Below are 113,618 nucleotides of genomic sequence, written 5' to 3'. Positions count from 1 at the left end.
CCAACCTAAGCAACAAATACGTGTGGGTGGTGCTCTTTGTTCTGGTGAGCTTTGGTGGTATCGGTTTTATTGACGATTACCGCAAAGTGATCCGCAAAGATCCGCAAGGGTTAATTGCCCGCTGGAAGTACTTCTGGCAATCGGTGTTTGCCATTATGACGGCCCTGTTCCTGTACCTGACTGCCGAACAGCCTGCCGAAACGGCGTTATTGGTACCATTTTTCAAAGATGTGATGCCGCAGCTAGGGCTGCTTTTTTTGTTGCTGAGTTACTTTGTGATTGTAGGTACCAGCAATGCGGTCAACCTGACCGATGGCCTGGATGGCTTGGCCATAGTGCCAGTGATTATGGTGGCCGCCGCTTTTGCCGTGATCGCTTATGCCAGCGGTAACGTGGTGTTTTCGGAGTACCTGAATATTCCCTATTTAGCCCATACCAGTGAGCTGGTGGTGCTCTGCTCGGCCTTGATTGGCGCAGGTTTAGGGTTTCTGTGGTTTAACACTTACCCGGCGCAGGTTTTTATGGGCGATGTCGGCTCGCTGGCACTGGGTGCTGTGTTGGGGGTGATTGCCATCCTGGTTCGGCAAGAATTGATTCTGTTTATTATGGGCGGTGTCTTTGTGATGGAAACCCTGTCGGTGATCCTGCAGGTGGGTTCCTACAAATTAAGGGGCCAGCGTATTTTCCGGATGGCGCCTATTCATCACCATTATGAGTTAAAGGGTTGGCCTGAACCCCGGGTCATCGTGCGCTTTTGGATTCTATCCGTCATGTTTGTGCTGGTAGGGCTAGCAACCCTGAAACTGAGGTAACACTGAATGCTGAGCAAGTGGCGACAACAACGTATCGCTGTAGTTGGTCTGGGCCTGTCGGGTCAGGCCACGGTGCGTTTTTTGCTGCAGCATGGTATACGGCCAGTGTTGATGGATACACGTCGTAAACCCAGTGGTTTGACGGATTTGCCGTTAGATAAAACCGATGGCTTGTATCTGGGCGAACTGGATGCGAACAGACTGGCACAAATGGATGTATTGATTGTCAGCCCCGGGCTGGACTTGCGGCATTCAGCGATTCGGTTTGCGGTGGCGCAAGGGGTGGAAGTGATTGGCGATGTGGAGTTGTTTGCCCGCTGCAATGACAAACCCGTGATCGCAATAACCGGCTCCAATGGCAAGTCGACGGTTACCCGGATGGTCGAAGCCATCCTGCAATACAGCGGTATCAAGGCCATTGCAGCTGGCAATATTGGTTTGCCTGTGCTGGATGCCATCCAGCAACCAGATAGTGAGATGTTTGTGTTGGAGCTGTCCAGCTTCCAGTTGGATACCACCACGAGCTTGCGTAGCATTGCCAGCACCATCCTGAATGTCTCGGCCGATCACCTGGATCGTTATGCATCTATGCAAGCTTACTGTGCATCGAAACAACGGGTGTATCAGGGATCGCAGCAAGCGTTTTACAACAGAGCCGATGCAAACACCAACCCGAAGAGCTCGGTCAATGAGCAGCACAGTCTCGGGCTGGATGCACCGGAGGCCGCTGACGGTTATGGCATTATGGCCCGGGCGGGGCGTTATTATTTGATGTTGGCAGGCAGTGAATTAATGCCGGTCAGTCAGTTGCCGCTGGTTGGACGCCATAATCAATACAATGCGCTTACTGCGGCTGCGCTCAGTTTGGCCGCCGGGGCGGATTTTGCCAGTATCCGGCATGAGCTTAGCCAATTCCGTGGTCTGGCACATCGGTGCCAACTGGTACAGAGCAAGGATGATATTCGTTGGATCAATGATTCCAAAGCCACCAATATTGGTGCCACTCTGGCTGCGCTGGAAGGCTTACGCCCAGACATTCAGGGCCAGTTGATCTTACTGGCTGGTGGCGATGGCAAAGGCCAACAGATGTCTGAGCTTACTGCCGGTTTGCAGCAGGTTGATCAGCTAATTACCTTTGGCCAGGATGGTCCGGCTATCGCAGCGTTAAAGACGGGCAGCTTCCAGGTCAAAGATATGGCCGAAGCAGTCAAACAAGCGGCCAGTCTGGCCAAGCCAGGCGATGTCGTTTTGTTATCTCCGGCCTGTGCCAGCCTGGATATGTTCGATAATTACCAACAGCGTGGAGAGCTTTTTGCTCAGTTGGCGAAGGAGGTGGCCCGATGAAAGCCCTGACTTTGCCACTGTGGCCAAAACTGCAAAGCATGTTGTTAGGGCAGGATGAGCCCCGTGATTACGACAGCTTCTATTTAATGCTGTTACTGGTGCTGCTGGCGATTGGAGTGGTTATGGTCACCAGTGCTTCAGTCCCTGTGGCTGAGCGGCTGTTTGGTAACCCCATGCACTTTACTTACCGCCACCTTATTTTCCTGGGTATTGGCACAGCCATGGCGGTTGCGGTGTTGAATGTACCGGTGCATTGGTGGCACCAGAGTAACTTGCTGTTGTTGGCATTGGCGGTTGCAGGCTTAGTTGCCGTGCTGCTGTTTGGCCGCACCGTCAATGGTGCCACGCGCTGGCTGGCATTGGGGCCTATCGGCATCCAGGCGGCGGAGCCTGCCAAATTGTTCTTTTTTGTGTACCTGGCCAGTTATCTGGTGCGGCGGCATGAAGAAGTGCGTGACAACCTGAAAGGCTTTGGTAAACCCATGCTGGTATTGCTGGTGCTGTCGGTGCTGTTGTTGTTGCAGCCTGATATGGGAACCGTGATTGTTATGTTTGCGACTGCATTGGTGTTGCTGTTTTTAGCCGGTGCCAAGCTGTGGCAATTTATTGTCCTGATGCTGACGGGTGGCTGCGCTGTACTGGTGCTGATTGTCTACAGTGAATACCGCTGGCGCCGGGTTACAGCTTTTCTGGATCCCTGGGCAGATCCTTTTGGCAGTGGTTACCAGCTAACCCAGTCACTGATGGCATTTGGCCGGGGTGGCTTCAGTGGCCAAGGGCTGGGGAACAGCATTCAAAAGCTGGAATACTTACCTGAAGCGCACAACGATTTTATTTTTGCCATTATCGCTGAAGAAATCGGCTTTCTCGGTGTCTTTGCCGTGCTGGGGCTGCTGTTCTTATTGGTAGCGAGAACACTGTGGATTGGGCGCCAAGCCATGCTCAAGCAGTTGCATTTCCACGGTTTCCTGGCTTTGGCATTGGCCATCTGGTTCGGTTTTCAAACCGCAGTCAATATCGGTGTGGCCAGTGGGGTGTTACCAACCAAAGGGCTGACGTTGCCTTTTGTCAGCTCTGGCGGCAGCAGCTTAATCATTATGCTGATGGCTGCCGCTTTGGTGCTGCGAATTGATTTTGAAGTTCGAATGGAAGGCAAGCAAGCGATAAACCGGGGAGGGCGCAGCGGATGACAGTCAGAGCGCCTACCGTATTGCTGATGGCTGGCGGCACCGGCGGCCATATCTTCCCGGCACAGGCATTGGCCGAAGAATTGGCCGGACGTGGTTGGCACATCCATTGGCTAGGCACTGCGGATCGAATGGAAGCCGACTTAGTGCCAAAGCTGGGCTGGCCATTTCACAGTATTCGGGTACGAGGAATACGGGGCAAAAGCATCCTGCAATTGCTTACTGCTCCCTGGATGCTGCTGCGGGCTATCTGGCAGGCCCGGCAATTGCTGCAACAGCTGCAGCCGGATCTGGTGGTTGGCTTTGGCGGTTACGCCAGTGGTCCCGGTGGCATTGCCGCCTGGTTAGCGCGCAAACCATTGTTTATCCATGAACAAAACGCGGTCGCTGGCACCACCAACCGTTGGCTGGCGCGCTTGGCGGCTCGGGTGTTGGTGGCATTTCCGCAGGCATTTGCAGGCCATCCCAAGCAGCAGTTGGTGGGTAATCCAGTGCGTAAAGCATTGATTTCAAATAAAGAAAGAAGTCAATCACATCCAGAGCTGCGGGTGCTGGTACTGGGTGGCAGTCTGGGAGCGCAAGTGTTAAATCAAAGGGTACCGGAGCAACTGGCGCAGTTGGCAGGGCCAACGACCATTCTGGTCCGGCATCAAACGGGCGCCGCGATGCAGCAGCAGGTGCAGCAGCAGTATCAACAACTGCACTCCGAGCAGTTTCAGGGGCAGTCGTACGCCTTTATTGACGATATGGCCGCAGCTTACCACTGGGCTGATTTGGTGATTTGCCGGTCTGGTGCCCTGACGGTTAGCGAAGTTGCCTGTGCCGGGGTTGCGGCGGTCTTTGTGCCTTTACCGCATGCCATTGATGATCATCAAACGGCCAATGCCAACTGGCTGGTTGCACAGCAAGCCGCCTGGTTATTGCCACAGCAGCAACTGGAACAAGGACAACTGACGGAGTTACTGCGGCCGGTGATTGCAGAGAAAACACAGTTACAACAGCTGGCGGTTCGTGCCCGGCAGTGTGCTTTAAACGATGCAGCACAGCAGTTGGCTGCAGCCTGTGAACAACAACTGGGAGCTCGGGTATGAACAAAGCAGTATTACCAAAGCACAGTCAGGCTATGCGCCGTATTGGTCGCATTCACTTTGTCGGCATTGGCGGTGCGGGCATGGGTGGAATTGCCGAAGTGTTACTGAACGAAGGCTACAGCATCAGTGGCTCCGACATTGCACCCAATACTGTGGTAGAGCGGTTAATTTCGTTGGGGGCTGATGTGCGCTTTGGCCACAGTGCAGACCATATTCAGGGCGTAAGTGTGGTGGTAGTCTCCAGTGCTATCGCCAAAGACAATCCGGAAGTGGCAGCGGCGCTGAGCCAGCGTATTCCGGTGATCCGCCGGGCTGAAATGCTGGCCGAGTTGATGCGGTTTCGTCATGGCATTGCCATTGCCGGAACCCATGGTAAAACCACCACCACCAGTTTGCTGGCCTCGATCTTCGCCGAAGCCGGCACGGATCCAACCTTTGTGATTGGCGGCTTACTGAACTCGGCCGGCAGTAATGCCAGGCTGGGTACCGGGCCTTATCTGATTGCTGAAGCAGATGAAAGCGATGCTTCTTTCCTGCATTTGCAACCGATGGCGGCAGTGATCACCAATATTGAACCGGATCATATGGATACCTATGGTGGCGATTTTGAAAAGTTAAAAGCTACCTACGTGGAATTCTGCCACAACCAGCCATTTTATGGCGTGGTGGTGGCTTGCCTGGATGATGCGGTTATTCGTGAGTTATTGCCTGCCATTGGCCGTCCGGTGCTGACCTATGGGTTTAGTGAGGATGCCGATTACCGAATCAGTCAATTCAGTCAAACCGGTGCCCGCAGTCAGTTTGTTATTACCGATCCGGCCGGGCAGAGCTGGTCGATAGAGCTGAATCTGCCTGGTCAGCACAATGCGCTGAACGCGACTGCTGCGTTTGCGCTGGCACAGGATGAAGGCATTGAAGAACAAGCCATTCTGGCGGCCTTACATAATTTTGCTGGTATTGGCCGGCGTTTTCAGCAGTATGGCGAGTTTGATACTGGTCAGGGCAAGGTGTTGATGGTGGATGACTATGGTCATCATCCAACCGAAGTCGCTGCCACCATAGCGGCAGCACGTAATGCCTGGCCTGATCGTCGGCTGGTGATGGCCTATCAGCCACATCGTTACAGCCGTACCCGTGATCTGTATGAGGACTTTACCCAGGTTTTATCCGCAGTGGATCAACTGCTGTTGCTGGATGTGTATGCAGCTGGTGAGGCGCCTATCCCCGGCGCAGACAGCAAAAGCCTGTGTCGCTCCATTCGCGCCCGTGGCCAGGTCGATCCGATCTATGTTGCACCACCACAAGAGCTGGGCACAGTGCTGGCGGATGTGTTGCAAGATGGCGATGTGCTGTTAACGCAAGGAGCCGGCAATATTGGCGCTTTGGCGCGTCAGCTGTCTGAGAAAAAGCTGAATTGCGCTGCATTAAAGCAGGCTGGGGGTACCGAATGAGCCAGTTCGGACGTGTAGCGGTGTTATTTGGTGGTGGCTCGGCCGAGCGGGAGGTTTCCCTCCGTTCCGGTACTGCTGTCCTTAAAGCCTTGCAGCAAAATGGTGTTGACGCCTATGCCTTTGATCCCAAGTCGCAGCCATTGGCTGAGCTTGCCGCCAGCAAACCTGACCGGGTTTTTATTGTGTTGCATGGCCGCGGAGGCGAAGACGGCAGTATGCAGGGAGCCTTGGAACAACTGGGCTTACCTTATACGGGCAGCAAGGTACTGGGGTCGGCGTTGGCAATGGACAAGATTCGTTGCAAGTGGTTGTTTCAGGCACAGGGCATTGCTACTGCCGATTTTCGGGTGCTGCGTTCAGTACCAGAGGCAACCACAGCTTTACTGGCGGAGCTCGGTGGTAAAGTGATGGTCAAACCGGCCAATGAAGGCTCCAGCATCGGCATGAGCATGGCCGACAAGGTGGCTGATTTGCAAACGGCGGTGGCTGAAGCATTGCGTTTTGATCAGGATGTGCTGGTAGAGCGTTGGATCCAGGGCCGTGAGCTGACAGTGGCGATATTGGGTGAACAGGTACTGCCCATCATTGAGATGCGGACGCCACATACTTTTTATGATTATCAAGCCAAGTACCAGGCCGATACCACCGAGTATCTGTGTCCGGCACCGATTGATGCAGCCTTAACTGCACGGGTACAACAACTGGCCTGGCAAGCCTTTACCGCGGTAGGCGCTTCGGGCTGGGGACGGGTTGACTTTATGTTGGATCAGCAGGGCCAGCCTTATGTATTGGAAGTAAATACGGTGCCGGGCATGACAGAGAAGTCGCTGGTACCTATGGCGGCGAAAGCCGCTGGTCTGAGTTTTAGTGAGCTGGTGCTGCAGGTGCTGGCGCAAACCAGGCAGGATCAAGTATGAGCAGCAGCGCTAACAACCAGCAAGACCGCCGGGCATTCTTTGCCGGCTTGGCTTTTTTTGTGCTGGCCTTGTTGGCGCTTGGTTGGGGTGGTTGGCAGTTGCAGCGCTACATAGAGCAGCAGCAAACTACGCCGATTGCTCAGGTCCGCTTATTTGGCGATTTTAGACATATTGAGCCCACCCGCTTGCAGCAACTGCTGCATGATCATTATGTCGGTAATATTTTTCGGGTGGATGTGGAGCAGGTGCAGCAGTTCCTGTTGCAGCAGCCCTGGGTGTATCAGGCAGCCGTGCGCAAACAATGGCCGGATACACTGGTGGTGGTGGTCACAGAACAACAACCGGTGGCAATCTGGAATGACCAACAACTAATCAACCAGCATGGTGAGCTTTTTCAGGCACCACTGGACCAATTGGTTGCCGTATTACCGGAGCTAACAGGCCCCACTGGCAGCGAGCAGGATGCCCTGACCATGTTCCGTTACATTGAGCAGTTGCTTAATTTGCACCAGCTCAGTGCCGGGCGACTGGAGTTATCAGAACGCTTTGCCTGGCAAATCGAGTTAAATAATGACATCCGGCTAAAGCTTGGGCGTCAGCATACAGTACCAAGAGTACAGCGTTTTCTGGAGCTGTACCCGGTGCTGCGTGAGCACAGCGATGCAGATATTGCCGAGGTGGACTTGCGGTACGACACAGGGGTAGCCGTACGCTACAGCACAACAGAACAGAAGAGAGAAGCATGACGAAGTCGGTGGATCGGGAAATGATAGTGGCACTGGACATTGGTACTGCGCAATGCAAAGCCGTGGTTGGTGAAGTCACGCCAGATAACAAGCTGAGCATTGTCGGAGTGGGTACCCATACCACCCGCGGCATGGATCGTGGCGGGGTGAATGACCTGAATCTGGTGATGCAATCTGTGCAGCGGGCCATCAATGAAGCTGAATTAATGGCTGACTGCCAGGTTTCTTCGGTCTATCTGGGGATCAGTGGCAAGCACATTCGTTGCCAGAACGAAAGTGGCATGGTGCCGATTGGCGATACCGAAGTGACAGCGGAAGATGTGGCCAGCGTGATCCATGCGGCCAAATCGGTGCCGATTTCGGCCGAGCGTCGCATGCTGCATGTGTTGCCCCAAGAGTTTTCTGTGGATATGCAGGAAGGGATTAAAAGCCCGGTTGGCATGTCCGGGGTACGAATGGAAGCGCGGGCACACATTATTACCTGTGCCAATGATATGGCGAAAAACATTGAAAAGTGTGCCGAGCGCTGCGGGTTGAAAGTCGATCAGCTGATTTTTTCTGCGCTGGCCTCCAGTTACTCGGTATTAACCGAGGATGAAAAAGAGCTGGGAGTCTGTGTGGTGGATATGGGTGGGGGCACCATCGATATTTCTGTTTACACCAACGGGGCAGTCCGGCATACCGCTGTAGTGCCCGTTGCAGGCAATCAGGTGACCAGCGATATCGCCAAGATTTTTCGCACCCCGATAAGCCATGCCGAGGAAATTAAAGTCCAATACGGTTGCGCACTGCGCAGCATGGTTGGAAAGGAAGAGAATATCGAAGTACCCAGTGTTGGTGGCAGGCCGGCTCGCAGTATGTCGCGTCAAACCCTGGCCGAAGTGATCGAGCCTCGTTATCAGGAACTGTTTGAGCTGGTGCTGGAAGAAATCCGCAGCAGTGGGCTGGAAGAGCAAATTGCAGCTGGGGTGGTACTGACTGGTGGTGCAGCCAAAATTGAAGGCGCGGTCGAGTTTGCCGAGGATGTGTTTCAGATGCCAGTTCGGCTGGGGCACCCCATGCAGGTGACAGGTTTGAAAGACTATGTGCAGGACCCGGCTTATGCCAGTGTGGTTGGTCTGTTGCTGTACGGGCTGGAAAGTCAGGAACAGGGCAAGGCAGCCAGCAGTCCGAAAGATACGGTCAGCGGGTTAGTCAAAAAACTAACCAGCTGGTTTAAGGGTGAATTTTAACGGCAGCTTCGGCTGTCAGGCGGCTTCAGCGATGAAGCCAACTATGGATCCGCCGGTTGCAGCTCCTGACTCAGAGCCGCAACTGAACGAAAAGCGAAAAACGGAGAGAGAGCAATGTTTGAATTAATGGATAGTCACAGCGAAGAAGCTGTAATTAAAGTCGTGGGTGTTGGTGGTGGCGGCGGTAATGCCGTGGAGTATATGGTTGCCAGCAACATTGAAGGGGTGGAGTTTATTGCTGCCAATACAGATGCGCAGGCATTGCGTAACTCATCGGCAAATGTCACTTTGCAACTGGGCGCTGCTGTTACCAAAGGCCTGGGTGCGGGTGCTAATCCGGATATTGGTCGCCGCTCTGCTGAAGAAGACCGGGAAACCATCAAAAAGTCCATCCAGGGGGCTGATATGGTCTTTATTGCCGCTGGCATGGGGGGAGGTACCGGCACCGGTGCAGCACCTGTAGTTGCTGAAGTGGCAAAAGAGCTGGGCATTTTGACCGTTGCGGTGGTTACCAAACCTTTTCCGTTTGAAGGGAAAAAGCGTACTGCGTTTGCCGAAGACGGTATCCTGGAACTCAGCCGGCATGTCGACTCCCTGATCACCATTCCTAACGACAAACTGCTCAAAGTGTTAGGCAAAGGTACCAGTTTGCTGGATGCGTTCAAAGCAGCGAATAACGTACTGCTTGGCGCTGTCCAGGGCATTGCTGAACTGATCACCCGTCCAGGTCTTATCAACGTCGACTTTGCTGATGTGCGAACTGTTATGTCTGAAATGGGCACCGCCATGATGGGCACCGGTACTGCTTCAGGCTCTGATCGGGCCGAAGAAGCCGCCGAGCAGGCAATTTCCAGCCCTTTGCTGGAAGATATCGACTTGTCTGGTGCAAAAGGCATTCTTGTCAACATTACTGCAGGTTTGGATATCAGCATTGAAGAGTTCGAAACTGTAGGTAATGCAGTGAAAGCCTTTGCTTCGGAAAACGCCACTGTGGTGGTTGGTGCAGTGATCGATCCGAATATGTCTGAGGAACTTCGGGTCACTGTTGTTGCCACAGGTATAGGTGCGGCGCGCCGGCCAGATATCAGCCTGGTGGCAAACCAGCGTCAGGAAGTGTCTGCACCGGTATATCGCACTGCAGGTGGCAATACGGCTCAGCAAATGCAAGCTGAAGTCGTTACCCAGCCTAAAGTGCAGGCCGAGCAGCGGGTAGAGCAAAAGCCTGCACAGGATATCTTCGATATTCCGGCATTTTTGCGTAAACAAGCCGACTAAACGGCGACTAAAGTGGATGGGTGCAACTGAATCAGTCGATTGAGTTCATCGCAGCTTCAGTTTCGCTTGGCATACTATGTTAACATATGCTATGCTGCGCGCCCGCTTTGGGTTGTTCATTTTTTGAACTGGGAACGACTATGATCAGACAACGTACTATTGCACAAACTGTCCAGTCGGTTGGGGTTGGCCTGCACAAGGGTGAAAAGGTCACGCTCACTCTCCGGCCTGCGCCTGATCACACCGGGATCATATTCCGGCGGGTTGACCTGGATCCGATTGTAGACTTTAAACTCAATCCTGAAATGGTTGGGGATACGGTGCTTTGTACTTGTCTGATCAATGACGATGGCGTGCGTTTGTCTACTACCGAGCACTTAATGGCTGCGGTAGCCGGGCTTGGTATCGATAACCTGATTGTCGAAGTCGATGCTGCCGAAGTGCCGATCATGGATGGCAGCGCCAATCCATTCATTTATTTGTTGCTGGAAGCTGGCATCAGTGAGCAGAAGCAGCCGAAAAAATTTATCCGTATTAAGCGGCCGGTTCGGATAGAAGATGGTGACAAGTGGGCTGAGTTTAAGCCGCACAACGGCTTTAAGCTGGATGTGGCTATCGACTTTGATCACCCGGTGATTGCCGGTACCCAGCAACGTTTGCAGATGGACTTTTCTGCCGCCAGCTTTATCAAAGACATCAGCCGTGCCCGGACTTTTGGCTTTATGCAGGACATTGAATACCTGCGTGCCAACAATCTGGCGTTAGGTGGCAGCTTTGATAATGCCGTGGTGCTGGATGAATTCCGGGTTTTGAATCAGGATGGCCTGCGTTACGATGATGAATTCATTAAGCACAAGGTACTGGATGCTATCGGTGACTTGTATATGGCCGGCTACAGCATTCTGGGTGAGTTCAGTGCTTACAAAACGGGCCATGCGCTGAATAACAAGTTGCTGTGCGCCATGCTGGCAGATGAAGCCAGCTGGGAATTCGTTACTTTCGAAGACGATGCCGAGATGCCTATCTCTTATTTGGCACCGCAGTTGGCTTAAATTACCGCTTCATCAAAAAAAACCAGCCTCGGCTGGTTTTTTAATGCCTGCAAGGCTGATTACTGCATAGCCGCAGCATGGGCGTATTATCGACCTTTTCGACGAATGAGCTGTTCAATTTTTTCTTTCAGCAAACCAGAGCTGGCATCGGCCAATTGTTGCAGACGCGAGCTGGCATCACTTACATCAGGTTGTCTGGCGACTGTTTTTTTCGGCAGCGGGGGGGTGATCCTGGCCTTGGGGGTGATTTCAATGTCCAGTCCGGCCAATTCAGGCAAGATTTTTTGGCGAAAATTGTCTAAAATGGCGTCGCGTTGCATTTTGACCCGGGTAGCCCAGGCGGCCGATTGGCACAATATAACCGCCCGTCCCTGATGGATGCGGGCAACCTGACAGCCATGCTCTGGGTGTTGCAGCAACTCAGTCAGCAGTTGATTGAACTGCTGCAGTTGATGAAAGCCTTGTTGATGCTGCAATAAAGGCAAGCTATCAAGCAGGTTGTTTAGGTGCGCGGGTTTTTGTGAGTAACGGGCCATAACGGTATCTGCCAGACGACTGGTTGTTAGTGTAGCATGCTTCACTTTTTACTGCCTACGCTTGAAACCAGCCCAGGCCAACTCCATATCAGCTGAATGTTCCAGTATCCGGCGCATTGCGGCAGTGAAAGTTGATTGGACATCCGGTGCAGAGATGGGTAATGTCACCCGCTGATAAAAAATTTAAATCGAATTAAATGGTAACCAAAACATGTTTGGAAAATTGTTCACCAAGTTGATCGGCAGTCGCAATGACCGTTTCTTAAAGAAACTGCAAAAAAAAATTGATGAGATCAATGCGCTGGAAGCCCAGTTTGAAGCGCTTTCCGATGCTGAGTTAAAAGACAAAACCGCAGAATTAAAACAACAGGTTGCAGCCGGCGCTACCTTGGACGATGTGTTGGCTCCCGCCTTTGCCACGGTACGTGAAGCCAGTAAGCGTGTGTTTAAAATGCGCCATTTCGATGTCCAGCTGATAGGTGGCATGGTGTTGCACCAGGGCCGTATCGCAGAAATGCGTACAGGGGAAGGCAAAACCTTAACGGCGACCCTGCCAGCTTACCTGAATGCACTAAGTGGTGAAGCGGTCCATGTTATTACCGTGAACGATTATCTGGCGCGGCGTGATGCGGCCACCAATGGCCCTTTGTTTGAGTTCCTTGGCCTGACTGTAGGCGTGAATGTCCCTGGCATGCACCCGCAAGAAAAGCAACAGGCCTATGCTGCAGACATCACCTATGGTACCAACAACGAGTTTGGCTTTGATTACCTGCGCGATAACATGGCCTTTTCTGCCAAAGAACGGGTACAGCGTAAACTGGCTTTTGCCATTATTGATGAAGTCGACTCCATTCTGATCGATGAAGCCCGTACCCCACTGATTATTTCCGGGCCTGCTGAAGACAGTTCCGAGCTGTATAAAAAAATCAATACCCTGGTGCCTCAGCTGCAAAAGCAGGAAAAAGAAGACGAAGAAGGGGTGGAAGGTGATGGCCACTTCACTATCGATGAAAAAGCGCGTCAGGTGTACCTGACTGAGTTGGGGCAAATCCGGGTGGAAGAGATGCTGAAAGAGCATGGTTTGATCCAGCCGGATGACCATTTGTTCTCAGCCGCCAACATCACCCTGCTGCACCATGTGTATGCCGCTTTACGCGCACACAATCTGTTTAAGAAAGATGTGGATTATGTGGTGAAAAACGGCGAAGTCATTATCGTCGATGAGCACACCGGCCGTACCATGGAAGGCCGGCGCTGGTCTGAGGGCCTGCATCAGGCGGTGGAAGCCAAAGAGGGTGTCAAGATTCATAATGAAAACCAGACACTGGCATCCATTACCTTCCAGAATTATTTCCGTTTGTACGATAAATTAGCGGGTATGACGGGTACTGCCGATACCGAAGCATTTGAATTCCAGCAAATCTATGGGTTGGAAACCATTGTGATCCCAACCAACCGACCTATGGTTCGGCAGGATATGCCGGATCTGGTGTATTTAACGGCGGTAGATAAATATCAGGCCATTATTGAAGACATTAAGCAAAGCCGCGATGCCGGTCGCCCGGTTTTGGTGGGTACTGCTTCCATTGAAAGCTCGGAATACTTATCGGGCTTGCTCAATAAAGCCAAGATAAAACATCAGGTGTTGAATGCCAAGTTCCATGCCAATGAAGCACAAATCATTGCTCAGGCCGGGCAACCTGGCACCGTCACCATTGCCACCAATATGGCAGGCCGTGGTACCGATATTGTGTTAGGCGGCAACTTGCAGGCAGAACTGGCGGCACTGGAAAATCCGACAGAACAGCAACTGGAGAAACTAACCGCTGACTGGCAACAGCGGCACGATGCGGTCATTGCCGCCGGTGGTTTGCATATCATTGCTACTGAGCGTCATGAGTCACGCCGTATTGATAATCAGCTGCGGGGACGTTCAGGTCGTCAGGGCGATCCGGGTTCTTCGCGTTTTTATCTTTCGCTGGAAGATCAGTTAATGCGTATCTTTGCCTCCGATCGCATGGCTGGCATGATGCGCAAGTTGGGGATGAAAGAGGGTGAGGCGATTGAACACCCGTGGGTGAGCCGGGCCATAGAAAATGCGCAGCGGAAAGTAGAAGCCCGTAACTTTGATATTCGTAAACAGTTGTTGGAATTTGACGATGTTGCCAATGACCAGCGTAAAGTGGTGTATGAGCAGCGTAATGAGCTGATGGATGCAGAGGATATTTCCGATACCATCCAGGCGATTCGTACCGATGTGGTGGACTCCGTGATCAGCCAGTACATCCCACCACAATCGCTGGATGAATTATGGGATGTACCAGCACTGGAGCAACGGTTAAAAGCAGACTTCTCCATCGAGTTGCCTATTACACAGTGGTTGGCAGATGACAACAAATTGTATGAAGAAAAACTGCGCGAACGCATTCAGCAGGAAGTAGAGCAAGCCTACAGCAACAAGGAGCAGATGGTAGGGCCGCAAGTGCTGCGTCAGTTTGAAAAGGCCATCATGCTGCAAAGCCTGGATACGCACTGGAAAGAGCACCTGGCAGCGATGGACCATTTGCGTCAGGCGATAAACTTACGGGGTTATGCCCAGAAAAATCCAAAGCAAGAGTACAAGCGTGAGTCGTTTGAGCTGTTCTCGCAAATGCTCGATAACCTGAAAGTGGATGTTGTCAGTGTGTTGAGCCGTGTTCAGGTGCGGGCTGCTGAAGATGTTGATGCGGTAGAAGAGCAGCGTCGTAAGGCGGATGCGGTACCGCATGAGTACCAGCATGCTGAAGCCGAACAGGTGGGAGGTGAGGCACCTGCCCAGGCGGCTGGACCTGTTGTGCGTGATGGTGTCAAAGTTGGCCGTAATGATCCTTGCCCCTGTGGTTCGGGCAAAAAATACAAACAGTGCCATGGTAAGCTGAACTGATGCCAGGCACTGCAACAAAGAAGGGGCCTGGAGCCCCTTTTCTTCATGTGGCGGTTGGGGTGATCACCCGGCAGGGGCGTGTGTTGCTTAGTCACCGTGCCAGCCATCAGCATCAAGGCGATAAGTGGGAGTTTCCTGGTGGAAAGCTGGAGCCCGGGGAGTCTACATTGGCTGCATTAAAACGAGAGCTGTTTGAAGAGCTGTCGATTGAGTTGCACCAGGCGAAACCCTTGATGGAGGTGCACCACCAGTACCCGGAGCGAGATGTACTGCTGGATATATGGCTGGTCGAGTCATTCAGCGGCGAGCCGAAAGGTATGGAAGGACAGCAGGTTGCCTGGTTCGCTGTCAGCGAGCTGGCTGCGCTGCGTTTCCCGGATGCCAACCTACCTATTGTTGAGCGGGTCAGGCAGTTATTGAGTGCTCCTTAATAGCACTCTTAGTTGCGAAAGAACTCGTTGTCTTGTCCCATCAACTCGGCTTCGAGTTCTGCCAGGTAGGCTTCACCTAACTCTGGAGCAACCGGGCTTTTGTCGGGGATCCGATGATTTTCTGCCGCCCAGTCGCCTAAATCTATCAGTTTGCAACGCTCACTGCAAAAGGGGCGGAAGCGGGACTCAGGTGCAAACACCACCTCGGTAGTGCAGGTTGGGCATTGGACCACGGGTTTGCTCATTGCTCAGGTTTCCGTCGGTTGGCTGATTCAACCTGCCATTTTAACAGCATGCCATGGCAAAGGGGATGGTTTTTTCTGCCGCAAAGCGTCCACTGGCATCACTGAGTTGCATAAAGCGAATGGCAAAACGGTATTTGTTACCGCTGATGGTTGGGTAAACTCCGAGCGTATTGTCGTACTTCACCCGCAATAACTCGTATTGATCGGTCACACTCTGTAAAAAGCCATTTTCTGCTTCGAAGTCCTGGAACTGACCCCGTTCCCGAACAAAGGTCAACACAAAATCAATGCTCTGGACGGTGAGTGCCAGTTGCTCCATCCATTTTGTCAGCGCCTGCTGTTGTTGCTCTGCAGGCAAATGACACCAGTAGTGCAGTTGTGGTACATCAAAGAAGCAGGCCCCTCCGGGTATGGAAAAGCGCTGTCTTAATGGGCTTAGAAAAGCATCCTCTTTAAACTGACTGCATAGCTTGCTGCTGCGATTCAGTTCGCTTTGCAGACGAACGGCTTTTTGCAGCATGTGCTGCAAGGCATCGTTGGATACGGACGGATGTTTGGACCAGCTGACCAGTGCTTGTTCGCACCGTTCGATATCTTTTACCAAATCGGTGCGTACATCGTTCCGCTCCATCAAGTCAAGCAAAGCAAAAAAACTGGTGAAAAAAGCGTGCTGCTGGGCAGGATCCTTAAGGCTGGTGTGGGATTGCACCTGATGGCAGAGGTGTTCAATGCGCAAATAGGTCCGTACTTTTTCATTTAATGGATGTTCATACAATACGTCAGTCATGGTGTTTGTCGTTACCTGTTGCGCTTTTGCTGTGCCAGTTGAAGATACCGCTGATGCAGCTTTTCTATTTGTGCGGTCAATTGTTCGGGCTTGCCGCTGTTATCAATCACATCATCGGCAGCTGACAGTCGCTGTGCGCGACTAACCTGCGCGGCCATAATGGACCCCACTTGTTGTTCAGACCCCCCGTCACGCGATAAAGTTCGCTGCAATTGCAGTTGCTCTGGTAGATCGACCACCAGTAGCCTGTCGATGTAGGACTCCAGCTGATTCTCCAGCAGCAAAGGCGCAATAAACAATACATAGGGCGACTGGGCTGCGGCCAGCTGTTGTTGCATGTGTTGACGGATCAGCGGGTGTAGCAACGCATCCAGCCAGGCTTTTGCCGGGGGCTGGCTAAACACAATGGCGCGTAGCGCTTGTCGGTCCAGCTGGCCATCCGATTGCAGGATGTCATGGCCAAAGTGGGCTGTAATTTGTTCTAAGGCTGGTGTGCCCGGCTGCACCAGTTGTCGGGCAACCAGATCTGCATCTACCTGAACAATGCCTTTGCTGGCAAAGCCAGCGGCCACTGTGCTTTTGCCCGAGCCAATGCCACCTGTCAGGCCTATTACCAGGGGGAGCTGAGCTTTGTTCAAAATACCAGTACCTGCAGATACCACTGGGTGAGCTGCTGACCATAGAGCATGGCTATAAAGCCTGCCACCGCAATGTAGGGACCAAAGGGGATAGGGGTACTTTTGTCCTTGCCTTGCACCAGCAGCAGGACAGAGCCAAACACAGCACCAACGGCTGATGACAGCAAAATAATGAGCGGTAATTGCTGCCAGCCCAGCAAAGCGCCAAAGACTGCCAGTAGTTTAAAGTCACCATACCCCATGCCTTCTTTGCCAGTGAGTAGTTTAAAGGCCCAGTACACCGACCAAAGGCTAAGATAACCAGCCGCAGCACCAATAATGGCATCGGCAGGGGTTGGCCCGTAACTACTCAGGCTAAACAGCAGTGCCAGCCAGAGCAAGGGCAGGGTGATTTGATCCGGTAACAGCATGGTATCCAGATCAATAAAGCTAAGTGCAATTAAAGACCATAGCACCAACAAATACACTAAGGTTTCAAGCGTTGGCCCAAATTGCCAGGCCAGGACCACAGAAAGCAGGCCCGTGAGTCCTTCTACCAATGGATAGCGCGCTGAAATCCTTGTGCCGCAATGACGACAGCGGCCTTTGAGCCAAAGCCAGCTTAGTATAGGAATATTATCCCAGGCTGCAATGGGAGCCTGGCAACTGGGGCAAGCAGAGCGGGGTACTGCCAGGTTATAGCGCTGTGCATTGGCGTGGGCTGCATCCGGTTGAAAATACGCCTGATAGTCTTGTTGCCAGCTCAGCTCCATCATTTTTGGCAGCCGGTAAATGACCACATTCAAAAAACTGCCTACCAGCAAAGCGAGCAGCAACACCAGGGTGTAGAAAAACCAGGGCGCTTGGTGCAATACTTCTATAAAGCCAGCCATTAGACAATGCTTCCCAGTTGGAAAATTGGCAAATACATGGCGATGATCAAGCCGCCAATCACCACGCCGAGCACGGCCATAATCATCGGTTCCAGCAGAGCAGTCAGGCCATCGACGGCATCGTCTACTTCCTGCTCATAAATATTGGCAACCTTGCTTAACATGCTATCCAGCGCGCCAGACTCTTCACCAATGGCCACCATTTGTACCACCATCTCTGGGAATTGCTTGGTGTTTTTCATGGCAAATTGCATCTGATTACCGGCAGTCACTTCAGCGCGCACTTCCAGAATAGCGTTGCGGTAAATTTCGTTGCCTGCTGCGCCGGCGGCAGATTCCAGGGCGTCAATCAGTGGCACACCAGCGGCAAACGTGGTCGACAGAGTACGGGCAAAGCGGGCGACTGCGGCTTTATTTAAAATAGCACCAAACACCGGAGCTTTTAACAGCAGAGCATCCATGGCGGTGCGTGCTTTCAGATTTTTGTTGTAAGCTTGTTTAATCAGGTAGCCGGTTACCACAATAGCCGCCAGCACCACCCACCAGTATGCCTGCATCAGATCGGAAATACCCAGAACAAACAAGGTAAAGGCAGGCAACTCGGCACCAAACCCGGCAAAGATTTCCGCAAATTGTGGCACGACAAAGATCAGCAGGATTGAGGTGACAATAGCGGCGATAACCAATACCGCAATGGGGTAAAACATCGCTTTTTTAATTTTAGATTTCAGGGCTTCGGCTTTTTCTTTGTACAGGGCGATACGATCAAAAATGGCATCCAAAGCACCGGATTGCTCACCCGACTTTACCAGATCACAATACAGCTCATCGAAATACTTGGGCTGCTCGCGCAATACGTCCGATAAAGGCAAGCCGGCTTGTACTTTCACCGAGATTTTCTGCATCAAAGTGCGTAAGCTGGCTTTATCGGCACCGCTGGCAATCAGATCGATGGTCTGAACCAGAGGCACACCAGCGCCCAACATGGTCGCAATTTGCCGGGTTACCACAGCGATATCGGCAGCGCTTACTTTCTTTTCGGTGTTGATAAGAGGCTTGGGTTTGCGCTTTACCTGGGAGGGGGTAATGCCTTGCTGGCGCAGTAAGGCTTTGACTTCCTGACTGGAGCCGCCTTTGATTTCGCCATCTGCTTTTTTTCCGCGCCTGTTTAAACCTTTCCAACGATACGTTTCAAGCTCTTTGATTTTGTATTTTTGGGCCTGAGCCATGGTCTGTATCCTATGTGAGTTGCACAGCACCGGTAGTGTGCATGCAACGTAATCTTATCTTTTTAACCGTGCCTTTCAGCATCCAGCATCCAGCATTCAACATTCAACATTCAACATTCAACATTCAACATTCAACTAGCCCTTGGTTACCCGGTTTACTTCGGCCAGGCTGGTCAAACCCGATGCTGCTTTAATAAGGCCGGACTGCCGTAAGTTATTGACCGCTTCCTTATCTGCCTGTGCTGCTATATCCAGCGAGGTACCACCTTCCATAATAATTTCTGCTATTTTGGGGCTCACTGGCATTACCTCGTAAATACCTACCCTGCCTTTGTAGCCATTGGTGCAGTGATCGCAGCCGACGGGTTTAAACAGCTTTAAGCCTGGCAGTTGTTCTGGTCGAAAGCCTTGTTGCAACAACTCGGCGTCGGGCAATTTTTCTTCGGCCTTGCAGTGGTTGCATAGCCGTCGGGCCAAGCGCTGAGCAATGATCAGGCTGACTGAGCTGGCGACGTTGTAGGCAGGTACGCCCATATTCAGTAAGCGGGTTAAGGTTTCCGGAGCCGAGTTGGTATGTAGTGTGGAGAGTACCAGGTGACCTGTTTGTGCTGCTTTAATTGCAATTTCTGCCGTTTCCAGGTCGCGGATTTCCCCCACCATAATCACATCGGGATCTTGACGTAAAAAGGCTTTTAGCGCGGAAGGGAAGGTTAAACCTGCACGTGGATTGACCTGCACCTGATTGATACCGGGCAGGTTTATCTCGACCGGATCTTCCGCGGTGGAAATATTGCAGCCTTCTGTGTTCAGAATATTCAGGCCAGTGTACAAAGAAACAGTTTTACCACTGCCGGTAGGCCCTGTGACCAATATCATGCCCTGAGGTTGGGCCAGCGCATCCATATAGAGCTTTTTTTGTGCTTCTTCGTAGCCCAGTATATCAATGCCCAGCATGGCGCTGTCGGAGTCCAGAATACGCATCACCACCTTTTCTCCCCAGATGGTGGGTAGGGTGCTGACCCGAAAGTCGATGGATTTTTTGCCGGAAATTTTCAGCTTAATACGGCCATCCTGAGGCACCCTTTTTTCCGCAATATCCAACCGGGACATAACTTTCAAACGAGCCGACAGCCGGTTGGCCAGTGCTATCGGTGGTGAGGCAACCTCATGCAAGATCCCATCGATGCGAAAACGGATGCGGTACATCTTTTCGTAGGGCTCAAAGTGCAGATCGGAGGCACCTTTACGGATAGCATCCAGCAGCATCTTGTTGATAAAGGCGACAATGGGCTGATCGTCTTTGTCAGGCTGTACCGCGGTATCCTCTTCGTCTTCATCTTCGCTTGGCAGGCTGCTGAGATCCCAATCGCCACCACCACTTTGCTCAAAGCCATTATCAAATAACTTATCAATCAGTTGCTGCAATTGATCGTATTGCACCACGACCAACTCGGCGTGCAAGCCGCTATTGAATTCAAAATCTTCAATAGGGGCAAGATTCGTCGGGTCGGCTACCGCAATGTGCAAGCTTCGTCCGGCGCGGGAAAGTGGTAAAATCTGGTATTTACGAATCAGCTTTTCATTCAGCAGCTCTTTGGGGATAGTGTCGGCATCAAAAAAGCTTAGATCCAGGCGTGAGTGCTGGGTAAGAGCGGCGGCGTGTTCGGCGAGATCGCGGGCAGACAGCAGCTTCTCGGCCAGTAAAAACTCTGGCAGTGTTTTGTACTGGCCGCCTTTACGCCCCAGCAACTCAGTAGCTGATGTGTTATTAATCAGACCTTGTTGCGCCAGGCGCTTAAAAAGCGATGAATTCGCTGAAACTGCCATAGTGTTAGGTACCGGCCATCATGCTTAGAAACTATCCCTGATTATGCCAATATTGTCTGGTTATTCAAGTTTTTACTGTATCGTTGCCATGGCCGTCGGGAACACAAACGGCCGGCACCCGCCTTAGTCGCCTTTTTAATTGCTAGCGCGCAACCTAAAGCGTCCAACCGTTTGATTCAGATCTGTTGCCAGCTCCATCAAACGCTGGGCTTGTGAAGCAACCTGTTTTCCTTGTTCAGAGCTCTGATTGGTGGTGTCCTGAAAGCCGATCAAGCGCTCCGAAATATCATCCGAGACTTTGGACTGTTGCTCTGTGGCTGCTGCTATGGTGGTGGTCATATCATGAATACCCTTCATCAGCTGTTGAATGCTCTGCAGGGTATCAGCCACATCGCTGGCTTTATCGACGGCAAGTTGCACCTCAGCATCACTTTGGCGGGTGCGCTGGCCAACGCTGGCAGTGACTTTTTGCAGTGCCTCAATACGTTCACGGATTTCAGTGGTAGAGCTCTGTGTGCGTTGTGCCAGGGTACGAACTTCATCGGCAACTACCGCAAATCCCCGGCCTTGCTCTCCAGCTCTGGCAGCTTCAATCGCCGCATTTAATGCCAGCAAATTGGTTTGCTCGGCAATGTTGTTGATGACATCCAGAATCGAAGCGACCTGCTGTACCGAGTTTTCCAGCTCAGCGAGATCACGATTGGATGCTTGCAGAATTTCAGACAGGCTGGTGACGGCTTCAATGCTTGCTTTGACAACTTGCTGGCCTTCAGCTGTTTGTTGATCGGCATTGGAAGCATCCTGAGCCGCCAGCGAGCAGTTGCTGGCAACTTCACGCACTGCTTCGGTATTTTGATACACCGATGAAGAGATGATTTGAATCGTGGCTTGTTGTTGTTCATTAATGGTAGCAGTTTGTTTTGCTACCTCGGTCAGTTCTGAAGCAGAGCTGTGGGCCTGGCTGGCTTGCAGCGAAATTTGATGCAGCAGTTGGTTCAATTGTTCACTCATCCGGCAAAATGCCTGGGTGAGCTTGCCTATCTCGTCATTTTTGCCGGATGCCAGTATGGGCTGGGATAAATCACCTTCACTGATTACTGTGACCTGTTTTAGCAAGCGATCGGTTGGCTGAATGACACGTCGTTCAATCAACCAATAGCAGACTGCCAGCATGATTGAGATGATAAGCACAGCGAGCAGACTGATAGCGACGATAACGGCTAAGCGCTGTTGCACCTGATGCACAGCTTCTGCGGTTCGTTGTTCCAGCCTGCGTTCAAACTCGGTTACCGGTTGCATGATGGCGGCCACTTCGGTCATATAGGCTTGGTCATTGAGCAACTGGTGCGCCTGTACCCAGCGTGCCATGTCGTTTGCTTGCAAAGTTGCAGGGTTTTGTCCTGTCAACTGCTTTACCAGCTCAAAAGCACGCTCTTCGGTTGCCACTAATGCCATTGAGAGCTGATTAGATCTTTGCAACAGTTGCAATTCTTCTGCGGTGAAGTTCATCTCGCGCAAGCGCTCGATATAACTCAGGCGGCGGCCATCGCCTCCGGCACTCTGCCCCTGAATTTGAGCAACCAGTTCATTGTATGCCTGCCGATAACGGGGATCCAGTGTGGCAATGTATTGCCTGGCATGCATGGTCAGGCGACTGGAGTTTTGTGAGGAGAGTTGACCCAACTGGTAGGCCTGGTAACGATAATCCTGCAGTTGCTGCGTTTGCAGCATGGTGCTGCGTAGTGCCAGCACAATCAGCAGCAATACTAAGGTGGAGACCAATGCTGCACCCAAACCAATTCGAAACATCCACTTAATGGTCATGCTAAAGCTCCGGTATGAGGTTTTACTCTAAGTAAGCTTAGCTGATAATGTTAATAGATCGAACGGCAAGCTGTGCGCGTACCGTCGATCTTTGGGGGATAAGCAGGGTGTTTAGTGCGAAGCTGCCTGCAGTGCCTGGCTTAAATCAGCAAGCAAGTCATCAATATGCTCAATACCTATGGATAAGCGCACCATATCGGCCGATACACCTGCCGCGGCCAGCTCGGCATCGTTCAGTTGGCGGTGGGTGGTGGCCGCCGGTATTGCTGAGCAGCTTTTGGCATCGCCGATATTGACCAACCGCAGGATCAGCTGCAGCGCATCGTAGAAACGGGCACCGGCTTCGCGGCCACCTTGGATGCCAAAGCTTAAAATCCCCGAAGCCTGGCCCTGCATGTACTTTTGTGCCAAAGCATGATCTTTGTGTTCTGGCAGCCCGGCGTACTTTACCCAGCTTACTTGGGGCTGTTGCAACAGCCAGTGCGCCACAGCCAGACTGTTTTGGTTGATGCGCTCTATCCGCAGCGCCAATGTCTCAAGCCCCTGCAACAGATTCCAGGCTGCCTGAGCACTTAAGGCGGCTCCCATATTCCGCAGCGGCACGACACGGGCTCTGGCTATAAAGGCTGCTTCGCCTACATCCCGGGTATAGCTCACCCCATGGTAAGACACATCCGGCTCATTGAGCAACGGGAAGCGCTTGGCATGCTGAGCCCAGGGAAACTTGCCCGAGTCGACAATCAGGCCACCAATGGTGGTGCCATGACCGCCAATGTACTTGGTAGCAGAATGCACTACGATATCGGCACCCTGCTCAATCGGACGCCATAAAAAAGGCGTTGCTACCGTATTGTCCACAATCAAAGGCAAACCATGGCGGTGAGCCAGTTCGGCCAGTTTTTCAATATCAACAATGCTGCCGGACGGGTTGCCAATGCTTTCGCAGTACACGGCCTTGGTCCGTTCATCAATCAGTTGCTCTATGGTCTGGTAATCGTCTTTATCGGCAAAACGTACCTCGATGCCCTGACGTGGCAGGGTATGAGCAAACAGGTTGTAAGTGCCACCATAGAGTTCGCTGATGGAAATAATATTATCACCGGTTTCGGCGATGGTTTGAATGGCATAGGTAATGGCTGCCATACCGGATGCCACGGCCAAAGCGCCGATGCCGCCTTCCAGCGCTGCAATGCGTTGTTCCAGCACCGCGCAAGTTGGGTTCATGATGCGTGAGTAGATATTACCGGTTTCTTTTAAATCGAATAAATCCGCCGCATGCTGGGCACTGTCAAAGCTAAAGGAACTGGTTTGGTGAATGGGTACCGCCACCGAGTTTTGATTATCTGGCTGGTAGCCATGATGCAGCGCTATGGTTTCTCGTTTCATCGCAGTCATCCTTATTTTCAATGCAATTATTAGCAGTATACAAGGGGTATTGGAGCTATCACTTATCAAAGCATGCTGCACGCATTGTGTCAATCTAAATGTCTGGATGTCTAAATGGGCTTGGTTGCAGGGGCTATTCAGCCCCTGCGGCCGGGTCCTTTATTCCTGAGTGCGCTTTTCCTTTTTCAGACGTCGCTTTTCTTTCAGGTTATGTTGTGGCTTTTTCTTCGTTTTTTCTTTACTCATGGGAAATTTCCTTCGCTGTAATGCATCGAGCATGCTGGTCGCAGCAGCCAGATTGTCGAATGCGCTTTTACCAGTTGTGTACTGTGCTGCGAACGAAAATACTGCATGGCCATAACCTCCTGGACTTGTTAGTAATTAGGGCGTTTGGGCTTTGGTAATCTGCAGCACCATAAAATGCAATTGGCTGCGGCCTAGCGTGACTGCAACCAGTTCACCCGCTTTTTTGTTCAGCAGGGCACGGCCAAGAGGTGAATCCAGCTCAACGCAAGTCCGGTGAGCGTCTTTGCCTGGCTTAGCCTGGCTGAGTGTGATCCATAGTTGGGATCCGCTGGAAATATCGAACAGCTCGGCATGGTCACCCGGCATCAGACAGCTATGCCGTCCATGCCTGGTCAAGTGAGTAGCTGGGGCTGACTTTGGCGGTAATAGCACGCGGCTGTATAGCTGGCGGGGTAGCCAGTGCGCCTTTAGCAATACATCCAGCGTTGGATCCGTTTGAGCAACATAGGTAATAGGGTGCAACACAATGCCTCCGTAAAGACAGACGTGAATACAACAAAGTAAAAAAAGGGTATTTCTGCCCGGGCGCAACCAGGCGCGCCCGGCTTAAAGCTGGCAGGCGGTGAGGGGACTAACGTTGGTTGTTGGCATGTTCGCTAACAAGGTGATACTCCGTTTAGCAAAACCAAAAAAGGAACAAGAGCACCATACCCCTTCCTGCGTGGGTTTACAAGCGTGAGAGCTCTTTCGCTCAGGAGCAGTGTGGTCAGTTTTATCAGGGCATTAGGGAGCTGCCGCTAGCGCATGGCGCAGTGCAGCCAGCTGATTTTCCTGTTGTTCCAGCAAGCGAAGCGCAGTACGCATCACCTCACTGGCCGAGCCATAGCGGCCGGTTGCAATAAGTTTTCCAACAAAATCGTCCAATTGGGAACCGATGCTCACGCTGGTTGTTCTGGCCATGCCGCCCCCTTACTTATGAATAGTTAGCACAATTTAGCATTCATGGAACCCCGTCAAAATGGTAAGTCTTTTCTTTGGATGCTGTAGTAAGGGAATTTGTTCAGCAGTTTGATACGCAAGAAATTTTGTACTGACCCCGATATTCCTGACCCCGATATTCATTGGACCTCGATAATTTTTTAACCTGATCCTGCAATTGGAAATAAAAAAACCCGACGGTTAAGTCGGGTTTCTATTAAATATTAAGAATGTGATTACACAGCTGTGCAACCAGTTGGTAAATAGCTTTCTTTCCAACCTGTAGGCGTATTAGTAATAGTACACGCCCACTGACCGTTAGCTTCACGACCATAACGGATTAGCGCGCCTGTCACATTTGGACTACCAGTTAAAGCACACGTTATAGCAGCTACTTGAACGCCTGCTACAGGTGCGTTTACAGCAATTGCACTACAACGGTTAGTCGATGTAGGAAGTCCCATATTATCTGGTGTGTAAAATGCGTCGGCACGATTATCAACAACCGCTAACTCGTAATTAGAGCGTGCAGCAGTTATTTCAGCTAAACCGCCACTGACTTGAGTGCGGGCGGTGTAATCTTGGTACTGTGGAATAGCAATAGCCGCCAAAATACCGATAATCGCAACAACGATCATCAGTTCGATTAAAGTAAAACCCTGTTGGGTTTGTTTGATTGCTTTCATGGGTAAACTCCTGAGTTGTTAACAGCCCGATAGGCTACTTGTTATTCTGAGGCAAATTTCAGATTTCGCAAGGTACGGAGAATTATTTCTGTCAATTTTTTTTACTTCATTGATATAGAACTAATTTTTATTGCTTTTGTTGCTAATTTAGGCAATTTTATTTAGTAGTAAAGTACTAGTCGTCGGAGGATCTGTTTTCGGGAAACTAGCCATAAAAGGGGGGCTTTATGCCATTTTACCGCCCTGGCATCGCGGTATGTGTTCTGTACCGGTATAAAGCTGGCGTCAGCTTCCCATCATCCAGGCAGATTCTAGTTCCTAAAGCCCTGCCAGCAGAGTTGTTTGCAAACGTTCTGCCCTGCATGCTTCCAACTGGGCATATTCTTTGGCAGAAAGCACCACGGTTACAGTCATGCTTGCTGCAGGTTTAGGTGAAACAATGAGGTTTAGCTTGCATCGCTGCTATCGGGTAATAAATTCCGCTGTGACAGAGCTCGAATTAATTGCTCTGCAAATTGATGAAGCATAGGGCTAAATTGACTGGCGGTATTGAGTGCATCGGCCAGAATGGTCAGATCTTCGATGTATTCATGCACCATTTTATTTCGCAATTGCCTCGCGAGCAGCCAGTTTTCAGCTGAATCGAGCCAACCAAAGCGTTCTGCTTTATTCAGGTTATCGAGGACAGGCCCCTTAGGCTCACCGAGTGCCAACAAGGTAGCAGGCAACAACTTATCACCCACATTATCTTGCAGCCTGGCAAAACGACTGGCAAAAGCATCCAGCTGTTCAGAAAAAGCTGGGTCGCGCTCTAGGTCTTGCAAACGTTTCGCAGTGACCGCTTCGCTAAACAAACGCTGTTGTGTTATTTCCAACTGGGTACGCTCTTTTTTTATCACCCGGATCAAAAAAGCCAGTCGTTGTTGTTCATCAAATGTTGGCATTATAAAGGGGTTCCGCTCGCTGCTATGGCGTGAATAGGAAAATGTTGCAGGTTTGGAGCGCTCAGCAATACATCAACCTTTTGCAAACCAATGCGCTGTATAATTTTGGCTTCTAGTCTGGCGGCGACCAGAGCTGGCTGCTCGATAACCATCGTAGAGCTCACCAGTAAATCAATATCGCCACCTCGCTTCTCATTCTGCTGCCGGGAGCCAAACAAAGTCACAGTGGCCTTTTCGCCTAACTCATCAGCCACAACGGATTTAATGTGCTTAATTTGTTCTGTAGTCAATCGCATAGCTACCTCAGATGGCTCAACCTAAGTATAGTGGGTTTTATGATACAGGTGATCAAGCTCCCATTTGGACATTAGCCGGCGCTCCAATTCGAGCCGGGCGAAGTCGTTGCGGCAAAACAACAGGGTGTTGTCCTGGATCACGGTATATGCCAGAGGCAGCGCCACCTGTTGGATATCAATCACCGACAGCTGATTACCCGGCATTTGTTGCTGCCAATCCAACGCTAGCAGCTCCGGGGTCAGGCGACGCTCCAGGGGATCCGGCTCATAGTAAGAAAAAAGCACAGCCAAGTCGTAATCGCTCTGTACAGAGGCTTGGCCCCTGGCGCGGGAACCATACAACCAGAGTGCATCCAGCTGATGATTTGCGCGGGCCAGAGCCACCAATTGTTGGTGCACGGGGTCATCGATACGCGGTGGCATGACAAGCTCAGATGAATGATTGAATAGATTGAGTATATACCCAAGTGACCTCAAGATGCGAGTTTCAGAGCCTTTGGGCGCTTTCCATCCTCAGGTTCGCGAAACGGTATATTCCTATACCCGCTTTCAATGCAAGGCACACTGAAGTTTAGGGGGCAGATTCACATTTTTTTCTGCTCATTTTATCCGTTGAGCCAGCGGATGATGACAAATTGAAGCTGCCACTCAAGTACCACAAAAATCATGGTATACTTATTAAAGTTACTGCTTTACGGGTACTTGTATCTGTCAGTATGTACACTGCAATAAATGATTGCTTTATGCACTGAATGAATACAGTGAGGTGATAATGAGACCATCCATAGCATTGGCTTCGCACAGAGCTGAGATTCGCGCCATTATTGCTGCCCATAACACTAAAAATGCACGGGTTTTTGGTTCTGTGGTGCGTGGTGATGATACCGACTTGAGCGATCTGGACATTCTGGTTGACCCGACACCAGACACCACTTTATTCGACATTGGGGCTATTCGGCATGAATTGCTGCAGTTGCTGCAAGTGCCAGTGGATGTGGTAACTCCTGCTGCTTTGCCTGAAACCTTTCGTGCTGAAGTGCTTTCGGAAGCAATCCCTGTATGAGTGGCAAATTGACCAGACTTTACGGTTATCTTGGTCATATCACTGAAGCCATTCAACGAATTGAAAGCTACACCGAGGATATGGATGAACTAAGCTTTCTTGACAGTGAGCTTGTTCAGGATGCGGTGATTCGTAATCTTGAAGTGATTGGGGAGGCCAGCCGCAATATTGAAAAGCATTTTCCTGAATTTACCCAGGCACATCCCGATCTTCCGCTGGCTTATGCCTACCAAATGAGAAATGCGCTGGCGCATGGTTATTTCAAAATTGACTTTGAAATAGTCTGGAAAACCATCGAGCAAGACTTACCTGCTTTGCATCAACAGATAACCCTGTTACAGCTTAAAAGCTGACGTTTTTATGAACCAAACAACGCCAGCCGGCCGATAAATTCCTGGCCATGTTGGCTTAGCAACCAGGCGATCAGCAGGGCATTACCCAGCACCACCAGCCAGAATTCGCGCTGAAAACGGAACTTACGGCGTTTATGTGCCAGTTTCTTTTGTGCCAACAAAGCGCCGGGCCAGCCACCGATCAAACTATAGAGTTGCAGGCTTTCTTCCGGCAGGCGCTGTACCTGGCCGCTAATCGCTGCAGCCTTATCTTGCTGGTACAACCAATAGGTAAAGAGGCTGGCTTCGAGGTACAAAATAGGCAACACAAAGGGCAGGCTGCCAAACAGCAAGGCAATGACCAGCAGCATTAAAAAGCCACTACGAAAATACAGTGACACATCTTCGGCATAGCCCAAATCAATGCTTTGACTGGTTTTGTTTGGTTGGGGTTGTTGTTTGTCGGCTTCGGTAAATTGCAGCTGAATGGCAATCGGGCGGCCGCGTTTGTCGGTACCCGGGCAAAATTGCACTTCGTCACCTAGCTTCGGGCGAGCAGATTTGGTGACAAAGTCACGGATATGAAAAAACAGCTTTTGTTGGCTTTGCTGGCAGAACAGAAATCCGAAGCCTTTCACATCCTGCCAGTACACCACCCGCCCGGTACGCGGTTGCTCTGATTGCTGCATGGCTTGTGTTCAGGGTTATGGTGAGTACCTGTTTGAGTGTAACAGAAGCCGACAGTTCCATGTCAGTTTTTTTGGTGGTAATGCCAGGCAAAGCAAAGCGGCACTGAAGCCGCTGCCATACGGCTTCAGAGTAGAAGCTAGCTGCTAATCTGCAACCGCATGGATAAATCAATGGCTTGCACATGCTTGGTTAAAGCGCCGGAGGAAATAAAATCTACCCCGGTGGCAGCCAGCTCGCGCAACCGCTCGCTGGTGATATTACCGGAGACTTCCAGTTTGGCTCGCTGCTGATTGATGGCAACGGCTTGCTGAATATCGGCCAGGCTAAAGTTATCCAGCATAATAATATCGGCACCGGCTGTTAAAGCCTGCTGCAGCTCTGCCAGGCTTTCCACTTCTACTTCCACCGGCTTACCTGGGAAATTGCTGCGGGCCTGAGCCACTGCTTTATCGATGCCACCGGCAGCGGCAATGTGGTTTTCTTTAATCAAAAACGCGTCGAACAGGCCGATACGGTGGTTTTGACCACCGCCACACAACACGGCATATTTTTGTGCCAGCCGCAGGCCAGGCAAGGTTTTACGGGTATCCAGTAACTGGGTGCGGCTGCCTGCCAGTTGTTGTACATAGAGATCGGTGGTGGTGGCGGTGCCACTTAAGCTTTGCAAAAAATTCAATGCAGTGCGCTCGCCGGTCAGCAGGCTGCGGGCATTGCCCTGCAGGCGACAGAGCAGTTGGTTGGGAGCGACGCTGTCGCCGTCCTTTACCTGCCAGTCCAGTTGTACGCCGGGGTCTAGCTGCTGGAACACTTCATTCACCCAGGCAACGCCACAAATAATGGCTGCTTCCCGGCTAATAATGGTGGCACTGGCATGCTGGCTGGCCGGGATCAGGCTGGCGGTAATATCACCTTGTTCAACCGGTAAGTTGCCTAAATCTTCAGCCAGGGCAGTGGCAACAGAAGCGCGTATATGGTGTTGCAGTTCAGCGGTAATGGTCATCAACATAGGATCAACGTTGTATCAGAGTCAGTTGGTTGGCTTGTTGATTGAATTCTAACTGGTTCAGGGCGCTCATGCCTAATAAAATCTCGGTACCGCCCAGATTGGGCACTATGCTGGCGTCTACCTGATGCAGCCGGATATCGCCCAATTGCAGTTCATCAATCTGGCTGCGCCAGGCATCGGCAATGCCATTGGCCGTCATCACCTGAATACGCTGTCCTTTGCGCAGGCCAAGCCGGCGCGCAGCTTGTTCGGAAACAGCCACTGTGGTGGCACCGGTATCGAGCATAAAATCGGCGGGCAGACCATTGATCAGAGCGGTACCAACATAATGACCGGAGCGGTTACGCACCAAGGTCGTGCGTGTTTCGCCCTGTACGCCCTGAATGCTGTGCAATTGCTGATTTGGGTTGTTCTGATGGTGCAAGTAACCCTGAAACCACCAGACCAGCAGGCCAAGCAGCAGAAGCCAGGCAATCACGGTAAAGCTTTTACCGATAAATTCTGTCGATTCAGTTGGTTGCTTATCTGTCATTTGCTTCTCTTTTTATAGAGCCTGCTGTTGTGTAGTGCTATGATACGGCCAAAGTAGCCAATGCCAACAGGAAAATTATGTTGCAAGCGCCAGTGGATCTTGTACGCCAGTCGCCGCACTGCGATCAACGGCCGGACGGTGATCGTATTTGTTTGCTGGTGATACATAACATTAGTTTACCTCCGGGCCAATTTGTTCCTGCCGGGGCGGCAAAGCGTTATATCGATGATTTTTTTCTCGGCCAGTTGGACGCATCGGCTCACCCTTTTTTTGCTGAAATTGCGCATTTGCGGGTCTCAGCCCACTGTGTAATTTGGCGTGATGGTCAAATCTGGCAATACGTGCCCTTTGACAAGCGTGCCTGGCATGCCGGCATTAGCCGCTTTGATGGCCGGGAACAATGCAACGATTTTTCGATAGGTATTGAGTTAGAAGGCACCGATGATTTGCCGTATACTGATGCACAGTACCAGAGCTTAACGGGCTTAACACTCTGGTTGATGCGGCAGTATCCGGGCATCACGTTAGAACGTATTGTTGGGCATCAGCACATAGCCCCGGCACGTAAAACGGATCCAGGACCGGCATTTGACTGGCGGCGTTACCAGGCGGCATTACAGGAGAGCACTTTATGACGTTAGTAAGTATGTTATTGGCCCTGATTATTGAACGGTTGGCTGCCCGCAGTGAACTCTGGCAGGGCAGTCGTTATGTTAAAAGCTGGTTTTCACTGACTGCCGGCAGCAAGCTGGCCGAGATCGCGAAGCATCCGATTGGGCAATATGCCTGGATCTTGCTACCAGGTTTTCTGGTTTGGTTATTGCTACGCCTGATCGATCTGTGGTTGCTGACTACCCTGGTTAATACGCTGTTGTTGTTGCTGGCCATCGGTTGCTGGCATTATCGTCAGCTGTACAAGCAGTTTTTAAATGCGCAAGACCGCAATGATGATGAAGCCGCTTTTCTTGCGATGCAGCAAATTCGTCAACACAGCGGTTTGCAATCAGACGATGCCAGCTACGGCCAAAGCCTGATTTGGCTGAATTTCCGTTATTATGCAGCTGTGTTGTTCTGGTTTTTACCATTTGGCGCTTTTGGTATTATTACCTACGTCATTTTACGCCAGTTGAACCAGCCCAGCTACAGCGAGGATCCACAAATGCTGCAGTTGGAGGCCTTGCTGCAACAAGAGCATGAAGGCACGCCAGCTTACCAGCGGCTGATGCATATTGCGGATTGGTTTCCAGCGCGTTTGTTTGGCATTGGTTTTGCCCTGGTGGGCTATTTTTCCCGTGCTTCCAGTGCTTTGCTGGGGTATTTCCTGGACTTCACCAGCCCAAACGAGCAGGTGGTGCTGGATGTTGCCACTGCAGCCGAGCCGATTGATGAAAGCATACTCAATACGGCGGAGGAAACGGCAACCATGGTGCAGTTGGCCAAACGTAATATTTTGTTCTTTCTGGCTTTGACTGCCATCCTGACACTGGCGGGCTGGTTAGGCTAAGCTTTTTCACTCTATTCATTGGCTCTACAAGCAAAGCCGCTCTGTTGTAGCGGCTTTGTTGTATCTGCCGTCACTTAATCTGGTCATACCAATTCTGTTTGTTCCCATTAATCACGGTTTGGTTAGAGCCTTAGCTCTAACTTTTTTGGCGGTTTGCATCTGCAACCTTCTTCTGCTTTATTTACTTGTTAGGCAGAAACTGATACCTTAACCACCCTATCGGCTAATTGGTCTTACCAATTTACACCGTTGGTGCAATTTAGACTGTGGATAGCGCTTTTGATTATTAAACCAGCCAAGTTATCGGATCGCATTGTCGAGCAGTTGGAACACATGCTGTTGGAGGGCAGTTTTACGCCCGGGCAAAAGCTGCCGCCAGAGCGTGAGCTGGCGTTGCAGTTTGAAGTATCGCGGCCGTCGCTGCGTGAGGCGATCCAAAAATTAGAAGCCAAGGGGCTGGTCAAGCGGCGTCAGGGTGGAGGGACTTATGTCTGCGATAATTTGGCGGTTGGGCTGACCGACCCTTTGTTTGAGCTGATTGCCCGCCATCCGGAGTCGCAGTTTGATTTGCTGGAGTTTCGCCACGCTTTAGAAGGCATATGCGCTTACTATGCAGCGCTGCGCGGTACAGCTGCAGATTTCGCGCAAATCGAGCAGCGCTACCAAAGCATTTGCCAGGCGCAAGCCAATGCCGATTTAGCGGCCGAGTCCTATGCAGTGAGCGCTTTCCACCAGGCGGTGGCGGAAGCCTCACACAATGTGGTGTTGCTGCACCTGGTGCGTGGTATGACGCCTTTGGTTGAGCAAAATATTCATGCCAACCTCGCTACTATTCAGCAAAAACCAGAAATCAAGGCGCAACTGAACGCCCATCGGGAACACCTGATGGAGGCCATTGTTCAGGGCGAACCGGAAAAAGCACGTCAGGCAAGCCACCGGCACCTGGCCTATATCGAAGAAGCTCTGCTTGAAGTGGGCAAAGAGCGCTCCCGGTTGGAGCGTTCATTGCGCCGTTCGCAACAGGGCGATGCACATTAACACAGGATGCAATCCTGAACTGTGAACAACCAAAGGAATCCCGATATGTCTGAAGTCAGTCAAGTGGACATCGACGCACTCGAAACCAAAGAGTGGCTGCAAGCACTGGAGTCAGTGGTCCGTGAAGAAGGTGTTGAGCGTGCCCAGTTTTTGCTGGAGCAGGTGCTGGAGCAAGCCCGGCTGGAAGGGGTGGACATGCCTACCGGCGTCACCACCAACTACATCAATACCATTCCGCCACAGGATGAGCCTGCTTACCCTGGCGATGTCAATCTGGAACGGCGCATTCGTTCGGTGATCCGTTGGAACGCCATCATGATCGTATTGCGGGCTTCGAAAAAAGATCTGGAGCTGGGCGGCCATATGGCGTCTTTCCAGTCCTCGGCAGCGTTTTACGAAACCTGTTTCAACCACTTTTTCCGTGCGCCAAACGACAAAGACGGCGGCGATTTGGTGTTTTATCAGGGCCATATCTCTCCTGGTATTTATGCCCGAGCCTTTGTCGAAGGCCGCTTAACGGCTGAGCAGTTGGATAACTTCCGGCAGGAAGTCGGTGGCAAGGGTTTATCGAGCTACCCGCACCCGAAACTGATGCCAGAGTTCTGGCAGTTCCCAACGGTATCGATGGGCCTGGGCCCGATTGCCGCCATTTATCAGGCGCGTTTCTTAAAGTACTTAAACGGTCGTGGTTTAAAAGATACCAGCCAGCAGCGCGTTTATGCCTTCCTTGGGGATGGTGAGATGGACGAGCCGGAATCCCGTGGTGCCATTTCTTTTGCTGCGCGTGAGGGCCTTGGTAACCTGTGCTTCCTCGTTAACTGCAACCTGCAGCGGCTGGATGGCCCGGTGATGGGCAATGGCAAAATCATTCAGGAGCTGGAAGGCCTGTTCCGTGGCGCTGGCTGGAACGTGATCAAAGTGGTCTGGGGCAGTGGCTGGGACAAGTTGCTGGCCAAAGACACCACCGGCAAATTGCTGGAGCTGATGAACGAAACCGTCGATGGCGATTACCAGACCTACAAATCCAAAGATGGCGCTTATGTGCGTAAGCATTTCTTTGGCCGTTATCCGGAAACGGCGGCCCTGGTTGCGGACATGACCGATGAAGAAATCTTCGCGTTAAAACGCGGTGGTCACGAGCCATCCAAGTTGTATGCAGCCTTTAAAGCGGCGCAGGAGTGCAGCGATAAACCAACCGTGATTTTGGCCAAAACCGTGAAAGGTTACGGTATGGGTGAAGCGGCTGAGGGCAAGAACATTGCTCACCAGGTGAAGAAAATGGACATGACGCATGTGAAGCAAATTCGCAAGCGTTTGAAGCTGGTAGACTTTATCAGCGAAGACGAAGTCGATGCACTGCCGTACATCACGCTGGAAGAAGGCACACCAGAGCACAGCTACCTGCACGAGCGCCGTAAAGCGCTGCATGGCTATACCCCGGTGCGTTTACCACGCTTTAGCGCTGAGCTGACCCTGCCTGAGCTCAGTGCGTTCGAGCCGCTGTTGGAAGAGCAAAAGCGCGATATCTCCACCACCATGGGTTTTGTGCGTGCACTGAACATTCTGTTAAAAGACAAGCACATCGGCAAGCAGATTGTGCCGATTATTGCCGATGAGGCCCGTACCTTTGGTATGGAAGGCTTGTTCCGTCAGATTGGGATTTACAACCCGCGCGGTCAGGGCTATACGCCAGAAGATCGCTCTGTAGTGTCCTACTACAAAGAAGATGTGTCGGGCCAGGTGTTGCAGGAAGGTATCAACGAGCTGGGCGCAATGTCGTCCTGGGTGGCGGCAGCAACCTCGTACAGTACCAACGATTTGCCGATGATCCCGTTTTACATCTACTACTCGATGTTTGGTTTCCAGCGGGTCGGCGATATGGCCTGGCTGGCGGGTGATCAGCAAGCGCGTGGCTTCCTGCTGGGTGCTACGGCCGGTCGTACTACGCTAAATGGCGAAGGCTTGCAGCACGAAGATGGCCACAGCCATATTCAGGCCGGTACCGTACCGAACTGCATTTCCTATGATCCCACCTACGCTTACGAGCTGGCGGTGATCATCCAGGATGGTATTCGCCGGATGTACGGGCCGGAGCAGGAGAATGTGTATTACTACATCACGGTAATGAACGAGAACTATCACCATGGTGCTATGCCAGAAGGGGCCGAAGACGGGATCCGCCGTGGTATTTATAAGCTGGAAAGCCTGACTGGCGATAAAGCGCAGGTGCAACTGCTGGGCTCAGGCACTATCCTGAACGAAGTACGCAAGGCCGCGCAAATCCTAAGCGAAGAATACAGCATTGGTTCCAATGTTTATTCCGTCACCTCGTTCAACGAGCTGGCGCGGGATGGTCAGGATTGCGAGCGCTTTAATATGCTGCACCCGGAAGCCGAGGAAAAAGTGCCGTACATCGCCAACGTGATGAACAGTGCCCCAGCCATTGCTGCCACCGATTACATGAAGAGCTACGCTGAGCAGGTGCGGGCCTTTGTGCCGGCCGATTCCTACAAGGTGCTGGGCACCGATGGTTTTGGTCGCTCCGACAGCCGCGAAAACCTGCGCCGTCACTTTGAAGTGAATGCTGGCTACATTGTGGTGGCAGCGCTGAATGAACTGGCGAAAAAAGGCACGCTGAAGAAGTCGGTGGTGGCTGAGGCCATCAAAAAATTCGACATCGACAGCGATAAAATCAACCCACTGTACGCCTAAGAGGATGACCAATGAGTATTGAAATTCATGTGCCGGACATTGGCGCCGATGAAGTTGAAGTGACTGAAATTCTGGTCAGCGTTGGCGATACGGTGGAGCCCGAGCAGTCCCTGTTGACGGTAGAAGGCGACAAAGCCTCGATGGAAGTACCTGCCAGCGAAGGCGGCGTGGTCAAAGCCATTAAGGTGAGTACCGGCGATAAAGTGAAAACCGGTAGCCTGATTATGGTATTTGAAGCGGCAGATGGCGAAAAGACCGACACTGCAGACAAAGACGAAGCGGCCACATCGGATACGGCTGCCAAGGATAGCGCTGATGATGCTTCAGACGATGAGGCGGCAGGTAGCGAAGAGAAAGAGGTAGAAGTACCGGATATCGGTGGCGATGAAGTTGAAGTCACGGAAATCATGGTCAGTGTTGGCGACAGCGTCGAAGCCGAGCAGTCTCTGCTGACGGTGGAAGGCGATAAAGCCTCGATGGAAGTACCGGCACCCTTTGCCGGTACGGTGAAAGCCATCAAGGTAACCACCGGTGATAAAGTCAAAACCGGTAGTTTAATCATGGTGTTTGAAGTGGCAGGTTCTGGCAGCAAGGCCAGCAAGCCAGCCCAAAGCGAGAAAAAAGCTGAGAGCAAGGCCGATGCAAAGACGGAGCAGCCGGCCAAGTCGGACAGTAAAGCAAGCTCAGACAGCAAGCCTGCTGCCGGCGACAGCAAAGCAGCCGGCAAGGATGAGTTTGTTGAAAATGCAGCTTATGCCCATGCGTCACCAGTGGTACGGCGCTTAGCGCGCGAGTTTGGTGTCAACCTGGCCAAAGTCAAAGGCACTGGCCGCAAGAACCGGGTGCTGCGTGAAGATGTGCAGAACTACGTCAAAGCGGTGGTGAAGCAGGTGGAGTCTGGCAGTGTCAGCTCTGGCTCTGGCATGGACGTGCTGGCCTGGCCGAAAGTGGATTTTGCCCGCTTTGGTGAGATTGAGGAAAAGCCGCTAAGCCGTATTCAGAAGATTTCCGGTGCCAACCTGCATCGCAACTGGGTGCGTATTCCGCATGTCACCCAGTTCGACGAAGCCGATATCACCGGGCTGGAAGAGTTCCGCAAAGAGCAGAATGCACTGGCCGAGAAGAAAAAGCTGGGCGTGAAGTACACCCCGCTGGTGTTTATTATGAAAGCGGTGGCCAAGGCGCTGGAAGAGTTCCCGACCTTTAATTCGTCGTTGTCGGAAGATGGTCAGAGCTTGATCCTGAAAAAATACGTCCATCTGGGTATCGCGGTTGATACGCCGAATGGCCTGGTGGTGCCGGTGGTGCGGGATGTTAACACCAAGGGTGTGATTGAACTGTCGAAAGAGTTGATGGAGATCTCTGCCAAAGCCCGTGATGGCAAGCTGACCTCGTCCGACATGCAGGGCGGCTGTTTTACCATCTCCAGCCTGGGTGGCATTGGTGGTACCGCCTTTACCCCGATTGTGAATGCGCCTGAAGTGGCAATCCTTGGCGTGTCCAAATCGGAAATCAAACCGAAATGGAATGGAAAAGAGTTTGAGCCGAAGTTGATGCTGCCATTGTCGGTCTCCTACGACCATAGGGTGATTGACGGTGCGCTGGCGGCACGATTTACTGCTACTTTGGCGAGCTATCTGGCGGATATTCGTCAGATTATTATGTAATCCCGGCTGAAGCCGTGTTGTTGTTCTTTTGGATGTTACAACAAGGCTGGCCAGGAGTTGACCGGGTACGCTAAGCAGACGCTTTTTGCCAGGGTGGCAACAAATTCGCCGGGAGCGAATTTGGACAGCTGAGCTGGCCCTTTAGGGGGAACTGCATGGATGCAGTTCACAAACCAGCCCCCAGGGATGGGTTTACGGCGTGTCTGCGTGCGCTACCCGGTTAACTCCTTAAATCAACACTATGGGTGGCGACATGGGCGGTGTCGGTCATCAAACTTTTGTTGCTGCGCTGAAAAGTTACAAGACATCATTCAGGCTGAATGCTAAAATTCAGCAACATTTTTCGTCGGCAGCCTGCGCGGTTGTAAGCAACCACTCAGTACGCGCGCTGCCACTATGGTTCACAAGGTGAAAGGTATAACGATGAGCAAAGAGATCAAAACGCAGGTCGTGGTATTGGGCGCAGGCCCTGGTGGCTATTCCGCAGCATTCCGTGCTGCCGACTTAGGCCTGGACGTAACCCTGGTAGAAGCCCGCAGCACCCTGGGCGGTGTTTGTCTGAACGTGGGTTGTATCCCTTCCAAAGCCTTGTTGCACGTTGCCAAAGTGATCGACGATGCCAAAGAAATGGCATCCCACGGCGTAACTTTTGGTGCGCCGGAGATTGATCTGGACAAAATCCGTGCCTGGAAAGACAAAGTGGTTGGTCAACTGACCAAAGGTCTGGATGGCATGGCCAAGATGCGTAAAGTCAACGTCGTCAACGGTTACGGCAAGTTCACCGGTGCCAACACCCTGCAGGTGGGCGATACCACCATTACCTTTGAGCATGCTGTGATTGCTGCCGGCTCTGAGCCAGTATCGCTGCCGTTTATTCCAAAAGACGACGACCGCATCATCGACTCGACCGGCGCGCTGGAATTAAAAGACATTCCTGGCGAAATGCTGGTGCTGGGTGGCGGTATCATTGGCCTGGAAATGGGTACTGTGTACCGGGCTCTGGGCTCCAAAGTATCAGTGGTTGAATTTGCCGACCAACTGGTGCCAGCAGCCGATGCCGATATCGTCAAAGCTTACACCAAGTTCAACAGCAAAAACTTCACCATCATGCTGTCGACCAAAGTGGTGGGCGTGGAAGCGAAGAAAGACGGCCTGTACGTGACCTTTGAAGGCAAAAACGCACCGGAGAAAGCGGTTCGTTACGACAAAATCCTGGTGGCGGTTGGCCGTAAGCCAAACGGCAACCTGCTGGATGCGGCCAAAGCTGGTGTTAACGTGGACGAGCGTGGCTTTATCAATGTCGATAAGCAGTTGCGTACCAATGTGAAACACATCCACGCCATTGGTGATGTGATTGGGCAGCCAATGCTGGCGCACAAAGCGGTGCACGAAGGTCATGTGGCGGCTGAAGTGATTTCTGGTATGAAGCATTACTTCGACCCACGCGGTATTCCTTCGGTGGCTTACACCGATCCGGAAATGGCCTGGGTAGGTGTGACCGAGAAAGAAGCCAAAGAGCAGGGCATCAAGTACGAAGCAGCAACCTTCCCATGGGCAGCTTCAGGCCGTGCTATTGCTTCTGCCCGCACCGAAGGCTTCACCAAGCTGATTTTCGATAAAGAAAGTCACCGCATTATTGGTGGCGCCATCGTTGGTATCAATGCCGGTGAAATGTTGGGTGAAATCGGCCTGGCCATTGAGATGGGCGCCGATGCTGAAGACATCGCCCTGACCGTGCATGCCCACCCAACGCTGAACGAGTCCATCGGCCTGGCCGCCGAGATCTACGAAGGCTCGATCACCGACTTGCCAAACCCAAAGGCAAAGAAGAAAAAGTAATTTTTCTTCAGTAAATCAATAAATAAAGGTCGCATTTGCGGCCTTTGTTGTTTGTGATTGACGTTTCAACACCTGTGTCGCATACTTGTATAAAAAGTACGCCAATGACGTATAAGAAAGGATGCGTTGTGATCTTTGTAGAAACAGCAGTTTTTACCCGGTTACTGAAGCAGCTGAGGTGGTGACATGAACGACAATTTGTTTAACCAACTGCTGGAAAGTGTGCAGCAAATGGATGAAATTGCGCGAGGTGAGCGCCAGCCATCGCGGGAATACTATGTGACTGCCCTGAAGGTAAAAGAAATCCGGCAAAAAACACAGTTAACGCAAGCAGCTTTCGCAAGTTTGATTAATGTGCAACTAGGTACCTTGCGCAATTGGGAGCAAGGCCGACGAGAGCCAACCGGCCCGGCTAAGGCTTTGCTGCGCGCTATTGAGCGGGATCCGAAGCATGTTCTTGCAGCTTTAAACTAGGGCTTGTTGAAGTCAACGTTAGCCGGATCAGCACCCAACCTAAATAGGCCTGATCACTTAGCCGACGCACCTGCCAGATGCCAAAACCAAGTGCTGGATCGAGGTACTTCGCGATGCGGGGTAGCATGGTCTGTTCAATATCGGCCATGCTGCTGCGCTTACCGCCATTTAAGTAGCGCATCACTTCTTCGTCCTGATCCACTTCGTACAACAGCTCGGCATCCTGCATGCCAAGCAGGGTAAAACGAAGACGGGCTGTGTCTGGAATACTTATCATCAGTTGTTCCTGTAACTGAAGGACGAATAGGGGAGTCGCTTGAGGCATTCACTGCTGCTTAAATCAGTCAAAAGATACTGTAGAACCTGCTATCCACTTTAGCTGCAACTCAGCTACACTCAGATCAGTCTCATCACTTTGGAAACTATCATGATTATCGACTGCGATCAGCATGATTGGATAGAAATTTTTTGTTTGCGTAAACAGCTGCTATTGCTGAATTTGCAGGATGGGACCTCGCGGACAGTAAGAGCCGCAGGCACCCACAATACGGCAGAGCAGGAATACCTTTTGTGTGAAACAGACAGCGGTGAGCAGATTATTCCATTGTTGGCGATTACCAGCATTCAACCGCTGAATGATTGTGGCAAGGCCGATGGTGCAGCGATAACGCTGAAGCTGCAGGAAGGGCCTCAATGATGGAGCTGACCGAACTGCTTGATCTCAGCCCACTGGCCTGGCAGGAAATAGCCACGGCATTGTTTTGTGGTTTTGTGATTGGCCTAGAGCGGCAATTGCGCGGCAAGCCGGCTGGTATTCGCACCTCAATTTTGATTGTGCTTGGCACTTATGTGTTTATTGCCGCCTCGGTGTCGACCAATACTGAAGTAACTGATCCATCCCGTATTATCGGCCAGGTGATTACCGGGGTAGGTTTCCTGGGCGCAGGTGTGATGCTGACCCGCGATGGCATGGTGCTGGGCGTGACATCAGCGGCCACCATCTGGATGTTAGCCGCTGTGGGTGTTTGCATTGGCATTGGTCAGGATGCAGCGGCCATTAAGTTGTCTTTATTGGTGGTGGCTGTGCTGGTTGGGATAGATGTATTGGAAAACTCCTCGGCAGCGATGCGCCGCGGGGTGCACCGAAAATACAGCGAATGGACGGAACGAAACGGTTCTCTTTTTAAACGACGTAAAACAGATCGCGGAAAAGCCCATTGGCACGATCCGGACGAGCCAAATCGCTGAATGCTACCAGATAGCCGACCACTTAACCGCCATTCCTTGGTAAACTGAGCCATCTTATTACGGCCATCAGCATCTGGAGAGCAGCCGGTGTTTTCTGTTGACTTTAAAGTACGTGACTACGAGTGCGATATGCAGGGCATTGTCAATAATGGGGTCTATTTCAACTACCTGGAGCATGCCCGCCATGAGTTTTTGCACAGCAAAGGCATTGATTTCGCCGAGCTGGCCCGCCAACAGGTGAACCTGGTGGTGGTACGCTCGGAACTGGATTACAAAGCACCGCTGCAAAGTGGCGATCACTTTGCTGTTACCGTCGCTTATGAACCCATTTCAAAACTGCGTTTTGGTTTTCGGCAGCAGGTGATCCGCAGTCGCGATCAGAAAGTGATGCTGGAGGCTTTGGTGATTGGCACCGCAGTGAATGCTCGAGGGCGACCCTTTGTGCCTGAAGCATTGAGCTTGTTAAGTTAACATCAGGGCGGTATGGCCGCCCTGATTGAACCATGAATTAACCAATCCGGTAATCCTCACCATCCGGTGCGGTGAATTGTTTTGGCTCGGCAGCCAACTGGCAGCCATGCACCAGGCTAAACCAGGCTTGCTGCTCGGGCAATTCAATCTGAATATCATTGATGCCGGCAGCATCACTGTGTTCGCAGTGGCCCAGGCTGATTTCGACGTGGCGGCCATCCTGCATCAATACAATGGCATCCGGTGCGCTTTTGCGGCCGCACAAGGCGACAAACTGACCAGGTTGTTGCAAGCCCGCTTTGCGGCCATCGGCGAAGAATGCCAGCAAATGCTGATAGTAGACTTCGTACTGGCAGACATCGCGGTGCGAGCCTTCTGTCAATGGAAATAATTTATCCAGCAGGCCTTTGGAATACGCCATGACTTGCTGCACATGGTGCTCGTTCAATTGATGGATCTGGCTGATCTCTTGTTGGATCAGCGGTTGAACATCGCGTTTGGCGGTAGCGGCTTGTGTCATCGTATTCATTGTCAATTCCTCACTCTCTATCCGTATGGTTTGCCCGTGGTTCATGCCACTGGTGCTGTCGGGTACCGGCAGGGAGTTATTGCCCTTGCTCGATTTTTAGTCTAGGCTAATTTTGAGAGTAATTTGACAATAAAAATTTTACAGTGTGAATTTTACAAAATGAAAGCCAATAAATCCTTGCTGCGAAAGTCCCATTTTTTGGGGACAAAAATACGAAACTTGCGTAAACGCAATCACTTAACCATGGAGGACTTGTCTACGCGCTGTATCCGGGTGAGCCCGGAGTACGCGCCTTCGGTTTCCTATTTATCGATGATTGAGCGGGGTAAGCGGGTGCCCAGTGTCGAGATGCTGGAAGTGATTGCCGAGGTATTTCAAAAGCCACTGGACTGGTTTTTGGATGGTGAGGAGCAGCAGGAAGATATTATTCCGAATAAAGGCAGCCGTGGCGGCATTCATGGCATGCCACTGGAGCCGGGTTTTTTATTCTCACCAGATATCCTGCAAATTGCTTTGCCGGAAATGTTATCGCAAACCGGGACCAGCTCACGCCAGTTTGCCCAGCTGTTGATCCGGGCACACCAGGAGCATCATCAAAATCATTTTCCCGAGCTGGAACGGGCCGCAGAGGAGATTGGTTTAAAGCGCATGCCACTGAGTGTCGAGGATTTGCTGCAGCTGGCGAAGGCCCAGGGGTTGCAGATCAGCTGGTTTGATGAAGTGCCGGCAGAGGTGGTGGATGAGCTGGGTGTGCGCAGCAACAATGTGCCTACCTCCTGGTTCGAACCCCCTAAAATATTAAAACTGAACCGGTTGTTGCAGCAGTACCCAACCCGGCTCAAATACGAGCTGGCGGTACATATTGGCCATGCTGTTTTGCACCACAAAGATGGCGTGAAAAGTGCGATGTCGGTTGGGGGCGCGCACAGCTCCGGTGCTATGGTCACCGACCGGGTGTCGCCGGAAGATATTCTGCATGCCTGGCGTGATTTTGAATCCAGTTTTTTTGCCGGTGCATTGTTGTGCCCGAAAGTACCGTTTCGCCAGTTGCTGGACCGCCATGGTTATGAAATCAGCAGTCATAAGTTGGCTGAGGTATCGGCTTCGGTCGCAATGCGGCGGATGACGGCGGTATCCAGCTATCCGCATTGGCATTACTTTGATGCTTATACGCCGGGGAAGTTAAAAGCGGTGTATCGGGGCAATGGCATTCCACTACCCTGGGGCAATATGCGGGCAGTGGAGGACCCATGCCAGCACTGGGCTGTTTTTCGTATGTTTGATGTGCCGGGTGAGGGCAGCTCGGCACAACTGTCGCTGCTGGATGTGCATGGCCGGCCGCGCATCTACTGCTGTGAATCGGTGCGGGTTACGGATCTGGCCGGTAATGCGCATGTGCTTTGCGCCGGGATTGATCTTAATCCGGCACTGGAAGCTCAAGGCCTGGATGCGGATAGTCTGGCGGCCGATATGAAGGCACTGTGTATCGCCGAGGGAGGTGGCGCCAGGATCCCCAACTCGGTACGAAGCCCGCTGATCAGCGTTGCCAACATTCTGAATATTAACTGGATAAGCCGCAGTTTGGAGAAGCCTGCACAACTTATTTGTTCACGCGGTACCAGTTGCCCCCGGAAGCCCTCTTGTTACCAATGCACAGCAGATAAATAAGTGCATTGAGTGGCCCGGCATCCAGCATAGCGCCTTGCATTGAGCTATAATCGACAGCAGGAGGTAAGCACTGTGGATTACGAGTTTTATTACAGCCGCGACACAGGTAATTTCAATTTGCAGTTGCCATCCGAGCAGGATGCGATTGCACGTTTTTTGCTGGATGAGTTTGTGCTGGACCAGGCTGGCTATCATTTGTTGCTGCGTGAGCTGCATACCCTGGATCAGCATTGCAGTTGGCAACACCAGGGCAAAAACTGGTCGCTGTTTGTCGAAGATGGTGATGTGTTGGTTTGCCATCACTCTTTACTGGAGCAGGAGCATGAACCCTTGCCGGATAAATTAGCTGGCAGTGAACTAACACTGGATGAAGATAATCTCCAGGCTGAATGTGGTTTGGTGGATTTGATTGCCCTGATAGAACAATGGCAGGTATTTGTGGCCGGCCAGCAAGCGAAACGCAACGGCGCCTACTAAAGCTGCACTTTTGCTGGGAATAAACGCACCTATCTGGTGCGTTTTTTTATGTCTACAACGTTTCAAATCAAATTATTCATTGATATTCAATCTCTTGAAAAATTGGCACACGATTTCCTTATAGAGATGGCAATCATAACGATAAACCCAGAAGGAAACATCTATGAAGCTTGTATGTGCCATCATCAAGCCCTTTAAGCTGGACGATGTTCGCGAAGCCATCGCGGAGATTGGTGTGGAAGGCTTAACGGTCACTGAAGTGAAAGGCTTCGGTCGGCAAAAAGGGCATACCGAACTTTACCGTGGGGCAGAATACCAGGTGGATTTTCTACCTAAGGTCAAACTGGAGATTGCCACGCTGGATGAACATGTCGATCGCCTGATCGCTGCTATTGAAAAAGCCGCCTGCACCGGACGCATCGGTGACGGTAAGATCTTTGTGTTTGAGCTGTCGCAGGTGGTACGGATCCGTACCGGTGAAACCGACGCCGACGCCATCTAGGGAGAAACAGCATGCAAGAACAAATTTATCACTTACAATTTGCCATGGACACCTTCTACTTTCTGATGTGTGGTGTGCTGGTGATGTGGATGGCTGCTGGTTTCTCCATGTTGGAAGCCGGCATGGTACGCTCAAAGAACACCACCGAAATTCTGACCAAAAACGTGGCGCTGTACTCCATTGCCTGCATTATGTATTTGATTTGCGGCTATCAGCTGATGTATCAGGGGGGTTTCTTTTTAAGTGGCATTACGGAGTTGGATGTGGATGCCACTCTGGCTGAGTTTGCCGGCCGCGAAGATGGCTTCAGTGGTGACTCTATTTACGCTGGTGCGTCCGACTTCTTCTTCCAGGTTGTGTTTGTTGCTACGGCGATGTCGATTGTCTCAGGTGCTGTGGCTGAGCGTATGAAACTCTGGGCTTTCCTGGTGTTTGCAGTGGTACTGACTGGAGTGATTTACCCGGTGCAAGGAAGCTGGACCTGGGGGGAGCAGGCGGTGTTTGGTTTGTACGAACTAGAAGCCTTGGGCTTTTCCGACTTTGCTGGCTCTGGTATTGTGCATATGGCCGGTGCTTCTGCAGCCCTGGCCGGTGTGTTATTGCTGGGAGCCCGTAAAGGCAAGTACACCGCCGATGGCAAAACCCATGCAATTCCCGGGGCCAATATGCCTCTGGCTACGCTCGGTACTTTGATCCTGTGGATGGGCTGGTTTGGCTTTAACGGTGGCTCGGTATTAAAGCTGGGCGATATGGCCAATGCCAACGAAGTGGCGGTGGTTTTTGTCAACACCAATGCGGCCGCAGCTGCTGGTGCTATTGGTGCACTGATATTGTCCGTGATCCTATTCCGTAAAGCGGATCTGACCATGGTACTGAACGGTGCGCTGGCAGGTCTGGTGGCCATTACAGCAGAACCTTCCACCCCAACCCCACTGCAGGCGACTCTGTTTGGTGCTATCGCAGGCTGCATTGTGGTGGGAGCCATTATCGGTATGGATAAGCTGAAAATTGACGATCCGGTTGGTGCTATCTCAGTGCATGGTGTTGTTGGCTTGTTTGGCTTGCTGCTGGTGCCATTAACCAATGAGGGCAGCAGCTTCAGTGGCCAGCTAATTGGTGCCGCCACTATATTTGTCTGGGTGTTCGCTACCAGTTTGATTGTGTGGGCCATTTTGAAACAAGTGATGGGCATTCGTGTCAGTGAACAAGCTGAGTACGAAGGGGTGGATCGCAGTGAGTGTGGTGTGGAAGCCTACCCGGAATTTGTCTCTTCAGTAAAGTAACAGAACCGGGAGATGTCGGTGGCGTCTCCCGGCGCATGGCTGATTCTGTCTTATCAACAGGTAAAACCGGATTAGCAGGAACCTGAGGGTTCGAGCCACCAAAACTCTATGAAAGCAATGAGATCATCTCGCTGCAGCTTGGTAAGGGCAGCGGGATTTTTTATTGGGGATAAACGAAACGACCACAAAAGAAAACGGCCGCACTACTACTAGCGGCCGTCTTGCGTCTTGTGCTCAGCATCCTGCTGTTGCTGTCCCTGCCTGGCTTCCTGTGCCTTCATCCTGAAGGTTCCCTGCCTGGCTTCCTGCCGTGTCCTGTTGTCCTTAGAAGCTGCTTCCTGCTGCTTCACACTCATCCTGAGCGGTCCTGCTTCGTCCCTGTGGTTCCATCTGCGCTAGTCAATCGAAATCCTGTCGATCGTGGCGTCCTGCCTGCTCCCTTGACTGACTTTATCCGAAAGTCACTTGCTGTCCGTTGCGTGTCCTGTGCATCCTGCCATTAGCTGCTTTGCCAATGTCACTCATCCTGAGTGAGTCCTGTGGTCGTCCTGACCTGCTTCCTGTGCGGCATGTATTCCTTATCATGCAGGTTCGTCCTGAACCGGTCCTGAATCATCCTTACACATCCTGTGGATCGCTATTCACTTAAAATTGCATATAATAAGTGACATCCTGTGGCGCTTTGTTCATCCTGAACATGTCATCCGCTGACATGATTAGTATGCGCTGAACTGAGGAGGGCAGCTACCGAGGGTAGGAAAAAAACTTTGCTGTCATATTATTGTAAAAGTAACTTTTTCTTGCTTATCTTTTATAAAACATGCAGTTAAGTTGAGTGCGCAACCTGGGGATGGCATCTTTTGCCGCTTTGGCGCACTAGTTTGTGAGATATATCTCACACAAGAGCCGGTCATTTGACTATTCAAGGTCACTCCGGTCAGGACAAATTAAACGATAAAGGATGAAAGGAGTACAGCACGCATGGCAAGAGAGCAGCTTGGAGTTTGTGCCGAAGCCAATTTGCATGGTGATTTTTTGTTGTTAAACGCCATCGACGGCCAGGAGGTTTTTTTACGTCAGCAACTGGCACAAATCCCTGCACTATTAAGCCAACTGGCTGATCATTTTTCCGAAGCCATGCTGACCGGGGTGGTCGCGATAGGTGCCAGCTATTGGGATACTTTGTATCCGGAAGCCCGACCTGCGGGTTTGCTGCCTTTTCCTGTGCTGGAATCGTCTGAGTTGCTGATGCCAGCCAGTGCTTTTGATTTGCTGTTGCAAATTCGCTCCGACCGGCAGGATGTGAACTATCTTGTGGCGCAGCAGTTGTATCAGCTGTTGGCACCAGCCGTTGAACTGGTGGAGCAGATGCGTGGTTTTCGTTATTTGGATGGGCGCGATTTAACGGGGTTTATCGATGCACCGGAAGCTGTACGGGGCCGAAAGCGACGCGAGCTGGCTTTGCTGACTACCGCGCAGGAACCGCAATTTGCAGCAGGTAGCTATTTGCACTTGCAGCGATTCCGGCACGATCTGAAACGTTGGCAATTGCTGCCGGTATCGGCGCAACAGGCCATTATCGGGCGCAACAAGTCGGATGGACAATGGTTGCCGTTGGTGCAACTGGAAGCAGATTGTCATAGCCTGTGTTTTTTCCAGGATAAAAACCGCAATCAGCCGCTCCCCTTATTGACGCAAAATATGCCATTTGCGGATTTAAAACAGCAGGGACTGCTATGGCTTTCTTACAGCTCCGACAGTACAGCATTCGAAACCTTTATCCGTCAACGACTGGGCGTAGGGGAGTTGCAGGCGGATGGGTATGATCGTTTACTGGATTACTGTCAGGCCGATTTGGGAGCTGCTTTTTTTGCACCTTCGGTAAGTTTTCTGGAACAGTATGAGCGCCGCTAAACCCGCCCTGCTTGCAGGGCGATGGCTCACACTTTTTCAAACAACTCAGTGACTTTTTCCAGCGTAAAGTTGATGTTTTTTACACTGATTGGGGCGATAAAAATGGTGTCATCACCAGCAATGGTGCCGAGTACGCCCTCAGCTCTACCGACAGAGTCAAGCAAACGGGCAATGAGCTGTGCAGCGCCCGGGCTGGTCCGAATGATGATCATCACATCATTGTGTTCAATATCCAGCACCAACTGGCGCAGCGGGCTTTTGGTGGTGGGAACACCTAGCTCGGGTGGTAAGCTGTATACCATTTCCTGCTTGGCATTCCTGGTGCGAACAGCACCATACTTACTGAGCATACGGGATACTTTGGACTGACTCACATTGTCAAAGCCCAATGCTTTTAACGCATCCACGATGTCCCCTTGGGAGCCAAAGCGCTCTTCTTTCAGCAAGTTTTTAAATGCCTGGATCAGGGCTTCTTGTTTTAATTGCTTGGTCATAATGGTCACTTTTCTGTACGGCTGGGCTAATCTGATCAAGTTACTCTATTACTAAAGTCTGTGCAGTAAATTACCGCAAAATGGGGTAAAATGCTCGGGATTTTATTCATTGCATGCATATTTATGCCTGTGTGTACCAACTGAACAAGGGGATTACCAATGAAAGTAGCTGTGTTAGGTGCGGCCGGTGGGATTGGCCAGGCGTTGTCGTTGTTATTAAAACTGGATTTACCGGCAGGGACTGAATTGGCCTTGTACGATTTGGCTCCAGTCACTCCGGGTGTCGCTGTCGATTTAAGCCATATCCCAACCGCTGTTCAGGTAAAAGGCTATGGTAAAGAGGACCTGGCAACTGCACTGAAAGGTGCGGACGTGGTGATGATCCCCGCTGGAATGCCACGTAAGCCTGGCATGGACCGCTCCGATCTGTTTAATGTCAACGCCAATGTAGTGAAAACTCTGGCTGAAGCTATTGTTGAACAGTGCCCGAAAGCTCTGGTTGGCGTGATCACCAACCCAGTGAATACTACCGTTGCTATTGCTGCTGAAGTATTCAAAAAAGCCGGCACTTATGATGCTCGTCGTTTATTTGGTGTCACTACCCTGGATGTGATCCGTGCTGAGACCTTTGTTGCCGAATTGAAGGGTAAAAATCCGGCAGAGATCACAGTACCGGTGATTGGCGGCCACAGCGGGACCACTATTCTACCGTTATTGTCACAGGTAGCAGGCGTAAGCTTCAGTGATGACGAAGTAGCCTCTTTGACACACCGCATTCAGAATGCTGGCACCGAAGTAGTAGAAGCAAAAGCTGGCGGCGGATCTGCGACACTGTCCATGGGCCAGGCGGCTGCCCGTTTCTGCGTGTCTTTAGTCAAAGGTTTACAGGGTGAAGAAGTGACTGAGTACGCTTATGTTGAAGGCGAAGGTACTCATGCCCGTTTCTTTGCGCAGCCTTTGGTGCTGGGCAAGAATGGCGTGGAGCGTTTGCTGCCAATCGGTAGCTTGAGTGGCTTTGAGCAAAAAGCCATGGATGATATGTTGCCAACCCTGCAAGGTGATATCAAGCTGGGCGAAGACTTTGTACAAAACGCTTAAGCTGTTTTAAGCAAAAAACCGTGCCAGCTTGGCACGGTTTTTTTTGGCGTATAGCCAGGTTTAGCTGGCGGCATTGTCTTGTTTAGAGGCTTGATCAGCCAGCTCTGGCTTGGGCTCACTTTTTTGCAGTTTCACCACTTGATCTTCTGCTGTCGGCTGACTTTCACCAATAAACTGACCACCGCGCTCAATGCTAAGCTCATCGCTGTGAATACAGCCTTGTGCTTTACCATCGGGTAATATTTCTACGTGATTGGCATAACACTCACCTTCAAACAGGCCATTGATAATGACCTTGTCGGCAATGATTTCACCTTTCACCCGGCCAGAGCGGCTGATTACCAGGGTTTTTTCGGTATTGATTTTTCCTTCCATATAACCATCGATATGAATATCGCAGGTTAGTCGGAAACTTCCGTGGAAGGAGCTGCCTTGTGCGATGACAGTAGCAGCTGATTGCTTACTTTTGTTTCCAGCATGCTGACTAAAGAATCCCATTGAATGCTCCTTTCCTGTGTAAATACATGATCAAAGTTGCTGGTATCCCAATCCATAAAGGCTTGAGGATTGATGGGCCGCTCAAGAAAGTGCACTTCGTAATGAAGGTGGGGTGCTGTCGAGGCCCCGGTATTTCCTACTGTGGCAATCAACTGACCTTTTTCAACAAAGGTTCCGGCTGTCACTTTAAACTCGTGTAAATGCGCATAAAGGGTAGCAAAGCCAAAGGCGTGGCGTATTTTTAGCATATTGCCATAACCGCCATTACTGGGACGGACACTTTCAACCACGCCATCCGCCGGGGCATAGATAGGGGTCCCCCGGTTGGCGGCTAAATCGACACCCCGGTGATGACGTTGATTGCCATGGATCGGATGGGTACGATTGCCAAAGCGAGATGAGCGGTAACGAAACTCCAGCGGAGAGCCGCTGGGGATCATTTGCAGCATGGTGCTACGAACCGCAGAGTTTATCGTAGCGGTGTCCAGCCGTTGGTCTAAATTCTGACTGCTATCCTGCTCCAGCCCCAGAGCTTGCTCAATTTCTCCAAGCCGGCTGGTTGCCATATAAATTTCATCGCTGCGAACCGCCAGTTCCTCTTCCAGATTGGCTCTGTGGCTTTCAAGGCTGGTGATGTCTGCCAGCAGTTGCTGGGTATGCTGCTCCAGGCTCAGTTGCTGCTGATGGTGTTTATCGACCTGATTCAACAGGTAATTGACAAAGATCGCGGTGGCCAATGTCAGAGCCCCTAACAGCATCACAATGATCACAAAATAGCGACGAAGCAATTTACCTATGGTGTATTGGCGCGAGCCATGCACACTGGAAATAGAAATGAGCAGTTGATCTTTCATACGGCCTGCTGGCTATTTGGGTTAGCGGCGAAAAGAAGTAAAAATAAGGTGAATCGACCAATCTGTCAAGCTTTGTAACGGTTTGAGGCGGAAAAGCCACTCACAGAGGAGTGGCTTTTGCTGAATTTCAATGGCCTGCAGTACCATCGATACCATGGGCATGGCCATGGGCGATTTCATCGGCGGTGGCTTCGCGCACTTGCAGTACTTCCACATCGAAGGTCAGATCGATGCCAGAAAGAGGATGGTTGCCGTCTACGACAACTTCTTCGTCGCCTACTTCAACGATAATCACTGAATGCTCACGACCGTCCGGGCCTGCGGCACGGAAACGCATGCCGACTTCTACTTCCATGCCTTCAAACATCGAGCTTGGCACCGATTGTACCAGTTGGTCATGACGTTCACCGTAAGCGTCTGCAGCTTCGATGGTGGCATTAAAGGTTTCACCAGCTGTTTTGCCAGCCAGTGCTTTTTCCAGTCCGGGGATTAAGGAGCCGTGGCCATACAGGAAAATCAGTGGATCACCACCAAAGGATGAGTCCAGCTCCGTGCCTTGCGGATCAGTGACTTTGTAATGCATGGCGACGACTTTGTTTTGCGAAATAGACATGAAGACCTCAATTATTGAAGGGTGTATGGCAACGGTTGCAACTCAAGCAAGGTATCAGGCTCTGCAGCCAACCGTAAGCGAGTGTTCGCTGTTGTATCATTGGGTAGTACCGCCAGCAACCAAAGTTGTTGATTGATATTGACGGCATTGATGACCTGGCCAGCCCGGCGCCAGTTGGTTTCTAATTGCATCTCTATCTCACTGCCAGCGACTGGTGTGCCGTTGGCAGGGGCCGATAGAATATATGTAGCACGCTTATTTTTACCCAGATATTTCATTCGTGCGACCATTTCCTGGCCAAGGTAGCAGCCTTTGTCGAAACTGATGGCATCCTGAGCTTGTAAGTTTAGCATTTGTGGGACGTACTGGCCGATACTTTCCTGCTCCAAATAGCTTAAACCATGTTGAATATGAGCCAGTAACCAACGAGTTGGCGCACTCAAAGGCAAGGCGCTGTCTGACAGCCATTGATGGGCCTGGCTGTGATCGCATAGCAGCAGGTAATGATCTTCAGCCAATGCCAGTAAGTGGCAGCCTGCTTGTTGCTGACGCAAACCAGGTTGTAAAGCGGGAAAACCCAGTTGTTGCAGCAGTTCTGTAACTGCTGTCTGGTTGCCAGTGATACCAAAGACGGCCCACTCCTGTTGGCCAGGTTCGAAACTGACTTTAGAAAAAACGCCAAACTTTTGCCATTGCGCCAGGGAAGTCACCAGTTCATCACGATAAGCAACGACCAGTAAGTCATTGCTGCTTTGCTGCAGCAGATGAAAAATGGACCACATTTTACCCTTGGCATCACAGTGCGCGCCACGCAAAAAATTGCCATCGGTTAAACGGCGCAGATCGCAAGTGGTCTGACTTTGCAGATACTTTTCTGCATCGGGGCCATGGATGCGCAGCACATCAAAGCCGGGTAAAGGGCTCATGCAGACAGGGCCTGTCTGATTGGATAAATGAGCTAATTGTTCAGCCTGGATCCAGCTTGATTGCATAACCTGACGTTTCTTTTATAAAATTACATAACACAGATCATTGGGCAAATCTGCGCAAAGCTCAACCCCGAAGGCGATAAATTTTCTTGGTGACTTGCTGTGACGAGTCATATCGGTCTTGTTGTTTTTAGGTATAATCCAGCTTAAAGCGTTCGGATGAGGATTGTGTGAATGTCGGACTTAATGATCAAACCACGTTTACGTTGGGCTTGCCGGCGTGGCATGTTGGAGCTGGATGTGTTGCTCGCGCCCTTCGTCGAGGAGGGCTACGATGCGCTTAGCTTGGCGGATAAACAGACCTTTGAGCGATTACTGGCTTGTGATGACCCGGATCTCTTTGCCTGGTTTATGGGGCATGCCAAGAGTGAGGATGCTGACTTGCAACGTTTGGTTGGCGTGATTCTGGACCGTGTACGCGTCTAGTTTAAGCCTGACGCCATCGCGTTGGCGCCGTGGTGCCAGGCTTGGCCTGCTCGGCTTTGCTCTATTACTCAGCATACAACTGCCATTGGCTGGTCACTGGTTGTTGCTTTTTTTGTGCACGCTATTTGCTTTTGCCTGGTGCTGGTGGCAAAGCTGGCACCGGCCTGAGCCGTCTGTCACTTTGCTACTGGGGGAAGCTGGAGAAGTACGCTGGCTGCCAGCTTGCCGGCCGGCTGGGGTTTTGACTGCTCACAGTCTACTGTCGCCCTGGGCCATTCTGTTGTGCTGGCAAAGTGCACCCGATAAGGCCAGCCCTCAAGGCCGTACTCACAGGTGCTGGGTACTGGCAGATCAGTGCAGCGATGCTGATTTCCGTGCCATCGCCAGAGTCATCCGGCAGTGCCGCTGGCTGCAGGCCAGCGTGAATTAAGATGGCCTCGGGGTTAAGATGGTCGGGCTGCTTTTGGCATCATCCAGGGTGTGTGGATAATCCAGGTTATAATGCAGCCCACGGCTTTCTTTGCGTTGCAGGGCACTGCGGATAATAAGTTCTGCCACTACCACCAGATTGCGCAACTCAAGTAAATTGTTGCTGACCTTAAAATGACTGTAGTACTCCTGAATTTCCTGTTTTAGTAATTCTGCCCGGTGCAAAGCACGTTCCAGCCGTTTGTCGGTGCGGACTATGCCTACATAATCCCACATAAAGAGTCTGAGTTCATGCCAGTTGTGGGTAATTACTACTTCCTCGTCGGAGTCGCTGACGCGGCTTTCATCCCATTGCGGCAGGTTTTCGGGTAAAGCAGTGGCCGGGAGCTCTTGCAAGATATGACGCGCAGCCGCCTGAGCAAATACCACGCACTCCAATAGGGAGTTACTGGCCATGCGGTTGGCACCATGCAGGCCAGTGTAGGCAACCTCCCCGATGGCGTAGAGGTTGGCAATATCGGTCTGGCTGTTCAGGTTCACCATGACGCCGCCGCAGGTGTAATGCGCTGCTGGTACAACCGGGATGGGCTCTTTGGTGATATCCAGTCCTACACTTAAACACTTGGCATAAATGGTGGGGAAGTGCTCCAGAATGAAATCGGCTGGTTGATGGCTGATATCAAGGTAAACACAGTTGGCGCCCAGCCGCTTCATCTCATAATCAATGGCGCGGGCGACAACATCCCGTGGTGCTAATTCTGCGCGAGGGTCAAAGTCTGGCATAAAGCGGCTGCCATCCGGTCGTTTCAGGTAAGCGCCCTCACCACGCATGGCTTCAGTAATTAAAAAGTTGGGCGCATCCGGGTGGTACAAGCTGGTTGGGTGAAATTGATTAAATTCCATATTGGCTACCCGGCAGCCCGCCCGCCAGGCCATGGCAATCCCGTCGCCACTGGCTACATCCGGGTTGCTGGTATACAGGTACACTTTACTGGCACCACCTGTCGCCAGAGCAACAAAACGAGCGGGCACAACCTCTACCTGACGAACCTGTTGACTCCAGATATAGGCACCCAGACAGCGACTTTTATCGTCATTGGTAATCAGATCAATGGCATGATAATGCTCCAGCAGCCGGATATTCGGATGTTGACGCACTTGATCAACCAGCGTGATTTGTACCGCTTTGCCAGTGGCATCGGCAGCATGCAAAATACGGCGATGGCTATGGCCCCCCTCACGGGTTAAGTGGTACTTTAGCTTGCCATCATCATCCTGGTATTGGTCAAAAGGTACGCCTTGCTGGATCAGCCATTGCATGGCTTCTTTGGCATGTTCGGCGGTAAATTGCACTGCATTTTTATCACAAAGGCCGGCGCCAGCAACTAAGGTATCGCTGACGTGACTGGCGATGCTGTCATTTTCATCAAACACGGCGGCTATACCACCCTGGGCGTACAAGGTAGATCCTTCACGCAAGGCGCCTTTGCTAAGGACCAACACTTTCGCATGATCAGCCAATTGCAAAGCCAGCGATAGCCCCGCAGCACCACTGCCAATAATAAGTACATCACATGGGTATTCTTTTTGCTCTGTCATAAGATACACTGCTGCCGGAATTGGACTCGCGTTCATGATAGCGATGACATAAGCTTATTGTAACTTTTTTCCTGCAAGGGGCAGAACTATTTATGACACCTTTTGTCCTAACCAGTACGCCAGACGAGCGCCAGTTACAAAAAACGATAGTAGTAGAATGGGTTACAGGGGATAAGCTCGGATGAGCGAGCAAGAATTGGATTGGCAGATTGTCCAGCGTGTGCAGCAGGGAGACCAGGCTGCCTTTAATTTACTGGTAAAAAAATATCAGCATCGAATAACGAACTTAATCTCACGCTATGTCTCTAACCATGGAGATGTGGCTGATGTAGCGCAGGAAGCTTTTATAAAAGCTTACCGGGCTTTACCAGGTTTTCGTGGTGACAGTGCTTTTTACACCTGGCTTTATCGGATTGCCGTGAACAGTGCTAAGAATTACCTGGTGGCATCGTCGCGCAAACCACCTGCCAGCGATGTTGACGCAGAAGATGCGGAGTACTTTGATGGCAGTGATGCGTTAAAAGAGCAGGATTCACCGGAAAAGCTATTGCTTTCCGACGAAATACGGCAGGTGGTATTTGACACCATTGAAAGCTTGCCGGATGAGTTACGAACCGCCATTACCTTGCGTGAGCTGGATGGCCTGAGTTACGAAGAGATTGCCGATGTGATGGGGTGTCCCATTGGTACAGTACGCAGCCGGATTTTCCGTGCTCGTGAAGCCATAGACTTACAGCTTAAACCTTTGCTAAGCTAAGCATGAGTGAATGACAGGAATGACTATGTCGTCAAAACAACAGCACTGGCAGTCTGCCGAGCAAATGCAGCCGTTCAATCCGGCTGAGTCGCATGCAAACTTTCCGACGGACTGGCTATCGGCTGCTATTGATCAGCAAAAGCTGACCGAGCAGCAGCTAACGGAGCTATTACGCGATGAGGAGTTGCAGCAACAGTTTGAGCGCTATCAACTGATTGGTGCTGCTATCAGGCAAGAGCTTCCTCAACAAATCCATACGGACTTTTCCGCCCAGTTTGCTGCCAGGTTGCAGCAAGAACCGGTACATCAACTGCAACCGCATGGCTCTATTCTGCAACGGCTCGGCCGGCGATTCCAGGCTGCCGCCAATGCTGAGTGGTTCAAGCCGACAGCGCAAACCGCAATTGCTGCCAGCGTGGCTTTGATGGCGGTGGTAGGTGTGCAGCATTATCAGTTGCCACAGGAGCAGGAGTTCATGACGCCATTGCCCGTGTTGCATACTCAGCCCGTCGCGGGCTTTGCTACCCCTGTTAGTCTAAGCCAAACCACGGTGGATGCCCGTTTGGAACAACATGCACATCAAGCCATGTTGGAGCAGCAGCGTCGTTTGCAAGAGCTGCTTAATGCCCACCATCAGCAAGTTCGAATCCTGGAGCACTCAGCGCTGTTATCTGAGCAGCAAGCGCCGGTTGTGGAACCGGAGTCTGACGGACAATACTGATGCGATGGTTTTTGTTGCTAATGCTGACTGCCAGCGCGATTTCTTCCGGAAGCGTCCTGGCAGAGTCAAAAGGGTGGCAGTTGTTTGAACGCAGCCAACAGGCTGTTCAGACCAGGAATTTTGATGCTTCTTACGTGGTATTCAAGGGGGAGCAAATCACCAGCTTCCGTTGGATGCATGGTCTGTCTGAACAGCAATCCCTTGAGCAGCTGGTGCCATTGGATGTGGACGGTATCGATATCTTGCGTAAAGGGAAGGTGGTTTACTACTTAACGCCTGAAAAACCAGCCCTTATTACGTTAAGCTCTTACATTAAAGAATTACCTTCACTGTTGTATCAATCGGTCGAGGACCTGCAACAGCTGTATGATCCCGTATCCGGCAGTGTCAGCCAAATGGGAGGTCGATCTGCTCAGTTGCTTCGGTTAACTGCCTACCACCCCGGCCGTTTAAGTTACTGGCTATGGCTGGATGTAGAGACGGGGTTTCCACTGCGGATTGATACGGTAGCTGAACGGCACCAGGTGCTGGAGCGTTGGCAAGTTACCCATTTGCAGTTAAGTCCTCAACTTCCTGAGGCTCTGAATGCTTTACTGGAATTGTCTTTGCCAATACCGGATAGGTCACAATTGCAAGTGACAGACAGCAAAGCGGATACCAGTGACATTACATTGGCTTGGTTGCCATCTGGCTTTAAACTGGCTGAAGATACTCCTGGTTTGCCTCGCCTGGGGATGCCTCTACTGCAATACTGGCTGCTTAGTGACGGCTTGCATCAGGTCTCTGTGTTTGTACAGCAACCTAATCAACAACCACCGCAAGCTTACCGTGATGGTGCCACTACCATCTATGTGCAATCAGCTGAACATTTTGATGTCACCGTTATTGGGCCTGTCACTCTGGATATTGCGCGTCAGATAGCTGATGCGGTCCGTTATGATTGAGCAAATCGCTACTGTGCGTCAGTTAGAGACCACCGGTGCCTGGCTGGAAACTACCCCTGTCAGCACCTGTCAGTCATGTCATGCCAGCGAGCAGTGCGGCACCGGCATTGTCACCAAAACCTTCACGCCCAGACGTAGTCATTTTTTTATTGTGACCAGCGAGACACTCCTGCCGGGACAAAAGGTACGCATTGGTACTACTGAGCAACGTTTGTTGTTGGCTGCGTTCAGCTTGTACCTGGTACCGTTATTATTGTTGTTAGTGGGGGTTGCCGTTATTAGTTGGTGGCAGCCTTTGCTGCATGAGGGCTGGCTCATTGGCCTGGCTGTGGTGCTACTTTGGAGTGGTTTTCGACTGGCAGCCAGGTTGGCAAAAAAGCTGGAGCAGGATGCTGTAGTGTTGTTGGAGGTATTGCCAGAGCTGGCAGTGACCCCGGTAAGCACTGAAACAGCCCGGTCGAAGATCACATAGCCAGCCGTCGCAGGATCGAGTACAATTCGCCGATAATCCAATCATGCCATCTGCTGCCGTACAACAACTGCATCAGCAGAGCAGGGCGCAGCGTTTGAACAATTTGAGACATTATGCCAAAACTCAGTCATATCCGTAACTTTTCCATCATCGCTCATATTGATCACGGTAAGTCCACCTTGTCGGACCGACTGATCCAGCATTGCGGTGGTTTGTCTGACCGTGAAATGCAACAACAAGTACTGGACTCGATGGATCTGGAACGCGAGCGTGGCATTACCATTAAAGCGCAAAGCGTCACCTTGCATTACAAGGCACGGGATGGCGAGACATATCAACTGAACTTTATTGATACGCCCGGGCATGTCGATTTTAGTTACGAAGTCAGTCGCTCACTGGCAGCTTGCGAAGGTGCTCTGTTGGTCGTGGATGCAGGCCAGGGGGTAGAAGCGCAGACAGTGGCGAATTGCTATACCGCCATTGAGATGGATCTGGAAGTGCTGCCGGTACTGAACAAAATTGACTTACCACAAGCTGATCCAGAGCGGGTAAGTGCAGAAGTCGAAGACATCATTGGGATTGAAGCCATCGATGCCGTGCAGTGCTCGGCTAAAACCGGCCTCGGTATTGAAGATGTGCTGGAAGCTATTGTACTTAAAATACCAGCTCCAGAGGGTGAGCCCGAGGCTGCTACTCAAGCGCTGATTATTGATTCCTGGTTCGATCCTTACCAGGGCGTTGTGTCTTTGGTCCGTGTTAAGCATGGTCAAATCAGCAAAAAAGACAAAATTAAGGTGATGTCGACAGGGCAGGTGTACGATGTCGATAAAATAGGCATTTTCAGCCCTAAGGCTACCGAAACCCAGGTATTGAAAACCGGCGAAGTTGGCTTTGTGATTGCCGGTATCAAAGAAATTAAAGGGGCACCGGTAGGGGATACCCTGACGCTGGCGAAAAACTCAGCAACGGCGCCTTTGCCGGGCTTCAAGCGGGTGAAGCCGCAGGTGTATGCTGGTGTCTTCCCTATTTCATCGGACGATTACGAGGATTTTCGCGATGCGCTGGCCAAGCTTAGTCTGAATGACTCCTCACTGTTTTACGAGCCGGAAAGCTCCAGTGCCTTGGGCTTTGGTTTTCGCATTGGTTTCCTTGGCATGCTGCATATGGAAATCATTCAGGAGCGGCTGGAACGGGAGTATGATCTGGATCTGATCACCACTGCCCCGACCGTTATTTATGAAGTCATTACCAAGTCCGGTGACACCGTGATGGTGGATAATCCCAGTGTCTTGCCTGCGGTCAATGACATCGCTGAAATCCGCGAGCCCATTGTCGAGGCCCATATTCTGGTGCCACAAGAGTACCTTGGCAACGTCATTACGCTTTGTGTGGAAAAACGCGGCACTCAGATCAACATGACCTACCATGGTCGTCAGGTGGCGGTGGTGTATGAACTGCCAATGGCGGAAGTGGTCATGGACTTCTTCGACCGTTTGAAGTCAACCAGCCGGGGCTATGCGTCGCTGGATTACAGTTTCAAGCATTTCCAGGAGTCTGATATGGTACGGGTGGATGTGCTAATTAATGGCGAGCGCGTCGATGCCTTGGCGATGATTTGCCATCGTGATTTTGCGCAAAATCGTGGCCGTTCGCTGGCGGATAAGCTTAAAGAGCTGATCCCGCGCCAGATGTTTGATATTGCCATTCAGGCGGCGATCGGGAACCACATTATTGCCCGTACCACGGTAAAACAATTGCGTAAAAACGTGATTGCCAAGTGTTATGGTGGTGATGTTAGTCGTAAGAAAAAGCTACTGCAAAAACAAAAAGAAGGCAAAAAACGGATGAAGCAGGTAGGCAATGTGGAAGTACCACAAGAAGCCTTCCTGGCCGTATTGCGGATGGACAAATAACACAGGATAGGATGTTATGGCAGGATACTTTGCAATTTTTTTAGTGCTCGCTACGGTGACCAGTGGCTTGATTTGGTTATTGGATGCACGTTTGTTTGCGCCAAAACGCCGCCAGCAAGTGGAAACGGCGGTTGCTGCCGCTGGTGGTAAATTGCCGGAAGAAACCATAGCCCGCCTTACCAAGGAGCCGTGGCTGACAGAAACTGCCCGCTCTGTGTTTCCTATCCTGGCGATTATTACGGTACTGCGCTCATTTTTATTTGAGCCTTTCCAGATCCCTTCAGGCTCGATGATGCCTACCCTGTTGGTGGGCGATTTTATTTTGGTACAAAAATTTGCCTACGATGTGAAGGATCCGGTATTTCGTAAGAACCTGTACCGCAACAGCTTGCCACAGCATGGTGATATCGCTGTTTTTAAGTTCCCGAACAATCCGAGGCTGGATTATATTAAACGTGTGATCGGCTTGCCTGGTGACCGGGTGATTTATCGTGATAAGCAGTTTTTCATTCAACGTGCCTGTCCGGAGGAGCTGCAAGGCAATTGCCCTGGCCTGGAGCAGGTGCGCTACACCTTTGCCGGTGACAGTGAGTTTACGCAACAAGGTTTGCCACAAAAGCAATACACTGAGCGGCTGGGTGATCGCAGCTACAGCATTTTACAGACCCCGGCACTGGCAGAGCAAAAGCAACGTTATTATCGTCAAAGTGGTACAGCTATTGATGAATGGGTGGTGCCTGAAGGCCATTACTTTGCCGTCGGTGATAACCGGGATAACAGCCAGGACAGCCGTGAATGGGGCTTTGTTGCCGAAGAGTTGCTGGTAGGCAAAGCTGTCTTTATCTGGATGAGCTTTGAGTTCAGTGATAATCCGGATCGGGTGCTACCACGCTGGGTACCCAGTGGGGTTCGTTTCGAGCGTATAGGACGTATTCAGTAGATGATAAGGCAACAAAACCCGTTAAGCCGGCTCATACCCATGTTAGGCTATGATTTTTCTCAGCCTGAGCTGTTGCAGCAAGCTTTAACACACCGCAGTTGCAAAGGGCGGCACAATGAGCGCCTGGAGTTTTTGGGCGATGCTATTTTAAGCATGGTGATTGCTGAAGCACTGTACCAGCATTTCCCCAATGCGAAAGAAGGTGAGTTAACCCGCATGCGTGCCAGTCTGGTAAAAGGAGTGACGCTGGCAGAGATTGCTACTGAGCTGTCGATAGCCGATTACCTGCGACTGGGTCCTGGAGAAATGAAAAGCGGTGGGCATCGCCGTGAGTCGATACTGGCCGATGCCTTTGAAGCTATTTTAGGCGCTATCTATCTGGATGCGGGCCTGGATGTGTGCAAAGAGCGGATCTTGTACTGGTTTTCCAGTCGCTTGCAGCAGATAACCCCGCAGCAGCAAAAAGATTCCAAAACCAGGTTGCAGGAATATCTGCAGGGACGTCGGTTGGCATTGCCGGTGTACCAGGTCGAGCACACCGAGGGTGAGGCGCATAATCAGCAATTCACCGTCAGTTGTCGTATCGAGGGCCGCGCAGCTGTTGTTGCCAGCGGCAGTTCGCGACGTAAAGCTGAGCAAGATGCTGCCTATAAAATGCTGGAGCGGATCCAAGATGAACACTGAGATTGACACCAGCCAGCCAGCAACCCGTGCGGGTTTGGTTGCTATTGTTGGCCGCCCTAATGTTGGCAAGTCTACGCTGCTCAATGAGCTGATAGGCCAAAAAGTCAGTATTACTTCACGTAAACCACAAACCACCCGGCACCGTATTCTTGGCATTGATACCCGCGATGATGTGCAAACAGTCTATGTCGATACCCCTGGTCTGCATATCGAAGAAAAGCGGGCCATTAATCGTCTGATGAACCGGGCCGCAGCCAGCTCTATTCTGGATGTTGAATTGGTGCTCTTTGTGGTTGAAGGTACCCGTTGGACGGATGACGATCAAATGGTGTTGAACCGGCTGATTGCCGCTAAGAAAGATGTGATTCTGGTGGTGAACAAGACCGACCAGGTGGCTGATAAAGAAAAGCTGATGCAGCAACTGCAGTGGTTGGGTCAGCAATTGAATTTTCTTGAGATTGTACCTGTCTCGGCCAAAAATGGGAAAAATGTGGCTGAACTTCGCGCTTTGGTGCAGCGGCAGCTACCGGCTTGCGAATTCTTTTTTCCGGAAGACTATGTCACCGATCGCTCCATGCGCTTTATGGCGGCAGAAATAGTGCGCGAGAAGTTGATGCGCTTTTTGGGCGATGAGCTGCCTTACTCGGTGACAGTAGAGATTGAGCGTTTTAAGTGGGAAGAAAAGCTCTACCATATTGCTGCTTTGGTGTTGGTTGAGCGGGAAAGCCAAAAACGGATGGTGATCGGCAATAAAGGTGAGCGCGTTAAAACGATAGCTACCGAAGCACGGAAAGATATGGAGCGTTTGTTAGAGCAGCAGGTGTTCTTGCAGATCTGGGTGAAGGTCAAGTCTGGCTGGGCAGATGATGAGCGCGCTTTGCGCAGCCTGGGGTATGGCGAAAACTAACTGCCAGGATCAATGGCACTCCGCCTATATTCTGCATCGCCGACCTTTGGCTGAGCACAAAGTGATCTTGCAGCTGTTACTGCCGGAGCTAGGGCGATTGTCGGCAGTGGTAAGAAAACGCACTGGCAAACAGCGGCAGCCACTGCAACCATTTCAATTATTAACACTGCAACTGGGTGGCCGCTCTGAATTAAAAACAGTGTTAAAACTGGAAGAGCAAGGACCTGGCCTGCAACTGCAAGGGCTGGCTTTATTCAGTGCTTTTTATCTCAATGAACTGATTTGCCGCATTTGGCCAGACAACCTGGCCAGTGAGCAACTTTTTTTGTTGTATCAACAGGCTTTGCAACAGTTAACGCTTGCGCAGCATCAAGCCAGCTTGCTTGAGCCGGCATTGCGGCAGTTTGAGTTCAGCTTATTGTCCGAGTTGGGGCAGCCGGTGGACTGGCAGCTTGATGCCGATGGCTTGCCCTTGCTGAGTGAGCAGTGCTATCTCTGGCAGCATGAGCAGGGCTGGCAGCCGGATGGCCGGGGCTGGCAGGGCCATGTGCTGCTAAGGATTGGTCAGGGGGATTGGGCTGCTGCCGATTGCCGGTTAGCAGCCAAGCAAATTAGTCGGTTATTACTGCAGCCCTGGCTTGGCGATAAACCTTTGCAAAGCCGGGCGCTTTTTCAATCAACGGCGCCGGCAGGTGACCCTTCGCTTTAGGAGACTGTGATGTCTAAAATTCATTTGGGTGTGAACATCGACCATGTGGCAACATTGCGGCAGGCACGTGGTACCCAGTACCCTGAGCCGGTGCATGCTGCCCTGGTGGCTGAGCAAGCCGGCGCTGATGGCATTACTGTGCACTTGCGGGAAGACCGCCGCCACATTGTTGATCGTGATGTTTATCTGTTGCAACAAACCATCAGTACCCGGTTGAATTTTGAAATGGCCGTGACTGAAGAAATGCTGGCCATTGCGTTGGATGTTAAACCATACTTCAGTTGTCTGGTACCGGAAAAGCGCGAAGAGTTAACTACGGAAGGTGGCTTGGATGTTGCCGGCCAGTTGGATAAGGTACGCTCAGCCTGTCAGCGGCTTGGTGATGCAGGCATACTGGTGTCCTTGTTTATTGATCCGGATGTCAGTCAGATTGATGCGGTACTTGCCGCAGGGGCTCCTTATATAGAGTTGCATACCGGCCGTTATGCTGAATGCAGTGGGCAGCAACAACAGCAAGAGCTGGCACGGATCGAGCAGGCTGCCCGTTATGCCCATAGTAAAGGTTTGGTTGTCAATGCCGGCCATGGCTTGCATTACCATAATGTGCAGCCTATTGCGGCAATACCTGAAATGTACGAGCTGAATATTGGCCATGCCATTGTGGCCCGGGCAGTGTTTAGCGGTTTGCACGCAGCGGTGGCCGATATGAAACAACTGATGCTGGAGGCGCGTCGCTGATGGCTATTGCTGGGCTTGGCACCGATATTGTACAAATCAGCCGGATTGAGCGAAGCCTGGCCCGAGGCCCTGCGTTGGCAGAGCGTGTATTAACACCAGTGGAGCTGGCCGATTATCTGGCTCATACTCAGCCGGCCCGGTTCCTGGCAAAACGATTTGCTGCCAAAGAAGCCGCGGCAAAAGCATTAGGGACTGGCATTGGTCGCGGTGTTTCCTGGCAACAGTTTCAGATCGATCACGATGAGCTGGGGGCGCCATTATTACGTTGCACTGGCTTTAGCGAGCAATTATTGCAACAACGCCAGATCACGAATTGCTGGCTGAGTATCAGTGACGAGCAGGACTATGCCTGCGCCACTGTGATTCTGGAGCGCTGATTTAAGCAGGCTGCTGCGAGGGGCCTATCAGTTGCTGCCAATCCTGGCCAGAAATATCCTGCAATAACCCTTCCACCACATCGGACAGCTCCAGCATCTCCGGCTCGAGTTGTGCAAGGCTTTGGCCGCGCTTAAGCTGTGTCTCAAGCTGTTCTGTCAGCTGCTTAAGTTGTGGCACACCGCTGTAACAAGTGGCACCATGCAATTTATGGACGTGCTGCAACAACTGCTCTGTATCCTGTGCCTGCCAGGCTTGTTGGATCAACTGATAGGATTCGGGTAAGGACCTGCACAGCATTTGCAGCATTTCCAAGGCAAGATCTGCTTTCCCCCCGGCTCGTTGGAGTGACAGTGACCAGTCGATGTAATTGCTGTGCGGAATCACCAGCTCTGGCCTGGCTGGCTGGGCCGGCTTGCTGAGCTTCAGGTGTTCCTGCAAGGTCAGTTGCAGCATGTGTTCATCCAGCGGTTTGCTAAGAAAATCAGCGAAACCAAGCTGCAGCAGACGTTCTCGCTCTCCTGCGATTGCATGGGCAGTGACCGCAATAACCGGCGTTTGCTCATTCAAAGAGCTTTGCTGGATTTTCTGGCAGGCTTCGATGCCATCCATCACCGGCATATTAATGTCCATAAAAATCATATCGTACAGATGGCGGGTAGTTTTGTGCCAGGCCTCGGCACCGTTCATGGCACTATCTACACTGACAACCAGTTCTGAGAGTAAGGTGTGAATCAACTTCAGGTTGGCTTCGTTGTCATCCACTACCAGCACGCGTGCATTGCTTTTTGCCGCTTTTAAAGCAACTGAGTGTTTTGTTACCGGCTCTGCGTAGGGGTGCGCCAGCACCATGGCCAGTTTACGGTGATGCACCGGCTTGGATAAACACGCATCTGCTCCCGATAGCTGGATGGCTTCCCTAAGATGAGGTGACAGGGTGTTGACCAGCAAGAAGCAGTGATCGCAATGTGGCTTCACCCGTTGTACCAGCTCTTGAATTTGGTTGAGCTGATGCAGTGATAGCGTGCGCCCGAGCAGCGCCAGATCATAGTGTTGTTGATGAGCCAGCGCTTGCTGCAATTGCGCCTGAGTGGCGCAAGGCGTCACATGCAAGCCCCAGCTATGCAGTAAGTGAAGGCCAGCCTCGCGTGAGTATTGCTGTGGCTCAAAGTAAAGCAGTCGCTTTCCATCCAGTAGATGGACTGGCAGCGGTTCCGCGACCGTGGTGGGGTGACGTTTGCACTCCAGAGTAAACCAGAAAGTGGCACCTTTGCCCCATTGGCTTTCGACCCCTATGTGGCCGTTCATTGCATGGACTAGCTTCTGAGAAATCATCAAGCCCAGACCTGCGCCCGTGTACTTGCCTGAGTTCACCTTGTGGTTACCGGCGCTGCGAAAGACCTGTTGCAACTGTTCTTCGGTTAACCCTATCCCGGTATCCTGTACGGAAAGGTGCAAACTTAGCTGATGCTCGGAAAGAATGCTGGCGCGAACCCGGATCACCACGCTACCGCGCTCAGTAAACTTGATGGCATTGCCGGCAACATTCATCAGTACCTGCGTCAGCCGCGTAGCATCGACCACCACATCATCCGGACAACTGGGATCGATGATTAAGGCTAGCTCAAGATGTTTCTCAAAGGCCTGGGCTGCCAGCAATTCGGTCGCATCATCCAGTAACTCGCGTAATGATACAGGTTGTGGGTTAAGCGGCATCCGGCCTTCTTCCAGCCGGGCAAAGTCGAGCACATCGTTCACCAGCACCAGCAGGCTATTGGCGGACTTTTGGATGGTTTGCAGGTAGTCATACTGGCTGGCGCTGAGCTGAGTCTTTAACAGTTGCCGGGTAAAACCTAGCACGCCATTTAAAGGGGTGCGGAGTTCATGGCTCATTTTGGCAAGAAATTCGGTTTTTTGTCGGTTTTCCTCCATGGCTTTACGCTTACCCAGTTCCAGCTCAATACTCTGGACTTCTAATTGCTCCATGCTTTGTTCAAGATCGGCCGTTACTTGCTCTATCTGGTACTGCATATCATCTTGCAGGCTTTGACAGCAGAGTATCAGGCTGTGGAGGCCCTGTGCCAGTTGCTCCATTTCATGGCTGGCGGTGGGAGCGTCGGGGTCTTGAGTCAGTAAGTGTTGATGTTGTTGCAGTAACTGCAGCATGGCCTGAATGGGGCGGGTGAGGGTTCGACTGGCCAACCAGCCGAGAATGGCACTGAGCAGCAAGGCCACCAGGACCGCAATGATGGAAGATAACATGGATGATTGACGGGCTAATCTTAGCGAGTCGCGTTGCAGTTGCACAGCAAGGTAGCCTAGTAACTCACTTTGCACACCCTGCTCCGCATTCAACCAGATAGGGGTGCGGATGATGAGCCAGTCCGGGGCTGATTCCAGCTCGGTAAATTGCAAGGGGGGGGAGTAGGTGGTGAGTTGCAACCGTGAAATATGTGGGAAGTGATTGCTGGTAGCAAAGAGCTGGTGCTGTGTATCGAACACAGCGATGCTTTTCACCAGGGGTGAATTTTTGCGATGGCTGATATCCAATAATTGTCGCAGTGCTTGCTGATTGCGATTTGCCAGGGCTTCAGTACTGGCCAATGCCAGTGGCTCGGCAATATTGCTGGCTTGCTGCTCCAGAAAGTGTCGTACATCCTGGGTACGGGCCTGGGTAAAATACCAGCCCAGCGAAACACTGATAAAGAATGTGGGTGCAACAATCAGCAACAGAATGCGGTGATGCAGCGCAAGAGTCGTCATGGCAGAAGCGGCTTGCTACAATAGGTCATTGATACGAGCATCATGACACAACCGTCTGAAAATGCCTACAAGGGTCTTTGGCTATGGCCATCATTTATCAAGCAAAAAAAAACTCAGCTGTAAAATCGTCCCAGCGCCTGACGATTTCGGCGTTGGATCACCTTGGACAAGGCATCGCCCGCCAGGATGGCCGTATTGTGTTTGTGCCGGGGGCTCTGCCTGGAGAGTTGGTGCAGGTAAAGTTAAATGCGCAGAAGAAAAGCTTCAGTAAAGCGGAGCTGCAAAAGGTACTAACTCCAGCGGCGGAGCGTCAGCAGGCCCCTTGCCCTCACTTCCAGGACTGTGGTGGCTGCCAGTTGCAGCATGCAACAACCGCAGCGCAATTGCGTTGGAAACAGCAAGCGGTCGAGCAATTGTTGTGTCATCAGACCGGGCTCGAGCAACTACCCTGGGAGAGCGCTATCACAGGTCCCGATTTTGGTTATCGTCGTAAAGCTCGCTTGGGGGTCTGGTATCAGCAAAGTAAGAAACAGTTTCAATTGGGGTTTCGACAGCAAGGTGACTTTCGTATTCAACCATTGACGCAATGCGCTGTGCTTAGTCCGGTACTGCAGCCGGTGTTCAAAAAGCTGTCGCCGGTACTGAAACGCTTGCAACAAGGGCGCTGCATAACGCATCTTGATTTAATTGACGCCGATGGTGTCGCTACTGTGGTGGTGCGTCATACCGAGCCACTTCCAGCAAATGATATTGAATTGCTTTGCGCCAGCTGGCCGGAAGCGCGCTGGCTGGGAGAGGCTGAGTCCGGCCAGTTTACGCCCTGGCAGCATCCAGATGGCCTGATGCGTTACTCGTTGCCATCACAGCAGCTAACACTCAGTTTTCAACCGGATGACTTTATTCAGGTCAACGCTGTGGTGAATCAACAAATGGTGGATACGGCACTTGACTGGCTGGCGATTCAGTCGCAGGATCGGGTGCTGGATTTGTATTGTGGTATGGGTAACTTTAGCCTGCCGTTGGCGCAACAGGCTGCGACAGTGACTGGTGTCGAAGGCCTGTTGACTATGGTGGCGCGCGCTGCAACCAATGCGGCGAACAACGGTCTTAGCAATGTGCAGTTTGAACAGGCCGATTTGCATTTGCCCTGGCCGCAGAGTGGCTGGAGCCAACAGCGATTCGATAAAATCCTGTTAGATCCGGCCCGGGCTGGTGCTGCTGGCAGCATCGAGCAACTGGGGCGTACCGGAGCTGGCAAAATTTTGTATGTGTCCTGCAACCCGGAAACACTCGCCCGTGATGCCTGCCAGTTGCTGCAACAGGGTTATCAGCTAACACGGCTGAAAGCGGTGGAGATGTTTCCGCAAACTCGCCATCTGGAACTGATGGCGTTGTTTGAGCAGGTTTAAGTAAGAAGAGCTATTACGCTCGGTGAGTAGTTCTGATGACTGGGTACGCTAAGCAGACGCTTTTTGCCATGGATGGGTTTACGGCGTGTCTGTGTGCGCTACCCAGTCGTCAGAGCCTGACTGATATACGTATGACACGACAAGGGGAAAACCATGGTTACCGTACGCCATGTGCACCGAACCGATAGTACTGAACTGCTAAGCCGTTTAACGGCGCTTAAGCTATCGGAAAAGAAAATTGATGCACTGCTGGCTGCCGAGTCATGGCTATTGCAACAAGGCCTGGCTACCGAACAGCCCGAACTGCGCGATGGTTGGGAGATGGTAGAAATTCTGTCTGAGCTTCGGATGGATAAAGATGCATTACTAGCCGCCTTGTTGTTCCCGCTGTTTGATGCTGGCTTATTGTCTGCGGAAAGCATTGAAGATAATTTCCCGCCCGCTGTACTGCCGATGTTGCTGGCGGTGAAGCAGATGGAAGCCATTCGCAGCATTCCCCTTGGCACCAATCAGACACTGCAACCCCAGCAAGCGGATAATTTACGCCGCATGTTGCTGGCGATGGTGGAAGATGTGCGGGCGGTGGTGATCAAGCTAGCCAGCCAGATTTGCGAGCTGCGCAATGTCAAAAATGCCGATGAAGAAACCCGGGTGCTGGCTGCCAAGGAAACCAATGCTATTTTTGCCCCTCTGGCCAACCGTTTAGGCATTGGTCAAATCAAGTGGGAGTTGGAGGATTTAGCCTTTCGCTACCTGCACCCACAGCTGTACAAACAAATCGCCAGTTTGCTGGAAGAAAAACGGCTTGATCGCGAGCAGTTTATGCAGGATTTTGTCGCCCAGATTGAGCGCAAAATTGCCGATGCCGAGCTCAAAGCTGAAGTCTATGGCAGGCCCAAGCATATTTTTAGCATCTGGAAAAAAATGCAGAAAAAACAGCTGGCTTTCGATCAGTTGTATGACATCCGGGCGGTACGTATCATCACTGAGCGAGTGCAGGATTGCTATGCCGCACTTGGTTTGGTGCATACTTCCTGGCGGCATTTACCGACCGAGTTCGATGATTACATCGCCACCCCGAAACAAAACGGCTACCAATCCATTCATACCGTGGTGATAGGCCCACAGGGCCGGGCGGTAGAGATCCAAATCCGTACCCGCCAGATGCACGAAGATGCCGAATTGGGGGTCGCCGCACACTGGAAATACAAAGAAGGCTCGCAGCATGGCCGCGAAGGCTACGATGAAAAAATCGGTTGGCTGCGTAAACTCCTGCAATGGCAGGAGGAACTGGTCGACAGCGCCGATCTGGCCGAAGAGCTGCGCAATCAGGTGACCGAAGACCGGGTCTATGTGTTTACCCCCAAAGGCGATATCGTCGATTTACCGCTGGGGTCAACGCCGCTGGACTTTGCCTATTACGTGCACTCCAGCGTAGGTCACCGCTGCATCGGTGCCAAAATTTCCGGCCGTATTGTGCCTTTTACCTACCAGTTAAAAACCGGCGATCAGGTCGAAATCCTGACTGGCCGCGAACAAAACCCCAGCCGCGATTGGTTAAATCCACATTTAGGTTATTTGAAATCGAGCCGGGCGCGCTCCAAGGTGCAGTACTGGTTTCGCCAGCAAGACAAAGACAAAAATCTGGCCGCCGGCCGCGATTTGCTCGATAGTGAATTGGCCAAGCTGAATCTGCCGATGGAGCACCCAGCCAAGGTGTTGCAACGTTTTAATGTCAACAGCATGGACGAACTGCTGGTGGGCATTGGCGGCGGTGACATCAAGCTGACGCAGGTGGTGCATTATCTGCAGAGTCAGCAGCCGAAAAGCAATGAACCACAAATTGACCCGCGGCTAAAGCAAAAGCCCAGTGCACCCAGAGTACAGAGCGATGTAGTGGTGCAGGGTGTGGGCAATCTGCTGACCCATATGGCTGGTTGCTGCCAGCCGTTGCCGGGCGATGCCATCATTGGTTACATCACGCAGGGCCGTGGTATCGCAGTGCATCGGGATGATTGCGAACAATTCAAACTGATGGAGTCGCAGCATCCGGAGCGGGTGGTGGATGCGACCTGGGGCGATCAGTATGCCTCGGGCTATGCGGTTGATATTCGCATACTGGCGCATGATCGCAATGGCCTGCTGCGCGATATCACCAGCATTCTGGCCAATGAGAAAGCCAATGTCACCCAGATGAACAGTCACTCCAATATCAAAGAGCAGAGCGTGGTGATCAACATGACGCTGGAGCTGTACAACCAGGACTCGCTGAACAAGTTGCTCAGCAAAGTCAGCCAGGTACCGGACGTGCTGGAAGCCCGCCGCTGTCATCAAAATTAACGGAAGCCAAACCATGTCGTACCAAATGGATGATTTGCTGGCTATTATGGCCAGATTGCGGGACCCGGAGCATGGTTGCCCCTGGGATATTAAGCAAACCTTTAGCAGCATTGTGCCGTACACCTTGGAAGAAGCCTACGAAGTGGCCGATGCCATTGAGCGGCAAAGCTATGATGAACTCAAAGACGAACTGGGCGATTTGCTGTTTCAAACGGTGTTTTACGCCCGCATGGCCGAAGAGGAAGGCCGCTTTCAATTCAATGACTGCGTGCAGGCTATCTGCGACAAGCTGGTGCGGCGTCATCCGCATGTGTTCGCCGAGAGTGCGGACAACCATTCGGTCGAGAATGCCGAGCAAGTGCTGCAAAACTGGGAAGCACTGAAAAGCGAGGAGCGTAAAGCCTGCGGTCAGCACAGTGTGCTCGACAACATTCCTGCCGCCATGCCGGCACTAAGCCGCGCTTACAAATTGCAAAAACGCTGCGCCAACGTCGGTTTTGACTGGAGCGATGTCAATGGCGCCTGGGATAAAGTCAAAGAAGAAGTGGCCGAAGTTGAAGAACTGCCCGCAGACAGTCCGGAGCTGGCGGAAGAGCTCGGTGATTTATTATTTGCCCTGGTCAATGTGATTCGAAAGCACAAGCTGGAACCGGAAGGCGTGCTGCGTCAGGCCAACAGCAAGTTCGAACGCCGCTTTCGGGCGGTGGAAGAAGAGTTGGCCAAGCTGGGCAAAACCCCACAGCAAAGCGATTTAGCCGAAATGGATGGGCTCTGGGATAAGGTGAAACGGCAAGCACAATAATCCAAAACAAACTTGCTGTTGCAGGCTTGCCGATTTTCCCTGCAACAGCATTGAGCACTTGGCTTTACTTTGCTATACTTTCCTCCCGTCCTGATACCAAATTTCCATCGTAAGCAACACCCATGCTGTGGGTGATTTTGTCGTTGCTGATGTTTGGGGCCATTGGTTATCTTCGCTTTCATTAACGTCGTCTAGGGGTCTCATGACTACACGGTATATTTTTGTGACGGGCGGGGTGGTTTCCTCCCTGGGTAAAGGCATCGCAGCAGCATCGCTGGCGGCCATTTTGGAAGCGCGCGGTTTAAGCGTCACTATCCTGAAACTGGACCCATACATCAACCTGGACCCAGGCACCATGAGCCCTATTCAGCATGGTGAAGTCTATGTGACTGAAGACGGTGCCGAGACCGATCTGGATTTAGGCCACTACGAGCGCTTTATCCGTACCAAGATGTCCAAGCGCAACAATTTCACCCAAGGTGCTGTCTACGCCGATGTACTTCGCCGCGAGCGCCGGGGTGATTATCTGGGTGCCACCATTCAGGTGATCCCGCACATTACCAACGAAATCAAAGCCCGCATTATTGCCGGTGGCGAAGGCCACGACATTGCCATTGTTGAAATTGGTGGCACTGTCGGCGATATCGAATCCTTACCGTTTTTAGAAGCCATCCGTCAATTGGCGACCGAAGTGGGCCGTGAGCGCACCTTGTTTATGCACCTGACGCTGGTGCCGTACCTGGGTACTGCTGGTGAGATCAAAACCAAGCCAACTCAGCATTCCGTGAAAGAGCTGCGCTCCATCGGTATCCAGCCGGATATTCTGGTCTGCCGCTCCGATCGGGCCATTCCATCGAATGAGCGGGCGAAAATTGCCCTGTTCACCAATGTGGAAGAAAAAGCGGTGATCAGCTTAAAAGATGTCTCCAGCATTTATCAGATCCCAGCCTTGTTGAAATCGCAGGGACTGGACGATTTGATTGTGCGCCGTTTTCACATCGACTGCAAAGAAGCCGATCTGGCCGAGTGGGAGCAGGTGTTGTACCAGGAGTCCAACCCGACTGGTGAAGTTACCATTGGCATGGTCGGTAAGTACGTGGAGCTGCCGGATGCCTACAAATCAGTGAATGAAGCGCTGGGACATGCTGGCCTGAAAAACCGTTTAACCGTCACCATCAAGTACATTGACTCGCAAGATGTTGAAAGCAAAGGCACGGCTATTCTTGCCGGGCTGGATGGCATTCTGGTGCCGGGTGGTTTTGGTGAGCGTGGCGTGGAAGGCAAAATCAAAGCTGCTCAGTACGCCCGCGAAAACAACGTGCCTTACCTGGGTATTTGTCTTGGCATGCAGGTGGCACTGATTGAATACGCCCGCCATGTTGCAGGTATGGCCGATGCACACTCCAGCGAATTTAACAAAGCCAGCACCCATCCGGTGGTGGGCTTGATTACCGAATGGCTGGATGCAGACGGCGCTGTGGAAACCCGCAGTGAAGACTCCGACTTAGGCGGCACCATGCGTCTGGGCAGTCAGGCCTGTAATCTGGTAAAAGGCACCAAAGCGCGGGCGATTTACGGCAAGGATGTGATTCAGGAGCGTCACCGTCATCGCTACGAAGTGAACAACCATTTTTTACCTCAACTCAAAGAAGCAGGCCTGGTGGTATCCGGGCTATCTGCCGATAATCAACTGGTGGAAATAATAGAAATCCCTACCCACCCATGGTTTGTGGCCAGCCAGTTCCATCCGGAATTTTGCTCCACACCCAGGGATGGACATCCACTGTTTGAGGGCTTTGTGGCGGCCAGCCACCAGCACCAAAAGCAACAACGCGTCTAACAAATCCGGGCCGCGCTCTTTGAGTGCGGCTTTGTTGTTTTATCTACAGGGAAATTACTATGTCTACGATTGCCAACATCATTGCCCGTGAAATCATCGACTCGCGTGGCAACCCGACCGTGGAAGCGGATGTGATTTTAACCAGCGGCATTATCGGCCGTGGCTGTGCCCCATCCGGTGCCTCGACCGGCTCGCGCGAAGCGCTGGAACTGCGTGATGGCGATAAAAGCCGTTACCTGGGCAAAGGCGTGCAGCAAGCGGTAGCCAACATCGCTGGCCCAATCAAAGCTGCCTTGGTAGGGCAGGATGCACAGCAGCAAGCTGAAATTGATCGCATCATGATCGAGCTGGACGGTACCGAGAGCAAAAGCAAGCTGGGCGCCAACGCCATTCTGGCGGTATCACTGGCGGTGGCCCGTGCTGCAGCAGCCGATAAACAAATCCCACTGTACCAGCACATTGCCGATTTAAACGGCACCCCAGGCCAGTACTCGATGCCGGTGCCGATGATGAACATCATCAACGGCGGTGAGCATGCCGACAACAACGTCGATATTCAGGAATTTATGATCCAGCCGGTCGGTGCCAAAAGCTTCAGCGAAGGCCTGCGCATGGGCGCTGAGATTTTCCACCAGCTGAAAAAAGAGCTGCAGCAGCGCGGCCTGAACACCGCCGTCGGTGATGAAGGTGGTTTTGCCCCAGATCTGAAATCGAACGAAGAAGCGCTGGCGGTCATCGTTGAAGCCGTTAAAGCAGCCGGCTACGAGATGAACAAAGACATCACCCTGGCGCTGGACTGCGCTGCCTCTGAGTTCTACAAAGACAACATGTACGTGTTGTCAGGTGAAGGCAAAAGTTTTGACTCGTATGGTTTTAACGATTTTCTGGCCGACTTAACCCAGAAATACCCAATTGTCTCGATTGAAGATGGCCTGGATGAAAGCGACTGGGACGGCTGGAAAGACTTAACTCAGAAAATTGGCAATCAGGTGCAACTGGTTGGTGATGATTTGTTTGTCACCAACACCAAGATCCTAACCCGTGGTATTGAAGAAGGCATCGGCAACTCCATTCTGATCAAGTTCAACCAGATTGGCTCCCTGACCGAAACCCTGCAGGCGATTAAAATGGCCAAAGACGCCGGCTTTACCGTGGTGATTTCACACCGTAGCGGTGAAACTGAAGATGCCTTTATCGCTGATCTGGCCGTAGGTACCGCGGCCGGTCAAATCAAAACCGGTTCACTGTGCCGCTCAGATCGCGTTGCCAAGTACAACCAGCTGCTGCGTATCGAGCAGGAGCTGGGTGACAAAGCTATCTACAAAGGCCGTAGTGAAATCAAAGGCCAGTAAGATAGGCTGAGCAATAAAAAAACCTGCCAGTGGCGCAAGCCCTGGCAGGTTTTTTATTGGCTTGTTATCTCAAGTACCACAAAAAGTCCGGTGCACCACTTCTTCGGGCTTGGGCGGGGCGATTAAATCCGCATCGCTGGTGCTGGCAAAAGGTGTCTGCCAGGCTTGTTGCAGGCGCTGGAAAAAACGCAAGTCGCTATGATCCTGTGCCTGCTCAATGGCTTTGGCAATTAAGTGATTGCGTGGGATCAGCAGCGGATTGACGCCATCCATCTGTGCTGCGATGTCGCTATGACTAAGTGGCTGTTGGGCCAGTCGTGTCAGCCAGCGCTCGCGCCAGTTGCTAAAAGCATCGCTATGGGCGAAAAGCTCACTGGCTTTGCTATCGGCTTCTGGGCGCAGCTCATCACTCAGGTAGCGAAAACCCAAGGTAAAGTCGACCTGCTGTTGCTCCAGCAAGTGCAGGTAATCATCCAGCAAGGCTTTATCGGCCGGGTCAGGCTCGGCGATGCCGATTTTGGCCACCATCTGCGACAGCCACTGCGCTTCATACTGCGGCTGAAATTGCTGCAATGCTTCAGTGGCTAATTCCACCGCGACTTTTTCATTGGCGTCAATCAGTGGCAGCAGGCACTCGGCCAGCCGGGCCAGATTCCACAGCGCTATTGGTGGCTGATTGTTGTAGGCGTAGCGGCCGCGCCGGTCAATCGAGCTAAAGACCTTATCGGCCTGGTACTGATCGATAAAAGCACAGGGGCCATAGTCGATGGTTTCGCCACAAATGCTGGTATTGTCGGTATTCATCACGCCGTGAATAAAGCCCAGTCGCATCCAGTGGGCGATGAGGGTGGCTTGCTTGGTCACCACCTGCCCGAGGAAGGCGAGGTAAGGGTTTTCCTGTTGCCTGCAGTCAGGGTAGTGCCGGTCAATCACATAATCGGTGAACTGGCGCACATAGTCAGGATTGCCCAAAGCGGCAATGTACTGAAAGGTGCCTATACGAATATGGCTGCTGGCGACCCGGGTTAAAACAGCACCCGGTACAGGCTCGTCCCGGTAGACGTTCTGGCCGGTAGCAACGGCAGCCAATGCCCGGGTGGTGGGCACGCCCAGCACCTGCATGGCTTCGCTGACCAGGTACTCGCGGATCACCGGACCGATGGCGGAGCGGCCATCACCGCCACGGGAAAAAGGGGTGGGGCCGGCGCCTTTTAATTGCACATCATAACGTTTGCCATCCTGCGCCATCACCTCGGCCAGCAACAGTGCCCGGCCATCGCCAAGTTGTGGATTGTATTGGCCAAACTGGTGACCAGCATAGGCTTGCACCAACGGTTTTGCCCAACTGGGCACAGCGTTACCTGCAAATTGCTGCAAGCCTTGCTCGGTTTGCCCCTCATTTTCAGGCAAAGCAAGTTCTGCCGCCAGCAGTTGGTTGAATGCCAGCCAGTGAGGGTTTGCCACCGGGCTAGCCTGCCATGGTTGGAACAAGACATCGGGTAAGCGGGCATAACTGTGATCAACCTGCAAGGGGTAACTCCAAAGGGAACGGGGATCTTCATTGTAGAGCGGCCTGAGGTAAGTCTCAATGCTGGTTTGGTGTTCATAGGTAGAACGACTAAGCTCTATGGTGAATCTCGTTCGGAGTATTTTGTTGCGCAGCATCAAAACCAGTTCGGATTTTGCGCAGTAAAATACATCAACAATAAAAAAATAATCATACACTATGCAGGAGATTAACCATGTCAAAGACCAATGAAAAACGTCGTCAGTTTCTCAAGCTATCCGCCGGTGGCTTGATCGGTATGACGCTCGGTAGCATCAGCTTACGGGCAATTGCTGCGGAACAAGTCAAATTGGACGACCCGCTGGCTAAGGCCATGCGCTATACCCATAAGTCGGAAGTGGAAGGTCAATACTGCCACAACTGCAACCTGATCCAGGGTGAAGAAGCCGATTGGCGGCCTTGTGCTATTTTCCCGGGAAAGCTGGTGGCCAACGAGGGTTGGTGTGCTGCCTGGGTAGCGATGCAATAGGTTTTTTGTTGCGTGAAAACAGGCCAGTTGCGTTCAGCGCTGGCCTTTTATCTTCAGCAAGCATCGGTTTCAGGCTACACTAGCAAGATGCATCGCTGAAGGACATCTTTATGCCCCGCTATTCCATCGATTTTATCCGTGCTATGCCCAAAGCCGATCTGCATCTGCACTTAGATGGCAGTTTACGGCTTGATACACTGCTTGCTATGGCCAAAACCCTGAAAGTACCGCTGCCAGCCGATACGGTAGAGGGGATGCAGGCCCAGGTGTTTAAACCGGCCTATCAGAATCTGGGCGAATACCTGCGCGGTTTCCAATACACCTGCGCCGTGCTGCGTGATGCCGATCATTTAACTCAGGCCGCGTACGAGTTGGCGCTGGACAATCTGGCCGAAGGGGTTAATTACATCGAAGTGCGTTTTGCACCGCAGCTGTTGATGGATTTAAGCAAAGGGCTGGATTTTGATACTGTGATGCGGGCGGTCAATGCAGGCTTGCAGCAGGCTGAATTGGAGTACAACAGCTCGGCCGCTGTGCTGGAGCAGGGCAAGCCACCGTTTCGCTACGGTATTATCAACTGCGCCATGCGGATGGTCGCGGCCAAAGGCTTTTCGCCTTATTACGACCAGCTGTTTCAGCTGATGCGGGATTTTGAGCCGATGCAAGTGATTAAACTGGCGGCGATGGAGCTGGTACGGGCCAGTGTGCGGCTGCGTGATGATGAAGGCATTCCTATTGTCGGGCTGGATTTGGCTGGACAGGAATCGGGTTATCCGGCCAGCAAGTTTAAAGAAGTGTACGATTACGCCCATCAGCACTTTCTTCTCAAAACCGTGCATGCCGGTGAGGCCTATGGTGCCGAGAGTGTGTTTGAAGCCATTACTGAGTGCCATGCTGATCGGATTGGTCATGGTTATTCGTTGTTTTTACCAGAGCGTATTCAGGACCCGGCTATTGCTGATCCTGAGGCTTACAGCCAGCGGCTGGCGTCCTTTATGGCCGATAAACGCATTGCGATTGAAGTATGCTTAACCAGCAACTTGCAAACCAACCCGGCCATCGCCGATATCCGCCAGCATCCGTTTGCCGAGATGCTGAAAAACCGGATGGCAACGGTGATTTGCACCGACAACCGTCTGGTGTCCAATACCACCTTAAGTAATGAATACCAGCTGGCGCTCGATCACTTTGATATTCCGATCAAGCGGCTAAAAGACATGGTGGCCTACGGCTTTAAGAAGAACTTCTTCCCCGGCAGCTATGTGGAAAAGCGCCAGTACGCCAAAACCTGCCTGCAGTATTTTGACCGGGTGGCGCAGCATTATGGCTTTATTAGTTAAGGGCAGTTAAATGACCACCCTGCAATGGCTGACCGCCCTGATGCCGGTGCTCAGCGTCTTTGTGCTGCTGGTGGTGCTGCGTTTGCCGGCGACCCGTGCTATGCCACTCAGTTTACTGGTGTCGGCGCTGCTGGCACTTTGGGTCTGGCAGTTGCCGCTGAAGCAGTTGTTGGCCGCCATGCTGGAAGGCGGCGTTATTGCCATCAGTATTTTATGGATTGTGTTTGGCGCTATCTTGCTACTGAATGTATTGCGCTATAGCGGTGGTCTCGATGCAATTCGGGCCGGCTTTGCCAAACTCTCACCAGACCGGCGGGTGCAAACCATTTTAATTGGCTGGCTTTTTGTCAGCTTTTTAGAAGGCGCTGCCGGTTTTGGTACCCCGGCAGCCATTGCGGCCCCTTTGCTGGTGGCGCTGGGTTTTTCGCCGCTGGCAGCGGTGGTGTTGGCGCTGATAGCCGATTCAAGCAGCGTGTCCTTTGGTGCAGTCGGTACCCCGGTGCTGGTGGGCATTGCGCAGGGTATGGCAGGGGCTAGCCCGGAGGCGCTGCAAGCTATTGCGTTGACCGCCATCGGCATTGATGTGTTGGTCGCCTCCTTGCTGCCACTGATGCTTTGTTTGATCCTGACCCGTTTTTTCAGCGAGGAAAAAAGCTGGTGGCCGGCTTTGCAGCTGGCACCTTTTGCCCTGTTGGGGGGCTTTGCCTTTACCGTGCCTGCGTATGCGGTGGCCTGGCTGCTTGGGCCGGAGTTTCCATCCATTTTAGGGGCCTTAACCGGCCTGGTGCTGATGAGTACCCTGGCTCGTTATCGTATTTTGTTACCCAAACAGACCTGGTATTTCTCGGCAGAAGACAAAGCCCAAAGCGATGCTCTGCAGCATCAGGCGCTGACCATGAAGCTTGCGATGCCGCTGTGGCGTGCCTGGTTACCCTATGTGCTGGTTGCCTTGTTATTGGTGCTAAGCCGGATACCACAGCTACCGCTGCAAGGCTGGTTGCGCAGCCTGGAATGGCGCTGGGCCAATATCCTGGGAACCGACATCAGCACCAGCCTGGCGCCTTTGTACTTGCCTGGCAGCTTCTTTTTAGCGGTAGCGCTGCTGACACTCTGGCTGCACCGGAATCCAAAACAGCAAAGCCCCTGGCGTATGGTGCAACAAGCAGGGCGTGATAGTTTGGCCCGGCTTGGGCCGGCGAGCATTGCGCTGATGGCCTCGGTGCCGATGGTACGGATTTTTCTGCAATCCGATGTCAATGATGCTGGCCTTGCAGCGATGCCGTTTGAATTGGCGCAAGTCGCTGCATTGCATCTGGCCGATTATTGGCTCTGGGTCGCGCCATTAATTGGTGCCTTGGGTTCTTTTTTGGCTGGCTCAGCCACCTTTTCCAATATGATGTTTGCGTCCTTTCAGCAATCGGTAGCCACCGAAGCAGCCTTGCCTGAGACGCTGGTACTGGGGTTGCAATTGCTGGGTGCCAATGCTGGTAATATGATCTGTGTGGTCAATGTGGTGGCGGCCGCCAGTGTGGTCAATTTAAGTGGTCGTGAAGGTGATATTATTCGTTACACCCTGCTGCCGATGCTGTATTACTGCCTGGCTGCCAGCTTGGTGGCGGTATTACTCTGGCTTTGACTTGTTCATTATTGGCTGATAACAGCACTAGCGGACTTCCGGTAACTGATCCCAGCGGGTAGTGTAGGCCGGTGACAGAAACTTCTGCTGCATCTGCCAGTCACCATCTTTGCCTTGACGCGCGATAAATACGCTGCCGCGCTGTTTTTGGTTCAGTTGGTCGATGGCGGCCATTAAGCGTTGGCTGCGCTCAGAGGGAGGCGGTGCAAATAGCTGGGTTTGCAGCCCTTGCATGGCGCAGAGATCGCTTAGCACTATACCCGCCTTGGCATAGGCCGGGCCCTGGCGCCAAATCTTGTCCAGCAGCTGCATCGCTGCCTGTTGCAATACCCGACTGTCGCTGCTGGGGGTAGCCAGTTCCAGGCTGGCCTGATCACCGAAAAAGGGTGTTTTTTGCTCAAAGCGGCTGCTGCGAATAAAGATACTGAGCCGACGCGCCAGGCTCTGTTGGGCCCGCAGCTTTTCGGCAGCCCGGCTGATGTACAGTGTAATCGCCTGCTGCATGGCCCCTTTGTCGGTAACACGCTGACCGAAACTGCGGCTGCTGATAATCTGCTGTTTGGGCTCCTGCACCTCATCCAGCGCCAGGCAGGCAAGGCCGTTCAGCTCATTGACGGTGCGGGCCAGCACCACCGAGAATTTCTTGCGCATTTGTTGTGGGCAGGCCCGTGCCAGTTGCAGGGCGGTATCAATACTCATGGCCTGCAGTCGTTCAGCTAGCTTGCGGCCAACACCCCAGACTTCATGCACCGGCGTTCTGGCCAGAATATGCAGTCGCTTATGCGGTTCAGTCAGGTCCAGCACCCCCTCAAACTGCGGGTATTTCTTGGCGGCGTAATTGGCCAGCTTGGCCAGGGTTTTGCTGGGGCCGATACCGACACAAACCGGCAAGCCCAATTGCTGTTTGATGGTGGTACGGATGTGCTGGCCGAAGTCATGCAGGTTCTGGCAAAAATCGAGGCCAGATAGCTCCAGAAAAGCCTCATCGATGGAGTAAATCTCCACCTTGGGTGCCAGCTGCTCCAGCGTTTGCATCACCCGATTGGACAGATCGCCATAAAGCGCGTAGTTGGATGAAAACACCGCCACCTGCTGCTGTTTTAGCAGGGCTTTGACCTGATGAAAGGGCGCGCCCATCGGGATAGCAAGCTGCTTGGCCAGCGCGCAGCGGGCAATAATGCAGCCATCATTATTGGATAGTACTACCAGTGGCCGCTGCTTTAAATCGGGCCGGAACAGTCGCTCACAGGAAGCGTAAAAGTTGTTGCAGTCGACCAGCGCAAAGCTGCGTGTTGTATTGATAGATACCGGCATCGGTTAGCGTTTTAGTTGATGAATAACGCTGCTGACCACGCCGAACACTTCAAAGTCGAGGCCATCGTCCAGCCGGATCGGCGGGTACTTGGGGTTGGCGGCCTGCAGCATGGGCTCGGGTTTGAGCAACAAGCGTTTGACCGTCATATCGCCATTGACGCTGGCAATGACAATATCCTGATGCTGCGCCTGCAAAGCGCGGTCGACCAGCAGGATATCGCCATCAAAAATAGCGGCGCCGCGCATCGAGTCGCCCCTAGCCCGGACAAAAAAAGTCGCTGTGGGGTGGCGGATCAACAGCTCGTGCAAATCCAGACAGCCTTCCAGATAATCCTGCGCCGGCGAAGGAAAACCTGCCGCTACCGTGTTTAAGTACATCGGCAAGGCACGGCCGCTGGCGGCATCGGGTGCGCCCAGCCACTCCAACCCTTGTTCACTGCGAAAGCTTGCCGCTGCCATCCGGTTGCCCATAAAGTAACTGTTCATATGTACAGTATTTTAGTCGCTCATCGGCGAATAGCAAGGGGTAAAATTTGTCCTTAATTTGATCCTTGTTGCTGGTTGCATTAAGCTTACTATCAGTAACAGCATGAGGGTTCTCAGGTGAGTGAAACAACCGCAAAGTACAGCGCCAACACCATGTCACAAAAAAGTGCGCGTGAAGCGCTGGGGGCGCCGGATACCTTTCGTGGTGGCTGCTACGTGACGCGCAATGGCGTGGCGGAGCTATTTATCCAGACGGCCGCTGAGCGCGCTGAAGAGTTGGCCGCACAAGAACGTGAACGACAGGCAATGGCGCTGCTGCGCTTAGCGATGATGGCGGAGCAGGATATCCGGCAGGGGGAAACCTTTAGCCCGGAGCAAGCCTTACAACAGCTGCGCGCGGCCAGGCGCTAGCATGCAACTGCAGTTTACCCGCACAGCCCTGCGCTGTTTGCAGGATATCGAATCCTGGCAGGCAGAATTTAAAGGTCCTGAGGCGGCTGCCGCCTGGGTGGATGCGTATTTGCAGCAGAATGTAGAGGCCATTTTAGCGGCCCCAGACCGTTATCGCTTTAACCCCCTGCTGGCCGATTATGGCCTGATGCTGCGTGAGCGGCTGGATCAGGACCACAGGTTGCTGTATCGCCAACAAGGCGAGCACCTTTATGTACTCTTGGTGCTGCATTGCAAGCAGGATCTGGTACGGGCCTTGTATCGGCATCAATTGATGCGGGGTTAGCCTGAGGATAATGCGCTGTGGTGCTTCGGCAGCGCCAGTGAAATCAACACCGTGGCGACTAAGAATGCGCTGGACACCCAGAGACAGGCCTCAAGGCCCGCGTGCAGGTAGAGCCAGCCGGATAACACAGTACCGATTAAACGGCCCATGGCATTGGCCATGTAGTAAAAGCCGACATCGAGCGAGACACCATCGCGGCCGGCGTAGCTGACAATCAAATAGCTGTGCAAGGAGGAGTTGATGGCAAAGACAGCGCCAAACAGCAGCAGGCCGCCAATCAGCATCGGGCCAACCTGCCAGTTCAGTTCGATGCTAAGGGCAATGGCAGCGGGCAGACCGCACAGCAGCAGCGCCCAGAGCACCGCTTGCTTGCCATCCGGCGTGCGGTTGTTGGCTTTGCCGGTCAGGTGTGGTGCCTGGCTTTGCACAAAACCATAGCCAATCACCCAGAGCGCTAAAAAGCCACCGACCTGCCAGTGATCCCAGTCAAACTGACTGGCCAAAAACAGCGGCAGCGCCACCACAAACCAGACATCCCGCGCTGCGAACAAACACATCCGGGCAGCCGACAGCAGGTTGATGGCACGGCTTTTCGACAGCATGTCACGAAACTTGGGCTTGGCTTTGCTTTTGCCAAGGTCACGTTTCAGCAACTTGATGCTGAGCAACCAGATCAGGCTGAGTAGCGCGGCCATGGTAAAAATGGCCCACCAAAAACCAATCAGCGCCAGCAGCAAGCCACCGATAAAAAAGCCGACGCCTTTGAGCGCATTTTTCGAGCCGGTTAAAATGGCCACCCACTTGTATAGGGTGCTTTGCTCGGCATCGGCCACCAGCAACTTGATGCTGCTTTTGGCGCTCATTTTATTCAAGTCTTTGGCAATACCGGACAGCGCCTGAGCCGCCATCACCCAGGGCACGATTAAATACTCGGCCGGCAGCAGCAACATCGACAAAGCCAGTACTTGCAGCAGCAAGCCGATGTTCATGGTTTTATTCAAGCCAATGCGGGCACCAAGCCAGCCCCCGACCAGATTGGTCACCACCCCGAAAAACTCGTAGAACAAAAACAGCATGGCGATGCTGAGTGCATCGTAGCCCAGGCTGTAAAAGTGCAGCACCACCAGCATACGCAGGGCACCATCGGTCAGGGTAAAAGCCCAGTAATTGCCAGTAACGACTAAATACTGGCGAATGGCCGGGCTCAGCTGGCTTAGCATGGCATCAGACTCCGGTCTGCTGATTTGACTGATCGCTCAGGCCCACCAGTCTGGCCAGCTCAACGGTGCGGTTGGCGTAGCCCCACTCGTTGTCGTACCAGGCGTAAATTTTCACCTGGGTGCCGTTCACCACCATGGTGGACAGCGCATCAATGATGCTGGAGCGTGGGTCGGTTTTGTAATCAATTGACACCAGCGGCCGCTCTTCGTAGCCCAGAATGTCTTTCAGCTCACCTTCGGCAGCGGTTTTCAGCAACTGGTTTACTTCTTCGGCGCTGGTAGCGCGCTCTACTTCAAACACGCAGTCGGTCAGGGACGCATTGGTCAGTGGCACCCGCACGGCATGGCCATTCAGCCGGCCTTTTAGCTCCGGGAAAATTTCAATGATGGCGGTGGCCGAGCCGGTGGTGGTTGGAATTAAGCTGCTACCACAGGCGCGGGCGCGGCGCAGATCTTTGTGCGGCGTATCCATGATGCTCTGGGTATTGGTTAAGTCATGAATGGTGGTGATGGAACCATGTTTAATGCCAAGGGATTGATGGATGACCTTGACCACCGGAGCCAGGCAGTTGGTGGTGCAGGAGGCCGCGGTCACAATGCGGTGCTCGGCCGGGTTAAAGCGCTGCTGATTGACGCCCATCACCACATTGAGCGCTCCGGCTTCTTTTACCGGCGCACTGACCACCACCCGTTTTACGCCCTGATCCAGATAAGCTTGCAGCGCAGCGACGGTTTTCATCTTGCCGGAGGCTTCAATCACCAGATCGCAATCCGACCAATCGGTATCGGCGATGGCTTTGTTGGCGCTGACCTGAATGCGCTGGCCGTTGATCAGCATGGTTTCTCCGTCGGCCGTGGCATTGTGCCGCCAGATGCCATGCACCGAGTCGAAGTTCAGCAAATGGGCATAGGTGGCAGCATCGGCCGCCGGATCGTTGATACGGACAAATTCAAACTCCGGCCAGTCGAAGGCAGCGCGAAGTGCCAGCCGGCCAATACGGCCAAAGCCGTTGATCCCTACTTTGATGGTCATGATGATTCCTTAGAAAAAAATTTAACAAGAAGCGATGCAGCATTGGTTGGAGCGTTCGGGGCGATCGCCCATTTGTGCCAGTTGCTGCTGGTTGTGGCTAAGCAAGGCCTGATTGGCGCTGAGGGTTTGTTGCAAGATAGTCAGCGCCCAGTCGTCCAGCTGTGGGTGCAGTTGGTAAAACACCCACTGGCCCTGACGGCGGTCGCTCAAAATGCCCAGCTGGCGCAGCAAGGCCAGATGGCGGGAAATCTTCGGTTGCGACAAGCCAAGTGCACAGGTCAGTTCGCAGACGCAAAGCTCCTGCTCTTGCACAATCAGCAGCAAAATACGCAGCCGGGTGTCGTCGGACAAAGCTTTAAAAAGTGCTAAAGGTTGCATGCTGGTTGGCTCACTTATCCTGAAACAATAAAAAATACTTAATGCGCTCGGATAATTCATTTAGCACCACATCAAAAGGTTTCTGGCCTTTTTTGGGTTTCGGATCTTCAAAGTCCCAGCTTAAAATTTCCGTTGCACTGAGCTGATGCACGCATTCCTGCCTGGCTTTGTCACACAGCAGCACCGCATAATCAAAATGGTGATCTGAAAACTCACTTAAAGACTTGCTGCGCAGGGTGTTGGCTGGAATCTGCCTGGCCTCTAAGGTACTGAATACTCTTGGGTCAATTTGACCTGGCTCTGTGCCAGCACTTGCCACCATAAAACGATCACCGGCTTGTTCGCGAAAGTAGGCTTCGGCCAGCTGAGAGCGGGCTGAGTTTTCAGTACAAATAAAAATAATGCTTTTGCTGGCCGTCATGGTTGTCTCCATGCATTAGATATGCACCAAATCATATATATGGAATTTCGAATGTCAAATGACAGTTTGATGACAATGACGATGCAAGTGATGGCATTGTCATAAAAATGACATCCGTTGACGTTAGGATCGGATCTCCCCAAGTTGCACATAGTGAGCAGGTAGTATGGTGTCCAGTCTAAAAATCAGGACACGGATGTTGCTATTGGGAGGGATCCCGCTTGTTTTTATTGTTTTGCTGCTGTTGTCCTCGTTCTGGGTCGCCAGTACTAAAGACCGTTATTTCCACCAGCTGTACGACGAGCATCTGGCGATACTCACCGATGTGATGGGCGCGCAGCAGCTGCTGCAACAAAGTGCGCTGGCTCCCATTCGCCAATACCGCACCGGCTGGGCCTCCGCCGAGGCCACCGAGCAGCTGGTGCAAAGCTACCTGGCTCAGGCTGAGCAGCACTGGCAAGCATTCGAACGCATGCGGCCCGCTTCTGCCGAGGAAGGCTACACCGAGCTTGATCATGGTTTCGCCGCTGCCATGGCCAAATACCGCGAGTGGTTAAGCCCGGCAGGCACCGATGCGCTCTTGGTACGCATTCTGAATGAGTCGACCGTTAACAATGAAATCGTGCAGCACATTAATGGCTTTGGTGCTTTGGTGGATGCTTTTGTGCAGCAACAAATCGCTGCTGCGGCATTGGTGCGGGATGATGCCGACTTACTGACAGCGCGGCTTAGTCTGGCTTACCTGCTGGGTGGAGCTGTGTTGCTGCTGTTAATGAGTCTTTTTATCTGGGCCATCCAGGGCTCCATTCGAAAGCCACTGGATGGGCTTAGCCAATTGCTACGACAGATTGCCGCCAGCTCGGATCTGCGTCTGCGGGCTCCGGAGCAGGGGCAAGATGAAATAAGCCGCGCCGCCAAAGCGCTTAATACCATGCTCAGTCATATGCAGCAGCTGATCCAGGGCTTATCGCAGGGCTCTGAGCAACTGAATAACCAGGCGCTTCAGGTGCAGCGCAGCAGCAGCCATATCCAGGCAGGTACCCAGGCCCAGGCCAGCCAGGCTGATACGTTGGCCACAGCGGTCGAGCAAATGAGCATGGCGATCCGTCAGGTGGCGGAGCTGGCCCGCAGCGGCGCCGATAAAGCCAGCCAGGCTGGAGCGCTCAGCGATACCGGCCAGGAAGTGGTGCAACACAGCATGCAGACCATTCAGCAACTGGCCAGTCAGGTCAATCAGGGATCGGAGGTGGTGCTGAAATTGCAATAAGACTCGAATCAAATTTCTAAAGTACTGGATGTGATTCGCAAAATTTCCGAGCAGACCAACTTATTGGCACTCAATGCTGCCATCGAGGCGGCCCGGGCTGGTGAAGCCGGGCGGGGTTTTTCGGTGGTCGCCGATGAAGTGCGGACGCTATCGGCCAACACCCATCAGGCGACCGAGTCTATCCGCAGCATGATTGAACAGTTGCAGCAGCAAGCCAGTACCGCGGCGGAGGCGATGGCAACGGCCCGGCAGCAAACGGAGCTTAGCGTCAGCCTGGCAGAGCGTAGTGAGCAGCATTTTGAAGACATTCGACAGGCCATTACCGGCATGATGGCGGTGACCCAGCAGATCTTTACCGCCACCGATGAGCAGCAGCAGGTGGCGAGCAGTACCGCCGAAAACATTCACCAACTGAACCATGAAATTGCCCAGCTTTCTACCGCAGCAAGCGATGCGGCGAGCGCCAGCAATGAGCTGAATCAGCAGTCAGAGCAACTGGCGGCCGGTTGGCAACAATTTAAAGCGTAAAAATTTATTTTGTCATATTCCTGACATATAAGCGCTGCAGACTAAGCGCGTTGATAACCACTTACATACCGACGAGGACAACAACATGAAACTGAACCAACTGACCAAGGTAGCTCTTACCGCTGCTGCTCTGACTTTAGCTTTTAGTGCCCAGGCTGCGCGTGACACCATTCAGGTGGCAGGCTCATCCACCGTATTGCCATTCTCTTCCATTGCGGCAGAAGAGTTCGGTAACAACTTCGCCCAGTTCCGTACCCCTGTGGTTGGCTCTGGCGGCTCAGGCGGTGGTCTGCGTCAGTTCTGTCAGGGCGTGGGTGCCAATACCATCGACGTGGCAAACTCATCACGTCCAATCCGCCCGAACGAGCTGGCCAACTGCCATCAGAACGGCGTGAACCAAGTGATTGAAGTGAAAATCGGTTACGACGGTATCGTTTTTGCCTCACGCATTGATGCCGGTGACTTCCACTTGAAGCCTGAGCATGTCTTCCTGGCGCAAGCGGCGCAAGTGCCACAAAATGGCCGCATGGTTGCCAACCCTTACACCCGTTGGAACCAGATTGACAGCTCGCTGCCAAATCAGGAAATCATTCTGGCCATCCCGGGATCCAACCACGGTACCCGTGAAGTGTACGAAGAAAACGTGATCCTGGCTGGCTGCAACACCTTCTCTGAAGTGCAGTCGATGGACCGTTCAGAGCGTAACAACTTCTGTCTGGCGATGCGTACCGATGGTCGTATCATCGAAATCGCCGGTGACTACACCGAAACTCTGGCCCGTTTGCAAGCGCAGCGTGATGCCATCGGTGTTTTTGGTCTGAGCTTCTACGAGTCCAACCGTGACCGTATCAAGGTCGCAACGGTATCTGGCGTAGTACCAACCATCGACAACATCATCGCAGGTACTTACCCGGTTTCACGCCCACTGTTCTTCTACGTCAAAGGCGAGCACATCGGTGTGATCCCAGGTCTGCAGGAATTTGCTGAGTTCTTCGTGTCTGAAGGCAACGCTGGTTTTGGCAGCCCACTGGAAGAAGCCGGTCTGATCCCATTGGCGGACAATGAGCGTGCCGAAGTGGTGCAAACCATCCGCAGCCGTACTGCCTTGAAAGCACAATAAGAGCCTTTATTTAGATAGCCACAAAGCCACCTCTTGCAGGTGGCTTTGTCATATTTCTGTCATCTTCATCTTTTACACTGCCTGCAGCTGAAATTTGTCGCTGTAACATGGAGCTCGCATGAGTAATCTCACCCTGATGATGGCGCTGTTGGCCTTAATGGCCATCGCCTATCAGCTAGGTCTGGTACGAACCCGACAGGTTGCCGGACAACACCCCACCCAGAGAATGCATTCCAGGCCGCATCATTACGGCATGATGGTGGGGCTTTGGGCGGTTTTACCGGCCTTTTTCGTCTTTTTGCTGTGGAGCTGGGGCTCGCCCTGGGCCATTCAGCAACTGCTAACGGCGCAATTACCGGACGCCATCACCCAGGATCCACAAGAGCTGCGGGTAGCATTGCGCCGCATCGGTAATCTGGCGGCCAACTTTGGTGTGGTCAGTGAAGCGGCCGACTGGGAATTGCAGGCAGCAGCCTTTTTACGCGATACCCGTCAGCTCAGCAATGGCCTGATGCTGGCGCTGATGGCGGCGGTGGCGTCGGCCGGTATGTTGTACAGCTACCGCACCATTACACCGCTGCACCGGGCGCGCAACCAGATTGAGAAAGTGGTGAAAACCGCTTTGGTGCTGTGTTCGACCGTGGCCATTTTGACCACCATCGGCATTGTGCTGTCAATGGTGGGTGAGTCGCTGCGCTTCTTCTCTTTTGTCAGCCCGATGGACTTTTTCTTTGGCACCACCTGGAACCCGCGTTTTTCTACCTCAGGGGTAGGGGAAGGTTCCTTGACCGGCGATCAGGGCAGCTTTGGTATGCTGCCGCTGCTGGCTGGTACCTTTATGATTGCCTGCATTGCTATGCTGGTGGCGATTCCGTTGGGGCTGTTGGCAGCGATTTACCTGGCGGAGTATGCATCACCCAAGCTACGCGCCACCGCCAAGCCGATTATCGAAGTGCTGGCCGGTATTCCGACCATCGTCTACGGTTTCTTTGCGCTGGTTACAGTCGGGCCATTTTTATCTGAGATGGGCGAGACACTGGGGCTCGATATCCGCGCGACTTCAGCACTGACCGCTGGGGTAGTGATGGGCATTATGATCATCCCATTTATCTCGTCGCTGTCGGATGACATCATCACCCAGGTACCGAAATCCTTGCGCGATGGCTCCCTGGGCCTTGGCGCGACCAAATCGGAAACCATCCGCAAGGTGGTATTGCCGGCGGCCTTGCCGGGCATTGTTGGTGCGATTTTGCTGGCAGCCAGTCGGGCGATTGGCGAGACCATGATCGTGGTGTTGGCGGCAGGAAATAGCCCTTCATTAACCGCCAATCCGTTTGAAGCGGTCTCCACCATGACCGTGACCATTGTTAACCAGTTAACCGGCGATAACGATTTCTCCAGCCCGCAGTCGCTGGTGGCCTTTGCGCTGGGCTTAACCTTGTTCGTGATCACCCTGCTGCTGAATGTGGTAGCCCTGGTGATTGTCCGTAAATACCGTGAACAGTACGAGTAAGCCATGACGACTTTGACTGAAAAGGCTCCGGCACAGCCAGCAAAAAGTGCTGTGCAGCAAAAAGTAGCGGCTTCGCTGGCCCGGCGGCACCGGCAGGAAACCCTGTTCCGCTTTACCGGTTTAACGGCTGTGATGATCAGCCTGGCATTGGTAGCGCTGCTATTTATCAATATTTTTTCCAAAGGCTTACCGGCATTTTGGCAGGCCAGTATTACCTTGGACATTCATTTTGATCCGGCCATTATCCAAATCAGCGACAAGCCGGTGCAGCAGCGTGGCGAGAGCGACAATGCTTTCCGTGAGCGCGATCTGGCCTGGCGCAGTGAAGTGGGCATGATCAACTTCAACCGCATTATTTCCGATGCCTTGATGCAGGTCCTGCCGGATGCCGACCAGCACCGCCGCCAGATACTGCGGATGGTGACTTCCGGCGAGCGTTTTGCGCTGCGCGATATGGTGATTGACGACCCATCCATCATTGGCCAGACCAAGCGGCTGAACCTTCTGACCGATGCCAATATCGATGTCTGGCTGAAAGGCAACATTGATCGCAGTTTGCCGGATCATCAGCAGCAACTGGCTCCGATAGTGCGACAGTGGGCCGATGAGCTTTATGCCTCCGGCGTGATTCAAAACCGCTTCAGCTTTGCCCTTTTTATGAACCCGGACTCGCGCAGTTCACTGGCCTCGGCCGGTTTGGCCGGCGCTTTTATGGGCTCACTCTTTATGATGCTGATTGTGATGCTGTTGGCTGTGCCGATGGGCGTGGCAGCAGCCATCTACCTGGAGGAGTTTGCGCCGCGCAACAAAATCACTGATTTGGTGGAAGTGAACATCAACAACCTGGCGGCAGTGCCTTCCATCGTCTTTGGTTTGTTGGGGGCTGCGGTCTTTATTGGCTGGTTTAATTTGCCAATGTCAGCGCCTGTGGTGGGTGGTTTGGTGCTGTCCCTGATGACATTGCCGACGGTGATTATTGCCACCCGCTCAACGCTGAAAGCCATTCCTCCTTCGATCCGCCAGGCGGCGCTTGGCCTGGGCGCGTCCAAGATGCAGACCATTTTCCATCATGTGCTGCCGCTGGCCATCCCCGGCATTTTGACGGCGTCGATCCTGGGGGTTGCCCAGGCGCTGGGTGAGGCTGCACCGCTGCTGCTGATTGGTATGAAATCCTTCGTGGCCAGTGTGCCGGCTACTCCTTTTGAGCAGTCAACTGCCTTGCCGGTACAGATTTTCCTCTGGCAGGGCAATGAATTGCGTAACTTCTTTGAAGCCCGAACCTCAGCCGCCATTATCGTGCTGCTGACCATGATGATCAGTCTGAATGGCCTTGCCATCTGGCTGCGGAAAAAATTTGAACGGCGGTGGTAACCATGACACGCGATATGACAGATCAACGCAATGCAAGCGTACTTACAGAACAACCGAACTTAACAGCAGGCCCGGCGATGAATGCACAAACCGAATTGAAGATGAAAGCCCGCGATGTCAAAGTCTTTTATGGCGCGAGCGAGGCCATCAAAGGCATCGACATGGATGTGGTGAAAAACGAGGTCCTGGCCTTTATCGGCCCATCCGGCTGCGGCAAGTCGACCTTTTTGCGCTGCCTGAACCGGATGAACGACACCATCGACAGCTGCCGGGTAACCGGCCTGATTGAACTGGATGGTCAGAACATGTACGACCCACGGTTAGACGTGGTGCAGCTGCGTGCTCAGGTCGGCATGGTGTTTCAAAAGCCAAACCCGTTCCCCAAATCGATTTACGACAACATCGCCTATGGCCCGAAATTGCATGGTCTGGCGAGCAAAAAATCCGATCTGGATGACATTGTTGAATCCAGTCTGCGCAAAGCCGGCCTGTGGAATGAAGTAAAAGATCGGTTAGCACAGCCAGGTACCGGTTTATCCGGTGGTCAGCAACAGCGGCTGTGCATTGCCCGTACCATAGCGGTCAGCCCGGAAGTCATTCTGATGGATGAGCCCTGTTCGGCGCTGGATCCCATCGCCACTTCGATTATTGAAGAGCTGATCGATGAGCTGAAAACCAATTTCACCATAGTAATGGTCACGCACAATATGCAGCAGGCGGCCCGGGTGTCGGATCGCACCGCCTTTTTCCATCTGGGAGAACTGGTGGAAGTAGGGCCGACCAACGAGGTCTTTACCAACCCGCAAAACAAGCGGACTGAAGACTACATTACCGGCCGTTACGGCTAAGCAGGCGGGATCAGAGGACATTGATGATGAATAAAATTACCGGACATTACTCTCAGTCGTACGACGATGAATTGAACGAAGCGGTCGACCGCCTGCTGACCATGGGCGCCCTGGTGGAGCAGCAGCTGCGCGATGCCATTAAAGCCTTTATCAAAGGCGATCGCGATTTAGCTCTGCAGGTGATTCAGACCGATCGCACCGTCAATACGCATGAAATTGGCATCGAAGAACACTGCCTGGAAATCATAGCCCGCCGCCAGCCAGCGGCCCGTGATTTGCGTTTAATTGTCGGGGTGCTAAAAAGCATCAACGACGTCGAACGCATCGGTGACCAGGCCGAGCACATTGCTAAGCAGCTACTGGATGAAGACTGCCAACGTCCGACCGAAGCGCAGCTGGAAGATATTGAAATGATGGGCGATAAGGTGTTGCAGATGTTGCAGCAGTCGTTGCAGTCATTCAAAGAAATGGATGCGGCACTTGCCCTGGCGGTGTTGAAACAAGATAAACTTATCGATCACGATTATGGTCGCATTTTACGCCATAACCTGACCTACATGCTGGAAGATACCCGCCAAATTACCCGCGGTTTGCACTTGATTTGGGTAGCCCGGGCGCTGGAACGGATCGGTGATCACGCCCAGAACATCTGTGAGTTCAGCATCTTTATTGCCAAAGGCCAGAACGTCAGTCATCTGACTGAAGAAGAAGTGGAAGCCGTGGTCGATAAAGGCCGTACCTAAAGTGGGCTGCTCTGCCAGCTTTCTGCAACAAAAGGACCTTTGGGTCCTTTTGTCATTAAACTGTCATTGAAAAGACATTTTAGTGTCATCTCCAGCTTTGATAATAGCGCCAGCAAACACAAGTAGACACCCATAATAAGGTCTGGAGAGTTCCGAATGAAAACCATCAAAACATCTTTACTCGCTGCCGCTGTCGTTTCTGCCTTTGCAATGCCTGCGATGGCCAGTGATATTAATGTCAAAATTTCTGGTCGGGCACATTTGTCGCTGGATCACTTAGACAATGGCGTGGACAGTGGATTGAATGTGTCCAGCAACTCCAGCCGGTTGCGTTTTGCTGCCAGCACCGAAGTCGCTGAAGGCCTGACGGCGGTGATGCAGTTAGAACAAAACATTCGCTTCGACGAAGGCAATGGCAGTTTCGCGACTCGTGACTCATTCTTGGGTTTGCGCGGTGACTTCGGCTTGGTGCGTGTTGGTTTCTTCGACACCCCACTGAAAGTGGTTCGCGGCCGTACCGATATGTTTGGTGATCGTGTTGGTGATGCTCGTAACATTACCAACGTACCCACCGGTGCTGCCGGCGCTAACTTCGACAACCGTTTCCGCAATGGCGTGCATTACCGCAGCCCGGCTATGAACGGCTTTACTTTTGACTTGCAATACACGCCACACAACAACACCGGTACCACCGTAGAGAATGAACGCGAGTCGTACAGCACCTCACTAACCTACAACGCCAATGGCTTGTATGCAGCGGCCGCTTACGAAAGCTATGAAAATGCCGCTGGTGATAACCCGAATGCACTGCGCTTGGGTGTGAGCTACGACGTCAGCAAAGAGTTCAAAGTTGCAGCGCTTTATCAAGCGGCGCGTAACCTGGAAAATGGCAATCGCAATGTCTGGGGCATCGGTGCCAGCTACAAAATCGAAGATTACACCCTGCGCGGTCAGTTCTATCAGGCCGGAAAAAATGATTTAGCTGATTCCGGTGCCAACATGATTGCGGTTGGTGTTGATCGCAACTTCGGTCGTGCCCTGACCATGTACGCGGTCTATGGCTTAACCTCGAACGATGATGCGGCTGCTTTCACCATCGCCAGCGGCGGTCGTGATACTCGCTTGACACCTATTGCCGGTGAAAACAGCGCAGGTTTCTCGTTGGGGATGATTTACAACTTCTAAGTTTGATTTTTCCCTGTGTTACCCTGTTTTGGCCCTCTTGACGAGGGCCTTTTTTGTTTCCTGGATGTTGTTTTTATATGTATTTTTCAGTCAAATTCTTAACTTGCTCGGTTTTTTTCATAAATCTGTCATAATTGCGAGAGATAATGTCTGTACTCAGATAGTTAGCAGATAGGAAAGGCTATGTCACGACGTGTACTGGTGGTAGAAGATGAAGCACCAATCCGCGATATGCTGTGTTTCGTGCTGGAACAAAATGGTTATCAGACAGCTACAGCAGAAGATGTCGATCAGGCGATGGACTCCTTGATAGAGCCCTATCCCGATCTGGTGTTGCTGGACTGGATGCTGCCAGGTGGCAGTGGTATTCAGATTGCAAAAAAAATGAAGCAACACGAATTAACCCGGCAAATTCCTATTATTATGATCACCGCCCGTGGGGAAGAAGAAGACAAGGTCAAAGGGTTGGAAGTCGGTGCTGATGATTACGTCACCAAGCCATTTTCGCCAAAAGAGCTAATGGCGAGGATTAAAGCGGTGATCCGCCGGGTCTCACCGACCAGTCTGGATGATGTGATTGAAGTGCAGGGCTTAAAGCTGGATCCGGTGTCGCACCGGGTTAGTGCGAAGGAAGAAGCCTTGGATATGGGGCCGACTGAGTTTCGCCTGTTGCACTTTTTTATGACCCATCCTGAGCGGGTATACAGCCGTGAGCAGTTGCTGGATCATGTCTGGGGCACTAATGTGTATGTGGAAGACAGAACCGTGGATGTGCATATCCGCCGGCTGCGTAAAGCTATTTCTCCCGCTGGTCATGATCGTTTAATCCAGACGGTACGCGGTTCGGGTTATCGTTTCTCCTTAAAATAAGGCAGGTAAGCAGCACGCATGCGCCTTTTACTATCCAAACGAGCGATCCTGTTTCGGGTCGCTTGCTTATTTCTGTTCTCTGCCCTGATTGGCAGCATCTGGGGTTTTGCCAGTGAAGCTATGCTGCTGGCGGCGCTTGGACTTTTAAGCTGGCACTACCTGCACTTGTTTAAAGTCGACCGCTGGCTCTGGCGTGACCGCAAACTGACACCGCCAGAAGGGCGCTGGAGCTGGCAGCAGATTTTCGATGGTATTTACTATCAGCAACGTAAAGCCCGCTACAAGCAAAAGCAAATGCGTGCCATCGTTCGGCAGTTTCGCGATGGTGCCGAAGCCTTGCCCGAGGCCATCGTGCTGCTTTCCGATGAGTGGACCATTTTATGGTGCAACCGATTGGCGCAGTTGTTAATTGGCTTGCGTTGGCCGCAGGACGAAGGGCAGCGGATCGACAACCTGGTACGCCACCCAGAGTTTCAAAATTACCTGCATCGCCAGCAGTTTAAAGAAGCCCTGGTACTGACGGCTCACCACGCCCAGGAGCTGGTGCTGGAGTTCCGTTTTGTGCCTTATGGCGACCATCAGTACCTGTTGATTGTGCGCGATATCACCCAGCTGAAACAGCTGGAGCAAATTCGCAAAGACTTTGTTGCCAACGTTTCGCACGAACTGCGTACCCCATTGACCGTAGTGCAGGGCTATCTGGAAATGCTGGAACCCGGCCAATTGCCGGATGAAGCCATGTGGCAAAAAATTCATCCGGTGATGCTGGATCAAACGCTACGAATGCAGGCGCTGGTACAACAATTGTTGGCTTTATCACGCATCGAGGCTTCAGGCCCGGTGCAACACGAACAGGTGGTGCAGGTGCCGGAGCTGCTGCATTACTTAGAGCAAGAAGCGCAGTCGCTGAACCGGGACAAGCAGCATAGTATTGAATTTCATATTGACGAGCAGTTGGTGGTCAAGGGCAGTGCCGATGAGCTGCGTTCAGCTTTTTCCAACCTGATTACCAATGCCATCAAGTACACTCCGCCGGGTGGTGAGATCAAAGTGAGCTGGCAGCGGCAGCACAATAAGGCGGTGTTTTCAGTCAATGATAATGGTGAGGGTATAGCCCCCAAGCATGTCAAACGCTTAACCGAACGTTTTTACCGGGTGGATCAGGCCAGAAGCCGGGCCACCGGCGGCAGTGGTCTGGGGCTGGCCATTGTGAAACACGTGCTATCGCGCCACAACAGCCGCTTGCTGATTTTCAGTGAGCCCGGTGCTGGCAGTAGTTTTTCTTTTAGCCTGGCGGCGGAAGAGTAAGGGTTGTTATTAGCCAAGCCCCAGTGCCTGATAGCTGTCGATAATCTGCTGGCGGCGAAAGCAGTTCAGGCTGTGATCGTTCACCATACCGCAGGCCTGCATATGGGCGTAGATAATGGTGGAGCCAACAAATTTAAAACCGCGTTGTTTTAAATCCTTGCTCATGGCAGCGGAGGCTTTGCTGGTAGCGCGGTAATCCTCTGGCCCACGGATGTTGCTGACCTGCGGTCTGCCATCGACAAAGCGCCACTGGTAAGCGGCAAAGCTGCCAAAGGCTTCCTGAATGGCTAAAAAGCAGCGGGCATTGTTCACTGCTGCTTCTACTTTTAGGCGGTTGCGGATAATGCCGGGGTCCTGCAGTAGTAGCTCAATCTGCTGTTGGTCAAAACGCGCTACTTGCTCGGCAGCAAAGCCGGCAAAGACCTGACGGTAATGCGGTCGCTTTTTCAAAACCGTATACCAGCTCAACCCGGCCTGAGCAGCCTCCAGCGTAATAAACTCAAACAATTTTTGATCATCAAACAGCGGTACTCCCCATTCGTCATCATGGTAAGCCACATAATCTGCTTTGCTGCAATCGAGCCAGGGGCAACGTCTACTCGCGATGGCCGCTGTTGCTGTGGGATCCCCATCAGGCATCATCAGGCTCCTCGGGTTGCTGCGGTGGTTGAAAATGAAAGCCGGCCTTAGCCAGCCAACTGGCCTCTTGCTGCAAATCGGCCTGTAGCAGCGGCTGCAGCTGTAACCAGTCGGCGGGTAAGTCAAGGGCGAGGGCATGCTCGCTGGCTTCAATAGTAAGGGTGGGCAACCAGTCATCGCGGCGTTTTTGGTTCAGCAGTACACAAAGGCGCAGCAGCACCAGCAGACGCATCAACTGATGCGGCGGGTAGAGGTACAATGTGGGCAGGCTCAGGCCCTTTAGTTTGCTGCGGTGGTAACGAACCAAAAAGGCCAGTAGTTGCTGTTGCTCCTGGTTAAAACCAGGCAGGTTGGCATGTTGCAAAATATAGGCCGAGTGCTTTTGGATGCCTGATGAATTGATTTGCAGGCCAATTTCCACCACCTGGCAGGCCCAGAGCAGCAACTGCTGGGCTTCGGCTGGGATTTGCCAGCTGTTGGCGGCTTGTGCCAGTAAATCAGTTGCGGTGCGCTGCAGCCGCTCGCTGTGCGGCACATCCACCTGATAACGTTGTTGCAAACTGGCAATGGTGCTCTGGCGAATATCCTGTTGATAACGGCGCTGACGCATTTCGTTCAACACACCTTCGCGCAGCGCCGCTTCGCAGTACTGCATTTCCTGAATATCCAGCATCTGAAAAGCAGCGATGGCAATGCACAGTGCCGGTGCCAGCAGAGCTCTGCGATCATCACTCAGACCTGCCAGCTCCAGCGCCTGGATATGGCCTGCCTGAATCAACAATTGTTTTAATTGCAGCAGTTCGTTAAGACGCAGTACCCCATCGCTTTGCAGCTGCTGCACAATATCGCGCAGTACTTTCACCGAGCCTGAGGTGCCAAGTGCCTGCTGCCAGCCGGTTTTTTTAAAGGCACTGGCGATGGACTCAAGCTCCTGCTCGGCCTGCAGAATAGCACGGGAAAAGCGTTTGGCCGAAAGTTTGCCGCCGGCAAAAAACTCTTTGCCGTAACTGACACAGCCCATATTGCGGCTACTAAGGCGCAGCACTTCAAACCCCTGCCCGAGTGCAAACTCGGTACTGCCACCGCCTATGTCCATCACCAGCCGGTGCTCGGCAGCATGTTCAAAGTGCGCCACGCCCTGATAAATGTAACGGGCTTCTTCCTGACCGGAGATGATTTCAATCGGGTAGGGGAAAAGGCTGCGGGCCCGGCGTAAAAAAGTCTGGCTGTTGCTGGCCCGGCGCAGGGTGTAGGTGGCGATGACCCGCACTGCATCGGCTGGTATGCCGGATAAGGTATCAGCAAACTGCCGCAATACCGACAGACCGCGCTCCATCGCTTCTTCACTGAGGATGAGATCGTTGTTTAAGCCTTCGGCCAGCCGCACTTTTTGTTTTTCGCGGTGCAGCAATTGTAAATCGCCATGCAGATCGCGGGCAATCACCAGATGAAAGCTGTTGGAGCCTAAATCCACCGCGGCCATAAGGCCGCTGCTGGTTACTGAAGTATCGGTTTGACTCAATCGGGTGTCCTTGCTGGCAAGTCGTGTTGCAGAGCTGCCAGATAATCGTAAGTAGCTTGCTGTGAGCGGATATTACGCTTATTACCACGCTTCACATAGCTGTTGCTTTGGCTGGCATCCAGCAGCCGGCCTTTGACGTTATCTTTTAGCTGGATGTGCAGGATGTCAAGGATTTGCTGCTTTAAGCGTAAATCATACACCGGCACACCCACCTCAACCCGATGATCGATATTGCGGGTCATCCAGTCGGCAGACGAAATATACACCTCGGTTTCGCCGCCATTATGGAAGACATAGACCCGGCTGTGTTCAAGAAAACGATCCAGCACACTGATCACTTTAATGTTCTGACTAAGACCAGGCACACCTGGGATCAGCGAGCACATACCGCGGATGATCATGCGGATTTTTACCCCGGCCTGACTGGCCTGATACAGCAGCGCGATGATCTCCTTATCCACCAGATTATTCACTTTCAGAATAATCTCGGCTTTGCGTCCCGAGGTGGCGAAACCAATTTCCCGCTCAATCAAGGCAATCAGCCGTGGCCGGCTCCAGGTTGGTGAGACAATCAAGTGGTTAAATTGGTAAGGGCGGTAGCTGTACTCAATAAACTCGAACACCTGGTCGACTTCGGCTGTCAGCTCCGGATGGCAGCTGAACAAGCTCATATCGGTGTAGATACGGGCGGTTTTTTCATTGAAATTGCCGGTGCCGATATGGGCATAACGTACGGCCTTACCCCGCTCTAGCCGGGTGATTAAACAGAGTTTGGAGTGAATTTTCAGTGTAGTCAGGCCAAACACCACATGGATGCCGGCCTCGGTCATTTTACGGGACCAGTTGATGTTGTTTTCTTCATCAAAGCGCGCTTTCAGCTCTACCACTACCACCACTTTCTTACCATTGCGCACCGCATCGACCAGCGAACTGATCACCCGGGAGTTTTTGGCCACCCGGTACATGGTCAGTTTAATGCTACTGACTTTGGGATCGAACGAAGCCTGGCGGATCCACTCGGTAAAGTAACCAAAATCCTGATAGGGGTAATGCAGCAGGATATCGCTGGCGCGGATGGCATCGAAGCTGGTGGCATGCTGTTCAAACTCCGGGCTTGGCAGTGGCGGTAAGGGCGCAAACTCCAGGCTGTGGTGACCCATGTTTGGAAAGCCGATAAAATCCTTGAAATTGCGGTAACGACCGCCGGCAATCAGCGAGTCCATTGAGCTGGTGCCGAGCTGTTTGCGCAGCACTTTCAGCATATCTTCCGGCATCTCTTTGTCGTACACCAGCCGCACCGGTTCCGATTTTAAGCGTTGGCGGATCCCTTTGGACATTTTATCCAGCAGGCTTTGGTCCAGCGTATCGCTGATGTTGTACTCGGCATCTCGGGTCATTTTCAGCGAGTAGCCCTGGATCTGCTCAAACTCAAAGAAGCCACTGAATAAATCGGCCAGGCACAGCAGCAGGATATCATCCAGCAGCAGCAACTGGCGGCGGTAATGGCCGTTTTTCTTACGGGTATTCAGCTCCAGTGGCAGCTCGACAAAGCGCGAAAGCTCCCGGGTTGGCACCTCCACAATGGCGTACTCGGGCTTGCCCTGACCACTCATCTCGACAAACAAATAGGTGGTGTTGTCTTCCAGTGAGCGGGCCAGCCGATGTTCTTCATTGCTAAGAATAATGGGTGAAATGTGTTTTTTTACTTCACTGCGGAAATAGTTACGCAACCAGTCGATTTGTGGCTCTGTCAGTCGGTTATGATCAATCAGCTCAATGCTGTGCTTGCGCATCTCCAACTGAATATCTTTGTAAATCTGGGTGAATTGCTCGCCTTGCTCAAGCACTTTTTGCTGAATGTCTTGCAGCAATTGCTCTGCATCTTCATCTGGGCTGGCCTGGTATTTCTTTAGCAGGATCCGGCGCTTGACATCGGCTACCCGTACCCGGAAAAACTCATCCATATTGTTGGAGTAGATCCCCAAAAAGCGCAGTCGCTCAATTGGCGGGTTGCGGGTATCGGCGGCTTCTTGCAACACCCGGCCGTTAAAAGACAGCCAGCTGAGCTCGCGCGGTATCATGGGAACAAATAGGGTTTCAGAGACACTTTGTGGGTTTTCCATAGCAGCACTCCTGACAGCTGAAGCATTTACTCTATGGCATTTTTATGACAATTGGATGAAGCGGCCGAAGCCGCTGTAAAAAATATTATTCCGCGATTTCTACATCCACCACCACATCGGTGGCGATGGCTTCCAACGCTGCTATGACCTCGTCCCTGCTTAAGCCTGGTGCCAGTTCGACGGTGGCAATAGCATTGAACAAGGGCGAGCCCCAGTTGGGTGCACTTTGCTTTGAGCTTTCAAAGTGAATGATATTGGTGCCTTTGTGTTTAATCACTGAGGATAGCTCACGGACAATACCTGGACGATCATTACCGGTAATCACGAACCTTAGCAACTGTTTGTTTTGTCCATCGCTGTCAATGCCATGGTGAATATGAATATCCAGATCGGTAATGGCACTCAAAGCTGAGGTCAGCTCGGCTACATCGGCTTCAGCAACTTCCAGTTGCACAATGCCGGCAAAGTAACCGGCTAAGTGGCTTAGGTTACTGGCCATCCAGTTGCCTTTGTATTGATTGACCACAGTAGCCAACTGCTCTACCAGGCCGGATTTATCGCGTCCTATGACGGTCAGGACTAACTGCTTCATAGCGATTCCTTTTGTTAACGACTGTTGGGGCGGTTTAAATAATCATTATTATGGGAACAAGGTTCCTGTTACTTAGTGTAGCCATCCAGCAGTAGGAATAAAGTTAAATGCGATAAATTTTTCCAGGTCAGCTTCAGCTCTGTTTTTCGGATGCTGCTAGCTGCTTTTGCTGCGATAGGGTTCAGTGCTACTATGACGCCTGTTTTCCCACCTTGCTGCCAGAGACTTTTTGTAAGGAGATGTGTTTGTTCAATCGAATGCTGGCGCTGGTCGTTGGGGTTTGGATCTTGGCTGTGCAGGCAAGTCCTGCAGCCTTGCCTGGCGATGAAACAACGACGCCCTTGAGAGGCAACCTCACCACCACCGGCTCCGATAGCCTGAACAGTTTAATGCAGGTCTGGTCGCTGCATTTTATGCGGCAGTATCCTGAGCTGAATGTGCAGATCCAGGCCGGTGGTTCAGCCACAGCGGCGGTTGCTCTTACTGAGTCTACGGCCAGCCTGGGGCCGATGAGCCGTTTAATGACGGCAACCGAACGGCAGCGGTTCGAGCGGGTACACGGCTACCCGCCATTGGCCATCCCGGTGGCATTGGAAACCCTGGCCGTGTTTGTCCATCGAAGCAATCCGTTGCGAGCCATCCGGCTGTCTGAGCTTGAGCAATTGTTTTCAGTGGAACCACAATGCCAGTCGGCTAAAGCTTTGCGCTACTGGCGGGATCTTGGTCTGACAGGCCCGCTTAGCCAGCGTACGGTAGCCTTGTTTGGTCGTAATTCAGCATCCGGTACCTATGGATTTCTAAAGCAGCAGTTGCTCTGTCATGGTGATTTTCGGCCTGAGCTGCACGAATTGCCTGGCGCAGCAGCGGTGATCCAGGCGGTCGCTTTGGCGGAAAATGGCCTTGGGATTGCCGGAGCCCGCCATCAGAGTGCGGCGGTCCGGCGTTTGCAGTTGCTGAATGAACAGCATGACGTCATCGAATTGCAACGAAGCTTGTATATTTATCTCAACTACCATCCTGACACAGCTGCCGGCATGGCGGAGCTGGCTTTTTTGCGTATGGTGCTCTCAGATAGTGGTCAACAATTAGCGGTGGAGCATGGTTATGAAGCCTTGCCAACTGAGCAACGCTCGTTGTTACTGCAACAGTTGGGAGTGAAGCAAAATGCAAGCTAGGCACTACTTTGACAAGATAAGCCGTTGGTCTGTTACTCTGGTTGGCTATGGTATTTTGCTGGCTTTCGCTTTTATTTTCCTGTTTTTGATTTGGCAAGTCTGGCCCTTGTTTCAAGCCGGCAGCATCAGCCCTGTAGCGTCGCCAGATACCGAACCTGAATGGCATAGCCTGTATCAGGCTGATACCGGGCAGCAAGCCGAGCTGCATTTGGATAATGGCCTGCAAGAGCGAGTGGTGCTACAGCGGGATGGCGCGATTCGCTGGTACCTGCAGCAGGATGAAAGCTGGCAGCTGCAGCTGCGCGACCAACTGACGATGGCCCCGCTCAGCGATGCCGTGTTGCTGCCGGGCAGTCGTACTTTGCTGTTGGCCGATGGTTCCGCTCAGGTGCAATCCTGGTTTCGATTGCATCAGCAACTGATTGCCCGCCCTGGGATCTCAGTAAGCGACACGCCTTTGCTGGCTTTGATCCCCGTATCGTCAAGCAGCTTTTTTAGCCTGCATCCCGGGCTGTTGCAGCTGCATCAGGTGGACTCAGCCCGATTGCTGGCTGAACTTCGCTTGCCGTCAGATAGGTTGCAGCACCTGCAGCTCAGCGATGATCGGCAGTGGCTACGGCTGGATTGGCAGTCCGGTACCAGCAACTGGTATCAGATACAGTGGCAACATCCGTCTGTGTCTTTTACTCAGTTGTGGTTACCAGTGCATTATGAAGGGCGTCGTGAGCCGGCTTATGTGTGGCAAACAGCCGCAGCGGCCGATGATGCCAGTCCCAAATTATCGCTGGTGCCGTTAACCATTGGTACCCTGAAGGCAGCATGGTACGCCATGTTATTTGCCACGCCGCTGGCGATCCTGGCCGCTGTATACACTGCTTGTTATTTGCCGGAGCGATGGCGCTATCGGGTCAAGGCCAGCATGGAAATGCTGGAGTCGATGCCAACGGTGATCCTGGGCTTTATTGCAGCTTTTCTGTTGGCCCCCTGGCTGGAGCAACAGTTGCTGCTGTTTTTCATGTTGCTGCTGCTGGTGCCTTCGCTGGTGCTTCTGAGCAGCGCTGTCTGGTACTGCTGGCGGCAACAGCGCCAGCAACAGGCTGAGCAGCCAGGCTGGTTTGTCCTGCTTATACCGCTGCTGCTTGCTGTCTGGCTTGCCTACATTGGCACCCCCTGGCTTGAGCAGTGGTGGTTTGATGGTTCTTTGTTGCTCTGGCTCGGCGAACGCGGAATCGATTATCAGCAGCGCAATGCGCTGATCATTGGTATGGCCATGGGCCTGGCGGTGATCCCGAGTATTTTTAGCCTGACCGAAGATGTGGTATCGCAAGTGCCACCATCACTGGCCCAGGGGGTACTGGCGCTTGGCGCCAGCCGTTGGCAGGCACTGAGCAGCATGGTGCTGCCGGTGGCTGCTCCTGGTATTTTGGCTGCTGTTTTGCTGGGGCTTGGCCGGGCTTTGGGGGAAACCATGATCCTGATTATGGCCACCGGCAATACGCCATTACTCGGCTTTGATCCTTTTACCGGTATGCGAAGCCTGACCGCCAGTCTGTCTTTAGAGATGCCGGAAGCTGCGGTAAGTTCCAGTCACTTTAAAGTCTTGCTGCTGGCCGCTTTGTTGTTGCTGGTGCTGACATTTTTCATCAACACCCTGGTATCTGTGCTGCGGCAGCGGATCCGCCAGCGTTATCAGCAGCTTTAGGAGGCAGCATGCGGCAATGGTGGCAACAAGGCAGTCCCTGGGTTTGGTTGAGCGCTTCGGCTTTGTTACTGTGCCTGGGGCTTTTTATGGCCCTGCTTTTGCTTATTACCAGCAAAGGCCTGCAGCATTTGTGGCCAGCACCTTTGGTGCAGTTTCAACTGACGGAGCAGACTGAACCTGAACTTGGGCGCTTGATGCGTCGCCAGGATGCAACTGACGGGATGGACAGGGCGCTTTGGTTGGTCGATAGGGGCGATAGTCTCCAGGCAAGGGATAGCAGCCCGGCGGGGCGTTATCTGCTAATCACGGCGACTGAGTTGCTGCCTGAGCGGCCAGCAGAAGCGGTACTGGTGCAGATGTACGATGGCCGGACTCTGTATGCCTGGCGGCAGCCCCAGCGCACTGCAGATGCATTCTGGCTGCAAACCGGCACTGGGGAGCAAGTTGCCCTGCCGTGGGAGCAGGTGCGGGCTCATTGGTTGCCGAATCAACTATCCTGGTGGCAAAAGCTCCAGCTGTACCTGCAGGAGTGGCGGCACTTTTTAACAGCTTCACCTAACCAGAATCCAGGGACAGGTGGCATCTTCCCAGCCATTTTCGGCACCCTGGTCATGGTGTTGCTAATGGCCGTGCTGGTAACACCTTTTGGCATACTTGCGGCCATTTATTTGCATGAGTATGCAGGTAAAAACTGGCTTACCCAATGGATTCGGACCAGTGTTTATAACCTGGCCGGTATCCCTTCGGTGGTGATGGGGGTCTTTGGTCTGGCGTTTTTTGTCTATGTGCTGGGAGGTAGCCTGGACCGCTTGTTTTATCCCGACCAGTTACCTGCCCCAACCTTTGGTACACCTGGGCTGTTTTGGGCTGCTTTAACACTGGCGTTGTTAACTTTGCCGGTGGTCATTGTCGCTACTGAAGAGGGGCTGGCTAAGTTGCCGCAGGCTCAGCGTCTTGGCAGTTTTGCGCTTGGGGCTACTCAGGCTGAAACCATCTGGAAAGTTGTGGTGCCGCAGGCGGCGCCAGCCATGCTGACCGGGCTGATCCTGGCCGTGGCAAGAGCGGCCGGGGAAGTGGCTCCGTTGATGTTGGTCGGGGTGGTGAAATCGGCGCCCCAATTGCCGATTGACGGTCAGTTTCCTTACATTCACCTGGAACGAAAATTCATGCACCTTGGCTATCATCTGTACGATGCCGGTTTTCAAAACCCGGATACCGAGGTTGCCATCTCCTTGGTATTTACCATAGGGTTGGTATTGTTGACATTGATTTTATTGCTGAATCTGAGTGCTTTTTTACTGCGGCAACAACTGCGCAGAAAGTACCGTTTGATTGATTAGGGGAACCATGCAGAGCAAACTAGTGGTTGATAACTTTTCCTTGTGGTTTTCACAGCAGCAGGTGTTGGATAGGATTGCGCTGCAGATCCCGGCCAACCGGGTGACAGCCCTGATTGGCCCATCTGGTTGCGGCAAGTCCAGTTTGCTGCGCGCGATGAACCGCATGAACGAGTTGATGCTGGAATGTCGCAGCGAAGGGGATGTGCAACTGGACGGGCAAAGCATTTACCGGGTGGATACTGATCTGGCCCGGCTACGTTGTCGGGTTGGGATGGTGTTTCAAAAACCCAACCCTTTTCCTAAATCGGTGTATGACAATGTTGCTTTTGGTCTTCGCCTGCAAGGAGAGCGCAGTCACCGGCGGTTGGATGAGCAGGTCGAGTCGGCTTTAAAGCAGGTGGGGCTTTGGAGTGAAGTGAAGCAGCGATTGCATCAAACGGCGTTAAGCTTATCCACCGGCCAACAGCAACGGCTGGTGATCGCCAGAGCGATCGCTTTGCAGCCGGAGGTTTTGTTGCTGGATGAACCTGCTTCGGCGCTGGACCCGATTTCCACTTTAAAAATCGAAGAACTGATTTACGAGCTCAAGGCCAGCTATACTGTGGTGATTGTTACGCACAACATGCAACAGGCGGCGCGCATTTCGGATTTCACGGCATTCTTAAATCAGGGCCGGCTGGTGGAGTGGGGGGAGACTCATACCATCTTTACCCAGCCTACGTCGCAGCATACTGAAGATTACATCACCGGCCGTTTCGGCTAAGGAGCACCCGTTGGATACTTTGCATTTATCCCGTCATATCTCCAGTCAGTTCAATGAAGAAATTGAGCAAATCCGCAACCATGTGATGGCGATGGGAGGCCTGGTGGAGCAACAGCTGCATCAGGCGTTGCAGGCGATCGCCAATGCCGATAGCGACAAAGCACAACGGGTGATTGATAACGATCGTCAGGTCAATGACTGGGAGCTGAAAATTGACCACGAATGCACCCGTATCATTGCCAAGCGCCAGCCGGCTGCCAGTGATCTGCGATTGGTGATGACGATTTTAAAAACCATTGCCGATCTGGAGCGGATTGGCGATGAAACCCGCCGCATCGCCAAGGTAGCGCTGGAGTCTTTTAACACCGAGCAGCAGGATCTGTTGGTGAACCTGGACAACCTGGGTCGCCATGTCTGGCAAATGTTGCACGATGTGCTGGATGCGTTTGCGCGGATGGATATCGAAGCTGCGCTTAGCGTCTACAAAGAAGACAAGCGGGTAGACCGTGAATACGAGGCCATTACCCGCCAGTTGATGACCTATATGATTGAAGATCCGCGCTCTATCCCCAAAGTGATGAATGTACTCTGGTCTGCCCGCTCACTGGAACGTATCGGTGATCGGTGCAAAAACCTGTCGGAATACATCATTTATCTGGTGAAGGGGAAAGTGGTGCGGCACAGCAATGAATCTGAATTGGAACGCAATGCCCGCAGTTAAACCACGCTCCGATGAAATATTTCATTTTTATTGCACAAATATCGGGGCTATAATGCCGCCTTAATTGCACCAATGCATAAAATATGACCAGTAGTGAGCGGCCAAGGCTGATTACACTGGGCTATTCAGGGCAAAAACGCATGAGTTATACACTGTTTGATTTTCTCCAGCTGATCGGTTCACTGGGGATTTTTATTTTTGGTATGAAGATTTTCAGCGAAGGTTTGCAAAAAATTGCAGGCAACCGGCTGAAAGGCATCTTAAGCGGCATGACCCGCAATCGTTTCACCGGTGTTCTGACTGGTTTTGGCACCACCGCCATCACCCAATCCTCCACCACCACCACCGTGATGGCTGTGAGTTTTGTCAATGCCGGCCTGCTCACCTTTGTGCAATCGACCGGTGTCATTATGGGGGCCAATATCGGTACTACCATTACTGCCTGGATGGTGGCGCTGTTTGGCTTTAAGTTTCAGATCACCCCGATCGCGGTTGCCGTCATCGGGGTGTTTTTTGCCTTTTTGTTCTCCAGCAACAGCCGGCTTCGCAATATTGCCGAGGCGATGGTTGGCTTTGGTATCCTCTTTATCGGTCTTAACTTTATTAAAGACGCGGTGCCGGATATCAACAACAACCCGGCGATGTTTGCTTTTTTAGATGCTTTTACCGATTACGGTTATCTGTCGTTGCTGTTGTTTGTGGTGGTCGGGGCCATCCTGACCCTGCTCACTCAATCGTCCTCGGCAGCCACAGCCATTACCCTGGTGATGTTGTTTGAAGGCTGGATCTCCTTTCCGATTGCAGCGGCAATGATTTTGGGTGAGAACATCGGTACTACGGTTACGGCAAATATTGCCGCTTTGGTCGGCAACGTGCATGCCAAACGAGCGGCGCGCTTCCATTTCTTTTTTAATATTGTCGGGGTGATTTGGATGATGGCAATCATCTTCCCGATGCTCAGTCTGATGGATACAGCGGTGCAATATTTTACCGGCAATGCTGTGTCGGTGATGGACAGCAGCCAGGAGGCCCGTGCCAATGCTACCCTGGCGCTCTCCTTGTTTCATACCACCTTTAACGTGCTTAACGTGGTGCTGCTGTTTGCTTTTGTGCCCTATTTAATCCGCTTTGTCGAATACATTCAGCCAGACCGTGGTGGTGAAGACGAAGAATTTCACCTGCGTTATATCAGTGCCGGTGTGATGACCTCACCGGGCTTGTCGGTCGCCCAGGCGCAAAAAGAAATTCAGCAATTTGCCGGTGTGATTGAAAAAATGCACGAATCGGTCAATGAGTTGCTGTTTGAGCCTGGCAGCAACCGTGAAAAGCTGATGGAAAAAATCCAGAAATACGAGGATGCCACCGATCAGTTGGAAGTGGAAATTTCCGATTATCTGGTACGGGTTAGTGAGCATACCAACCTGGAACACTGGATGACCGAGCGCATTCGCTTTATGCAAACCATGATCAACGATATGGAGCGGATTGCGGATATTTATTATCAGGTCTCTAAATTGTCGGAACGGATGGTGGAAACCAACTCCACCTGGCCGGAAGATGCCAGCAAGGAAATGGCTGTGATGATGACGGCACTGCAGCATGCTATTTCAGCTATGAAAGATAATGTGGCGAAAGAGCCGGCTAGTGTGAGCCTGAAAGATGCGATTGCGCTGGAAGATAAGATTGACAGGCTACGTGATGAATACCGTAATAATCATTACACCCGGCTGGAAAGTGGTGATTATGCGCCGCGTGCAGGTGTAATCTTTATCGATATGTTGAATCGTTTGGAGCGGATCGGTGATCACGTGCTCAATGTCAACGAATCGGCATCGGGTCGCCGGTTAAAAGCGATGCGGATTGATGGCCAGGCCCAGGCACGCAAGGCGTAATTCAGGTCGTTAGTTACAAAAACAAAAACGCCGCTCAATGAGCGGCGTTTTTTATTGCAGAAAGACGGCTACTTTACTCGTAACGAACTTCCAGCTTCATACCACTGACCGCACGGAATGCATGCAGGCCAATGTGCCAGCTGCCTTCGGTCGGATTGCTGAAGGTGCAGATTTCATTGTTGCCATTCACACCTGGTTTGCAGTCGAATTGTGTTGCTGTTGGTACAGCGCCATAACGCACATGCAGATCGGCATCACCACGGCCACCGGAAATTTCTACCACCAGGCTGCTGGCTCCGGCGGGTACATCCACACTGTAGTAATCCCAGGTCCGGCGGTCGATGCTGATGTCGTTCACAACATAGCCACCGGCATCCGGTACATCCGGTTCATCCGGGGCTGTGAAGCTACCCACCAGGCTGACACCACTAAAGGCGGTATAGCCATTGATCATCACATGCCAGGTGCCTTCTTGCGGTGTGGCAAAATCACAACGTTCTTCGTTGCCAAAGCGGAATGGCCGGCAATCGTAGTCGCTTAGGGTTGGCTCTGATCCGAATTTGACATACAAATCGGCATCACCAGTACCGCCTGACATCACAAAGGATAAGTCGCTGGCATCGGCAGGCAGTTGCATGGTAAAGGACAGTTGTTCACCGCTGGCACCGGCAAGACCGGTCACTGGAACACCATTTTCCAGCTCGGTACCTGGCTCCGGATCTGGATCCACCGGATCATCCGGCTCGTCAGCACCTTCACAGCCATGGGTGGCCAGATAGTCAACAGCGTCTTTGGCCTGTACCAGACCCCAGCCGTAGGAGTTGTCACGGCCTGGGGCTCCTAAATCCTCAGCAGAGGCAGCCAGCGCCGCGCGGATTTCGGCATTGCTGCATTGTGGGAAGTGACTCCACACCAGTGCCGCAACCCCGGCGACATGAGGCGATGCCATCGAGGTGCCACTCATCAGGCCATAATTGCTGGCACCAGAGATCAGGTTGGCATCATCACCCAATTGACCAAGTAGCGTGGTGCCTTCTTCCTGCGATAAGCTCACAGCAGGAATGGTCGTGGTTGGATTATCACCCAGAGTTCCGCTGAAGTTGCCCGGCTCATTGTTGTAGATAATGGCGGCTACACCACCACCATCCTGGCAAGACTCTACTTTTTGTGCAAAAGAGACTTCGCCACGTGCAATCAGACAAACCTTGCCAACCATATCATCGCAGGTGGTTAAGCCCAGACCGCAACTGGCGATCTCAGCCGTGATGCTGCCAGAACCTGCGTTGTCGATAGGGTTTGGATTAAAAGCAACACCATTGACCGACAGCATGGATTCCATGCCGGTCCCTTCCGGATAGGTAGAGCGTACATCCACACCAGGGCCTGCCAGTTCAACCTGCGCATTGCGCTGTGAAAAACTGGCCAGGGTTTTGGTGTCATCGACGGCTGCTACGGAAATGACCGAGTCGTACGAAGCCGGGTAAGACAAAGAGGTATTACCGGCATTGCCTGCAGCAGCAACCAATAAAACGCCATTATCATAAATACTTTGCAGTGCATTACGCTCAGCGACACTGGATCCTGCACCCCCTAAGCTCATATTAACCACAGTGGAGCCATTATCGGCACAAACATTGATAGCGTTGACCAGAGATGATGAGTAGCCCCAGCCACCGGCGTTAAAGACTTTAACGATATGCAGTTTAACTTCGCCATTGGGAAGCACACCCACAATACCAACATCGTTGTTCAGTGCTGCAATAGTACCTGCAACATGGGTGCCGTGTGGGCCTCCGGCTTCAAACCAGTTACCGGTGCCCGGATCATTGGTGCCGGTGATATTGCTGCTGAGGAAATCTTCATGGGGGAGATCCAGGCCAGAGTCGATAACACAGACGGTCTGATTGCTGGCAAATTGATCGGAGACCTGATCGGCCTGCACCATGGTGTAACCATATGGGATCTGTTGTGCCATCGGATAACGCACCAAATCTGGCTCGATCAACTCAATGGATGGATCCGCTTGCAAGCGTTTCAAAACAGCAGGTGGCAGTTCAGCGGCAATTGCCCGCTGTGGGCCAAGAATCAGTTTGGTTTTTCCTCCAAGCCGTTCGAGCGCGTTGGCGGAGACTTGCAAGGCGGCTTGCTGATGGCTTTGACCTGGGCGCAGGGCGACATTTTGTTGGGACAAATGCTCAGACTTGTAGTGAATGATGAAACGATCACTGCTTGGCTCATTGTCAACGGCCTGCACCGCAAGCGGTGCTGCCAGCGCGGCGGACACCGCCAGCGCAAGCAAGCTGCTTTTAGGGTTGACAAAAGTAGTTGTTGATTTAGGCATAAGTTCACCCTCCTGAGGTGATTATTATCATTGTGTTTGTAGCACCTTCAATGAGAAGCAGACGGCAGGACAGACTCAAAGTGAAGCGACATCCAAGGGAACATAAGGGTTAGGCTGAATCAGCACATTAACCTTTAATAGTGTTACCTAATTAACTTATAACAATGCGTGCTTGTGTTCAATTATTAATTCACAGCTGTAATGGTTTGTTTCATTAAAGGGGAATTTTAGCTGCGTTGTTAGGGTGAGTGATAACCTAAAAGGCTTACTCTAGTTCCTTTATAAGGTATAATTGTTGCTGGGGTGCGGGGGTTAAATGCCGTGCGTTCAGTGAGCATCCTGATATAATCAGGCTGAAAACCAGAGGGGAGTAACATGAAGCGGTTACCCAGCATCAAGCAAATGCAGTATCTGTTAGCATTGCATGAACATCAGCATTTTGGGCGGGCAGCAGAAGCCTGCTTTATTGGTCAGTCAACCTTGAGTGCTGCCATTGCCAATATGGAAGAAACCCTCAATGCGCAACTGCTGGAGCGGGATCACAAAACCTTTATTTTTACCCCCCTGGGTGAAGATATTGTGCGCCAGGCCCGAGGTATCATTGAACAATGTGAAGAGCTTAGTTTGTTTGCACAAAGCCAGGGCAAGCCGATGTCTGGCCCATTCCGGCTTGGCTGTATTCCGACCATTGCTCCTTTTGTGCTCAGCGATATTATGGCTGAGTGCCGCCAGCAATTTCCCGAGTTGCAGTTATTATTGCGGGAAGATACCAGCGATAATTCCTTGCATGCACTGGCCGAAGGCCGTCTGGATATGGTGCTGTTGGCATTGCCCTACGAAACCGGAGCTTTTCATACCGAAGTACTGGCGCAGGATCCTTTTCAACTGGTGTTGCACCGCGATTGGCAAGCGGCAGGTTTCGAACAGGACATCAGCCAATGGCCGGATGAAAGTATTTTTCTCCTCGAGCGGGAGCACTGTTTGACTGGCCATGCCGTCAAAGCCTGCGAACTGGAAGATAACCGCAAAGTGAACCCGTTTTTTGCCACCAGTCTGCATACGTTAACTCAGATGGTAAATAACAAATTAGGGGTGACCTTTATGCCGCAGCTGGCGATCAATGCCGGCTTACTGCAAGGAACTGAACTGGTATGTCAGCGCCCGGCAGCAGGACTGGCCAGCCGTGATATCGGCGTAGCCTGGCGGGCAACCTCCAGCAAGCTGCATAGTTACCGCTTACTGGCCGAATTAATTCGGCAGGTATTGCAGAAGAAAGTTACGGTTCGTTAGTGCGGGCTGGCTTCAGTGCCAGCTCGGGTAAGATAAAGTCCGGGTATTGCAGGTACAGTAGCTCCAGTTGACCGTTGAGGTACAGCTGTTGATACTGCTGATCCCACCAGCGTTTAAGCTCCAGTCCCCTGGTATTGTCGGCAAAGCCCATAAAAATTGGTTCCCCCTTCAAAAAACGCAGCTCCAGCCCGGCTAAATCCTCTGCACTGAGCTTGTTTTTTAACTCCGTTTTTTCTACCAGAAAAGCATCCACCCGCCGATTTTTTACCATGCTGACGCCAGTTTGAATGCTGTTTACTTCATAACTGACAGTGTCGATATTGAGCACCAGATTGTAATTGTAGCCACGCTGAGTAGCCAGTTGCAGCTGACTTAACTGGCTGCTTTCATCCAGTTGCAACTGTCCTGCAAGATACAGCATGGCTATCTGATCCACATCAAAAGGCCAATCAGACAACAGGACTTGCCTGCTATCGTTACGGCCAACTCCAATCACCATATCCGCTTGTTGCTGCTCTACCATAGCAACCGCCCTGCTGTAACTGGTGTAGTGAAATGCCAGCTCAGTGTGATGGGGAAAAATAAGCACCAACAAATGCTGGTAAGCCCCCCGACCATCAGGCTCGGTGAAACCAGCCCAAAGATCAGTGGCGATCAGGATCTTTGCTTGCTGCAAGCCTGGCTCTGGAGCAGCCAGTTCCCCGGCACGAAGATGGCTAAGGCAACTTAGCAGTAGCAACAGATGCAAGATCAGGCGGAATTGAGTCATCATCGGTGCCTCCCTACCCAAGTGTAGACCTTTTCAAGCGATACCGGGGCGGATTTTTCTTGTTCAAAGCACAGGCTGTTATTAGACTAGCCGCCTTAGTTTTCATAGAGGGCCTGGAGGTTCTATGCAGGTATCTGATTTTCATTTTGAACTGCCGGATGAGCTGATTGCCCGTTATCCGCAGGCCGAGCGCTCTGCCAGCCGTTTGCTGTGTATGGATCGGCAGAACGGCACCTTAACACATCGGGTGTTTCGCGATATCGCTGAACAGTTGAAGCCTGGTGATCTGTTGGTCTTTAACAACACCAAGGTGATTCCGGCCCGGCTGTTTGGTCAAAAAGCCTCTGGCGGCAAGGTCGAAGTTTTGGTTGAGCGAATTTTGGATGAGCAACGTTTTCTGGCGCATGTCCGGGCCAGTAAATCGCCCAAACCAGGCACTGAACTGATTTTGGAAAACGATGCCAAAGTGACCATGGTACAGCGCCAGGGCGAGTTGTTTGAGCTGGAACTACACGGCACTGACAAGGTGCTTACCATGCTAGAGCGGCTGGGCCATATGCCGCTGCCACCCTATATTGATCGGCCTGACAGCGAGGAAGACAAAGCACGCTATCAAACCGTTTATCACCAGAAACCCGGGGCTGTGGCCGCACCAACCGCCGGTTTGCACTTTGACCAGCCTCTACTGGATACACTGGCAGCCAAAGGCGTTGAGTTTGCTTTTATTACCTTGCATGTTGGGGCCGGTACCTTTCAGCCGGTACGGGTAGAGGATGTCAGCAAGCATCAGATGCATGCAGAGTACATTGAGGTTGAGCAAAGTGTG

At 52.3% G+C, this 113,618-nt stretch carries 111 protein-coding genes and 1 pseudogene (2 of these 112 running past the window's edge); 71 read left to right on the top strand and 41 right to left on the bottom strand.

The window, feature by feature from the left end:
- From mraY to lpxC, 10 genes are all read left to right on the top strand, one after another.
- Nucleotides 1–812: the 3' portion of a phospho-N-acetylmuramoyl-pentapeptide-transferase gene (gene mraY / locus ABC502_RS04440; protein ID WP_330086501.1), read on the top strand. 271 nt of this gene lie to the left of the window's left edge; the window shows 812 of its 1,083 coding nt (coding positions 272–1,083); the start codon falls outside the window, past its left edge; the stop codon is at nt 810–812.
- Between the two features lie 6 nt (nt 813–818).
- A complete protein-coding gene (gene murD, locus ABC502_RS04435) occupies nt 819–2,156 on the top strand; it encodes a UDP-N-acetylmuramoyl-L-alanine--D-glutamate ligase (protein WP_330086502.1) in 1,338 nt (445 codons plus the stop codon).
- Entirely contained in the window at nt 2,153–3,346 is a 1,194-nt protein-coding gene (ftsW, locus tag ABC502_RS04430; RefSeq protein WP_330086503.1) for a putative lipid II flippase FtsW, read from the top strand. Before murD ends, ftsW begins: the two co-directional genes overlap by 4 nt.
- Nucleotides 3,343–4,434 carry an undecaprenyldiphospho-muramoylpentapeptide beta-N-acetylglucosaminyltransferase gene (murG, locus tag ABC502_RS04425; protein ID WP_345914994.1) on the top strand — a complete coding sequence of 364 codons (1,092 nt, stop codon included), beginning with the start codon at nt 3,343–3,345 and terminating at the stop codon, nt 4,432–4,434. Before ftsW ends, murG begins: the two co-directional genes overlap by 4 nt.
- The gene (gene murC / locus ABC502_RS04420; RefSeq protein WP_345914993.1) at nt 4,431–5,885 is read left to right on the top strand and encodes a UDP-N-acetylmuramate--L-alanine ligase; all 1,455 of its coding nucleotides are present in this window, start codon (nt 4,431–4,433) and stop codon (nt 5,883–5,885) included. The genes murG and murC overlap by 4 nt, the downstream gene beginning before the upstream one ends.
- Nucleotides 5,882–6,802: a D-alanine--D-alanine ligase gene (locus ABC502_RS04415; protein ID WP_345914992.1), complete on the top strand. Its 921-nt coding sequence runs from the start codon at nt 5,882–5,884 to the stop codon at nt 6,800–6,802. Before murC ends, ABC502_RS04415 begins: the two co-directional genes overlap by 4 nt.
- The gene (locus tag ABC502_RS04410; protein WP_345914991.1) at nt 6,799–7,548 is read left to right on the top strand and encodes a cell division protein FtsQ/DivIB; all 750 of its coding nucleotides are present in this window, start codon (nt 6,799–6,801) and stop codon (nt 7,546–7,548) included. Before ABC502_RS04415 ends, ABC502_RS04410 begins: the two co-directional genes overlap by 4 nt.
- Entirely contained in the window at nt 7,545–8,780 is a 1,236-nt protein-coding gene (gene ftsA, locus ABC502_RS04405) for a cell division protein FtsA (protein WP_330086508.1), read from the top strand. The genes ABC502_RS04410 and ftsA overlap by 4 nt, the downstream gene beginning before the upstream one ends.
- A gap of 114 nt (nt 8,781–8,894) precedes the next feature.
- On the top strand, nt 8,895–10,055 hold the full coding sequence (gene ftsZ / locus ABC502_RS04400) for a cell division protein FtsZ (protein ID WP_330086509.1): 1,161 nt from the start codon (nt 8,895–8,897) through the stop codon (nt 10,053–10,055).
- Nucleotides 10,056–10,195: 140 nt separating this feature from the next.
- Nucleotides 10,196–11,107: a UDP-3-O-acyl-N-acetylglucosamine deacetylase gene (gene lpxC / locus ABC502_RS04395; protein WP_330086510.1), complete on the top strand. Its 912-nt coding sequence runs from the start codon at nt 10,196–10,198 to the stop codon at nt 11,105–11,107.
- Between the two features lie 86 nt (nt 11,108–11,193).
- On the opposite strand, the gene ABC502_RS04390 is transcribed toward lpxC, so the two are convergent.
- Nucleotides 11,194–11,688, bottom strand: coding sequence for a DciA family protein (locus tag ABC502_RS04390; RefSeq protein ID WP_330086511.1), 495 nt, complete (start codon nt 11,686–11,688; stop codon nt 11,194–11,196).
- Between the two features lie 166 nt (nt 11,689–11,854).
- Here ABC502_RS04390 and secA point away from each other — a divergent pair, with 166 nt between their 5' ends.
- Nucleotides 11,855–14,566, top strand: coding sequence for a preprotein translocase subunit SecA (gene secA / locus ABC502_RS04385; protein ID WP_345914990.1), 2,712 nt, complete (start codon nt 11,855–11,857; stop codon nt 14,564–14,566).
- Nucleotides 14,566–14,997 (top strand): 8-oxo-dGTP diphosphatase MutT, encoded by a 432-nt coding sequence (gene mutT, locus ABC502_RS04380; protein WP_345914989.1) that lies wholly within the window; start codon nt 14,566–14,568, stop codon nt 14,995–14,997. The genes secA and mutT overlap by 1 nt, the downstream gene beginning before the upstream one ends.
- 8 nt (nt 14,998–15,005) lie before the next feature.
- Here mutT and yacG read toward each other — a convergent pair whose 3' ends face one another.
- The 14 genes and pseudogenes from yacG to ABC502_RS04310 all read right to left on the bottom strand — a co-directional run bounded on the left by yacG (nt 15,006) and on the right by ABC502_RS04310 (nt 27,378).
- On the bottom strand, nt 15,006–15,242 hold the full coding sequence (gene yacG / locus ABC502_RS04375) for a DNA gyrase inhibitor YacG (RefSeq protein ID WP_330086514.1): 237 nt from the start codon (nt 15,240–15,242) through the stop codon (nt 15,006–15,008).
- Between the two features lie 40 nt (nt 15,243–15,282).
- Nucleotides 15,283–16,029, bottom strand: coding sequence for a cell division protein ZapD (zapD, locus tag ABC502_RS04370; RefSeq protein ID WP_330086515.1), 747 nt, complete (start codon nt 16,027–16,029; stop codon nt 15,283–15,285).
- Nucleotides 16,030–16,040: 11 nt separating this feature from the next.
- Nucleotides 16,041–16,667 carry a dephospho-CoA kinase gene (gene coaE, locus ABC502_RS04365; protein ID WP_345914988.1) on the bottom strand — a complete coding sequence of 209 codons (627 nt, stop codon included), beginning with the start codon at nt 16,665–16,667 and terminating at the stop codon, nt 16,041–16,043.
- Nucleotides 16,664–17,539, bottom strand: coding sequence for an A24 family peptidase (locus ABC502_RS04360; protein WP_345914987.1), 876 nt, complete (start codon nt 17,537–17,539; stop codon nt 16,664–16,666). Before ABC502_RS04360 ends, coaE begins: the two co-directional genes overlap by 4 nt.
- Complete coding sequence (locus tag ABC502_RS04355; RefSeq protein ID WP_330086518.1) at nt 17,539–18,768, bottom strand: type II secretion system F family protein; 1,230 nt, start codon at nt 18,766–18,768, stop codon at nt 17,539–17,541. The genes ABC502_RS04360 and ABC502_RS04355 overlap by 1 nt, the downstream gene beginning before the upstream one ends.
- A 135-nt stretch (nt 18,769–18,903) precedes the next feature.
- Nucleotides 18,904–20,595 (bottom strand): type IV-A pilus assembly ATPase PilB, encoded by a 1,692-nt coding sequence (pilB, locus tag ABC502_RS04350; RefSeq protein ID WP_345914986.1) that lies wholly within the window; start codon nt 20,593–20,595, stop codon nt 18,904–18,906.
- A gap of 135 nt (nt 20,596–20,730) precedes the next feature.
- On the bottom strand, nt 20,731–22,419 hold the full coding sequence (locus tag ABC502_RS04345) for a methyl-accepting chemotaxis protein (protein WP_345914985.1): 1,689 nt from the start codon (nt 22,417–22,419) through the stop codon (nt 20,731–20,733).
- A 111-nt stretch (nt 22,420–22,530) separates the two neighbouring features.
- The gene (locus ABC502_RS04340; RefSeq protein ID WP_330086521.1) at nt 22,531–23,805 is read right to left on the bottom strand and encodes an aminotransferase class I/II-fold pyridoxal phosphate-dependent enzyme; all 1,275 of its coding nucleotides are present in this window, start codon (nt 23,803–23,805) and stop codon (nt 22,531–22,533) included.
- A gap of 381 nt (nt 23,806–24,186) precedes the next feature.
- On the bottom strand, nt 24,187–24,576 hold the full coding sequence (locus tag ABC502_RS04335; protein WP_345914984.1) for a GreA/GreB family elongation factor: 390 nt from the start codon (nt 24,574–24,576) through the stop codon (nt 24,187–24,189).
- A gap of 273 nt (nt 24,577–24,849) precedes the next feature.
- Nucleotides 24,850–25,011 (bottom strand): annotated as a pseudogene (locus ABC502_RS04330) (type II toxin-antitoxin system ParD family antitoxin); the annotation flags it as partial.
- A 254-nt stretch (nt 25,012–25,265) separates the two neighbouring features.
- Nucleotides 25,266–25,715 (bottom strand): pilin, encoded by a 450-nt coding sequence (locus tag ABC502_RS04325; RefSeq protein ID WP_345914983.1) that lies wholly within the window; start codon nt 25,713–25,715, stop codon nt 25,266–25,268.
- 446 nt (nt 25,716–26,161) lie between these two features.
- Nucleotides 26,162–26,659 (bottom strand): hypothetical protein, encoded by a 498-nt coding sequence (locus tag ABC502_RS04320; protein WP_345914982.1) that lies wholly within the window; start codon nt 26,657–26,659, stop codon nt 26,162–26,164.
- Nucleotides 26,659–26,955: a nucleotidyltransferase domain-containing protein gene (locus tag ABC502_RS04315; protein WP_345914981.1), complete on the bottom strand. Its 297-nt coding sequence runs from the start codon at nt 26,953–26,955 to the stop codon at nt 26,659–26,661. The genes ABC502_RS04320 and ABC502_RS04315 overlap by 1 nt, the downstream gene beginning before the upstream one ends.
- A 21-nt stretch (nt 26,956–26,976) precedes the next feature.
- Entirely contained in the window at nt 26,977–27,378 is a 402-nt protein-coding gene (locus ABC502_RS04310; RefSeq protein WP_345914980.1) for a nucleotidyltransferase domain-containing protein, read from the bottom strand.
- 349 nt (nt 27,379–27,727) lie between these two features.
- On the opposite strand from ABC502_RS04310, the gene ABC502_RS04305 reads away from it, so the two are divergent.
- Nucleotides 27,728–28,018 carry a nucleotidyltransferase family protein gene (locus ABC502_RS04305; protein ID WP_330086525.1) on the top strand — a complete coding sequence of 97 codons (291 nt, stop codon included), beginning with the start codon at nt 27,728–27,730 and terminating at the stop codon, nt 28,016–28,018.
- Nucleotides 28,015–28,371, top strand: coding sequence for a DUF86 domain-containing protein (locus tag ABC502_RS04300; RefSeq protein WP_345914979.1), 357 nt, complete (start codon nt 28,015–28,017; stop codon nt 28,369–28,371). Before ABC502_RS04305 ends, ABC502_RS04300 begins: the two co-directional genes overlap by 4 nt.
- 5 nt (nt 28,372–28,376) lie before the next feature.
- On the opposite strand, the gene ABC502_RS04295 is transcribed toward ABC502_RS04300, so the two are convergent.
- The 3 genes from ABC502_RS04295 to ABC502_RS04285 all read right to left on the bottom strand — a co-directional run bounded on the left by ABC502_RS04295 (nt 28,377) and on the right by ABC502_RS04285 (nt 30,578).
- The gene (locus tag ABC502_RS04295; protein ID WP_345914978.1) at nt 28,377–29,039 is read right to left on the bottom strand and encodes a cold shock and DUF1294 domain-containing protein; all 663 of its coding nucleotides are present in this window, start codon (nt 29,037–29,039) and stop codon (nt 28,377–28,379) included.
- A 137-nt stretch (nt 29,040–29,176) separates the two neighbouring features.
- Nucleotides 29,177–30,040, bottom strand: coding sequence for a carboxylating nicotinate-nucleotide diphosphorylase (gene nadC, locus ABC502_RS04290; protein WP_345915136.1), 864 nt, complete (start codon nt 30,038–30,040; stop codon nt 29,177–29,179).
- A 10-nt stretch (nt 30,041–30,050) separates the two neighbouring features.
- Nucleotides 30,051–30,578: a TIGR02281 family clan AA aspartic protease gene (locus tag ABC502_RS04285; RefSeq protein ID WP_330086530.1), complete on the bottom strand. Its 528-nt coding sequence runs from the start codon at nt 30,576–30,578 to the stop codon at nt 30,051–30,053.
- A 77-nt stretch (nt 30,579–30,655) separates the two neighbouring features.
- Here ABC502_RS04285 and ampD point away from each other — a divergent pair, with 77 nt between their 5' ends.
- The 7 genes from ampD to ABC502_RS04250 all read left to right on the top strand — a co-directional run bounded on the left by ampD (nt 30,656) and on the right by ABC502_RS04250 (nt 39,812).
- Nucleotides 30,656–31,213: a 1,6-anhydro-N-acetylmuramyl-L-alanine amidase AmpD gene (gene ampD, locus ABC502_RS04280; protein WP_345914977.1), complete on the top strand. Its 558-nt coding sequence runs from the start codon at nt 30,656–30,658 to the stop codon at nt 31,211–31,213.
- The gene (gene ampE / locus ABC502_RS04275) at nt 31,210–32,082 is read left to right on the top strand and encodes a regulatory signaling modulator protein AmpE (RefSeq protein WP_345914976.1); all 873 of its coding nucleotides are present in this window, start codon (nt 31,210–31,212) and stop codon (nt 32,080–32,082) included. Before ampD ends, ampE begins: the two co-directional genes overlap by 4 nt.
- A 270-nt stretch (nt 32,083–32,352) precedes the next feature.
- Nucleotides 32,353–33,120, top strand: coding sequence for a pyruvate dehydrogenase complex transcriptional repressor PdhR (pdhR, locus tag ABC502_RS04270; RefSeq protein ID WP_330086828.1), 768 nt, complete (start codon nt 32,353–32,355; stop codon nt 33,118–33,120).
- A gap of 45 nt (nt 33,121–33,165) precedes the next feature.
- Nucleotides 33,166–35,832 (top strand): pyruvate dehydrogenase (acetyl-transferring), homodimeric type, encoded by a 2,667-nt coding sequence (gene aceE / locus ABC502_RS04265; protein ID WP_345914975.1) that lies wholly within the window; start codon nt 33,166–33,168, stop codon nt 35,830–35,832.
- An 11-nt stretch (nt 35,833–35,843) separates the two neighbouring features.
- Nucleotides 35,844–37,499 carry a pyruvate dehydrogenase complex dihydrolipoyllysine-residue acetyltransferase gene (aceF, locus tag ABC502_RS04260; RefSeq protein WP_345914974.1) on the top strand — a complete coding sequence of 552 codons (1,656 nt, stop codon included), beginning with the start codon at nt 35,844–35,846 and terminating at the stop codon, nt 37,497–37,499.
- Between the two features lie 423 nt (nt 37,500–37,922).
- Nucleotides 37,923–39,338 carry a dihydrolipoyl dehydrogenase gene (lpdA, locus tag ABC502_RS04255; protein ID WP_330128034.1) on the top strand — a complete coding sequence of 472 codons (1,416 nt, stop codon included), beginning with the start codon at nt 37,923–37,925 and terminating at the stop codon, nt 39,336–39,338.
- Between the two features lie 186 nt (nt 39,339–39,524).
- On the top strand, nt 39,525–39,812 hold the full coding sequence (locus ABC502_RS04250) for a helix-turn-helix domain-containing protein (protein ID WP_330086537.1): 288 nt from the start codon (nt 39,525–39,527) through the stop codon (nt 39,810–39,812).
- Here ABC502_RS04250 and ABC502_RS04245 read toward each other — a convergent pair.
- Entirely contained in the window at nt 39,769–40,089 is a 321-nt protein-coding gene (locus tag ABC502_RS04245) for a hypothetical protein (protein WP_345914973.1), read from the bottom strand. The genes ABC502_RS04250 and ABC502_RS04245 overlap by 44 nt on opposite strands.
- A 150-nt stretch (nt 40,090–40,239) precedes the next feature.
- On the opposite strand from ABC502_RS04245, the gene ABC502_RS04240 reads away from it, so the two are divergent.
- The 3 genes from ABC502_RS04240 (at nt 40,240) to ABC502_RS04230 (ending at nt 41,531) form a co-directional block, all read left to right on the top strand.
- On the top strand, nt 40,240–40,509 hold the full coding sequence (locus ABC502_RS04240; protein ID WP_345914972.1) for a Rho-binding antiterminator: 270 nt from the start codon (nt 40,240–40,242) through the stop codon (nt 40,507–40,509).
- Nucleotides 40,506–41,060 (top strand): MgtC/SapB family protein, encoded by a 555-nt coding sequence (locus tag ABC502_RS04235; protein WP_345914971.1) that lies wholly within the window; start codon nt 40,506–40,508, stop codon nt 41,058–41,060. The genes ABC502_RS04240 and ABC502_RS04235 overlap by 4 nt, the downstream gene beginning before the upstream one ends.
- 87 nt (nt 41,061–41,147) lie before the next feature.
- Nucleotides 41,148–41,531 carry an acyl-CoA thioesterase gene (locus tag ABC502_RS04230; protein WP_345914970.1) on the top strand — a complete coding sequence of 128 codons (384 nt, stop codon included), beginning with the start codon at nt 41,148–41,150 and terminating at the stop codon, nt 41,529–41,531.
- 37 nt (nt 41,532–41,568) lie between these two features.
- Here ABC502_RS04230 and ABC502_RS04225 read toward each other — a convergent pair whose 3' ends face one another.
- The gene (locus ABC502_RS04225) at nt 41,569–42,060 is read right to left on the bottom strand and encodes a malate synthase (protein ID WP_345914969.1); all 492 of its coding nucleotides are present in this window, start codon (nt 42,058–42,060) and stop codon (nt 41,569–41,571) included.
- Between the two features lie 159 nt (nt 42,061–42,219).
- Between ABC502_RS04225 and ABC502_RS04220 the strand changes: the two genes are divergently transcribed.
- The 4 genes from ABC502_RS04220 (at nt 42,220) to ABC502_RS04205 (ending at nt 45,990) form a co-directional block, all read left to right on the top strand.
- Nucleotides 42,220–43,728 carry a DUF3612 domain-containing protein gene (locus tag ABC502_RS04220; RefSeq protein WP_345914968.1) on the top strand — a complete coding sequence of 503 codons (1,509 nt, stop codon included), beginning with the start codon at nt 42,220–42,222 and terminating at the stop codon, nt 43,726–43,728.
- Nucleotides 43,729–43,800: 72 nt separating this feature from the next.
- Nucleotides 43,801–44,205 carry a YacL family protein gene (locus ABC502_RS04215; protein ID WP_330086546.1) on the top strand — a complete coding sequence of 135 codons (405 nt, stop codon included), beginning with the start codon at nt 43,801–43,803 and terminating at the stop codon, nt 44,203–44,205.
- Between the two features lie 163 nt (nt 44,206–44,368).
- Nucleotides 44,369–44,707, top strand: a complete 339-nt coding sequence (gene glnK / locus ABC502_RS04210) for a P-II family nitrogen regulator (RefSeq protein ID WP_091343543.1) — start codon at nt 44,369–44,371, stop codon at nt 44,705–44,707.
- A gap of 11 nt (nt 44,708–44,718) precedes the next feature.
- Complete coding sequence (locus tag ABC502_RS04205; RefSeq protein ID WP_330086547.1) at nt 44,719–45,990, top strand: ammonium transporter; 1,272 nt, start codon at nt 44,719–44,721, stop codon at nt 45,988–45,990.
- 209 nt (nt 45,991–46,199) lie between these two features.
- Here ABC502_RS04205 and ABC502_RS04200 read toward each other — a convergent pair whose 3' ends face one another.
- Nucleotides 46,200–46,346: a hypothetical protein gene (locus ABC502_RS04200; protein WP_330086548.1), complete on the bottom strand. Its 147-nt coding sequence runs from the start codon at nt 46,344–46,346 to the stop codon at nt 46,200–46,202.
- A gap of 625 nt (nt 46,347–46,971) precedes the next feature.
- Between ABC502_RS04200 and ABC502_RS04195 the strand changes: the two genes are divergently transcribed.
- Nucleotides 46,972–47,904, top strand: a complete 933-nt coding sequence (locus ABC502_RS04195; RefSeq protein ID WP_345914967.1) for a Dyp-type peroxidase — start codon at nt 46,972–46,974, stop codon at nt 47,902–47,904.
- Between the two features lie 26 nt (nt 47,905–47,930).
- On the opposite strand, the gene argR is transcribed toward ABC502_RS04195, so the two are convergent.
- Nucleotides 47,931–48,398 (bottom strand): transcriptional regulator ArgR, encoded by a 468-nt coding sequence (gene argR, locus ABC502_RS04190; RefSeq protein WP_330086550.1) that lies wholly within the window; start codon nt 48,396–48,398, stop codon nt 47,931–47,933.
- Nucleotides 48,399–48,557: 159 nt separating this feature from the next.
- On the opposite strand from argR, the gene mdh reads away from it, so the two are divergent.
- Nucleotides 48,558–49,496: a malate dehydrogenase gene (gene mdh / locus ABC502_RS04185; protein WP_330086551.1), complete on the top strand. Its 939-nt coding sequence runs from the start codon at nt 48,558–48,560 to the stop codon at nt 49,494–49,496.
- Between the two features lie 60 nt (nt 49,497–49,556).
- On the opposite strand, the gene ABC502_RS04180 is transcribed toward mdh, so the two are convergent.
- From ABC502_RS04180 to ygfZ, 4 genes are all read right to left on the bottom strand, one after another.
- Nucleotides 49,557–49,883 carry a polymer-forming cytoskeletal protein gene (locus ABC502_RS04180; protein ID WP_345915135.1) on the bottom strand — a complete coding sequence of 109 codons (327 nt, stop codon included), beginning with the start codon at nt 49,881–49,883 and terminating at the stop codon, nt 49,557–49,559.
- Nucleotides 49,884–49,897: 14 nt separating this feature from the next.
- Entirely contained in the window at nt 49,898–50,848 is a 951-nt protein-coding gene (locus tag ABC502_RS04175; RefSeq protein WP_330086552.1) for a M23 family metallopeptidase, read from the bottom strand.
- Nucleotides 50,849–50,975: 127 nt separating this feature from the next.
- Complete coding sequence (locus ABC502_RS04170) at nt 50,976–51,461, bottom strand: peptidylprolyl isomerase (RefSeq protein ID WP_345914966.1); 486 nt, start codon at nt 51,459–51,461, stop codon at nt 50,976–50,978.
- Between the two features lie 11 nt (nt 51,462–51,472).
- The gene (gene ygfZ / locus ABC502_RS04165) at nt 51,473–52,453 is read right to left on the bottom strand and encodes a tRNA-modifying protein YgfZ (protein WP_330086554.1); all 981 of its coding nucleotides are present in this window, start codon (nt 52,451–52,453) and stop codon (nt 51,473–51,475) included.
- Between the two features lie 171 nt (nt 52,454–52,624).
- Between ygfZ and ABC502_RS04160 the strand changes: the two genes are divergently transcribed.
- A complete protein-coding gene (locus ABC502_RS04160; RefSeq protein WP_330086555.1) occupies nt 52,625–52,876 on the top strand; it encodes a succinate dehydrogenase assembly factor 2 in 252 nt (83 codons plus the stop codon).
- The gene (locus tag ABC502_RS04155) at nt 52,863–53,306 is read left to right on the top strand and encodes a protein YgfX (protein WP_345914965.1); all 444 of its coding nucleotides are present in this window, start codon (nt 52,863–52,865) and stop codon (nt 53,304–53,306) included. The genes ABC502_RS04160 and ABC502_RS04155 overlap by 14 nt, the downstream gene beginning before the upstream one ends.
- Here the strand turns inward: ABC502_RS04155 and nadB are convergent.
- Complete coding sequence (gene nadB / locus ABC502_RS04150) at nt 53,303–54,904, bottom strand: L-aspartate oxidase (protein WP_330086557.1); 1,602 nt, start codon at nt 54,902–54,904, stop codon at nt 53,303–53,305. The genes ABC502_RS04155 and nadB overlap by 4 nt on opposite strands.
- 181 nt (nt 54,905–55,085) lie before the next feature.
- Here nadB and rpoE point away from each other — a divergent pair, with 181 nt between their 5' ends.
- The 11 genes from rpoE (at nt 55,086) to acpS (ending at nt 64,066) form a co-directional block, all read left to right on the top strand.
- Nucleotides 55,086–55,661: an RNA polymerase sigma factor RpoE gene (gene rpoE, locus ABC502_RS04145; RefSeq protein ID WP_330086558.1), complete on the top strand. Its 576-nt coding sequence runs from the start codon at nt 55,086–55,088 to the stop codon at nt 55,659–55,661.
- A gap of 25 nt (nt 55,662–55,686) precedes the next feature.
- Nucleotides 55,687–56,382: an RseA family anti-sigma factor gene (locus tag ABC502_RS04140; protein WP_330086559.1), complete on the top strand. Its 696-nt coding sequence runs from the start codon at nt 55,687–55,689 to the stop codon at nt 56,380–56,382.
- Complete coding sequence (locus ABC502_RS04135) at nt 56,382–57,326, top strand: MucB/RseB C-terminal domain-containing protein (RefSeq protein WP_330086560.1); 945 nt, start codon at nt 56,382–56,384, stop codon at nt 57,324–57,326. Before ABC502_RS04140 ends, ABC502_RS04135 begins: the two co-directional genes overlap by 1 nt.
- Nucleotides 57,319–57,798, top strand: coding sequence for a SoxR reducing system RseC family protein (locus tag ABC502_RS04130; protein ID WP_330086561.1), 480 nt, complete (start codon nt 57,319–57,321; stop codon nt 57,796–57,798). Before ABC502_RS04135 ends, ABC502_RS04130 begins: the two co-directional genes overlap by 8 nt.
- 113 nt (nt 57,799–57,911) lie before the next feature.
- Nucleotides 57,912–59,711: a translation elongation factor 4 gene (lepA, locus tag ABC502_RS04125; RefSeq protein ID WP_330086562.1), complete on the top strand. Its 1,800-nt coding sequence runs from the start codon at nt 57,912–57,914 to the stop codon at nt 59,709–59,711.
- A gap of 16 nt (nt 59,712–59,727) precedes the next feature.
- Nucleotides 59,728–60,651 carry a signal peptidase I gene (gene lepB / locus ABC502_RS04120; protein ID WP_330086563.1) on the top strand — a complete coding sequence of 308 codons (924 nt, stop codon included), beginning with the start codon at nt 59,728–59,730 and terminating at the stop codon, nt 60,649–60,651.
- Nucleotides 60,652–60,690: 39 nt separating this feature from the next.
- Nucleotides 60,691–61,335 (top strand): ribonuclease III, encoded by a 645-nt coding sequence (gene rnc, locus ABC502_RS04115; RefSeq protein WP_345914964.1) that lies wholly within the window; start codon nt 60,691–60,693, stop codon nt 61,333–61,335.
- Nucleotides 61,325–62,242 carry a GTPase Era gene (gene era, locus ABC502_RS04110; RefSeq protein ID WP_330086565.1) on the top strand — a complete coding sequence of 306 codons (918 nt, stop codon included), beginning with the start codon at nt 61,325–61,327 and terminating at the stop codon, nt 62,240–62,242. Before rnc ends, era begins: the two co-directional genes overlap by 11 nt.
- Complete coding sequence (locus ABC502_RS04105) at nt 62,229–62,951, top strand: DNA repair protein RecO C-terminal domain-containing protein (protein WP_330086566.1); 723 nt, start codon at nt 62,229–62,231, stop codon at nt 62,949–62,951. Before era ends, ABC502_RS04105 begins: the two co-directional genes overlap by 14 nt.
- A 9-nt stretch (nt 62,952–62,960) precedes the next feature.
- Nucleotides 62,961–63,689, top strand: a complete 729-nt coding sequence (gene pdxJ / locus ABC502_RS04100) for a pyridoxine 5'-phosphate synthase (protein WP_330086567.1) — start codon at nt 62,961–62,963, stop codon at nt 63,687–63,689.
- The gene (gene acpS, locus ABC502_RS04095; protein WP_330086568.1) at nt 63,689–64,066 is read left to right on the top strand and encodes a holo-ACP synthase; all 378 of its coding nucleotides are present in this window, start codon (nt 63,689–63,691) and stop codon (nt 64,064–64,066) included. Before pdxJ ends, acpS begins: the two co-directional genes overlap by 1 nt.
- Nucleotide 64,067: 1 nt before the next feature.
- Here the strand turns inward: acpS and barA are convergent, their stop codons facing one another.
- Nucleotides 64,068–66,827 carry a two-component sensor histidine kinase BarA gene (gene barA, locus ABC502_RS04090; RefSeq protein WP_330086569.1) on the bottom strand — a complete coding sequence of 920 codons (2,760 nt, stop codon included), beginning with the start codon at nt 66,825–66,827 and terminating at the stop codon, nt 64,068–64,070.
- Nucleotides 66,828–66,910: 83 nt separating this feature from the next.
- Here barA and rlmD point away from each other — a divergent pair, with 83 nt between their 5' ends.
- The 5 genes from rlmD (at nt 66,911) to eno (ending at nt 74,570) form a co-directional block, all read left to right on the top strand.
- Nucleotides 66,911–68,236 carry a 23S rRNA (uracil(1939)-C(5))-methyltransferase RlmD gene (gene rlmD / locus ABC502_RS04085; protein ID WP_345914963.1) on the top strand — a complete coding sequence of 442 codons (1,326 nt, stop codon included), beginning with the start codon at nt 66,911–66,913 and terminating at the stop codon, nt 68,234–68,236.
- A 153-nt stretch (nt 68,237–68,389) separates the two neighbouring features.
- Nucleotides 68,390–70,576, top strand: coding sequence for a GTP diphosphokinase (gene relA / locus ABC502_RS04080; protein ID WP_345914962.1), 2,187 nt, complete (start codon nt 68,390–68,392; stop codon nt 70,574–70,576).
- A 13-nt stretch (nt 70,577–70,589) separates the two neighbouring features.
- Entirely contained in the window at nt 70,590–71,378 is a 789-nt protein-coding gene (gene mazG / locus ABC502_RS04075) for a nucleoside triphosphate pyrophosphohydrolase (RefSeq protein WP_345914961.1), read from the top strand.
- A 202-nt stretch (nt 71,379–71,580) separates the two neighbouring features.
- A complete protein-coding gene (locus tag ABC502_RS04070; protein ID WP_345914960.1) occupies nt 71,581–73,218 on the top strand; it encodes a CTP synthase in 1,638 nt (545 codons plus the stop codon).
- 59 nt (nt 73,219–73,277) lie between these two features.
- Nucleotides 73,278–74,570, top strand: a complete 1,293-nt coding sequence (gene eno, locus ABC502_RS04065; protein ID WP_330086574.1) for a phosphopyruvate hydratase — start codon at nt 73,278–73,280, stop codon at nt 74,568–74,570.
- Between the two features lie 69 nt (nt 74,571–74,639).
- Here the strand turns inward: eno and ABC502_RS04060 are convergent, their stop codons facing one another.
- Entirely contained in the window at nt 74,640–76,235 is a 1,596-nt protein-coding gene (locus tag ABC502_RS04060; RefSeq protein WP_345914959.1) for a protein adenylyltransferase SelO, read from the bottom strand.
- Between the two features lie 77 nt (nt 76,236–76,312).
- Between ABC502_RS04060 and ABC502_RS04055 the strand changes: the two genes are divergently transcribed.
- The 3 genes from ABC502_RS04055 to ABC502_RS04045 all read left to right on the top strand — a co-directional run bounded on the left by ABC502_RS04055 (nt 76,313) and on the right by ABC502_RS04045 (nt 79,582).
- Complete coding sequence (locus ABC502_RS04055; protein ID WP_330086576.1) at nt 76,313–76,606, top strand: high-potential iron-sulfur protein; 294 nt, start codon at nt 76,313–76,315, stop codon at nt 76,604–76,606.
- Between the two features lie 110 nt (nt 76,607–76,716).
- Complete coding sequence (locus ABC502_RS04050) at nt 76,717–77,946, top strand: adenosine deaminase family protein (RefSeq protein WP_330086577.1); 1,230 nt, start codon at nt 76,717–76,719, stop codon at nt 77,944–77,946.
- Nucleotides 77,947–77,956: 10 nt separating this feature from the next.
- Nucleotides 77,957–79,582: an L-lactate permease gene (locus ABC502_RS04045; protein WP_345914958.1), complete on the top strand. Its 1,626-nt coding sequence runs from the start codon at nt 77,957–77,959 to the stop codon at nt 79,580–79,582.
- A 27-nt stretch (nt 79,583–79,609) separates the two neighbouring features.
- On the opposite strand, the gene umuC is transcribed toward ABC502_RS04045, so the two are convergent.
- Both umuC and umuD read right to left on the bottom strand, forming a co-directional pair.
- Nucleotides 79,610–80,896, bottom strand: coding sequence for a translesion error-prone DNA polymerase V subunit UmuC (umuC, locus tag ABC502_RS04040; RefSeq protein WP_345914957.1), 1,287 nt, complete (start codon nt 80,894–80,896; stop codon nt 79,610–79,612).
- Nucleotides 80,897–80,899: 3 nt separating this feature from the next.
- A complete protein-coding gene (gene umuD, locus ABC502_RS04035) occupies nt 80,900–81,382 on the bottom strand; it encodes a translesion error-prone DNA polymerase V autoproteolytic subunit (RefSeq protein WP_345914956.1) in 483 nt (160 codons plus the stop codon).
- 153 nt (nt 81,383–81,535) lie between these two features.
- On the opposite strand from umuD, the gene ABC502_RS04030 reads away from it, so the two are divergent.
- Nucleotides 81,536–81,793 (top strand): hypothetical protein, encoded by a 258-nt coding sequence (locus ABC502_RS04030; RefSeq protein WP_330086831.1) that lies wholly within the window; start codon nt 81,536–81,538, stop codon nt 81,791–81,793.
- A 1-nt stretch (nt 81,794) separates the two neighbouring features.
- Nucleotides 81,795–82,118: a type II toxin-antitoxin system RelE/ParE family toxin gene (locus ABC502_RS04025; protein ID WP_345914955.1), complete on the top strand. Its 324-nt coding sequence runs from the start codon at nt 81,795–81,797 to the stop codon at nt 82,116–82,118.
- Here ABC502_RS04025 and arsJ read toward each other — a convergent pair.
- Genes arsJ through ABC502_RS04005 form a run of 4 tightly spaced genes read right to left on the bottom strand, consistent with a single transcriptional unit; the run spans nt 82,115 to nt 85,170 of the window.
- Entirely contained in the window at nt 82,115–83,338 is a 1,224-nt protein-coding gene (arsJ, locus tag ABC502_RS04020) for an organoarsenical effux MFS transporter ArsJ (RefSeq protein ID WP_345914954.1), read from the bottom strand. The genes ABC502_RS04025 and arsJ overlap by 4 nt on opposite strands.
- Before the next feature lie 4 nt (nt 83,339–83,342).
- Nucleotides 83,343–84,371, bottom strand: a complete 1,029-nt coding sequence (locus ABC502_RS04015) for an ArsJ-associated glyceraldehyde-3-phosphate dehydrogenase (RefSeq protein ID WP_345914953.1) — start codon at nt 84,369–84,371, stop codon at nt 83,343–83,345.
- 21 nt (nt 84,372–84,392) lie between these two features.
- Nucleotides 84,393–84,749, bottom strand: a complete 357-nt coding sequence (locus ABC502_RS04010) for a metalloregulator ArsR/SmtB family transcription factor (protein WP_345914952.1) — start codon at nt 84,747–84,749, stop codon at nt 84,393–84,395.
- 10 nt (nt 84,750–84,759) lie between these two features.
- Complete coding sequence (locus ABC502_RS04005) at nt 84,760–85,170, bottom strand: arsenate reductase ArsC (protein WP_345914951.1); 411 nt, start codon at nt 85,168–85,170, stop codon at nt 84,760–84,762.
- Between the two features lie 166 nt (nt 85,171–85,336).
- Between ABC502_RS04005 and ABC502_RS04000 the strand changes: the two genes are divergently transcribed.
- The 10 genes from ABC502_RS04000 (at nt 85,337) to phoR (ending at nt 95,923) form a co-directional block, all read left to right on the top strand.
- The gene (locus ABC502_RS04000) at nt 85,337–86,437 is read left to right on the top strand and encodes a methyl-accepting chemotaxis protein (RefSeq protein ID WP_345914950.1); all 1,101 of its coding nucleotides are present in this window, start codon (nt 85,337–85,339) and stop codon (nt 86,435–86,437) included.
- Between the two features lie 12 nt (nt 86,438–86,449).
- On the top strand, nt 86,450–86,965 hold the full coding sequence (locus tag ABC502_RS03995; RefSeq protein ID WP_345915134.1) for a methyl-accepting chemotaxis protein: 516 nt from the start codon (nt 86,450–86,452) through the stop codon (nt 86,963–86,965).
- 85 nt (nt 86,966–87,050) lie between these two features.
- The gene (locus tag ABC502_RS03990) at nt 87,051–88,085 is read left to right on the top strand and encodes a substrate-binding domain-containing protein (protein ID WP_345914949.1); all 1,035 of its coding nucleotides are present in this window, start codon (nt 87,051–87,053) and stop codon (nt 88,083–88,085) included.
- A 118-nt stretch (nt 88,086–88,203) separates the two neighbouring features.
- Complete coding sequence (gene pstC / locus ABC502_RS03985) at nt 88,204–89,598, top strand: phosphate ABC transporter permease subunit PstC (protein ID WP_345914948.1); 1,395 nt, start codon at nt 88,204–88,206, stop codon at nt 89,596–89,598.
- 3 nt (nt 89,599–89,601) lie between these two features.
- Nucleotides 89,602–90,969, top strand: a complete 1,368-nt coding sequence (gene pstA, locus ABC502_RS03980) for a phosphate ABC transporter permease PstA (RefSeq protein ID WP_345914947.1) — start codon at nt 89,602–89,604, stop codon at nt 90,967–90,969.
- 77 nt (nt 90,970–91,046) lie between these two features.
- A complete protein-coding gene (pstB, locus tag ABC502_RS03975; protein ID WP_345915133.1) occupies nt 91,047–91,817 on the top strand; it encodes a phosphate ABC transporter ATP-binding protein PstB in 771 nt (256 codons plus the stop codon).
- A 23-nt stretch (nt 91,818–91,840) separates the two neighbouring features.
- Nucleotides 91,841–92,560 carry a phosphate signaling complex protein PhoU gene (gene phoU, locus ABC502_RS03970; RefSeq protein WP_345914946.1) on the top strand — a complete coding sequence of 240 codons (720 nt, stop codon included), beginning with the start codon at nt 91,841–91,843 and terminating at the stop codon, nt 92,558–92,560.
- A 156-nt stretch (nt 92,561–92,716) separates the two neighbouring features.
- Nucleotides 92,717–93,745, top strand: a complete 1,029-nt coding sequence (locus ABC502_RS03965) for a porin (protein WP_345914945.1) — start codon at nt 92,717–92,719, stop codon at nt 93,743–93,745.
- A 183-nt stretch (nt 93,746–93,928) separates the two neighbouring features.
- On the top strand, nt 93,929–94,615 hold the full coding sequence (gene phoB / locus ABC502_RS03960; protein ID WP_330086594.1) for a phosphate regulon transcriptional regulator PhoB: 687 nt from the start codon (nt 93,929–93,931) through the stop codon (nt 94,613–94,615).
- A gap of 18 nt (nt 94,616–94,633) precedes the next feature.
- Nucleotides 94,634–95,923 (top strand): phosphate regulon sensor histidine kinase PhoR, encoded by a 1,290-nt coding sequence (phoR, locus tag ABC502_RS03955; protein ID WP_345914944.1) that lies wholly within the window; start codon nt 94,634–94,636, stop codon nt 95,921–95,923.
- A 9-nt stretch (nt 95,924–95,932) separates the two neighbouring features.
- On the opposite strand, the gene ABC502_RS03950 is transcribed toward phoR, so the two are convergent.
- The 4 genes from ABC502_RS03950 to ABC502_RS03935 form a co-directional block, all read right to left on the bottom strand.
- On the bottom strand, nt 95,933–96,565 hold the full coding sequence (locus ABC502_RS03950; RefSeq protein WP_345914943.1) for a DNA-3-methyladenine glycosylase I: 633 nt from the start codon (nt 96,563–96,565) through the stop codon (nt 95,933–95,935).
- The gene (locus ABC502_RS03945) at nt 96,555–98,084 is read right to left on the bottom strand and encodes an exopolyphosphatase (protein ID WP_345914942.1); all 1,530 of its coding nucleotides are present in this window, start codon (nt 98,082–98,084) and stop codon (nt 96,555–96,557) included. The genes ABC502_RS03950 and ABC502_RS03945 overlap by 11 nt, the downstream gene beginning before the upstream one ends.
- Nucleotides 98,081–100,207: a polyphosphate kinase 1 gene (gene ppk1, locus ABC502_RS03940; RefSeq protein ID WP_345914941.1), complete on the bottom strand. Its 2,127-nt coding sequence runs from the start codon at nt 100,205–100,207 to the stop codon at nt 98,081–98,083. The genes ABC502_RS03945 and ppk1 overlap by 4 nt, the downstream gene beginning before the upstream one ends.
- Before the next feature lie 85 nt (nt 100,208–100,292).
- Entirely contained in the window at nt 100,293–100,799 is a 507-nt protein-coding gene (locus ABC502_RS03935; protein ID WP_345914940.1) for an ACT domain-containing protein, read from the bottom strand.
- A gap of 245 nt (nt 100,800–101,044) precedes the next feature.
- Between ABC502_RS03935 and ABC502_RS03930 the strand changes: the two genes are divergently transcribed.
- The 6 genes from ABC502_RS03930 (at nt 101,045) to ABC502_RS03905 (ending at nt 108,392) form a co-directional block, all read left to right on the top strand.
- Nucleotides 101,045–101,974 carry a substrate-binding domain-containing protein gene (locus ABC502_RS03930; protein WP_345914939.1) on the top strand — a complete coding sequence of 310 codons (930 nt, stop codon included), beginning with the start codon at nt 101,045–101,047 and terminating at the stop codon, nt 101,972–101,974.
- Nucleotides 101,964–103,676: an ABC transporter permease subunit gene (locus ABC502_RS03925; RefSeq protein ID WP_345914938.1), complete on the top strand. Its 1,713-nt coding sequence runs from the start codon at nt 101,964–101,966 to the stop codon at nt 103,674–103,676. Before ABC502_RS03930 ends, ABC502_RS03925 begins: the two co-directional genes overlap by 11 nt.
- A gap of 8 nt (nt 103,677–103,684) precedes the next feature.
- A complete protein-coding gene (gene pstA / locus ABC502_RS03920) occupies nt 103,685–105,016 on the top strand; it encodes a phosphate ABC transporter permease PstA (protein WP_345914937.1) in 1,332 nt (443 codons plus the stop codon).
- 7 nt (nt 105,017–105,023) lie between these two features.
- Nucleotides 105,024–105,779, top strand: a complete 756-nt coding sequence (pstB, locus tag ABC502_RS03915) for a phosphate ABC transporter ATP-binding protein PstB (RefSeq protein WP_330086605.1) — start codon at nt 105,024–105,026, stop codon at nt 105,777–105,779.
- A gap of 10 nt (nt 105,780–105,789) precedes the next feature.
- The gene (phoU, locus tag ABC502_RS03910; protein ID WP_345914936.1) at nt 105,790–106,500 is read left to right on the top strand and encodes a phosphate signaling complex protein PhoU; all 711 of its coding nucleotides are present in this window, start codon (nt 105,790–105,792) and stop codon (nt 106,498–106,500) included.
- A 140-nt stretch (nt 106,501–106,640) separates the two neighbouring features.
- Entirely contained in the window at nt 106,641–108,392 is a 1,752-nt protein-coding gene (locus ABC502_RS03905) for a Na/Pi cotransporter family protein (protein ID WP_330086607.1), read from the top strand.
- Nucleotides 108,393–108,465: 73 nt separating this feature from the next.
- On the opposite strand, the gene ABC502_RS03900 is transcribed toward ABC502_RS03905, so the two are convergent.
- Nucleotides 108,466–110,733, bottom strand: a complete 2,268-nt coding sequence (locus ABC502_RS03900; RefSeq protein ID WP_330086608.1) for a S8 family serine peptidase — start codon at nt 110,731–110,733, stop codon at nt 108,466–108,468.
- 375 nt (nt 110,734–111,108) lie between these two features.
- Between ABC502_RS03900 and ABC502_RS03895 the strand changes: the two genes are divergently transcribed.
- On the top strand, nt 111,109–112,023 hold the full coding sequence (locus ABC502_RS03895; RefSeq protein WP_345914935.1) for a hydrogen peroxide-inducible genes activator: 915 nt from the start codon (nt 111,109–111,111) through the stop codon (nt 112,021–112,023).
- Here the strand turns inward: ABC502_RS03895 and ABC502_RS03890 are convergent.
- Nucleotides 112,010–112,795, bottom strand: a complete 786-nt coding sequence (locus tag ABC502_RS03890; RefSeq protein WP_330086610.1) for a transporter substrate-binding domain-containing protein — start codon at nt 112,793–112,795, stop codon at nt 112,010–112,012. The two genes, ABC502_RS03895 and ABC502_RS03890, sit on opposite strands and share 14 nt — an antisense overlap.
- Nucleotides 112,796–112,916: 121 nt before the next feature.
- Between ABC502_RS03890 and queA the strand changes: the two genes are divergently transcribed.
- On the top strand, nt 112,917–113,618 hold the 5' portion of the coding sequence (gene queA, locus ABC502_RS03885; protein ID WP_345914934.1) for a tRNA preQ1(34) S-adenosylmethionine ribosyltransferase-isomerase QueA. 333 nt of this gene lie beyond the right edge of the window; the window shows 702 of its 1,035 coding nt (coding positions 1–702); it begins with the start codon at nt 112,917–112,919; the stop codon falls past the right edge of the window.

Source organism: Alkalimonas sp. NCh-2, assembly GCF_039631345.1.
GTDB classification, from domain to species: domain Bacteria; phylum Pseudomonadota; class Gammaproteobacteria; order Enterobacterales; family Alteromonadaceae; genus Alkalimonas; species Alkalimonas mucilaginosa.
Note: the sequence above shows the minus strand (reverse complement) of the source record. Positions and strands in the feature narration are given on the sequence as shown.

What these genes read in the sequence shown, in the direction of transcription:
- murD (WP_330086502.1), top strand. Translation starts at nt 819, where the DNA reads ATGCTGAGCAAGTGGCGACAACAACGTATCGCTGTAGTTGGTCTGGGC.
- ftsW (WP_330086503.1), top strand. Translation starts at nt 2,153, where the DNA reads ATGAAAGCCCTGACTTTGCCACTGTGGCCAAAACTGCAAAGCATGTTG.
- murG (WP_345914994.1), top strand. Translation starts at nt 3,343, where the DNA reads ATGACAGTCAGAGCGCCTACCGTATTGCTGATGGCTGGCGGCACCGGC.
- murC (WP_345914993.1), top strand. Translation starts at nt 4,431, where the DNA reads ATGAACAAAGCAGTATTACCAAAGCACAGTCAGGCTATGCGCCGTATT.
- ABC502_RS04415 (WP_345914992.1), top strand. Translation starts at nt 5,882, where the DNA reads ATGAGCCAGTTCGGACGTGTAGCGGTGTTATTTGGTGGTGGCTCGGCC.
- ABC502_RS04410 (WP_345914991.1), top strand. Translation starts at nt 6,799, where the DNA reads ATGAGCAGCAGCGCTAACAACCAGCAAGACCGCCGGGCATTCTTTGCC.
- ftsA (WP_330086508.1), top strand. Translation starts at nt 7,545, where the DNA reads ATGACGAAGTCGGTGGATCGGGAAATGATAGTGGCACTGGACATTGGT.
- ftsZ (WP_330086509.1), top strand. Translation starts at nt 8,895, where the DNA reads ATGTTTGAATTAATGGATAGTCACAGCGAAGAAGCTGTAATTAAAGTC.
- lpxC (WP_330086510.1), top strand. Translation starts at nt 10,196, where the DNA reads ATGATCAGACAACGTACTATTGCACAAACTGTCCAGTCGGTTGGGGTT.
- secA (WP_345914990.1), top strand. Translation starts at nt 11,855, where the DNA reads ATGTTTGGAAAATTGTTCACCAAGTTGATCGGCAGTCGCAATGACCGT.
- mutT (WP_345914989.1), top strand. Translation starts at nt 14,566, where the DNA reads ATGCCAGGCACTGCAACAAAGAAGGGGCCTGGAGCCCCTTTTCTTCAT.
- yacG (WP_330086514.1), bottom strand. Translation starts at nt 15,242, where the DNA reads ATGAGCAAACCCGTGGTCCAATGCCCAACCTGCACTACCGAGGTGGTG.
- zapD (WP_330086515.1), bottom strand. Translation starts at nt 16,029, where the DNA reads ATGACTGACGTATTGTATGAACATCCATTAAATGAAAAAGTACGGACC.
- ABC502_RS04360 (WP_345914987.1), bottom strand. Translation starts at nt 17,539, where the DNA reads ATGGCTGGCTTTATAGAAGTATTGCACCAAGCGCCCTGGTTTTTCTAC.
- ABC502_RS04355 (WP_330086518.1), bottom strand. Translation starts at nt 18,768, where the DNA reads ATGGCTCAGGCCCAAAAATACAAAATCAAAGAGCTTGAAACGTATCGT.
- pilB (WP_345914986.1), bottom strand. Translation starts at nt 20,595, where the DNA reads ATGGCAGTTTCAGCGAATTCATCGCTTTTTAAGCGCCTGGCGCAACAA.
- ABC502_RS04345 (WP_345914985.1), bottom strand. Translation starts at nt 22,419, where the DNA reads ATGACCATTAAGTGGATGTTTCGAATTGGTTTGGGTGCAGCATTGGTC.
- ABC502_RS04340 (WP_330086521.1), bottom strand. Translation starts at nt 23,805, where the DNA reads ATGAAACGAGAAACCATAGCGCTGCATCATGGCTACCAGCCAGATAAT.
- ABC502_RS04325 (WP_345914983.1), bottom strand. Translation starts at nt 25,715, where the DNA reads ATGAAAGCAATCAAACAAACCCAACAGGGTTTTACTTTAATCGAACTG.
- ABC502_RS04320 (WP_345914982.1), bottom strand. Translation starts at nt 26,659, where the DNA reads ATGCCAACATTTGATGAACAACAACGACTGGCTTTTTTGATCCGGGTG.
- ABC502_RS04315 (WP_345914981.1), bottom strand. Translation starts at nt 26,955, where the DNA reads ATGCGATTGACTACAGAACAAATTAAGCACATTAAATCCGTTGTGGCT.
- ABC502_RS04310 (WP_345914980.1), bottom strand. Translation starts at nt 27,378, where the DNA reads ATGCCACCGCGTATCGATGACCCCGTGCACCAACAATTGGTGGCTCTG.
- ABC502_RS04305 (WP_330086525.1), top strand. Translation starts at nt 27,728, where the DNA reads ATGAGACCATCCATAGCATTGGCTTCGCACAGAGCTGAGATTCGCGCC.
- ABC502_RS04300 (WP_345914979.1), top strand. Translation starts at nt 28,015, where the DNA reads ATGAGTGGCAAATTGACCAGACTTTACGGTTATCTTGGTCATATCACT.
- ABC502_RS04295 (WP_345914978.1), bottom strand. Translation starts at nt 29,039, where the DNA reads ATGCAGCAATCAGAGCAACCGCGTACCGGGCGGGTGGTGTACTGGCAG.
- nadC (WP_345915136.1), bottom strand. Translation starts at nt 30,040, where the DNA reads ATGACCATTACCGCTGAACTGCAACACCATATACGCGCTTCTGTTGCC.
- ABC502_RS04285 (WP_330086530.1), bottom strand. Translation starts at nt 30,578, where the DNA reads ATGACAGATAAGCAACCAACTGAATCGACAGAATTTATCGGTAAAAGC.
- ampD (WP_345914977.1), top strand. Translation starts at nt 30,656, where the DNA reads ATGTTGCAAGCGCCAGTGGATCTTGTACGCCAGTCGCCGCACTGCGAT.
- ampE (WP_345914976.1), top strand. Translation starts at nt 31,210, where the DNA reads ATGACGTTAGTAAGTATGTTATTGGCCCTGATTATTGAACGGTTGGCT.
- aceE (WP_345914975.1), top strand. Translation starts at nt 33,166, where the DNA reads ATGTCTGAAGTCAGTCAAGTGGACATCGACGCACTCGAAACCAAAGAG.
- aceF (WP_345914974.1), top strand. Translation starts at nt 35,844, where the DNA reads ATGAGTATTGAAATTCATGTGCCGGACATTGGCGCCGATGAAGTTGAA.
- lpdA (WP_330128034.1), top strand. Translation starts at nt 37,923, where the DNA reads ATGAGCAAAGAGATCAAAACGCAGGTCGTGGTATTGGGCGCAGGCCCT.
- ABC502_RS04250 (WP_330086537.1), top strand. Translation starts at nt 39,525, where the DNA reads ATGAACGACAATTTGTTTAACCAACTGCTGGAAAGTGTGCAGCAAATG.
- ABC502_RS04245 (WP_345914973.1), bottom strand. Translation starts at nt 40,089, where the DNA reads ATGATAAGTATTCCAGACACAGCCCGTCTTCGTTTTACCCTGCTTGGC.
- ABC502_RS04240 (WP_345914972.1), top strand. Translation starts at nt 40,240, where the DNA reads ATGATTATCGACTGCGATCAGCATGATTGGATAGAAATTTTTTGTTTG.
- ABC502_RS04235 (WP_345914971.1), top strand. Translation starts at nt 40,506, where the DNA reads ATGATGGAGCTGACCGAACTGCTTGATCTCAGCCCACTGGCCTGGCAG.
- ABC502_RS04225 (WP_345914969.1), bottom strand. Translation starts at nt 42,060, where the DNA reads ATGAATACGATGACACAAGCCGCTACCGCCAAACGCGATGTTCAACCG.
- ABC502_RS04220 (WP_345914968.1), top strand. Translation starts at nt 42,220, where the DNA reads ATGAAAGCCAATAAATCCTTGCTGCGAAAGTCCCATTTTTTGGGGACA.
- glnK (WP_091343543.1), top strand. Translation starts at nt 44,369, where the DNA reads ATGAAGCTTGTATGTGCCATCATCAAGCCCTTTAAGCTGGACGATGTT.
- ABC502_RS04205 (WP_330086547.1), top strand. Translation starts at nt 44,719, where the DNA reads ATGCAAGAACAAATTTATCACTTACAATTTGCCATGGACACCTTCTAC.
- ABC502_RS04200 (WP_330086548.1), bottom strand. Translation starts at nt 46,346, where the DNA reads ATGAGTGTGAAGCAGCAGGAAGCAGCTTCTAAGGACAACAGGACACGG.
- ABC502_RS04195 (WP_345914967.1), top strand. Translation starts at nt 46,972, where the DNA reads ATGGCAAGAGAGCAGCTTGGAGTTTGTGCCGAAGCCAATTTGCATGGT.
- argR (WP_330086550.1), bottom strand. Translation starts at nt 48,398, where the DNA reads ATGACCAAGCAATTAAAACAAGAAGCCCTGATCCAGGCATTTAAAAAC.
- mdh (WP_330086551.1), top strand. Translation starts at nt 48,558, where the DNA reads ATGAAAGTAGCTGTGTTAGGTGCGGCCGGTGGGATTGGCCAGGCGTTG.
- ABC502_RS04175 (WP_330086552.1), bottom strand. Translation starts at nt 50,848, where the DNA reads ATGAAAGATCAACTGCTCATTTCTATTTCCAGTGTGCATGGCTCGCGC.
- ABC502_RS04170 (WP_345914966.1), bottom strand. Translation starts at nt 51,461, where the DNA reads ATGTCTATTTCGCAAAACAAAGTCGTCGCCATGCATTACAAAGTCACT.
- ygfZ (WP_330086554.1), bottom strand. Translation starts at nt 52,453, where the DNA reads ATGCAATCAAGCTGGATCCAGGCTGAACAATTAGCTCATTTATCCAAT.
- ABC502_RS04160 (WP_330086555.1), top strand. Translation starts at nt 52,625, where the DNA reads ATGTCGGACTTAATGATCAAACCACGTTTACGTTGGGCTTGCCGGCGT.
- nadB (WP_330086557.1), bottom strand. Translation starts at nt 54,904, where the DNA reads ATGACAGAGCAAAAAGAATACCCATGTGATGTACTTATTATTGGCAGT.
- rpoE (WP_330086558.1), top strand. Translation starts at nt 55,086, where the DNA reads ATGAGCGAGCAAGAATTGGATTGGCAGATTGTCCAGCGTGTGCAGCAG.
- ABC502_RS04140 (WP_330086559.1), top strand. Translation starts at nt 55,687, where the DNA reads ATGTCGTCAAAACAACAGCACTGGCAGTCTGCCGAGCAAATGCAGCCG.
- ABC502_RS04135 (WP_330086560.1), top strand. Translation starts at nt 56,382, where the DNA reads ATGCGATGGTTTTTGTTGCTAATGCTGACTGCCAGCGCGATTTCTTCC.
- ABC502_RS04130 (WP_330086561.1), top strand. Translation starts at nt 57,319, where the DNA reads ATGATTGAGCAAATCGCTACTGTGCGTCAGTTAGAGACCACCGGTGCC.
- lepA (WP_330086562.1), top strand. Translation starts at nt 57,912, where the DNA reads ATGCCAAAACTCAGTCATATCCGTAACTTTTCCATCATCGCTCATATT.
- lepB (WP_330086563.1), top strand. Translation starts at nt 59,728, where the DNA reads ATGGCAGGATACTTTGCAATTTTTTTAGTGCTCGCTACGGTGACCAGT.
- rnc (WP_345914964.1), top strand. Translation starts at nt 60,691, where the DNA reads ATGTTAGGCTATGATTTTTCTCAGCCTGAGCTGTTGCAGCAAGCTTTA.
- era (WP_330086565.1), top strand. Translation starts at nt 61,325, where the DNA reads ATGAACACTGAGATTGACACCAGCCAGCCAGCAACCCGTGCGGGTTTG.
- ABC502_RS04105 (WP_330086566.1), top strand. Translation starts at nt 62,229, where the DNA reads ATGGCGAAAACTAACTGCCAGGATCAATGGCACTCCGCCTATATTCTG.
- pdxJ (WP_330086567.1), top strand. Translation starts at nt 62,961, where the DNA reads ATGTCTAAAATTCATTTGGGTGTGAACATCGACCATGTGGCAACATTG.
- acpS (WP_330086568.1), top strand. Translation starts at nt 63,689, where the DNA reads ATGGCTATTGCTGGGCTTGGCACCGATATTGTACAAATCAGCCGGATT.
- barA (WP_330086569.1), bottom strand. Translation starts at nt 66,827, where the DNA reads ATGACGACTCTTGCGCTGCATCACCGCATTCTGTTGCTGATTGTTGCA.
- rlmD (WP_345914963.1), top strand. Translation starts at nt 66,911, where the DNA reads ATGGCCATCATTTATCAAGCAAAAAAAAACTCAGCTGTAAAATCGTCC.
- relA (WP_345914962.1), top strand. Translation starts at nt 68,390, where the DNA reads ATGGTTACCGTACGCCATGTGCACCGAACCGATAGTACTGAACTGCTA.
- mazG (WP_345914961.1), top strand. Translation starts at nt 70,590, where the DNA reads ATGTCGTACCAAATGGATGATTTGCTGGCTATTATGGCCAGATTGCGG.
- ABC502_RS04070 (WP_345914960.1), top strand. Translation starts at nt 71,581, where the DNA reads ATGACTACACGGTATATTTTTGTGACGGGCGGGGTGGTTTCCTCCCTG.
- eno (WP_330086574.1), top strand. Translation starts at nt 73,278, where the DNA reads ATGTCTACGATTGCCAACATCATTGCCCGTGAAATCATCGACTCGCGT.
- ABC502_RS04060 (WP_345914959.1), bottom strand. Translation starts at nt 76,235, where the DNA reads ATGCTGCGCAACAAAATACTCCGAACGAGATTCACCATAGAGCTTAGT.
- ABC502_RS04055 (WP_330086576.1), top strand. Translation starts at nt 76,313, where the DNA reads ATGTCAAAGACCAATGAAAAACGTCGTCAGTTTCTCAAGCTATCCGCC.
- ABC502_RS04050 (WP_330086577.1), top strand. Translation starts at nt 76,717, where the DNA reads ATGCCCCGCTATTCCATCGATTTTATCCGTGCTATGCCCAAAGCCGAT.
- ABC502_RS04045 (WP_345914958.1), top strand. Translation starts at nt 77,957, where the DNA reads ATGACCACCCTGCAATGGCTGACCGCCCTGATGCCGGTGCTCAGCGTC.
- umuC (WP_345914957.1), bottom strand. Translation starts at nt 80,896, where the DNA reads ATGCCGGTATCTATCAATACAACACGCAGCTTTGCGCTGGTCGACTGC.
- umuD (WP_345914956.1), bottom strand. Translation starts at nt 81,382, where the DNA reads ATGAACAGTTACTTTATGGGCAACCGGATGGCAGCGGCAAGCTTTCGC.
- ABC502_RS04030 (WP_330086831.1), top strand. Translation starts at nt 81,536, where the DNA reads ATGTCACAAAAAAGTGCGCGTGAAGCGCTGGGGGCGCCGGATACCTTT.
- ABC502_RS04025 (WP_345914955.1), top strand. Translation starts at nt 81,795, where the DNA reads ATGCAACTGCAGTTTACCCGCACAGCCCTGCGCTGTTTGCAGGATATC.
- arsJ (WP_345914954.1), bottom strand. Translation starts at nt 83,338, where the DNA reads ATGCTAAGCCAGCTGAGCCCGGCCATTCGCCAGTATTTAGTCGTTACT.
- ABC502_RS04015 (WP_345914953.1), bottom strand. Translation starts at nt 84,371, where the DNA reads ATGACCATCAAAGTAGGGATCAACGGCTTTGGCCGTATTGGCCGGCTG.
- ABC502_RS04010 (WP_345914952.1), bottom strand. Translation starts at nt 84,749, where the DNA reads ATGCAACCTTTAGCACTTTTTAAAGCTTTGTCCGACGACACCCGGCTG.
- ABC502_RS04005 (WP_345914951.1), bottom strand. Translation starts at nt 85,170, where the DNA reads ATGACGGCCAGCAAAAGCATTATTTTTATTTGTACTGAAAACTCAGCC.
- ABC502_RS04000 (WP_345914950.1), top strand. Translation starts at nt 85,337, where the DNA reads ATGGTGTCCAGTCTAAAAATCAGGACACGGATGTTGCTATTGGGAGGG.
- ABC502_RS03990 (WP_345914949.1), top strand. Translation starts at nt 87,051, where the DNA reads ATGAAACTGAACCAACTGACCAAGGTAGCTCTTACCGCTGCTGCTCTG.
- pstC (WP_345914948.1), top strand. Translation starts at nt 88,204, where the DNA reads ATGAGTAATCTCACCCTGATGATGGCGCTGTTGGCCTTAATGGCCATC.
- pstA (WP_345914947.1), top strand. Translation starts at nt 89,602, where the DNA reads ATGACGACTTTGACTGAAAAGGCTCCGGCACAGCCAGCAAAAAGTGCT.
- pstB (WP_345915133.1), top strand. Translation starts at nt 91,047, where the DNA reads ATGAATGCACAAACCGAATTGAAGATGAAAGCCCGCGATGTCAAAGTC.
- phoU (WP_345914946.1), top strand. Translation starts at nt 91,841, where the DNA reads ATGATGAATAAAATTACCGGACATTACTCTCAGTCGTACGACGATGAA.
- ABC502_RS03965 (WP_345914945.1), top strand. Translation starts at nt 92,717, where the DNA reads ATGAAAACCATCAAAACATCTTTACTCGCTGCCGCTGTCGTTTCTGCC.
- phoB (WP_330086594.1), top strand. Translation starts at nt 93,929, where the DNA reads ATGTCACGACGTGTACTGGTGGTAGAAGATGAAGCACCAATCCGCGAT.
- phoR (WP_345914944.1), top strand. Translation starts at nt 94,634, where the DNA reads ATGCGCCTTTTACTATCCAAACGAGCGATCCTGTTTCGGGTCGCTTGC.
- ABC502_RS03950 (WP_345914943.1), bottom strand. Translation starts at nt 96,565, where the DNA reads ATGATGCCTGATGGGGATCCCACAGCAACAGCGGCCATCGCGAGTAGA.
- ppk1 (WP_345914941.1), bottom strand. Translation starts at nt 100,207, where the DNA reads ATGGAAAACCCACAAAGTGTCTCTGAAACCCTATTTGTTCCCATGATA.
- ABC502_RS03935 (WP_345914940.1), bottom strand. Translation starts at nt 100,799, where the DNA reads ATGAAGCAGTTAGTCCTGACCGTCATAGGACGCGATAAATCCGGCCTG.
- ABC502_RS03925 (WP_345914938.1), top strand. Translation starts at nt 101,964, where the DNA reads ATGCAAGCTAGGCACTACTTTGACAAGATAAGCCGTTGGTCTGTTACT.
- pstA (WP_345914937.1), top strand. Translation starts at nt 103,685, where the DNA reads ATGCGGCAATGGTGGCAACAAGGCAGTCCCTGGGTTTGGTTGAGCGCT.
- pstB (WP_330086605.1), top strand. Translation starts at nt 105,024, where the DNA reads ATGCAGAGCAAACTAGTGGTTGATAACTTTTCCTTGTGGTTTTCACAG.
- ABC502_RS03905 (WP_330086607.1), top strand. Translation starts at nt 106,641, where the DNA reads ATGAGTTATACACTGTTTGATTTTCTCCAGCTGATCGGTTCACTGGGG.
- ABC502_RS03900 (WP_330086608.1), bottom strand. Translation starts at nt 110,733, where the DNA reads ATGCCTAAATCAACAACTACTTTTGTCAACCCTAAAAGCAGCTTGCTT.
- ABC502_RS03895 (WP_345914935.1), top strand. Translation starts at nt 111,109, where the DNA reads ATGAAGCGGTTACCCAGCATCAAGCAAATGCAGTATCTGTTAGCATTG.
- ABC502_RS03890 (WP_330086610.1), bottom strand. Translation starts at nt 112,795, where the DNA reads ATGATGACTCAATTCCGCCTGATCTTGCATCTGTTGCTACTGCTAAGT.